This is a genomic window from Pseudomonas sp. 2hn (genome assembly GCF_019646095.1).
GTDB lineage: Bacteria > Pseudomonadota > Gammaproteobacteria > Pseudomonadales > Pseudomonadaceae > Aquipseudomonas > Aquipseudomonas peradeniyensis.
The window spans coordinates 1,583,348-1,698,690 of record NZ_CP081016.1 but is presented as its reverse complement, the minus strand read 5'-3'; the positions used below and the strand labels follow the sequence as shown (position 1 = coordinate 1,698,690).

General features: G+C 62.4%; 101 protein-coding genes and 6 tRNA genes (2 of these 107 running past the window's edge). 12 read left to right on the top strand and 95 right to left on the bottom strand.

The window, feature by feature from the left end:
• Nucleotides 1-1,503 carry the 3' portion of a dermonecrotic toxin domain-containing protein gene (locus K2O50_RS07885; RefSeq protein WP_050706649.1) on the top strand. It extends 1,215 nt beyond the left edge of the window, so 1,503 of the gene's 2,718 nt are visible here — the last part of the coding sequence; the start codon falls outside the window, past its left edge; it ends in the stop codon at nt 1,501-1,503.
• 32 nt (nt 1,504-1,535) lie between these two features.
• On the opposite strand, the gene K2O50_RS07880 is transcribed toward K2O50_RS07885, so the two are convergent.
• From K2O50_RS07880 to flgB, 73 genes are all read right to left on the bottom strand, one after another.
• Entirely contained in the window at nt 1,536-1,931 is a 396-nt protein-coding gene (locus K2O50_RS07880; protein WP_023630608.1) for a DUF2802 domain-containing protein, read from the bottom strand.
• 1 nt (nt 1,932) lies between these two features.
• A complete protein-coding gene (locus K2O50_RS07875) occupies nt 1,933-2,412 on the bottom strand; it encodes a chemotaxis protein CheW (RefSeq protein WP_003254393.1) in 480 nt (159 codons plus the stop codon).
• A gap of 67 nt (nt 2,413-2,479) precedes the next feature.
• Nucleotides 2,480-3,400 carry a CheW domain-containing protein gene (locus K2O50_RS07870; RefSeq protein ID WP_050706650.1) on the bottom strand — a complete coding sequence of 307 codons (921 nt, stop codon included), beginning with the start codon at nt 3,398-3,400 and terminating at the stop codon, nt 2,480-2,482.
• Nucleotides 3,400-4,188 (bottom strand): ParA family protein, encoded by a 789-nt coding sequence (locus K2O50_RS07865; RefSeq protein ID WP_028691011.1) that lies wholly within the window; start codon nt 4,186-4,188, stop codon nt 3,400-3,402. Before K2O50_RS07865 ends, K2O50_RS07870 begins: the two co-directional genes overlap by 1 nt.
• Before the next feature lie 78 nt (nt 4,189-4,266).
• The gene (gene motD / locus K2O50_RS07860; RefSeq protein WP_050706651.1) at nt 4,267-5,124 is read right to left on the bottom strand and encodes a flagellar motor protein MotD; all 858 of its coding nucleotides are present in this window, start codon (nt 5,122-5,124) and stop codon (nt 4,267-4,269) included.
• Nucleotides 5,125-5,127: 3 nt separating this feature from the next.
• The gene (locus K2O50_RS07855) at nt 5,128-5,868 is read right to left on the bottom strand and encodes a flagellar motor protein (RefSeq protein WP_050706652.1); all 741 of its coding nucleotides are present in this window, start codon (nt 5,866-5,868) and stop codon (nt 5,128-5,130) included.
• Nucleotides 5,868-6,992: a chemotaxis response regulator protein-glutamate methylesterase gene (locus K2O50_RS07850; protein ID WP_050706653.1), complete on the bottom strand. Its 1,125-nt coding sequence runs from the start codon at nt 6,990-6,992 to the stop codon at nt 5,868-5,870. Before K2O50_RS07850 ends, K2O50_RS07855 begins: the two co-directional genes overlap by 1 nt.
• 45 nt (nt 6,993-7,037) lie before the next feature.
• Nucleotides 7,038-9,260 carry a chemotaxis protein CheA gene (locus K2O50_RS07845; protein ID WP_050706654.1) on the bottom strand — a complete coding sequence of 741 codons (2,223 nt, stop codon included), beginning with the start codon at nt 9,258-9,260 and terminating at the stop codon, nt 7,038-7,040.
• A 12-nt stretch (nt 9,261-9,272) separates the two neighbouring features.
• Nucleotides 9,273-10,061: a protein phosphatase CheZ gene (locus K2O50_RS07840; RefSeq protein ID WP_050706655.1), complete on the bottom strand. Its 789-nt coding sequence runs from the start codon at nt 10,059-10,061 to the stop codon at nt 9,273-9,275.
• A gap of 19 nt (nt 10,062-10,080) precedes the next feature.
• Nucleotides 10,081-10,455 (bottom strand): chemotaxis response regulator CheY, encoded by a 375-nt coding sequence (locus tag K2O50_RS07835; RefSeq protein WP_172402424.1) that lies wholly within the window; start codon nt 10,453-10,455, stop codon nt 10,081-10,083.
• Nucleotides 10,456-10,558: 103 nt separating this feature from the next.
• Nucleotides 10,559-11,299, bottom strand: coding sequence for an RNA polymerase sigma factor FliA (gene fliA / locus K2O50_RS07830; protein WP_050706656.1), 741 nt, complete (start codon nt 11,297-11,299; stop codon nt 10,559-10,561).
• Nucleotides 11,296-12,129: a flagellar synthesis regulator FleN gene (gene fleN / locus K2O50_RS07825; protein ID WP_016393812.1), complete on the bottom strand. Its 834-nt coding sequence runs from the start codon at nt 12,127-12,129 to the stop codon at nt 11,296-11,298. The genes fliA and fleN overlap by 4 nt, the downstream gene beginning before the upstream one ends.
• A gap of 114 nt (nt 12,130-12,243) precedes the next feature.
• Entirely contained in the window at nt 12,244-13,557 is a 1,314-nt protein-coding gene (gene flhF, locus K2O50_RS07820) for a flagellar biosynthesis protein FlhF (protein WP_050706657.1), read from the bottom strand.
• 11 nt (nt 13,558-13,568) lie between these two features.
• Nucleotides 13,569-15,698, bottom strand: a complete 2,130-nt coding sequence (gene flhA, locus K2O50_RS07815) for a flagellar biosynthesis protein FlhA (protein WP_050706658.1) — start codon at nt 15,696-15,698, stop codon at nt 13,569-13,571.
• Nucleotides 15,699-15,887: 189 nt separating this feature from the next.
• The gene (locus K2O50_RS07810) at nt 15,888-17,189 is read right to left on the bottom strand and encodes an IS4 family transposase (RefSeq protein WP_050707627.1); all 1,302 of its coding nucleotides are present in this window, start codon (nt 17,187-17,189) and stop codon (nt 15,888-15,890) included.
• A 796-nt stretch (nt 17,190-17,985) separates the two neighbouring features.
• Nucleotides 17,986-19,287, bottom strand: coding sequence for an IS4 family transposase (locus tag K2O50_RS07805; RefSeq protein ID WP_050707627.1), 1,302 nt, complete (start codon nt 19,285-19,287; stop codon nt 17,986-17,988).
• Nucleotides 19,288-19,492: 205 nt separating this feature from the next.
• On the bottom strand, nt 19,493-20,635 hold the full coding sequence (flhB, locus tag K2O50_RS07800) for a flagellar biosynthesis protein FlhB (RefSeq protein ID WP_050706660.1): 1,143 nt from the start codon (nt 20,633-20,635) through the stop codon (nt 19,493-19,495).
• 2 nt (nt 20,636-20,637) lie between these two features.
• Nucleotides 20,638-21,414, bottom strand: coding sequence for a flagellar biosynthetic protein FliR (gene fliR, locus K2O50_RS07795; RefSeq protein WP_050706661.1), 777 nt, complete (start codon nt 21,412-21,414; stop codon nt 20,638-20,640).
• 7 nt (nt 21,415-21,421) lie between these two features.
• Nucleotides 21,422-21,691, bottom strand: coding sequence for a flagellar biosynthesis protein FliQ (gene fliQ, locus K2O50_RS07790; protein WP_050706662.1), 270 nt, complete (start codon nt 21,689-21,691; stop codon nt 21,422-21,424).
• 21 nt (nt 21,692-21,712) lie between these two features.
• Complete coding sequence (gene fliP, locus K2O50_RS07785) at nt 21,713-22,468, bottom strand: flagellar type III secretion system pore protein FliP (RefSeq protein ID WP_050706663.1); 756 nt, start codon at nt 22,466-22,468, stop codon at nt 21,713-21,715.
• Nucleotides 22,468-22,914 (bottom strand): flagellar biosynthetic protein FliO, encoded by a 447-nt coding sequence (gene fliO, locus K2O50_RS07780; RefSeq protein ID WP_050706664.1) that lies wholly within the window; start codon nt 22,912-22,914, stop codon nt 22,468-22,470. Before fliO ends, fliP begins: the two co-directional genes overlap by 1 nt.
• Nucleotides 22,915-23,379 (bottom strand): flagellar motor switch protein FliN, encoded by a 465-nt coding sequence (gene fliN, locus K2O50_RS07775; RefSeq protein ID WP_050706705.1) that lies wholly within the window; start codon nt 23,377-23,379, stop codon nt 22,915-22,917.
• Between the two features lie 46 nt (nt 23,380-23,425).
• Nucleotides 23,426-24,394: a flagellar motor switch protein FliM gene (fliM, locus tag K2O50_RS07770; protein WP_050706665.1), complete on the bottom strand. Its 969-nt coding sequence runs from the start codon at nt 24,392-24,394 to the stop codon at nt 23,426-23,428.
• Nucleotides 24,395-24,404: 10 nt separating this feature from the next.
• On the bottom strand, nt 24,405-24,902 hold the full coding sequence (fliL, locus tag K2O50_RS07765; RefSeq protein ID WP_050706666.1) for a flagellar basal body-associated protein FliL: 498 nt from the start codon (nt 24,900-24,902) through the stop codon (nt 24,405-24,407).
• A gap of 146 nt (nt 24,903-25,048) precedes the next feature.
• Nucleotides 25,049-26,395, bottom strand: coding sequence for a flagellar hook-length control protein FliK (locus K2O50_RS07760; protein WP_050706667.1), 1,347 nt, complete (start codon nt 26,393-26,395; stop codon nt 25,049-25,051).
• 67 nt (nt 26,396-26,462) lie between these two features.
• Complete coding sequence (locus K2O50_RS07755; protein ID WP_050706668.1) at nt 26,463-26,810, bottom strand: Hpt domain-containing protein; 348 nt, start codon at nt 26,808-26,810, stop codon at nt 26,463-26,465.
• Nucleotides 26,811-26,860: 50 nt separating this feature from the next.
• Nucleotides 26,861-28,552 carry a fused response regulator/phosphatase gene (locus K2O50_RS07750; protein WP_050706669.1) on the bottom strand — a complete coding sequence of 564 codons (1,692 nt, stop codon included), beginning with the start codon at nt 28,550-28,552 and terminating at the stop codon, nt 26,861-26,863.
• 8 nt (nt 28,553-28,560) lie between these two features.
• Nucleotides 28,561-28,866, bottom strand: coding sequence for an STAS domain-containing protein (locus tag K2O50_RS07745; RefSeq protein ID WP_050706670.1), 306 nt, complete (start codon nt 28,864-28,866; stop codon nt 28,561-28,563).
• A 79-nt stretch (nt 28,867-28,945) separates the two neighbouring features.
• Nucleotides 28,946-29,398, bottom strand: coding sequence for a flagellar export protein FliJ (gene fliJ, locus K2O50_RS07740; protein ID WP_050706671.1), 453 nt, complete (start codon nt 29,396-29,398; stop codon nt 28,946-28,948).
• 6 nt (nt 29,399-29,404) lie between these two features.
• The gene (gene fliI, locus K2O50_RS07735) at nt 29,405-30,760 is read right to left on the bottom strand and encodes a flagellar protein export ATPase FliI (RefSeq protein WP_038706560.1); all 1,356 of its coding nucleotides are present in this window, start codon (nt 30,758-30,760) and stop codon (nt 29,405-29,407) included.
• On the bottom strand, nt 30,750-31,523 hold the full coding sequence (gene fliH / locus K2O50_RS07730; protein ID WP_050706672.1) for a flagellar assembly protein FliH: 774 nt from the start codon (nt 31,521-31,523) through the stop codon (nt 30,750-30,752). The genes fliI and fliH overlap by 11 nt, the downstream gene beginning before the upstream one ends.
• 179 nt (nt 31,524-31,702) lie before the next feature.
• Complete coding sequence (gene fliG, locus K2O50_RS07725) at nt 31,703-32,722, bottom strand: flagellar motor switch protein FliG (protein ID WP_023631000.1); 1,020 nt, start codon at nt 32,720-32,722, stop codon at nt 31,703-31,705.
• Nucleotides 32,715-34,493, bottom strand: coding sequence for a flagellar basal-body MS-ring/collar protein FliF (gene fliF, locus K2O50_RS07720; RefSeq protein WP_050706673.1), 1,779 nt, complete (start codon nt 34,491-34,493; stop codon nt 32,715-32,717). The genes fliG and fliF overlap by 8 nt, the downstream gene beginning before the upstream one ends.
• A 15-nt stretch (nt 34,494-34,508) precedes the next feature.
• On the bottom strand, nt 34,509-34,841 hold the full coding sequence (gene fliE, locus K2O50_RS07715) for a flagellar hook-basal body complex protein FliE (protein ID WP_050706674.1): 333 nt from the start codon (nt 34,839-34,841) through the stop codon (nt 34,509-34,511).
• A gap of 107 nt (nt 34,842-34,948) precedes the next feature.
• Nucleotides 34,949-36,325 (bottom strand): sigma-54 dependent transcriptional regulator, encoded by a 1,377-nt coding sequence (locus tag K2O50_RS07710; protein ID WP_050706675.1) that lies wholly within the window; start codon nt 36,323-36,325, stop codon nt 34,949-34,951.
• A complete protein-coding gene (locus K2O50_RS07705) occupies nt 36,322-37,539 on the bottom strand; it encodes a PAS domain-containing sensor histidine kinase (RefSeq protein WP_050706676.1) in 1,218 nt (405 codons plus the stop codon). The genes K2O50_RS07710 and K2O50_RS07705 overlap by 4 nt, the downstream gene beginning before the upstream one ends.
• Nucleotides 37,540-37,700: 161 nt before the next feature.
• Nucleotides 37,701-39,176, bottom strand: a complete 1,476-nt coding sequence (gene fleQ / locus K2O50_RS07700; RefSeq protein ID WP_050706677.1) for a transcriptional regulator FleQ — start codon at nt 39,174-39,176, stop codon at nt 37,701-37,703.
• 166 nt (nt 39,177-39,342) lie between these two features.
• Nucleotides 39,343-39,639, bottom strand: a complete 297-nt coding sequence (locus tag K2O50_RS07695) for a flagellar protein FliT (protein WP_220689983.1) — start codon at nt 39,637-39,639, stop codon at nt 39,343-39,345.
• 14 nt (nt 39,640-39,653) lie between these two features.
• Nucleotides 39,654-40,049, bottom strand: a complete 396-nt coding sequence (gene fliS, locus K2O50_RS07690) for a flagellar export chaperone FliS (protein ID WP_050706679.1) — start codon at nt 40,047-40,049, stop codon at nt 39,654-39,656.
• A 131-nt stretch (nt 40,050-40,180) separates the two neighbouring features.
• Nucleotides 40,181-41,584: a flagellar filament capping protein FliD gene (gene fliD / locus K2O50_RS07685; RefSeq protein ID WP_050706680.1), complete on the bottom strand. Its 1,404-nt coding sequence runs from the start codon at nt 41,582-41,584 to the stop codon at nt 40,181-40,183.
• A gap of 78 nt (nt 41,585-41,662) precedes the next feature.
• A complete protein-coding gene (locus tag K2O50_RS07680) occupies nt 41,663-42,037 on the bottom strand; it encodes a flagellar protein FlaG (RefSeq protein ID WP_050706681.1) in 375 nt (124 codons plus the stop codon).
• A gap of 72 nt (nt 42,038-42,109) precedes the next feature.
• Nucleotides 42,110-42,958 (bottom strand): flagellin domain-containing protein, encoded by an 849-nt coding sequence (locus tag K2O50_RS07675; protein ID WP_050706682.1) that lies wholly within the window; start codon nt 42,956-42,958, stop codon nt 42,110-42,112.
• A gap of 238 nt (nt 42,959-43,196) precedes the next feature.
• Nucleotides 43,197-44,132 carry a ketoacyl-ACP synthase III gene (locus K2O50_RS07670; RefSeq protein ID WP_050706683.1) on the bottom strand — a complete coding sequence of 312 codons (936 nt, stop codon included), beginning with the start codon at nt 44,130-44,132 and terminating at the stop codon, nt 43,197-43,199.
• Between the two features lie 243 nt (nt 44,133-44,375).
• Nucleotides 44,376-47,858, bottom strand: a complete 3,483-nt coding sequence (locus K2O50_RS07665; protein WP_177330857.1) for a glycosyltransferase family 2 protein — start codon at nt 47,856-47,858, stop codon at nt 44,376-44,378.
• Nucleotides 47,859-47,910: 52 nt separating this feature from the next.
• Nucleotides 47,911-48,993, bottom strand: coding sequence for an NAD(P)-dependent oxidoreductase (locus K2O50_RS07660; RefSeq protein ID WP_256206019.1), 1,083 nt, complete (start codon nt 48,991-48,993; stop codon nt 47,911-47,913).
• Nucleotides 48,994-48,998: 5 nt separating this feature from the next.
• Nucleotides 48,999-49,916: a nucleoside-diphosphate sugar epimerase/dehydratase gene (locus K2O50_RS07655; protein ID WP_050706686.1), complete on the bottom strand. Its 918-nt coding sequence runs from the start codon at nt 49,914-49,916 to the stop codon at nt 48,999-49,001.
• Nucleotides 49,913-50,560, bottom strand: coding sequence for a class I SAM-dependent methyltransferase (locus tag K2O50_RS07650; protein ID WP_050706687.1), 648 nt, complete (start codon nt 50,558-50,560; stop codon nt 49,913-49,915). The genes K2O50_RS07655 and K2O50_RS07650 overlap by 4 nt, the downstream gene beginning before the upstream one ends.
• A gap of 60 nt (nt 50,561-50,620) precedes the next feature.
• The gene (locus K2O50_RS07645) at nt 50,621-51,931 is read right to left on the bottom strand and encodes an FkbM family methyltransferase (RefSeq protein WP_050706688.1); all 1,311 of its coding nucleotides are present in this window, start codon (nt 51,929-51,931) and stop codon (nt 50,621-50,623) included.
• Nucleotides 51,924-53,012, bottom strand: a complete 1,089-nt coding sequence (locus tag K2O50_RS07640) for an FkbM family methyltransferase (RefSeq protein ID WP_050706689.1) — start codon at nt 53,010-53,012, stop codon at nt 51,924-51,926. Before K2O50_RS07640 ends, K2O50_RS07645 begins: the two co-directional genes overlap by 8 nt.
• The gene (locus tag K2O50_RS07635; RefSeq protein ID WP_050706690.1) at nt 53,005-53,766 is read right to left on the bottom strand and encodes a TylF/MycF/NovP-related O-methyltransferase; all 762 of its coding nucleotides are present in this window, start codon (nt 53,764-53,766) and stop codon (nt 53,005-53,007) included. The genes K2O50_RS07640 and K2O50_RS07635 overlap by 8 nt, the downstream gene beginning before the upstream one ends.
• 1 nt (nt 53,767) lies before the next feature.
• A complete protein-coding gene (locus tag K2O50_RS07630; protein ID WP_082337810.1) occupies nt 53,768-55,555 on the bottom strand; it encodes a thiamine pyrophosphate-binding protein in 1,788 nt (595 codons plus the stop codon).
• Between the two features lie 43 nt (nt 55,556-55,598).
• On the bottom strand, nt 55,599-57,497 hold the full coding sequence (locus K2O50_RS07625; protein WP_050706691.1) for an N-acetylneuraminate synthase family protein: 1,899 nt from the start codon (nt 57,495-57,497) through the stop codon (nt 55,599-55,601).
• Nucleotides 57,494-58,858: a CBS domain-containing protein gene (locus K2O50_RS07620; RefSeq protein WP_050706692.1), complete on the bottom strand. Its 1,365-nt coding sequence runs from the start codon at nt 58,856-58,858 to the stop codon at nt 57,494-57,496. Before K2O50_RS07620 ends, K2O50_RS07625 begins: the two co-directional genes overlap by 4 nt.
• Nucleotides 58,855-59,550 (bottom strand): sugar phosphate nucleotidyltransferase, encoded by a 696-nt coding sequence (locus tag K2O50_RS07615; protein ID WP_050706693.1) that lies wholly within the window; start codon nt 59,548-59,550, stop codon nt 58,855-58,857. The genes K2O50_RS07620 and K2O50_RS07615 overlap by 4 nt, the downstream gene beginning before the upstream one ends.
• Entirely contained in the window at nt 59,550-60,872 is a 1,323-nt protein-coding gene (rfbH, locus tag K2O50_RS07610) for a lipopolysaccharide biosynthesis protein RfbH (RefSeq protein ID WP_050706694.1), read from the bottom strand. The genes K2O50_RS07615 and rfbH overlap by 1 nt, the downstream gene beginning before the upstream one ends.
• Nucleotides 60,869-61,942, bottom strand: coding sequence for a CDP-glucose 4,6-dehydratase (rfbG, locus tag K2O50_RS07605; RefSeq protein WP_050706695.1), 1,074 nt, complete (start codon nt 61,940-61,942; stop codon nt 60,869-60,871). Before rfbG ends, rfbH begins: the two co-directional genes overlap by 4 nt.
• Nucleotides 61,924-62,694: a glucose-1-phosphate cytidylyltransferase gene (rfbF, locus tag K2O50_RS07600; protein WP_050706696.1), complete on the bottom strand. Its 771-nt coding sequence runs from the start codon at nt 62,692-62,694 to the stop codon at nt 61,924-61,926. Before rfbF ends, rfbG begins: the two co-directional genes overlap by 19 nt.
• A gap of 575 nt (nt 62,695-63,269) precedes the next feature.
• Nucleotides 63,270-63,920: a hypothetical protein gene (locus K2O50_RS07595; protein ID WP_050706697.1), complete on the bottom strand. Its 651-nt coding sequence runs from the start codon at nt 63,918-63,920 to the stop codon at nt 63,270-63,272.
• 177 nt (nt 63,921-64,097) lie between these two features.
• Nucleotides 64,098-66,815 carry a glycosyltransferase gene (locus K2O50_RS07590; RefSeq protein ID WP_050706698.1) on the bottom strand — a complete coding sequence of 906 codons (2,718 nt, stop codon included), beginning with the start codon at nt 66,813-66,815 and terminating at the stop codon, nt 64,098-64,100.
• Nucleotides 66,816-66,893: 78 nt separating this feature from the next.
• Nucleotides 66,894-70,457 carry a glycosyltransferase gene (locus K2O50_RS07585; RefSeq protein WP_050706699.1) on the bottom strand — a complete coding sequence of 1,188 codons (3,564 nt, stop codon included), beginning with the start codon at nt 70,455-70,457 and terminating at the stop codon, nt 66,894-66,896.
• Nucleotides 70,458-70,532: 75 nt separating this feature from the next.
• On the bottom strand, nt 70,533-72,101 hold the full coding sequence (locus K2O50_RS07580; RefSeq protein WP_050706700.1) for a flagellar hook-associated protein 3: 1,569 nt from the start codon (nt 72,099-72,101) through the stop codon (nt 70,533-70,535).
• A gap of 13 nt (nt 72,102-72,114) precedes the next feature.
• A complete protein-coding gene (flgK, locus tag K2O50_RS07575) occupies nt 72,115-74,163 on the bottom strand; it encodes a flagellar hook-associated protein FlgK (protein WP_050706701.1) in 2,049 nt (682 codons plus the stop codon).
• A 12-nt stretch (nt 74,164-74,175) separates the two neighbouring features.
• Nucleotides 74,176-75,369, bottom strand: a complete 1,194-nt coding sequence (gene flgJ, locus K2O50_RS07570) for a flagellar assembly peptidoglycan hydrolase FlgJ (RefSeq protein WP_050706702.1) — start codon at nt 75,367-75,369, stop codon at nt 74,176-74,178.
• A gap of 11 nt (nt 75,370-75,380) precedes the next feature.
• On the bottom strand, nt 75,381-76,490 hold the full coding sequence (locus tag K2O50_RS07565; RefSeq protein ID WP_028691033.1) for a flagellar basal body P-ring protein FlgI: 1,110 nt from the start codon (nt 76,488-76,490) through the stop codon (nt 75,381-75,383).
• 12 nt (nt 76,491-76,502) lie between these two features.
• Complete coding sequence (flgH, locus tag K2O50_RS07560) at nt 76,503-77,198, bottom strand: flagellar basal body L-ring protein FlgH (RefSeq protein WP_050706703.1); 696 nt, start codon at nt 77,196-77,198, stop codon at nt 76,503-76,505.
• A gap of 79 nt (nt 77,199-77,277) precedes the next feature.
• Nucleotides 77,278-78,063, bottom strand: coding sequence for a flagellar basal-body rod protein FlgG (gene flgG / locus K2O50_RS07555; protein WP_050706704.1), 786 nt, complete (start codon nt 78,061-78,063; stop codon nt 77,278-77,280).
• Nucleotides 78,064-78,111: 48 nt separating this feature from the next.
• A complete protein-coding gene (locus K2O50_RS07550) occupies nt 78,112-78,852 on the bottom strand; it encodes a flagellar basal body rod protein FlgF (protein ID WP_186714861.1) in 741 nt (246 codons plus the stop codon).
• Between the two features lie 217 nt (nt 78,853-79,069).
• A complete protein-coding gene (locus tag K2O50_RS26605) occupies nt 79,070-79,267 on the bottom strand; it encodes a hypothetical protein (RefSeq protein ID WP_050706707.1) in 198 nt (65 codons plus the stop codon).
• 250 nt (nt 79,268-79,517) lie between these two features.
• Entirely contained in the window at nt 79,518-79,703 is a 186-nt protein-coding gene (locus K2O50_RS07540; protein WP_050706708.1) for a hypothetical protein, read from the bottom strand.
• A 72-nt stretch (nt 79,704-79,775) separates the two neighbouring features.
• Nucleotides 79,776-81,149 carry a flagellar hook protein FlgE gene (gene flgE / locus K2O50_RS07535; protein ID WP_050706709.1) on the bottom strand — a complete coding sequence of 458 codons (1,374 nt, stop codon included), beginning with the start codon at nt 81,147-81,149 and terminating at the stop codon, nt 79,776-79,778.
• Between the two features lie 30 nt (nt 81,150-81,179).
• Nucleotides 81,180-81,878, bottom strand: a complete 699-nt coding sequence (flgD, locus tag K2O50_RS07530; protein WP_050706710.1) for a flagellar hook assembly protein FlgD — start codon at nt 81,876-81,878, stop codon at nt 81,180-81,182.
• A 15-nt stretch (nt 81,879-81,893) separates the two neighbouring features.
• Nucleotides 81,894-82,337 carry a flagellar basal body rod protein FlgC gene (gene flgC, locus K2O50_RS07525; RefSeq protein WP_050706711.1) on the bottom strand — a complete coding sequence of 148 codons (444 nt, stop codon included), beginning with the start codon at nt 82,335-82,337 and terminating at the stop codon, nt 81,894-81,896.
• Between the two features lie 2 nt (nt 82,338-82,339).
• Entirely contained in the window at nt 82,340-82,747 is a 408-nt protein-coding gene (gene flgB / locus K2O50_RS07520; protein WP_050706712.1) for a flagellar basal body rod protein FlgB, read from the bottom strand.
• Nucleotides 82,748-83,081: 334 nt separating this feature from the next.
• Here flgB and K2O50_RS07515 point away from each other — a divergent pair, with 334 nt between their 5' ends.
• On the top strand, nt 83,082-85,682 hold the full coding sequence (locus tag K2O50_RS07515) for an autotransporter outer membrane beta-barrel domain-containing protein (protein ID WP_052896074.1): 2,601 nt from the start codon (nt 83,082-83,084) through the stop codon (nt 85,680-85,682).
• Between the two features lie 76 nt (nt 85,683-85,758).
• On the opposite strand, the gene cheR is transcribed toward K2O50_RS07515, so the two are convergent.
• Entirely contained in the window at nt 85,759-86,586 is an 828-nt protein-coding gene (gene cheR / locus K2O50_RS07510) for a protein-glutamate O-methyltransferase CheR (RefSeq protein WP_050706713.1), read from the bottom strand.
• Between the two features lie 51 nt (nt 86,587-86,637).
• Nucleotides 86,638-87,567, bottom strand: a complete 930-nt coding sequence (locus K2O50_RS07505) for a chemotaxis protein CheV (RefSeq protein WP_050706714.1) — start codon at nt 87,565-87,567, stop codon at nt 86,638-86,640.
• Nucleotides 87,568-87,630: 63 nt separating this feature from the next.
• Here K2O50_RS07505 and flgA point away from each other — a divergent pair, with 63 nt between their 5' ends.
• From flgA to K2O50_RS07485, 4 genes are all read left to right on the top strand, one after another.
• The gene (gene flgA, locus K2O50_RS07500) at nt 87,631-88,380 is read left to right on the top strand and encodes a flagellar basal body P-ring formation chaperone FlgA (protein WP_050706741.1); all 750 of its coding nucleotides are present in this window, start codon (nt 87,631-87,633) and stop codon (nt 88,378-88,380) included.
• A gap of 177 nt (nt 88,381-88,557) precedes the next feature.
• Nucleotides 88,558-88,872 carry a flagellar biosynthesis anti-sigma factor FlgM gene (gene flgM / locus K2O50_RS07495; protein WP_050706715.1) on the top strand — a complete coding sequence of 105 codons (315 nt, stop codon included), beginning with the start codon at nt 88,558-88,560 and terminating at the stop codon, nt 88,870-88,872.
• A gap of 47 nt (nt 88,873-88,919) precedes the next feature.
• Nucleotides 88,920-89,387 (top strand): flagella synthesis protein FlgN, encoded by a 468-nt coding sequence (locus K2O50_RS07490; protein ID WP_050706716.1) that lies wholly within the window; start codon nt 88,920-88,922, stop codon nt 89,385-89,387.
• A gap of 81 nt (nt 89,388-89,468) precedes the next feature.
• On the top strand, nt 89,469-90,212 hold the full coding sequence (locus K2O50_RS07485) for a flagellar brake protein (RefSeq protein WP_050706717.1): 744 nt from the start codon (nt 89,469-89,471) through the stop codon (nt 90,210-90,212).
• Nucleotides 90,213-90,280: 68 nt separating this feature from the next.
• On the opposite strand, the gene K2O50_RS07480 is transcribed toward K2O50_RS07485, so the two are convergent.
• The 3 genes from K2O50_RS07480 to bkdR form a co-directional block, all read right to left on the bottom strand.
• Nucleotides 90,281-91,603 carry an MFS transporter gene (locus K2O50_RS07480; RefSeq protein WP_186714870.1) on the bottom strand — a complete coding sequence of 441 codons (1,323 nt, stop codon included), beginning with the start codon at nt 91,601-91,603 and terminating at the stop codon, nt 90,281-90,283.
• Between the two features lie 130 nt (nt 91,604-91,733).
• Nucleotides 91,734-92,975: a glutamine synthetase family protein gene (locus K2O50_RS07475; RefSeq protein ID WP_177330858.1), complete on the bottom strand. Its 1,242-nt coding sequence runs from the start codon at nt 92,973-92,975 to the stop codon at nt 91,734-91,736.
• A 302-nt stretch (nt 92,976-93,277) separates the two neighbouring features.
• Nucleotides 93,278-93,766, bottom strand: a complete 489-nt coding sequence (bkdR, locus tag K2O50_RS07470; protein WP_028691050.1) for a Bkd operon transcriptional regulator BkdR — start codon at nt 93,764-93,766, stop codon at nt 93,278-93,280.
• 198 nt (nt 93,767-93,964) lie between these two features.
• Between bkdR and K2O50_RS07465 the strand changes: the two genes are divergently transcribed.
• The 4 genes from K2O50_RS07465 to lpdA are packed head-to-tail and all read left to right on the top strand — an operon-like array spanning nt 93,965 to nt 98,908.
• A complete protein-coding gene (locus tag K2O50_RS07465) occupies nt 93,965-95,197 on the top strand; it encodes a 3-methyl-2-oxobutanoate dehydrogenase (2-methylpropanoyl-transferring) subunit alpha (protein ID WP_050706720.1) in 1,233 nt (410 codons plus the stop codon).
• A 1-nt stretch (nt 95,198) separates the two neighbouring features.
• Nucleotides 95,199-96,257, top strand: coding sequence for an alpha-ketoacid dehydrogenase subunit beta (locus K2O50_RS07460; protein WP_050706721.1), 1,059 nt, complete (start codon nt 95,199-95,201; stop codon nt 96,255-96,257).
• Nucleotides 96,258-97,526, top strand: coding sequence for a dihydrolipoamide acetyltransferase family protein (locus K2O50_RS07455; protein WP_050706722.1), 1,269 nt, complete (start codon nt 96,258-96,260; stop codon nt 97,524-97,526).
• 2 nt (nt 97,527-97,528) lie between these two features.
• The gene (lpdA, locus tag K2O50_RS07450; protein WP_050706723.1) at nt 97,529-98,908 is read left to right on the top strand and encodes a dihydrolipoyl dehydrogenase; all 1,380 of its coding nucleotides are present in this window, start codon (nt 97,529-97,531) and stop codon (nt 98,906-98,908) included.
• A gap of 63 nt (nt 98,909-98,971) precedes the next feature.
• On the opposite strand, the gene K2O50_RS07445 is transcribed toward lpdA, so the two are convergent.
• Both K2O50_RS07445 and K2O50_RS07440 read right to left on the bottom strand, forming a co-directional pair.
• Nucleotides 98,972-99,970 carry a diguanylate cyclase domain-containing protein gene (locus K2O50_RS07445; protein ID WP_050706724.1) on the bottom strand — a complete coding sequence of 333 codons (999 nt, stop codon included), beginning with the start codon at nt 99,968-99,970 and terminating at the stop codon, nt 98,972-98,974.
• Nucleotides 99,971-100,338: 368 nt separating this feature from the next.
• Complete coding sequence (locus K2O50_RS07440; protein ID WP_050706725.1) at nt 100,339-101,730, bottom strand: PLP-dependent aminotransferase family protein; 1,392 nt, start codon at nt 101,728-101,730, stop codon at nt 100,339-100,341.
• 187 nt (nt 101,731-101,917) lie between these two features.
• Between K2O50_RS07440 and K2O50_RS07435 the strand changes: the two genes are divergently transcribed.
• Nucleotides 101,918-103,120, top strand: coding sequence for a benzoate/H(+) symporter BenE family transporter (locus K2O50_RS07435; protein ID WP_050706726.1), 1,203 nt, complete (start codon nt 101,918-101,920; stop codon nt 103,118-103,120).
• Nucleotides 103,121-103,147: 27 nt separating this feature from the next.
• Here the strand turns inward: K2O50_RS07435 and K2O50_RS07430 are convergent.
• Both K2O50_RS07430 and phnN read right to left on the bottom strand, forming a co-directional pair.
• Nucleotides 103,148-103,224 (bottom strand) — tRNA-Arg (locus tag K2O50_RS07430).
• A gap of 74 nt (nt 103,225-103,298) precedes the next feature.
• Nucleotides 103,299-103,922 (bottom strand): phosphonate metabolism protein/1,5-bisphosphokinase (PRPP-forming) PhnN, encoded by a 624-nt coding sequence (phnN, locus tag K2O50_RS07425; RefSeq protein WP_050706727.1) that lies wholly within the window; start codon nt 103,920-103,922, stop codon nt 103,299-103,301.
• Nucleotides 103,923-104,268: 346 nt separating this feature from the next.
• Between phnN and K2O50_RS07420 the strand changes: the two genes are divergently transcribed.
• Nucleotides 104,269-104,595 carry an Arc family DNA-binding protein gene (locus K2O50_RS07420; protein ID WP_003254499.1) on the top strand — a complete coding sequence of 109 codons (327 nt, stop codon included), beginning with the start codon at nt 104,269-104,271 and terminating at the stop codon, nt 104,593-104,595.
• Nucleotides 104,596-104,824: 229 nt separating this feature from the next.
• Here K2O50_RS07420 and mgtE read toward each other — a convergent pair whose 3' ends face one another.
• The 13 genes from mgtE to astD all read right to left on the bottom strand — a co-directional run.
• Nucleotides 104,825-106,267 carry a magnesium transporter gene (mgtE, locus tag K2O50_RS07415; protein ID WP_050706728.1) on the bottom strand — a complete coding sequence of 481 codons (1,443 nt, stop codon included), beginning with the start codon at nt 106,265-106,267 and terminating at the stop codon, nt 104,825-104,827.
• Between the two features lie 398 nt (nt 106,268-106,665).
• A tRNA-Arg gene (locus K2O50_RS07410) sits at nt 106,666-106,742 on the bottom strand.
• A gap of 72 nt (nt 106,743-106,814) precedes the next feature.
• Nucleotides 106,815-106,891 (bottom strand) — tRNA-Arg (locus K2O50_RS07405).
• 72 nt (nt 106,892-106,963) lie between these two features.
• Nucleotides 106,964-107,040 (bottom strand) — tRNA-Arg (locus K2O50_RS07400).
• Between the two features lie 70 nt (nt 107,041-107,110).
• A tRNA-Arg gene (locus K2O50_RS07395) sits at nt 107,111-107,187 on the bottom strand.
• Between the two features lie 48 nt (nt 107,188-107,235).
• Nucleotides 107,236-107,326 (bottom strand) — tRNA-Ser (locus tag K2O50_RS07390).
• 72 nt (nt 107,327-107,398) lie between these two features.
• Nucleotides 107,399-107,587, bottom strand: a complete 189-nt coding sequence (gene csrA, locus K2O50_RS07385) for a carbon storage regulator CsrA (protein ID WP_003254503.1) — start codon at nt 107,585-107,587, stop codon at nt 107,399-107,401.
• Between the two features lie 168 nt (nt 107,588-107,755).
• Entirely contained in the window at nt 107,756-108,991 is a 1,236-nt protein-coding gene (locus K2O50_RS07380; RefSeq protein WP_028691060.1) for an aspartate kinase, read from the bottom strand.
• Between the two features lie 83 nt (nt 108,992-109,074).
• Nucleotides 109,075-111,699 carry an alanine--tRNA ligase gene (gene alaS, locus K2O50_RS07375; RefSeq protein WP_050706729.1) on the bottom strand — a complete coding sequence of 875 codons (2,625 nt, stop codon included), beginning with the start codon at nt 111,697-111,699 and terminating at the stop codon, nt 109,075-109,077.
• A 424-nt stretch (nt 111,700-112,123) separates the two neighbouring features.
• A complete protein-coding gene (gene astE, locus K2O50_RS07370; protein WP_050706730.1) occupies nt 112,124-113,131 on the bottom strand; it encodes a succinylglutamate desuccinylase in 1,008 nt (335 codons plus the stop codon).
• 10 nt (nt 113,132-113,141) lie between these two features.
• Complete coding sequence (locus K2O50_RS07365) at nt 113,142-113,432, bottom strand: hypothetical protein (RefSeq protein ID WP_011534960.1); 291 nt, start codon at nt 113,430-113,432, stop codon at nt 113,142-113,144.
• Between the two features lie 15 nt (nt 113,433-113,447).
• Nucleotides 113,448-114,797, bottom strand: coding sequence for an N-succinylarginine dihydrolase (gene astB, locus K2O50_RS07360; RefSeq protein WP_050706731.1), 1,350 nt, complete (start codon nt 114,795-114,797; stop codon nt 113,448-113,450).
• Nucleotides 114,798-114,820: 23 nt separating this feature from the next.
• Nucleotides 114,821-115,343 carry the 3' portion of a succinylglutamate-semialdehyde dehydrogenase gene (gene astD, locus K2O50_RS07355; protein WP_050706732.1) on the bottom strand. It continues 941 nt past the right edge of the window, so only the last 523 of its 1,464 coding nucleotides appear in the window; the start codon falls outside the window, past its right edge; its stop codon occupies nt 114,821-114,823.

Genomic DNA, 115,343 nt, shown 5'->3' with positions numbered 1-115,343 from the left:
GCCGTCGGTGGCATCGCGCAGTTTGGCTTGGGAATCGACCAGGCGATCAACGGCAAGACACCCGAGGACAAAGCGGGCGGCGTGAGCAACATCGAGTTCGGCCTGCTCAATGCCGCACCGCTGCCCTTGCTACTGGCGACCCGCCCACAAATCCTGTTTCCAGGCAAAAACTGGCGATTCGTCACGCCAACGCGAGTGAACGATCAGTTGGGCTACTCCCTGAGCCCCATGGACCCTCCCCGGTTACCGGAAGAGGACCCGGCAAGATACTTCCCTCGCCCCTCGTTCCCGTTGCCAACCGTGTCTGCGGGAGATAGCCCGGTAGCCCAGTGGGTAAACAGAGTCATTGACGGAGAAACTGGCGCCACGCGCCTGGAAGCAGTCCTGGACGAACGCAAGGTCGTGGTGCGGTACGACAGCGAGCACGACGCATTCATTCTCGAATCGGATGCCGAAAACAGACAACCGACGTTCTATCAAGTCACGCCTCAAAGTAACGGTCTGGTTGCGATGGAGGACACCAACCGCCTGGTTACAAACCAGATGCGCATGAAGACATTGCGTGCTCTGGGTGTCGACTTGCAGCTGCCCATCGAAATTCCAGCGGTCAACGGAGCCGATCTGAAAGCGCTGCCCAAGACAATCATCAGTATCTGGGTGGGTGACAAGGTTATTCCTGAAGACCTGCTGAAAACCGTCGGCACCAACGTCGAACGCCTGCGGGGAACCAGCTATCGCTATCGGATGTATCTGTCAATGGAGAACCCGCAGGCATTCGCCATCAATGAGACAAACTTGGCGAAATACAGCGACAAGCTGGAGATATTGAAGCTGGAAGACGAACAGCCCTTCGAAGACTTCAAGGACACCGAGTATTACACCCAATACCAAAAGGCCATCGAGATGAAACACTTCGCCTCGGCCTGTGACGTACTCCGTTACCCGCTACTCAACGCGGAAGGCGGAATTTACATGGACGTCGACGACACCTTGCAGAGTGCCACGCACAATCTGGACACCAAAGCACTGATCGGCTCGACCACCTTGAGAACGACTCCGGAGGGGCTGGTCCTGAGCGCCCCGATGAGTAACGACCTCATGGGCATGCATCTCGAATACGGCACCAGCATCATCGGCAGCCATGCAGACAACTACACCTTGGAAAGAATCTCCGAAGTGATGCGCGAACGCTTCCTCGACAAGCCAGACTTCTATGAGAGCAGACCATTGAAGGGTGAAGTCGGCTACGAGGATTACGTAAAGGAGTTGAGCAGAATGACCGGACCTCGCGTGCTCAACGACGTGATTGACGATGTCGACAACGAGGAGCTGTCCCGGCTGCGCATCCTGCGACAAATCGCCAAGCTGAGATCGACTCCTCAACGCAACTTCCGATTCCTCATGGCAGAGCCGTTCGGCGCCATTGATGCCGCCGAGAAAAGCGACCAGGCGCTGAGTGCCCTCGTGGAGATCGGCAACGCGCATTCATGGGGCAAGGCCTGACAACAACCGGGCGACTTGCGTCGCCCGATCAATCATTCCCCACGGTGCAGCTTGCTCATCAACTGCGCCTCGGCCTGGGTCAACCCGCAGGTCTGGGTCAGCTCCTCGACGCTCGCGCCCATCCCCACCAGCTTGGCGGCCTGGGCGAAGGTGACGCTGTTAGGGTCGCGCTGCTCCAGTTGCTGCAGCTTCTCGGGCAACGGCGCAACCACCGCGCGCAGCTCATGGATCGCCTCGCCCATGCGCACGGTGCCGTTCTGATAGTCGTCCAGGCGCTTGGCCAGGTCCTTGATGCGCTGGTCACGCAGCGCATCGCCCTGGGCCTGCTGGGCGGCCAGCTCGCGCTGGCGCTTGCTGTAGTTGAGGAAGAACCACAGGCTCAGCGCCCAGAGCAGCGCCAGGAAGATGACAGCAACCTCGAAGATCAACTCAGATGTTCTCCAGCTCGGACCACTCTTCCTCGGTCATCATCTTGTCCAGCTCGACCAGGATCAGCAGCTCGCCGTTCTTGTTGCAAACGCCCTGGATGAACTTGGCCGACTCTTCGTTGCCGACGTTCGGCGCGGTCTCGATCTCCGACTGACGCAGGTAGACCACTTCGGCGACGCTGTCGACGAGGATGCCGACCACTTGCTTGTCTGCCTCGATGATGACGATGCGGGTGTTGTCGGTGACTTCGGTCGGCATCAGGCCGAAGCGCTGGCGGGTGTCGATCACCGTCACCACGTTGCCGCGCAGGTTGATGATGCCCAGTACATAGCTGGGGGCGCCCGGAACCGGGGCGATCTCGGTGTAGCGCAGGACTTCCTGCACCTGCATGACGTTGATACCGTAGGACTCATTGTCCAGACGGAAGGTTACCCACTGCAGGATCGGATCTTCGGAACCTTGTGCAGACGACTTTTTCATTCCCCTAGCCCTCAAAATCCGCCATCGGCGGTGTGCTCTGTGTTGCCGCGGCAGTAGCGGCGTTGATTCAGTTGTGTTTTGTGTTCATCTGCTTGACCGCGCCACTGGCGATCAGCTCGGCCAGTTCGGCGACGTCGAGCAACGCGCACATGTGTTCGATCACCGTGCCGGCCAGCCACGGGCGTTGACCGCGCTGGCTGCGCCACTTGATCTCGTTCGGGTCCAGGCGCAGTGAGCGGCTGACCTGGTGCACGGCCAACCCCCACTCATAACCCTGCACGGAAATCACGTATTGCAGGCCCTGGCGGAAATCGTCGCGGTAGCGATCGGGCATCACCCAGCGCGCCGTGTCGAGTACCTTGAGGTTGCCCGCCTGGCAGGTGAGGATGCCGAGGAACCAGTCCGGCTGGCCGAACAGTGGTGTCAGTTCCTGGCCGGCAAGCGTGTAGATCGAACCCAGGCATACCAGCGGCACCGCCAGGGTCAGCCCGGCGACATCGAACAACAGGCATTCGAACGGCTCGGCGGCCCAATCCGGACGGCCATCGACGCTGGCCGGCGGCGTCGGCGCGGCGGGTGCCGCCGGCACATGCAGCTCCACCAGCGGCGCCACGGGTTCGATGATCTGGGTTTCACTCAGGACCGGGATGCTGGCTTCGGCCACCACCTCGGTCTCGACCACGGCGACCACCGGCTCCACCACCGGCGCGGCAGGCGGCAGCACGGTCGGCAGGACCTTCGCCTGCGGCTCGGCAAAGGGCCGCGCCGCAGGCAGGGCCGGGGCCACCTGGCGCTGGGCGTCACGAGCCTGTTCTTCGCGGACCGCGGCTTCGAAGTCATCGCCTGGGGCCTGCTCGACAGGCTCCTCGACGGGTGCCTCCAGCTCCGCCGGCAGCTCGAACGACTCGGTGGCCTCCTGCAGCAGCCCATCGAGATAGGACTGCAAGGCCATCTGTGGCTTGGTGGTGATCTGCCGTGCCTGGTTCATCACGCCACCTGCAACGCGGATCGGTAGGTGAGCAGGTGCTTGAGCAGTGCCCGGTAGGCCACCACGCCACGGCTCTTGCCGTCGAACTGCGAAGGCGTGACACCGTTGCGGCTGGCGTCACGCAGGCGCGTGTCCACCGGAATGTAGCCCTGCCAGACCTGGTCGCCATAGGTGTCGCGCAGCACCTTCAAGGTGCCCAGCGATGCCTGGGTGCGGCGGTCGAACAGGGTCGGCACGATCTGGTAGGGCAGCGCCTGCTTGCGCGAGCGGTTGATCATGCCCAGGGTGCTGACCATGCGCTCCAGGCCCTTGACCGCGAGGAACTCGGTCTGCACCGGGATCACCAGCTGCTGGCTGGCGGCCAGGGCATTGACCATCAGCACGCCCAGCAAGGGCGGGCTGTCGATCAGGGCAAAGTCGAAATCCTGCCACAGCTGCGCCAGACTCTTGGCGATCACCAGGCCCAGGCCACTCTGGCCTGGCGACTGGCGCTCCAGCACCGCCAGCGCGGTGCTCGACGGCAGCAGCGAGATACGCTCATCACTGGTCGGCAGCAGCAACTGGCCCGGCAAGCCCTCGGGCACCGTGCCCTTGTGCAGGAACAGGTCGTAGCAGCTGTGCTCGAGCGCATCGGGGTTGTGCCCGAAGTAGCTGGTCATCGAGCCGTGCGGGTCGAGGTCGACCACGACCACGCGCTTGCCCGCCTCGGCCAGCAGGCCGGCCAAGGCGATGGTGGTGGTGGTCTTGCCGACGCCACCTTTTTGATTGGCTACTGCCCAGACTCTCATCGTGCGTTGCTTCCTCCCGGTATGGCCGCCTGCCCTGCCGGGAACGGTGTGAAATTCAGTGACGGGGATTTGACGAAATCAGCCCCCGGTCGACGGTGCTGGCGAGGCTGGTGCACTTTGTGTGCCAGCCCGGCGCATCGCCGCATCCGGGGTGGCATTGGCGCTGCCGCTGCCGGTCAGGCTGCGACGCACCTCGAGGTTACGCGAGATCACCAGCACCACCCGACGATTGCGCGCCCGGCCTTCGGCGGTGTCGTTGCCGGCCACCGGCTGGTACTCGCCATACCCCACCGAAGCCATGCGCCCGGGGCTGACCCCTTCCATGGCCAACAAGCGGACAATGCTCGCCGCCCGCGCCGACGACAGCTCCCAGTTGGTCGGGTACTGGGCGGTGCGGATCGGCAGGTTGTCGGTGAAGCCCTCGACGTGCACCGGGTTGGCGAACGGCTTGAGGATCTTCGCCACCTTCTCGATGATCTCGAAGGCGACGTCGCTGGGCATGGCGTCGGCGCTGGCAAACAGCAGCGAGGAGTTGAGCTCGATCTCCACCCACAGTTCGTTGCCGCGCACGGTCATCTGGTTGGACTTGATCAGGTCGCCGAAGGCGTCGCGGACATCGTCGGTGATGGTCTTCAGCGGGTCGGCACTGGTCTGCGCCAGGCCCGCGTCGGTCTGCTCGCTGTCCTTGATCAGCGGCTCGGCGGGCTTGACGCTCAGCGGCCGCTCATCACCAATGGGGATCGGCTTCATGCTGCGCTCGGGGTCATTGAAGACCCCGATCAGCGCCTGGGAAATCTGCTTGTACTTGCCCTCGTTGATCGACGAGATCGAGTACATGACCACGAAGAAGGCAAACAGCAGGGTGATGAAGTCGGCATACGAGACCAGCCAGCGCTCGTGGTTCTCGTGCTCTTCGATCTTGCGACGACGGGCCATGGCTTACTCCATGAAGCCTTGCAGCTTCAGCTCGATCGAGCGCGGGTTCTCGCCTTCGGCGATCGACAGCAGGCCCTCGAGCAGCATCTCGCGATAACGCGACTGGCGCAGGGTGATGGCCTTGAGCTTGTTGGCGACCGGCAGCAGGATCAGGTTGGCGCTGGCCACGCCGTAGATGGTGGCGACGAAGGCCACGGCAATGCCGTTGCCCAGCTGCGACGGGTCGGCCAGGTTGCCCATCACATGGATCAGGCCCATCACCGCACCGATGATACCGATGGTCGGCGCGTAGCCGCCCATGCTCTCGAACACCTTGGCGGCCTGGATGTCGCGGGCTTCCTGGGTCAGGAAGTCGACTTCAAGGATGCTGCGAATGGCTTCCGGCTCGGCGCCGTCGACCAGCAGCTGCAGGCCTTTGCGCGCATAGGGATCGGACTCGGCGTCGGCCACGCCCTCAAGGCCCAGCAGGCCTTCCTTGCGTGCGGTCAGGCTCCAGTTCACCACCCGGTCGATGCCACCGGGCAGGTCCACTCGCGGCGGGAAGAAGATCCAGCGCACGATCTGCAGCGCGCGCTTGAACGACGACAGCGGCGACTGCAGCAATGCCGCCGCCAGGGTACCGCCCAGCACGATCAATGCCGCCGGGCCGTTGATCAGCGCACCGACGTGGCCGCCCTCGAGGAAGTTGCCGCCGACAATGGCGACAAAGGCGAGGATCAGGCCGATAAGGCTCAACACATCCATCAGACGCAGGCCTCGACCAGGTGCTTGCCAATCTCGTCCAGGCTGTACACGGCATCGGCCAGGTTGGCCTTGACGATGGCCATGGGCATGCCATAGATCACGCAGCTGGCTTCATCCTGCGCCCATACGGTGCTGCCGCCCTGCTTGAGCAGGCGCGCGCCTTCGCGACCGTCGGCGCCCATGCCGGTGAGCACCACCGAGAGCACCTTGTCGCCATAGGACTTGGCGGCGGAGCCGAAGGTGATGTCGACGCAGGGCTTGTAGTTCAGGCGTTCGTCACCCGGCAGGATCTTCACCGTGCCGCGGCCGTCGACCATCATCTGCTTGCCACCCGGGGCCAGCAGGGCCAGGCCCGGACGCAGCACGTCACCGTCCTCGGCTTCCTTGACGCTGATCTTGCACAGTTTGTCCAGACGCTCGGCGAAGGCCTTGGTGAAGGCCGCCGGCATGTGCTGGATCAGCACGATCGGCGCCGGGAATCCGGCGGGCAGCTGGGTCAGCACCCGCTGCAGCGCCACCGGACCACCGGTGGAGGTGCCGATGGCGACCAGCTTGTACGGCTTGCGCTTGGGCGCCGGCGAATGCGCGGCAGCCGGTGCCGCGGCACGGACCGGGGCGGCCGTGCGCGCAGGGGCGGTGCTGGCGAAGCTGCTGGTCGGCGCATGGCTGCTGGCTGGAGCTGGCGCGGCAGCCGGAGCCGGGCTGGAATAGGCGCTGAAACGGCGGTTGCTGCGCGAGATGGTGTGGACCTTCTCGCACAGCATCTGCTTGACCTTTTCCGGGTTGCGCGAGATGTCCTCGAAGTTCTTCGGCAGGTAGTCGACCGCGCCGGCGTCCAGGGCGTCGAGGGTGACGCGGGCGCCTTCGTGGGTCAGCGAGGAGAACATCAATACCGGCGTCGGGCAGCGCTGCATGATGTGCCGCACTGCGGTGATGCCGTCCATCATGGGCATTTCATAGTCCATAGTGATGACATCGGGCTTGAGCGCCAGCGCCTGGTCGATCGCTTCCTTGCCGTTGGTCGCGGTACCCACGACCTGGATCGTCGGGTCCGCCGAGAGAATTTCCGAGACACGGCGGCGGAAGAAACCGGAATCATCCACCACCAGGACCTTGACTGCCATAAACACTCCATTAGGCGGCGCACCCGCCAGGGCGCGCCACCGAAATCAAATACGCCGGGCGGCGTAACGCTTGAGCATGCTCGGGACGTCGAGGATCAGCGCGATCCGGCCGTCACCGGTGATGGTCGCGCCGGACATGCCCGGGGTGCCCTGCAGCATCTTGCCCAGTGGCTTGATCACCACCTCTTCCTGGCCGACCAGCTGGTCGACGACGAAGCCGATGCGCTGGGTGCCGACCGACAGGATCACCACATGGCCTTCGTGCTGCTCCTCGTGCTCGTGGTCCTGGACCAGCCAGCGCTTGAGGTAGAACAGCGGCAGCGCCTTGTCGCGCACGATCACCACTTCCTGGCCGTCGACCACGTTGGTGCGCGACAGGTCGAGGTGGAAGATCTCGTTGACGTTGACCAGCGGGAAGGCGAACGCCTGGTTGCCCAGCATCACCATCAGGGTCGGCATGATCGCCAGGGTCAGCGGCACCTTGATGACGATCTTCGACCCCTGGCCCTTGGCCGAGAAGATGTTGATCGAGCCGTTGAGCTGGGAAATCTTGGTCTTCACCACGTCCATGCCGACGCCGCGGCCGGACACATCGGAGATCTCGGTCTTGGTCGAGAAGCCCGGGGCGAAGATCAGGTTGTAGCAGTCCGACTCGCTCAGGCGGTCGGCCGCGTCCTTGTCCATCAGGCCCTTTTCCACCGCCTTGGCGCGCAGGATGCTCGGGTCCATGCCCTTGCCGTCGTCGGAGATCGACAGCAGGATGTGGTCGCCCTCCTGCTCGGCGGACAGCACCACCCGGCCCATGCGCGACTTGCCGGAGGCTTCGCGCTCGTCGGGCATCTCGACGCCATGGTCGACGGCGTTGCGCACCAAGTGCACCAACGGGTCGGCCAGGGCCTCGACCAGGTTCTTGTCGAGGTCGGTCTCTTCACCGACCAGCTCGAGGTTGATCTCTTTCTTGAGCTGGCGGGCCAGGTCGCGAACCAGGCGCGGGAAGCGGCCGAAGACTTTCTTGATCGGCTGCATGCGGGTCTTCATGACCGCGGTCTGCAGGTCGGCGGTGACCACGTCGAGGTTGGACACGGCCTTGGACATGGCCTCGTCGCCGCTGTTGAGCCCCAGGCGCACCAGGCGGTTACGCACCAGCACCAGTTCGCCGACCATGTTCATGATCTCGTCCAGGCGCGCGGTATCGACCCGCACGGTGGTTTCTGCCTCGCTGGCGCCATGCTTCTCGGCGGCCGGCGCCGGGGCGCGGGCCGCCGCGGCAGGCTTGGCGGCAGCTGGAGCTGCAGCAGGCGCGGGAGCCGGTGCCGGCTTGGCAACGGGCTTGACCTCGGCCTTGGCCGCGACAGGTGCGGCAACGGCAGCGGCAGGCGCTTCGGCGGTGACTGCGTCACCGGAGAACTTGCCCTTGCCGTGCAACTGGTCGAGCAGTGCCTCGAATTCGTGTTCGCTGATGCTCTCGTCGCCCGCAGCGGGTGCGGCACTGGCCGCTGGCGCGGCGGCGCCTGGCAGGGCGTCGACGGCGAAGGTGCCTTTGCCGTGCAACTGGTCGAGCAGCGACTCGAACTCGTCGTCGGTGATCTCGTCGCTGGCCGGGGCGGCTGGCGCAGGTGCGCTGACGGCGGCATCGGCCGAGAACTGGCCCTTGCCGTGCAACTGATCGAGCAGCGACTCGAACTCGGCATCGGTGATCTCGTCACCGCCGCCGCTGACGTCTTCGCCTTGCAGCTGCTCATGAACCTGAGCTTCGGCCTTGACCGCATCGAGCGAGTCGAGCAGTTGCTCGAACTCGGTATCGGTGATGTCGGGCTCGGCAGCCGCGGCTTCGACCACGGGCGCCGCCTCGACCACCGGGGCCGGGGCTTCGGCGCCACCGGGCTCGGCCAGGCGCGACAGCGCCGCCAGCAGCTCCGGCGTGGCCGGCGTGACATCGGTACGTTCGCGCACCTGGCCGAACATGCTGTTGACCGTGTCGAGGGCCTCGAGCACCACGTCCATCAGTTCCGCGTCAACACGGCGCTCACCTTTGCGCAGGATGTCGAACACGTTCTCGGCAATGTGGCAGCACTCCACCAACTCATTGAGCTGAAGGAAGCCGGCGCCCCCTTTTACAGTGTGGAAACCGCGGAAAATCGCATTGAGCAGGTCCGCATCATCGGGCCGGCTTTCCAGCTCGACCAATTGCTCGGACAGTTGCTCGAGGATTTCGCCGGCTTCTACCAGGAAATCCTGAAGGATTTCTTCATCGGCGCCGAAGCTCATTAAACGTGCTCCTTAAAAACCCAGGCTGGACAACAGATCGTCGACATCGTCCTGGCTGGACACGACGTCTTCACGCTTATCGGCATGAATCTGCGGACCTTCACCCCGAGTCGGATGTTTTTCTTGATCTTTTTCAGCGCGCAGCTGCTGGTGGTCATGTTCGATCCCGGCAAAGCGGTCGACCTGGCTTGCCATCAGCACGAGCTTGAGCAGATTGCTTTCGACTTCGGTGACCAGCGCGGTCACCCGTTTGATCACCTGGCCGGTGAGATCCTGATAATCCTGGGCCAGGACGATATCGTTGAGATGGCCGGCGACCTTCTGGTTACCTTCGGCGCTGTGCGCCAGGAAACTGTCCACACGCTTGACCAGCTCACGGAATTCCGGCGCTGCCACCTCGCGGCGCATGAAGCGCTGCCAGTCGGTGGACAGGCTCTGGGCCTCGGCGGCGAGGTCGTTGAGCACCGGGGTGCACGCCTCCGCCAGGTCCATGGTGCGGTTGGCCGCACCTTCGGTGAGGCGAACCACGTAGGAGAGGCGTTCGGCGGCGTCGGTAATCTGCGACACTTCCTCGGCCTGCGGCATGGACGGGTCGATCTGGAAGTTGACGATTGCACTGTGCAGTTCACGGGTGAGCTTGCCAACCTCCTGGTACAGCCCGCGGTCGCGGGTCTGGTTCAGTTGGTGGATCAGCTGCACCGCATCACCGAACCGGCCGCGCTCGAGGCTCTCGACCAGCTCCTGGGCATGCTTCTTCAGGGTTGATTCAAACTCACCCAAAGAGTTGTTGGTTGACTCCATTGCGCCCCCCAGACGTGACTCAGCCGTTGACGCGTTCGAAGATCTTCTCGATCTTTTCTTTCAGCGCCACGGCGGTGAAAGGCTTGACCACATAGCCGTTTACACCGGCCTGGGCAGCTTCGATGATCTGCTCGCGCTTGGCTTCGGCGGTGACCATCAACACCGGCAGGTGCTTCAGGCGCTCGTCGGCACGAACCGCGCGCAGCAGGTCGATACCGGTCATGCCCGGCATGTTCCAGTCGGTCACCAGGAAGTCAAAGTGCTCGCTGGTGAGCATCGGCAGTGCCGTGTTGCCGTCATCGGCTTCCTTGACGTTGGTGAAACCCAGATCACGCAACAGGTTCTTGATGATCCGCCGCATCGTCGAAAAGTCGTCAACGATGAGGATTTTCATGTCTTTGTTCAATTAGACCTCCAAGCAGTCTTAAACGCGCTCGGCGCCGAGCGCGCACTCAATCAATTCGGCACCACAAAAAACGACTGCATCGAACCTTGGCTCAACGCGCCCGCCATTCACCCAGGCGACTGCGCAGACGTGCCGCGCACTGGCTGTGCAACTGGCTGACACGCGATTCGCTGACCCCCAGCACCTCACCGATTTCCTTGAGGTTCAGCTCTTCGTCGTAGTACAGCGCCAGGACCAGGCGCTCGCGTTCCGGCAGGTTGGCGATCGCTTCGGCCAATGCGGCCTGGAAGCGCTCGTCCTCCAGGTCCCGCGCCGGCTCCAGTTGGTTGCTGGCGCCATCCTCGTGCAGCCCCTCGTGTTCGCCGTCCTGCAGCAGGTCGTCGAAACTGAACAGGCGGCTGCCCAGGGTGTCGTTCAGAATCCCGTAGTAATCATCGAGACTCAATTGGAGTTCGGCAGCAACCTCGTGATCTTTAGCGTCGCGTCCCGTCTTTGCTTCAACGCAGCGAATCGCGTCACTGACCATGCGCGTGTTGCGGTGCACCGAGCGTGGCGCCCAGTCCCCCTTGCGCACCTCGTCGAGCATGGCGCCGCGGATGCGGATGCCGGCATAGGTCTCGAAACTGGCGCCCTTGCTGGCGTCGTACTTGTTGGCCACTTCCAGCAGGCCGATCATCCCGGCCTGGATCAGGTCCTCGACCTGGACGTTGGCCGGCAACCGCGCCAGCAGGTGGTAGGCGATACGCTTGACCAGTGGCGCGTAGCGTTCGATCAGCTCGTACTGAGCGTCCTTGGCGGCCTTGCTGTACATCTTGAAACCACTCGCGTTCATAACACCGGCCCTGCACTGGTGGGCTGCACCAGGCGCTCGACGAAGAATTCCAGGTGCCCGCGCGGGTTGGCAGGCAACGGCCAGCTGTCGACCTTCTGCGCGATGGCCTTGAACGCCAGCGCGCACTTGGAGCGCGGGAAGGCCTCGTAGACCGCCCGCTGCTTCTGCACGGCCTTGCGCACACACTCGTCGTACGGCACGGCGCCGACGTATTGTAGGGCGACGTCGAGGAAGCGGTCGGTGACCTTGGTCAACTTGGCGAACAGGTTGCGCCCTTCCTGCGGGCTCTGGGCCATGTTGGCCAGCACGCGGAACCGATTCATCCCGTAGTCGCGGTTGAGCAGCTTGATCAGGGCGTAGGCGTCGGTGATCGAAGTGGGCTCGTCGCACACCACCAGCAACACTTCCTGGGCGGCGCGGACGAAGCTGACCACCGAGTCACCGATACCCGCAGCGGTGTCGATCACCAGCACGTCGAGGTTGTCGCCGATCTCGCTGAAGGCCTGGATCAGGCCGGCGTGCTGGGCGGGCGCCAGGTGCACCATGCTCTGGGTTCCGGAAGCCGCCGGGACGATGCGCACACCGCCGGGGCCCTGCAGCAGCACATCGCGCAGCTCGCAGCGGCCCTCGATGACGTCGGCCAAGGTGCGCTTGGGCGTGAGCCCCAGCAGAACGTCGACATTGGCCAGGCCCAGGTCGGCGTCCAGCAACATGACCCGGCGGCCGAGCTCGGCCAGTGCCAGGGACAGGTTCACTGAAACGTTAGTCTTGCCGACGCCACCTTTGCCACCGGTCACGGCGATCACCTGTACGGGATGCATGCTACCCATGTCTGTTCTTTACCTTGTCTCGCTTGGACCCAGGCCACATGAGGGGCTGAACGTTCAAGGCCACGGTCCGGCCGGACAACCCCATGATGTAGGTACTTTGCACAGTATTCACCCTCAACCCGCACGCTTGCCAGGGTTGTGGTAGAGATCAGCGAACATGTCGGCCATGGCCTCGTCGCTGGGCTCGTCCTGCAACTGCACGCTGACCGCGCGACTCACCAGCTGGTGCTTGCGCGGCAGTTGCAGGTCGTCAGGAATGCGCGGCCCATCGGTCAGATAGGCCACCGGCAGTTCATGACTGATGGCAAGGCTCAGCACTTCGCCGAGGCATGCCGTTTCATCGAGCTTGGTCAGGATGCAACCGGCCAGGCCGCAGCGCTTGTAGCTGTGGTAGGCGGCGGTGAGCACCTGCTTCTGGCTGGTGGTTGCCAGCACCAGGTAATTCTTGGCGGCGATGCCGCGCCCGGCCAGGGTCTCGAGCTGCATGCGCAGCGCCGGGTCGCTGGCCTGCAGGCCGGCGGTGTCGATCAGCACCACGCGCTTGCGCAGCAGCGGCTCCAGCGCCTGGGCCAGCGACTCGCCCGGGTCGACGTAGGTGACCGGCACGTTGAGGATGCGTCCCAGGGTCTTGAGCTGCTCCTGGGCGCCGATGCGGAAGCTGTCCATGCTGACCAGCGCCAGGTTGTTCGCGCCGTACTTGAGCACATAGCGGGCAGCCAGCTTGGCCAGGGTGGTGGTCTTGCCCATGCCGGCCGGGCCGACCATGGCGATGACCCCGCCCTCCTCGATCGGTTCGATCTCGGGCACTTCGATCATCCGCGCCAGGTGCGCCAGGACCATGCGCCAGGCATGACGCGGATCTTCGATTTCGGCAGTGAGGTCGAGCAGCTCGCGGGCCAGGCCACCGGACAGGCCGAGGCGCTGCAGTCGGCGCCAGAGGTTGGCCTGCTGTGGCTTGCTGCCCTGCAGCTGGCTCCAGGCGAGCGAACCGAGCTGGACTTCCAGCAGCTCGCGCAGGCCGGTCAGCTCGGAGCGCATGGCATCGAACAGACGCGGATCGACAGGAGCCGCTGCCGGCACAGCTGCGACCACCGGCTCATCGACGTGCGGTTCGATCAACGGCTCGGACGCAGTCAGCGACTGGCCGGCAAACAATTGCCGGTTGCCGCCTTCGACGGCATCACCGCGCCCGGTCAGTTCGGCCTGGGCGGTGACGATGCGCGACTGCGTCTTGCGCAGCTCGTCCTCGAGCTCCGCATTGGGCACGCGTGGGGCCAGGGCGGACAGCTTGTAGTCCAGCGCGGCCGTCAGTTCGACACCGCCAGCGATGCGGCGGTTGCCGATGATGGCGGCGTCGGAGCCGAGCTCATCCCGGACCAGCTTCATGGCCTGACGCATATCGGCGGCGAAAAAACGCTTAACTTGCATAACCCACTACCTCAGCCGTTGGGGCCCACGGTGGCAACAATGGTGACTTGCTTGTTGTCAGGTATTTCCTGATACGCCAAAACATGCAAATTCGGTACAGCCAGGCGACCGAAGCGCGACAGCATGGCGCGGATCGGGCCGGCGACCAGGAGGATGGCCGGCTGGCCCTGCATTTCCTGACGCTGGGCCGCCTCGATCAGCGAGCGCTGAAGCTTCTCGGCCATGCTCGGCTCAAGAAGAACACCATCTTCCTGACCCTGCCCGGCCCTTTGCAAACTATTGAGCAAGATCTGTTCCAACCTTGGTTCCAAGGTAATCACAGGCAGCTCGGACTCAACGCCGACAATGCTTTGCACGATAGCGCGGGACAATCCGACCCGCACCAGCGCCACCAGCGCGGCGGTATCTTGACTCTTCGCCGGGTTGTTGGCGATGGCTTCGGCAATGCTGCGGATGTCACGCACCGGGACCTGCTCGGCGAGCAGCGCCTGCAGGACCTTGAGCAGGCCCGACAAGGAAATGACACCCGGCACCACCTCCTCGGCCAGCTTCGGCGAGACCTTGGCCAGCACCTGCAGCAGTTGCACCACCTCCTCGTGCCCGATCAGCTCGTGGCAGTGCTTCTGCAGGATCTGGTTGAGGTGGGTGGCGACCACGGTGCTGGCGTCAACCACCGTGTAGCCCAGCGATTGCGCCTGGGCGCGCTGGCCGACATCGATCCACACGGCTTCCAGGCCGAAGGCAGGATCGCGCGAGGCGATGCCATTGACCGAGCCGAACACCTGGCCCGGGTTGATCGCCAGCTCCCGATCCGGGTAGATCTCGGCCTCGGCCAGGATCACCCCCATCAGCGTCAGGCGGTAGGCACTGGGCTGCAGGTCGAGGTTGTCGCGGATGTGCACGGTCGGCATGAGGAAGCCCAGGTCCTGGGAGAGCTTCTTGCGCACGCCCTTGATCCGCGCCAGCAACTGGCCACCCTGGTTGCGATCCACCAGCGGAATCAGGCGATAGCCGACCTCAAGGCCGATCATGTCGATGGGCGTAACGTCGTCCCAGCCCAGCTCCTTGGTGTCCATGGCGCGCTGCGGCGACGGCAGCAGGTCCTGCTGGCGCTGGGCCTCCTGCTCAGCCACGAGCTTGGCCTTCTGCTGCTTCTTCCACACCAGGTAGGCGCCACCGCAAGCCAACCCGCCCAGGCCGAGGAAGGCGATGTGCGGCATGCCGGGCACCAGGCCCATGACGATCATCAACGCACCGGAGACCGCCAGGGCCTTGGGCGAGTCGAACATCTGCCGGTTGATCAGCTTGCCCATGTCCTCGGACCCCGAGGCACGGGTAACCATGATCGCGGCGGCGGTGGACAGCAGCAGCGATGGCAATTGCGCCACCAATCCGTCACCGATGGTCAGCAGGGCGTAGACCTTGCCGGCATCGCCGAAGGTCATGCCGTGCTGCAGCATGCCGATCAGCATGCCGCCGATGAGGTTGATGAACAGGATCAGCAGGCCGGCGATGGCGTCACCGCGGACGAACTTGCTGGCACCGTCCATGGAGCCGTAGAACTCGGCCTCCTGGGCGACCTCGGCGCGGCGCGACTTGGCCTGGGCCTGGTCGATCAGGCCGGCATTGAGGTCGGCGTCGATGGCCATCTGCTTGCCGGGCATGGCGTCGAGGGTGAAGCGCGCGCTCACCTCGGAGATACGCCCGGCGCCCTTGGTCACCACGACGAAGTTGATGATCATGAGGATGGCGAACACCACCGCACCGACAACGTAGTTGCCGCCGATCACCACTTCACCGAAGGCCTGGATCACCTTGCCCGCGGCGCCGTGGCCTTCCTGGCCGTGGAGCATGACCACGCGGGTGGAGGCGACGTTCAGCGCCAGGCGCAGCAGCGTTGCCACCAGCAGGATGGTGGGGAACGCGGCGAAGTCCAACGGGCGCAGGGCGTAGACGCAGACCAGCAGGACCACGATCGACAGGGCGATGTTGAAGGTGAAGAACACGTCGAGCAGGAACGGCGGGATCGGCAACATCATCATTGCCAGCATCACCAGCAGGAGCAGCGGCACGCCGAGGTTGCCCCGGCCGAGACCGGCCAGGTTGTTGCGGGCGTTGCTGATTAACTGAGTGCGATCCACCGCGATTCCTCTTCAAGCAAAACTTTGACGCCTGTGTGGCGGCTGGCGCTGCCTTTGCAAGAAGCTTTCCAACTTTTCTGGGGGTGGGGGTTTTCGGGGGCTTCGGGGGATTACTGTTTTGATATTTTTATGCGCATTCATTGGCGATGGTGACGCATAGGCACCTTTTCGCCTTTACGGCCATCCCTTTCAAGGTCTTTTGGTTTTAGCGGCCTTGATGACCCGATCCGTCGAAACGTGGGCATGCACAGCCGTACCTTGCACCCAGGCCTTCGCTTTGGGCACCTTGGGGCCTCGTGGACTTTTCACGACCTGTTTGGGCTGGATGTTTCTGGCTAGCTCCAGCAGGCGCTGGGCCAGTTTGTCTATCGGTACAACTGGCATGTACTCGGATGGCAGGGCAATCTGCATGCCTTCGTAACCCCCTCTGATCTGCACCGCCAAGTGATAGATCGAGGCTTCCCAATTATCGGGCAAGGCATCCCGATGGGCCTGCTCAACACTACGTTTGAGCAAGGCCAGAACGTTGTATGCCAGAACGGCAGTGGTGAAGCCAAGCAAGGCAGCTCGCGGGCTGCCAAGGGTTTCAATTTCACTTTCCAGAATCGCTTCCAGTCGCTGAAACATCCCTTCGATGCTCCAGCGACGGCGATAGAAGTCTGCGATTTGTTGTGCACTGATGCTCTCGGGCAGATTGCTCCAGAACATCAAGCTGTTATCACCTGAGTCGTTTGGCGAATGAAGTGTCAACTCGACACGTCGCCAGCAGTGCCCGCCTTTTACTTCGATGGATTGCTCGCGCACTGTGCCTGTTGCTACCGGCATCGGTGCTTGCCACTCACCTTCTTGGATCAAGCGGGGATGTTTGGCTTGCTGGCGAATGACAAATGATGTGCTCACCTGTTCGCACGCCTCCATGACAGGCAGCGTGCAGTAGAGGCGATCAGCGACCCAGACCTGATTGGCCTTTGCTTGAGCCAGTAACGGCAAGACACAGACGCGCTCACTTGCGTAGGCGTCTTCACACGGTTGGAGGTCGATCACCTGATCCAGATCGGGATCGTAGACCACTACCGAGAACCCGGGGCGAGCCGCCCCACGCTCTTGGCGCAACGCACCAAGACGCTTTTCGGTGGAGGCCAGGTGGCTTCCATCGACTATCCGAACTTGCCAATCAGGAAGCATGGCTGAATAGCCCAACTCATGGATTGTCGGCGCCAAGCGCTGCGCACAGCCTGTCACCAGAGCACGCAACAGGGCAGGTTCGGTTCGACTGATCTTGTCGTAAAGGGCCGCCAGACTGACGGGAAGGTCGTCTAGTTGTCTCGCGGCAGCATGTAAGGATGGCTTCAAGCCCAGAGAAACAAGCGACATCAGCTTGACGATGGTCGAGAACAGCAATTCGCGAGAATACTGCCGTTGCCGGTGCTCCTCGAAAACCTGATCGACCCACTCCGGCGCAATGGCCTGCTCCAAGGCAAGTTTGGCCATTACGCTGGCGGGTGCTTTTTTCTCGAATCGCGCTAGTACATCAGCCCACATCGTTCGGGTCTTCCTGACTGGATTTCAGTGGATTCTACCGAAGACCTTGAAAGGGATGGCCTTTACGGCGACCTACTTTTGCTCTTGGGCAAAAGTAGGCAAAAACCGCTGGCTCCATTCATCCGGCCCCTACGCTTCGCTCCGGGGTTCCCTCGCTCCGTTCTTGCTCCCGTGGGTACCGCGCTGTACGGCCCATCCTGGGCCGCAGCGCTCGACGGCCATCCATGGCCGTCGCCCCACTACGCAAGAACTCCGCTCGGCCTCCTGAAGTCGCAATTGGCGGCGCCTGGACTATTGCGCACTTAGAAGCAAGAGCAAAAGCAAAAGCAAAAGTTTGAAGTTAGTTTTTTACAGTTAATTATGTATTGGCTGTTCCGACCCTTTCGCGGGGCAAGCCCGCTCCTACAGGGATCTATATAACGGCGACTATTGCGTGGGAGCGGGCTTGCCCCACGATGCGATCGAGAGATTAATTAAGCTCCAACTAGCGACAGCTGCGCCAGTCCAGGCGCCGCTCGTAACTTCGCGACTTCAGGAGGCCGAACGGAGGTCTTGCGGAGGGAGGTGACGGGCATGGATGCCCGTCAAGCGCTGGGGCCCAGGATGGGCCCTGCAGCGCGGTCCTCCCGGGAGCAAGGCCGGAGTGAGGGAACCCGGAGCGAAGCGTAGGGCCGGATGAATGGAGCGCCACGGCTTTGGTTACTTTGGCCACGACCAAAGTAACCCGCCGTAAGGGCCATCCCTTTCAAGGTCTTTTGGTTTTAGCGGCCTTGATGACCCGATCCGTCGAAACGTGGGCATGCACAGCCGTACCTTGCACCCAGGCCTTCGCTTTGGGCACCTTGGGGCCTCGTGGACTTTTCACGACCTGTTTGGGCTGGATGTTTCTGGCTAGCTCCAGCAGGCGCTGGGCCAGTTTGTCTATCGGTACAACTGGCATGTACTCGGATGGCAGGGCAATCTGCATGCCTTCGTAACCCCCTCTGATCTGCACCGCCAAGTGATAGATCGAGGCTTCCCAATTATCGGGCAAGGCATCCCGATGGGCCTGCTCAACACTACGTTTGAGCAAGGCCAGAACGTTGTATGCCAGAACGGCAGTGGTGAAGCCAAGCAAGGCAGCTCGCGGGCTGCCAAGGGTTTCAATTTCACTTTCCAGAATCGCTTCCAGTCGCTGAAACATCCCTTCGATGCTCCAGCGACGGCGATAGAAGTCTGCGATTTGTTGTGCACTGATGCTCTCGGGCAGATTGCTCCAGAACATCAAGCTGTTATCACCTGAGTCGTTTGGCGAATGAAGTGTCAACTCGACACGTCGCCAGCAGTGCCCGCCTTTTACTTCGATGGATTGCTCGCGCACTGTGCCTGTTGCTACCGGCATCGGTGCTTGCCACTCACCTTCTTGGATCAAGCGGGGATGTTTGGCTTGCTGGCGAATGACAAATGATGTGCTCACCTGTTCGCACGCCTCCATGACAGGCAGCGTGCAGTAGAGGCGATCAGCGACCCAGACCTGATTGGCCTTTGCTTGAGCCAGTAACGGCAAGACACAGACGCGCTCACTTGCGTAGGCGTCTTCACACGGTTGGAGGTCGATCACCTGATCCAGATCGGGATCGTAGACCACTACCGAGAACCCGGGGCGAGCCGCCCCACGCTCTTGGCGCAACGCACCAAGACGCTTTTCGGTGGAGGCCAGGTGGCTTCCATCGACTATCCGAACTTGCCAATCAGGAAGCATGGCTGAATAGCCCAACTCATGGATTGTCGGCGCCAAGCGCTGCGCACAGCCTGTCACCAGAGCACGCAACAGGGCAGGTTCGGTTCGACTGATCTTGTCGTAAAGGGCCGCCAGACTGACGGGAAGGTCGTCTAGTTGTCTCGCGGCAGCATGTAAGGATGGCTTCAAGCCCAGAGAAACAAGCGACATCAGCTTGACGATGGTCGAGAACAGCAATTCGCGAGAATACTGCCGTTGCCGGTGCTCCTCGAAAACCTGATCGACCCACTCCGGCGCAATGGCCTGCTCCAAGGCAAGTTTGGCCATTACGCTGGCGGGTGCTTTTTTCTCGAATCGCGCTAGTACATCAGCCCACATCGTTCGGGTCTTCCTGACTGGATTTCAGTGGATTCTACCGAAGACCTTGAAAGGGATGGCCGTAAGGGCGGAAAGGTGAATAAGCGTCAACATCACAAATGAATGCGCATACAACTTTCAATACAGCCACAACCAAACAACCAAACAACCAAACTCAACTATCCCGCCGCAAATCATCAGGAATCGGCAAGTCCTCTTTCAAAGGCTCCGGCGCCTTCCCCTTGCCCGCCCGATACTGCCGAATCTGGAACACATAGGCCAACACCTGCGCCACCGCCAGGTACAACCCCGCCGGAATTTCCTGCTCCATCTCGGTAGAGTAATAGATAGCCCGCGCCAGGGCCGGCGACTCAAGTATCTGCACGTTATGCTCGACCCCGATCTCCCGCATCTTCAAGGCGACAAAATCGGTCCCCTTGGCCACCAGCAGCGGCGCCGAGCCCCCCTTCTCGGGGTCATACTGCAAGGCCACGGCATAGTGAGTCGGGTTGGTAATGATCACATCCGCATCCGGCACCGCCGCCATCATCCGCCGTTGCGACGCCTCGCGCTGCAGCTGGCGAATACGCTGCTTGACCTCAGGCTTGCCCTCACTGTCCTTGTACTCGTCCTTCACTTCCTGCTTGGTCATCTTCATTTTCTTGTGGGTCTGCCACAGCTGGAACGGCACATCGGCCGCAGCAATCAGCAGCAACCCAGCCGCCATCCACAACGCACTCCAGCCCACCACCTGCACCGAATGGATGATCGCCTGCTCGAGCGGTTCGTTGGCAATCGCCAGCAGCGCCTGGCGATCCCCGGCCAACACCACCAGCGCCACGATCAGGATCACGAAGAACTTGGCCAGCGCCTTGAGCAGTTCGGTCAGCGCGTTCATCGAAAACATGCGCTTGATCCCCGACAAAGGGTTCATGCGACTGAACTTGGGCTGCAGCAAGCTTCCGGAAAAAAGGAAACCACCCAACGCGATCGGGCCGACGAACGCGATCACGAACAGCAGGATCAACACCGGCTGCACCGCCCAGATGGCCATCTTGCCCGAGGCCAGCAGGAACGCCGCCATGCTCCCCTCGTCCACCACCACCTCGCGGGTAAGGCTGAAGTTCATGCGCATCAGCGCCATCAATTCTTCGGCCAGGTGCCCACCAAAGGCCAGCAGTCCCCCAGCGCCAGCCAGGGTCACCGCCACCGTGTTCAATTCCTTGGAGCGGGCGACCTCACCTTTTTCCCGCGCGTCGCGCTTGCGCTTGTCGGTGGGTTCCTCTGTCTTGTCCTGACCGCTTTCGCTTTCCGCCATGTTCAGCGCGCCCGTGCCAGCTCACGCAGCCACTGCAGCGCTTCGCTGGCCAGTGCCTGGTAGTGTGAAAGGATATCGGCCAGGCCGATCCAGAAGATCACCATGCCCAGCACCAGCGTAAGCGGGAAGCCAATGGAGAAGATGTTCAATTGCGGGGCCGCGCGGGTCATCACGCCAAACGCAATGTTGACCACCAGCAGCGAGGCGATTGCCGGCAGGATCAGCAGCAACCCGGCCCCCAGCACCCAGCTCATGCGCCCGGCCATTTCCCAGAAATGATCGACCACCAGCGCGTGCCCCACCGGCAACGTGGTGAAACTCTCGGTAAGGATCTCGAACGCGACCAGGTGGCCATTCATCAGCAGGAACAACATGCTCACCAGCATGGTCATGAACTGACCGATCACAGCGACGTTGACGCCGTTGGCCGGATCGACCATGGAGGCGAAGGCCATGCCCATCTGCACCGCGACGATCTGCCCCGCGACCACGAAAGCCTGGAACAGCAACTGCAAAGAGAATCCGAACAGCGCCCCGACAATCACCTGCTCGCCACACAACAGCACGCCGCGCAGGCTCAACGGATCGATTTCGGGCAACGGCGGCAGGGCCGGCACGATCACCACAGTAATGGCAACGGCGACGTACAGGCGTATCCGGGCCGACAGCATCTTGGTGCCGATGATCGGCATGGTCATCAGCAAGGCGGTCACCCGGAACAGCGGCAGGATGAAGGTGGCGACCCAGGTGCCGATCTGCGTGTCGGTCAATTCCAGCATCGTGGCGTCAACCGACCAGCTGCGGAATGCTGGTGTAGAGGCCGATGAAATACTCCATGAACTTCTGCGTCAGCCACGGACCGACGACGATCAACGTGACCAGCATCACCAGCAGGCGCGGAAGAAAGCTCAGGGTCTGTTCGTTGATCTGCGTCGCCGCCTGGAACATGGCCACCACCAGGCCGACCAACAGGCTCGGTACCACCAGGATGGCGACCATCATGGTGGTCATCCACAACGCTTCGCGGAACAGGTCGATGGCGACTTCGGGTGTCATGCGAGGCTCTCCTTGACGGCGTCAGACACCGCCGAAACTTCCGGCCAGGGTGCCCATGATCAGCGCCCAGCCATCGACCAGGACGAACAGCATGATCTTGAACGGCAGCGAGATGATCAATGGCGACAGCATCATCATACCCATGGCCATCAGCACGCTGGCGACCACCATGTCGATGATCAGGAACGGGATGAAGATCATGAAGCCGATCTGGAATGCGGTCTTGAGCTCGGAGGTGACGAACGCCGGCACCAGGATCGTCAGCGGCACCTGGTCGGGCCCGGCGATGTCGGTGCGCTTGGACAGGCGCATGAACAGGTCGAGATCGCTCTGCCGGGTCTGTGCCAGCATGAAGTCCTTCAAGGGTACCTGGGCCGTGTCGATCGCCTGCTGGGCGGTCATCTGCTCGGCCAGGTAGGGCTGCAAGGCGTCCTTGTTCACCCGATCGAACACCGGCGCCATGATGAACATGGTCAGGAACAGCGCCATGCCGGTAAGCAACTGGTTCGACGGGGTCTGTTGCAGGCCCAGGGCCTGACGCAGGATCGAGAAGACGATGATGATGCGGGTGAAGCTGGTCATCAGGATGACGAACGCCGGAATGAAGCTCAGCGCCGTCATGATCAGCAGGATCTGCAGGCTGACCGAATACTCCTGCTGCCCGTCCGCCCCACTGGACAGGGTGATGGCCGGAATCGACAACGGATCGGCGGCCAGGGCCAGCGGCGCGGCCAGCAGCAGCGCCAGGGTCAACAGAAAGCGCACTGCGCCGCTCATCACTTCTTGTCCTTCTGGTCCTTGCCCATCAGCTCGAGCAGCCGCTGGGCGAATTCCGGCGTAGCCTGGCGCGCCGAGGCCGGCACATCCACGGGTTCGGCCAGCACGTGCAGGGCCTCGATGCTGCCGGGGGTATGGCCGATCAGGATCTGCTCCTTGCCGACCTGCACCAGCAGCAGCCGATCACGCGGACCGATGGCCCGGGTGCCGATGACCTCGATCACCTGGGCGCCCTGCTGCGCGCTGCCCTGCATGCGCCGCAGCAGCCAGGCCAGGAAGAAGATCAGCCCTACCACCAACAGCAGGCCGATCACCGTTTGCGCCAGCTGCGCACCCAATCCACCAGGCGCCGCCGTCGATGCGGCAGCAGGCTCGGCGGCGGCGATCACCGCCTCGCTGACCAGCAACGCCCCGACAGCCGTGATGCCCCGAACCATGCCCTTCACTCAGCGCAGCTTCTTGATACGTTCGCTGGGGCTGATCACGTCGGTCAGGCGGATGCCGAACTTCTCGTTGACCACCACCACCTCGCCATGGGCGATCAGCGTGCCGTTGACCAGCACGTCCAGCGGCTCGCCGGCCAGGCGGTCGAGTTCGATCACCGAACCCTGGTTGAGCTGCAGCAGGTTGCGGATGCTGATCTCGGTGCTGCCCACTTCCATGGAAATGCTCACCGGGATATCCAGGATCACGTCCAGGTTGGGGCCTTCGAGGCTGACATGCTCGTTGGGCTTGGGCGAGCTGGCGAACTCTTCCATTGGCAGGCGGCCGGCGCCGGCCGAAGCGGCGTCGGCGGCCAGCAGCGCGTCGATGTCGGACTGACCGGCATCACCGGTCTCTTCCAGGGCGGCAGCCCACTCATCGGCCAGGGCCTGTTCCTCGGGAGAATTGATCTCGTTTTCGTTAGCCATGATTTCCTCGACAGGCATTCAATACGTTGGAGCGACCGGCACGCCGTCAGCGGCGTTCGATCGGGTCGATGATCTGCAGCGACAGGGTGCCCTTGTGCGAACCCAGCCGCGCCTTGAACGACGGCACGCCGTTGGCGCGCAGCACCAGGTGCTCCGGCAGTTCCACCGGAATCACGTCGCCCGGCTGCATGTGCAGGATGTCACGCAGCTTCAGCTGGCGACGGGCGACCGTGGCCGACACCGGCACGTTGACGTCCAGCACGTCTTCGCGCAGGGCCTTGACCCAGCGCTCGTCCTGGTCGTCCAGATCGGACTGGAAGCCGGCGTCGAGCATTTCGCGCACCGGCTCGATCATCGAATACGGCATGGTCACGTGCAGGTCGCCGCCACCGCCGTCGAGTTCGATGTGGAAGGTCGAGACCACCACCGCCTCGCTGGGGCCGACGATGTTGGCCATGGCGGGGTTGACCTCGGAGTTGATGTACTCGAAGTTGACCGGCATGATCGCCTGCCAGGCTTCCTTGAGGTCGACGAAGCACTGGTCCAGGACCATGCGCACCACGCGCAGCTCGGTCGGGGTGAACTCGCGACCCTCGATCTTGGCGTGACGGCCGTCGCCACCGAAGAAGTTGTCCACCAGCTTGAACACCAGCTTGGCGTCGAGGATGAACAGCGCGGTGCCGCGCAACGGCTTGATCTTGACCAGGTTGAGGCTGGTGGGTACGTACAGCGAGTGCACGTACTCGCCGAACTTCATCACCTGCACGCCGCCCACCGCCACGTCGGCGGAGCGACGCAGCAGGTTGAACATGCTGATGCGGGTATAACGGGCGAAACGCTCGTTGATCATTTCCAGGGTCGGCATGCGACCCCGCACGATACGGTCCTGACTGGTCAGGTCGTAGCTCTTGATGCTGCCGGGCTCGCCAGCGCTCTCGGTTTGTACCAGCCCATCGTCCACCCCATGCAGCAGGGCGTCGATCTCATCCTGGGACAGCAGGTCCTGCACGGCCATCTATGTGCTCCTACTGCAATACGAAATTGGTGAACAGCAGCTGGTCGACGACCGGCCTGCCGACTTCCTTCTGCGCCACTTCCTGCACCACCGCGGTGGCCTTCTGGCGCAGCATCTCCTGCCCGACGGGGCTGGCGGCAAGGGTGTCGAAGCCCTGGCCGGAGAACATCATCACCAGGTTGTTGCGGATCACCGGCATGTGCACCTTGAGCGCTTCGAGGTCGGCCTGGCTGCGCCCCTGCATGGTGATGCTCACCTGCATATAGCGCTGGCGGCCGTTCTGGTTGAAGTTGACCACGAAGGCCGGTGCCAGCGGTTCGTAGATCGCCGGCAGCTTGACATTGCTCTGCGCGGCGTCGGGCGCTGGCGCCGACTCGCTCTTGTGCATGAAGAACCAGGTAGCGCCTACCGACAGGCCGACCGCCAGGAGCAGGGCCAGCACCAGCAGCAGGATCAACTTGAGTTTGCCTTTAGTGGCGGGGTCTTTCACTGCGTCACTCTTCGCCATGCCAATAATCCGTCGTCCATCGGGGTTTCAAGGAAGGATGACGTGGCTTGAGCAAGTGTTATGCCAAATCCGCTCGTGTCGGAAAGCACCCACCCCGTCGCGGGAAAGTACCCGCCCGACGGGGCATGGCCAGGGCCGGGAGAAGATCAGGCGTAGTAGTCGACCATGCTGCTGCCGATCACCGTTTGCTGCTCGACGGGATGCGCGGCATCGGCCAGTTCGCCGCCCTCCCCGGCCGCCTCGGCGCGCCGCGCCGCGACGCCGGACAGGTTCGACCCACCCTGCTGAGCCTGCTGCTGTTGCTGCTGCTCACGGGACTGATCGGCCACGCTGACGTCCGGCTGCGCCAGGCCTTGCTGGGCGAACAACTCGCGCAAACGGAAGGCCTGGCTGTCGAGAGCATCGCGCACCCCGGCGTGACCGCTGACAAAGTGAATCTGGGTGGATTGATCCGCCGCGACATTGACACGAATGTCCAGGCGACCCAGCTCGGCAGGTTCAAGCTGGATATCCGCCGACTTAAGGTTCTGGCTGGACAGGTACATGACCCGATTCACCAGGCCTTCGGTCCAGGCCCCCTGATTCATCGCCAGCGGCTGCTGCAGCGGGTTCGGCGCTACCGGCACGGCGTTGGCGGTCTTGGGCGTCGCCGCTTGCGTCAGGTTTGCCAGGCGATTGGCGAAGTCATCCACACGCGTGTCGCTGCTGGCCTCCTTGATGTCCTTGAGGCCATCGTCGATCAGCCCGGCGAACGCCTTGTCGCCACGCTCGGAGTGCCCGGCCTCGGACTCGGCCTTCTCTGTCACATTCGCCAAGGTATTGACGGCAGTCGCGGCCGGGTCGGCCGGCGCCTGGCCATTTTCCGGGCGCGCGCTGGCGGCATGCGCCGAAGTCGTACCCTTGGCCTGGGCCTCGTGCTCCAACGCCAGACGCAAGGTCGGCATATCGGCCAGTGGGTCGGCGTCCGGATCGAAGTTTGCGTCCTTGAGGACCTCCTCACCGACCGGCGGAGCCGGCACGGCGGGTTGCGGCGTCTGCACCGCCGCCTGCAAAACCGGCGCGACCGCTTCGGCCTGGGCCTGGATCAGCTGCGCGCCGGCCTGGGCATCGGTGATCTGCCCTGCCACCAGATTGGCATCGAGGGAGGGAGTATTGCTGCTCTCAGCCGACTCGTCCGTTTCGCCGGCCGGCTTGGTGTCAGCCGTCGCAGGCAAGTTCTTGCCGTCATCGGCAACGACTGGCTTGCTGGCATCCTGCGGCTTGCCGCCATTGGCGGGAGCTGTCTGCTCCTTGGGTTTGGCCGGGGTGGCGTCCTTGGTCACCTTCACGTCACGGGAAGGAGCATTGTCGCGCCCCTGGCGAGCCATGACCTGGTCGAAGCCAACGCCCTGGCTGGCCGGGGCTTGCAGCGGCTTGTCGGCCACTCCGGCAGCCGGGCGCGACGCCGTATTGACGAGGCCGGCTTGCAACAATGGATTGGGTGCGACAGGCATTGAAAGGTCTCCGCGGCAGAACTGGTAAAGTGCGTCTGTGCGAAGAAAAGCAAAACTCGCGCCAGCTTTACTCGGCGGCGATTCGCTGACGCTCGCCACGGTAGAAGCGCTGGACCTCCAGGTACTCCTGGTCGATACGGTTGATCAGGTCCTCGATGCCATACAAGGATTGTTGACGCACTCGCTCCTCGAGCTGCTGACACAGCTCGGCCAGGCCCACGGCCCCCATATTGCTGCTGCTACCCTTGAAACTGTGTGCGGCAAGGCCCAGCTCGTCGGCATCCTTGGCCTCGTGCAGCTGGCTCAGGCGCCGCTCGGAGTCTTCCAGGAAGGTTTCCAGCAACTGCAGGTAGCCATCTTCCATGACCTCCCGCAAGTCACTCAGCACCTTCTGATCAATATGCATGTCCGCCACTTGCTCACTCCTTGATCAAGCCTGATTAGGCCCGAGCCGCGCAATCCGGCTCACCATTGAAACTCCACCCGCGCCAAGCGTCCACCTTCCAACCACTGGGCATTGCCGGCCAACCGCCGCACCAGGCTCACCCCTCGCCCACTGAAGCCCTGCGCCACCGGCGTGGTGACCGACAGGCGCTCCACGTCGAAGCCTGCGCCGCTGTCGCGGACCTCGATGATCAGACGCCCACCCGCACCTTGAGGTTCCACCCGCAGGGCAATGCCGACGCTGCCGTGCACCCGCCGCCCCAAGCGCTCGGCGCGCAGGCGATAGTACTCGGCGAAGCCTTTGGCGTCGCGCTTGAGCGCCGAGTCCAACCCCAGCACGCCATGTTCCAGCGCGTTGGAGTACAGCTCGCTGAGCACACTGTGCAACTTGCCACTGCTGGGCCTGAGCCCGTGAATTTCCTGCAACAGCTGTACCAGGTAAGGAACCGGGTTGAAGCGGCCCAGGCTCTCGCCCCGCAGCTCGAACTGCAACGACCAGTCCAGCGGGCTGGAACGACCACTGTCGGAGTACACCACCGCCTGCGGCACTACATGTTCAGGCGCCAGCATACGGATATCGCACAGGCTGATATCGTCACGAGACTGACCGCCGAAGCCCGCCAGTGCCTGCATGACCTCGTCGAACAACACCACCGGATCGCGGTTGGCCGCCAGCACTTCCAACAGGCGCTCCACGCCGAACAGACATTCCCGGGCATCCCCAGTGTCGACTACGCCATCGGACAACAGGAACAATCGCTCTCCCACCGCAAGTGGCCTCACCTCGGTGGTATCGTCGAACTGCTCAGGTGGCAGAATGCCCAACGGCAGGTGACGCGAAGGCAACACCTCGAGCACCTCGCCTTGCGCCGACAAGCGATAGCCATCCGGCATGCCGCCGTTCCAGAGCTCCACGGTTTCTCGCTGGAAACTCAAGTTGAGCAACAGCGCACAACAGAACATGTCCACAGGCAGGATGCGCTTGAGCTTGGCGTTCATCTCCCGCAGCGTTTCGACCAGGCCGTAGCCCTTGGCGGTCATGCCATAGAACACCTCCGCCAGCGGCATGGCGCCGACCGCGGCCGGCAGGCCATGGCCGGTAAAATCCCCCAGCAGCACATGCATGTCGCCCGAAGGGGTAAACGCCGCCAGCAACAGATCGCCATTGAACAGCGCGTAGGGCGATTGCAGGTAGCGGATGTTCGAGGCACCCAGGCAACCGGAGTGGGCGACCTTGTCGAACACCGCCTTGGCCACCCGCTGTTCGTTGAGCAGGTGATGGTGATGGCGGGCGATCTGGTCGCGCTGCTCCAGCACCGTCGTCTGCAGGCGACGCAAGCGATCCATGGCACGAATCTTCGCCGCCAGGATGACGGCGCTGTAGGGTTTGGCCATGAAATCGTCGCCACCGGCCTCCAGGCAACGCACCAGCCCCTCCTCTTCATTAAGAGAAGTCAGGAAGATGATCGGCACCAGCGCCTCGCCGGCCAGCGACTTGATCCGCCGGGCCGCCTCGAAACCATCCATCACCGGCATCAGCGCATCAAGCAGCACCAGCTGCGGCCGTCGCTCGGCGAACAGCGCCACCGCCTGCTCGCCGTTCTCGGCCGTGACCACCTCATGCCCCTGGCGGCGGACGATCTGCGCCAGCAATAGCCTGTCTGCGGCGCCGTCCTCGGCCACCAGCACGGTCAACGGCTGATCGGCGGACATGGCCACGCTCAACTGATGTCGAACAGCTTTTCGAAGTTGGAGATTGCCAGAATCTTGCGCACATCAGGGCTGGCATGGACCACACGGATATCCGAATCCTCGCCACCGACATGGTCGCGCAGCAGCAGCAACATGCCCAACGCCGAGCTGTCGAGATACGTGGCCTCCTTCAGGTCGACCACCACCGAATCCGGGCGCGGGCGCTGATGCTCGTAGGCGTCCCTGAATTCCTGGTGCTTGCCGAAATCGAAACGACCCTTGACCTTGATCGTCAGCTTTTTCCCGTCCTGTGAAAAATCAGTTTCGACTGCCATGCGAGCGATTCCTTCGATGATGGCGAATGCGACTTCTGAAGGTTTAGCAGGCACTGGCGACAGGCGCCAGTCAGGTCGATCAGGGGTGGCTCTGGCGCGGGAGGCGCTGGGACAGCTCGTCGAGCAGTTTCTGCTCGCGCTTGTCCTCGGCCCGGCGCGCTTCATCCAGGTAGCGCTGGACCAGCTTGCGCAGCCCTTCGACCCGGGCATAGGCCTGCTGCCAGGTGTTGCGGGCGTTGTTCAGGTTGTTCTGGTGCCAGGCCATGCTCTGGCGCTGCTGGGTCATCGCCGTCTCCAGCTGCCCGAGGAAGCGCTGGTAGTTGACCAGCCAGTTGCCATCGACGCCCTGGCTTCCGCGATTGATCCACTGCTGCTGATAGGCCTCGCGAAAACTCTCGAGCTCGGCCTGCTTGGCCTGGGCATCGCTGAGCAGCCTCTGGAAATGCCCCAGGCGCTGGGCGGCCTTGCGCTCGGCCTCCTCGGCCATGTCCACCACCGGCACCAGGCGTGCCGCTCGGCTGGGTTGGGCCATGGTCTATCAGCCCGCCGGCGGCGCGAACACCGCGGCCAGTTCTTCACGGCTCTGTGCCATGCCGACGTTCTCATCCAGGCGCTGGCGCAGGAAGTCCACCAGCTTGGGTTGCAAGGCGATGGCCAGGTCCGTCTCCGGATCGCCACCGGCCACATAGGCGCCGACGCTGATCAGGTCACGGCTCTGCGACAGGCGCGACCAGAGCTGCTTGAACTTCTGCGCCTGACGCAGGTGATCGGGATCGACCACCTGGGGCATGACCCGGCTGATCGAGGCCTCGATGTCGATGGCCGGGTAGTGCCCTTCCTCGGCCAGGCGCCGGGACAGCACGAAGTGACCATCGAGCACGCCCCGCGCCGAGTCGGCGATCGGATCCTGCTGGTCGTCGCCTTCGGACAGCACCGTGTAGAACGCGGTGATCGAGCCACCGCCTGGCTCGCCATTACCAGCCCGCTCCACCAGCTTGGGCAGCTTGGCGAACACCGACGGCGGATAACCACGGGTGGCGGGCGGCTCGCCGATGGCCAGGGCGATTTCGCGCTGGGCCTGGGCGAAGCGGGTCAGCGAGTCCATCAGCAACAGGACATTCTTGCCCTTGTCGCGGAAATACTCGGCAATGCGCGTGCAGTACATCGCCGCACGCAGACGCATCAACGGCGCGTCGTCCGCTGGCGAGGCGACCACCACCGAGCGCTTGAGCCCCTCCTCACCGAGGATGTGCTCGATGAACTCCTTCACTTCCCGACCCCGCTCGCCGATCAGGCCGACCACGATGATCTCGGCCTCGGTAAAGCGGGTCATCATGCCCAGCAGCACCGATTTACCGACACCGGTACCGGCGAACAGGCCCAGGCGTTGGCCGCGGCCGACGGTGAGCAAGCCATTGATGCTGCGGATACCGACATCCAGCGGCTGGCTGATCGGATCACGGTTGAGCGGGTTGATGATCGGGCCGTCCATCGGCACCCAGTCCTCGGCCTTCATCCCGCCCTTGCCGTCCAGCGCGCGACCGGCGCCGTCGAGCACCCGGCCAAGCATGCTCATGCCCATCGGCAGGCGACCGCTGTCGTCCAGCGGCACCACGCGCGCACCGGGAGCAAGGCCGACAATGCTGCCGACCGGCATCAGGAACACCTTGCTGCCGGCAAAGCCCATGACTTCGGCCTCCACCTGCACCGGGTGATAACTGTCGTCATTGATCACCAGGCAGCGGCTGCCCACCGCAGCGCGCAGGCCTTCAGCCTCGAGGGTGAGGCCGACCATGCGCAGCAGGCGCCCTTCGACGATCGGCTGGTCGGGCAGCTTCACCGCGTCGGCGTAGCCCTCCAGGCGCTTGCCGAAGCTGGTGCGGTCAAGGCGCATCGGTTTCACCCGCCGGCACGTCCAGCGCGACGGATATATCCGCCGCAGCAGGATGCAGGGCCTGGTCGTGGGACTGGTCGAACAATTGCGTCACGGCCTTTTCGATGCGGGTCTCCATGGTCGCGTCGATACGGCTGTGAGCGGTCTCGATCCGGCAGCCGCCCGGCAGCAACGACTCATCCTCGAGCAGTTTCCAGCTCTCCTCATGACGCTCGCGCAAGGCCTTGGCCAGCTCGAAATCCTGCGGATTGAGGTGGATACGGATGTTGTCGGCGCCCATCGGCAGCAGTTTCAGCGCCTCACGCAGGACGTGGGTGATCTGGCTCGAATCGCTGCGCAACTCGCGACCGATGACCTGGCGGGTCATGCTGGCGACCAGTTGCACCAGGGCTTTCTCGATCTGGGTGTCCTGCTCGGCAATGGGCTCGAGCAGATGACTCATGACCTGTTCGAGGCTGGCCAATTTGGCCGCCAGGGCCACTTCGGCCTCCTGGCGAACCTTCAGCTGGGTGCTATGGAAGCCTTCGCGCTCGCCAGTGGCGAAGCCCTCGTTGTAGGCCTCCTGACGGATGGCCTCGAGCTCTTCGAGGGTCAGCGGCTGGACTTCCTCCAGCGGCACCTCCTCGACTTCTTCCTCGATGACCTCAGGCTCCGGCTCGGGTTGCGGCTCGGGCTCGGGGTCGAAGCTGGGCAGCGCCCACACATCCACGCCCTCGAGGTCGCGGGCACGGATCAGGTCGCTGGGATGTTCGGTGGTGGACATGTTTTCAGGTACTCAAAAGCCATCTGCAACCAACGCGCCCCTGTAGGAGCGGCCTTGTGCCGCGAAAGGGCTGCAAAGCAGCCCCTCGATATCGATGTCACCGCAAAATTGTCGGGGCAGCCTTGCTGCCCTTTCGCGGCACAAGGCCGCTCCTACAGGGGACCGCGTCGCCCCGAAGATCAGATCATTTCCTCGGCGCCCTTGCCACCCAGCACGATCTCGCCGGCCTCGGCCATGCGGCGGGCGATGGTGAGGATTTCCTTCTGCGCCGTTTCCACGTCGCTGACCCGCACCGGCCCCTTGGCCTCCAGGTCGTCGCGCAGCAGCTCCGACGCTCGCTTGGACATGTTCTTGAAGATCTTGTCCTTGACCCGCTCGTCGGCGCCCTTGAGCGACACCACCAGCACGTCCGAGGACACCTCGCGCAGCAGCGCCTGGATGCCACGGTCGTCGACGTCGGCCAGGTTGTTGAAGACGAACATCAAGTCTTCGATCTGCTCCGACAGGTCGCTGTCGATCTCGCGGATCGAGTCCATGAGCGCGCCTTCCACGGAACTGTCGAGGAAGTTCATGATGTCGGCGGCGCGCTTGATGCCACCCAGGGTAGTGCGCGCGGCATTGGAGTTGCCGGAGAACTGCTTCTCGAGGATCTGGTTGAGTTCCTTGAGCGCCGCCGGCTGCACGGTGTTGAGCGACGACACGCGCAGGACGATGTCAAGGCGCACCTTGTGGTCGAAATTGCTCAGCACCTCGCCGGCCTGGTCGGGGTCGAGGTAGGCGACCACGATGGCCTGGATCTGCGGGTGCTCGTAGCGGATGACGTCGGCCACGGCACGCGGCTCCATCCACTTGAGGCTGTCCAGGCCGCTGGTGTTGCCACCGAGCAGGATGCGGTCGATCAGGCCATTGGCCTTGTCCTCGCCGAGCGCCTGGTTGAGCATCTTGCGGATATAGCCGTCGGAACCGACGCCCAGGCTGGTCTGGTCGCCGACGATCTCGACGAACTCGCTCATCACCTGCTCGACCTGCTCGCGATGGACGTTGCCCATCTGCGCCATGGCCACACCGACCCGCTGCACTTCCTTGGGCCCCATGTGGCGCAGGACCTGCGCGGCATCGGTCTCGCCGAGCGAGAGCAGGAGGATGGCCGCCTTGTCGACGCGGCTCAGCTTGGCGGTAATGGCTCGATTGTCACTCATCGGCGTTGATCCACTCTTTCACGACCTGGGCCACGCGGCCCGGGTCTTCGGCCACCAGGCCCTTGATTGCGTTGAGCTGTGCCTCGTAACCCTCGCTCGGGCTCGGCAACAGAATGCTTGTCGGGCCACCCAGGCTGACGCGGTCGTTGGCCAGTTCGCCATCCAGACCGATCATGCCGCCCAGCTCCATGTCGCTGTCCGTGGCAGCCTGCTTGCCGCCACCTGTGATGTTGTTGAGCACCGGACGCAGCACGCCGAACACCAGCACCAGGATGAACAGCACGCCCAGCACCTGCTTGACGATGTCCCAGAACCATGGCTGCGAGTAGAACGGAATGTCGACCAGCTCGTCGCCACGGTCGGCGGCGAACGGCACGTTGATCACGGTGACGCTGTCGCCACGGCTGGCATCGAAGCCCACTGCGTCCTGCACCAGGCGAGTGAAGCGCGCCAGGTCTTCGGCACCCCACGGAGTGCGGGTGGTTTCGCCGGTGGCGGCGTCGAGCTTGACCTGGTCGTCCACCACCACGGCTACCGACAGGCGGGTCAGGCGACCTTGCTGCTGACGGGTGTGGCTGATGGAGCGGTCCAGCTCGAAGTTCTTGGTGCTTTGCTGACGCTTGTCGCTCGGGTACGGCGCGAGCATCGGCTGGCCGGTGGCCGGGTCCATGATCTGCTGGCCGTTGGCGTCCACCAGCGGCTGCCCAGGCTGGATGGCACCGGCCGGCGTGGCGGCGGCCTTGGCGTTTTCGGGCGCGGAGGCGCCGGCCGGCGGCTGGTTGCTCAGGGCGCCCGGCACACCTTGCGGGCCCTGGCTGCTGGCACGCTGTTCGTTGACCGACTGTTCGCTGCGCAGCGCCGGCTGGTCTGGATTGAACTGCTCGGAGGTGGACTCGACGGCGCTGAAGTCAACGTCGGTCGACACCTCGGCCTTGTAGCGGTCGTTGCCCAGCACCGGCTGGAGGATATTGTGCACGCGCTGGGTGAGCATGCCTTCCATGCGGCGGCTGTAGTCGAACTGCTTGCCCGCCATGGTCAGGGCGGTGTCCTGCAACTGGTCGGAAAGCAGGTTGCCCTTCTGGTCGACCACGGTCACCTGGGACTTGTCCAGTTCCGGAACACTGGTGGCCACGAGGTTGACGATGGCCATCACCTGGCCCGCCTCCAGGGCACGACCCGGGTACAGCTCGACCAGCACCGAGGCGCTGGGCTTGCGTTCGTCGCGCACGAACACCGAGCTTTTCGGGATCGCCAGGTGCACGCGGGCGGCCTTGACATTGTTCAGGCTCGACACGGTACGCGCCAGCTCGCCTTCCAGGCTGCGACGGTAGCGGGTGGCTTCCATGAACTGGCTGGTGCCCAGGCCCTGCTCCTTGTCGAGCAACTCGAAGCCGACGTTGCCATCGCTTGGCGCGACACCGGCGGAGGCCAGTTTCAGGCGCGCACGGGAGAGGTCGTCGGCCTTGACCAGCAGGGCGCCGGAGTTCGGCTCCACGCGATAGGGGATATCGGCGGCGGTCAGGGCATCGATCACCTGCTTGGTGTCGGTGCCCGCCAGGCTGCCGTACAGCGGCCGGTAATCCGGCTGCTGCGACCACAGCACCACGGCGAAACCGATGGCCACGCTGGCGGCCAGGCCGACCAGCAGGCCGACCTGACGCAGCATGGGCATCTGCGAGATGTTTTCCAGGAACGCCATGCCGAACAGCGGCGGCTTGGCCGCTGGCGGACCACTCTTGGCGGGGGCGTTATCGACGACTGCTTCGGCCATGACTCACTCTCGCCCTTATACCGGCATCTGCATGATGTCCTGGTACGCCTGTACCAGCTTGTTGCGCACCTGGGTCAGGGCCTGGAACGACACCGAGGCCTTCTGCGAGGCGATCATCACATCGGTCAGGTCGACCCCGCTCTTGCCGATCTCGAAAGCGTTGGACAGCTGGGAGGAGGCCTGCTGCGTTTCATGCACCTTGCCAATGGCCTGGCCAAGCATGTCGGCAAAGCTGCTCTGGCCTGGCGCCAGTTCAGGCGCGGCGACAGCCTTGGGCTGGGACATGGCTTCGGCCTGCATGGCACGCATGTCCAACATCAGACGATTGAATTCAACACCTTGGGTCATGGACTTCTCTCTCCGGCTGCCGCACTTTTTTTGACACTCGTGCAGCGAATGGGTTGGAACTAGCAAGAGGAGTGCCAGCCAACCCGAAAATCATTCAAAACGACGCATCAACCGAACAGGCTGGCCTCGACATCCAGGCCCGCGTCACGCATCTGCGCCAGCTTGTAGCGCAAGGTGCGGGGGCTGATCCCCAGGCGCTCGGCAGCCTCCTTGCGACGGCCACGCTCAGCACGCAAGGTGTCGATGATCATCTGGAACTCATGACGCCGCATGTCGTCGCCCAGCCCGCCAACCTCGGCAACCGGCTCAACGGACAATGGCTCAATAGTGGCCACTTTCGGCACCGACAATGGAATGGCGCCAGCCAGACAGAAATCCGCCGCCTCGATCACACCACCCTGCTGCAGGATCAGCGCCCGCTGCACGGCGTTGTCCAGCTCCCGCACATTCCCTGGCCAGGCATACGCCTGCAGGCACGCCCGCGCCTCGCTGGACAGGCACACCTGGGCATGGCGCATCTTGCGGGCATGGCGCGCCAGCAGGCGCTCAGCCAGCGGCAGGATATCGGCAGGACGCTCGCGCAGGGAGCGCCAGGCCATGGGGAATACCGAAAGGCGGTAGTACAGGTCTTCACGGAAACGGCCGGCCGCCACCTCCCCCACCAGGTCGCGGTTGGTCGTGGCAAGGATGCGGATGTCCAGGGCGATGGGCTTGCGCCCACCGACGCGCTCGACTTCGCGCTCCTGCAGCACCCGCAGCAGCTTGGCTTGCAAGCCGAGCGGCATCTCGGAGATCTCGTCCAGCAACAAGGTGCCACCGTCGGCCTGCTCGAACTTGCCCGCCTGGGCGGCGATCGCCCCGGTGAAGGCGCCCTTTTCATGGCCGAACAGGGTCGCCTCGAGCATGTTGTCCGGGATGGCCGCGCAGTTGATCGCCACGAAAGGCTGGTCCGCCCGCCGCGACTGCTGATGGATGTAGCGCGCCAGCACTTCCTTGCCGGTTCCCGACTCACCGGAGATCAGCACGGTGGAGTCGCTTTGTGCAACCCGTGCCGCCAATTCCAGTAATTGCCGGCTGGCCGGTTCGCACGCCACCGGCCCCTCGTCATCGCTGCCGGCAGCACTGCCGACGGCATGACGCGCCACCAGGCCGTTCAGCGCTGCGGGCTCGAAAGGCTTGACCAGGTAATCGACAGCCCCCTGGCGCATGGCCTCCACCGCCCGCTCCACCGCCGCATGGGCGGTCATCAGCAACACCGGTAGCTGTGGGTGCTGCCGACGCAGCTGGGCGAGCAGTTGATGACCGTCCATGCCCGGCATGTTCACGTCGCTGACCACCAGGCTGAACGACTCTTCAGCCACCGCCAGCAAGGCCTCCTCGGCACTGCCGACGGCACGGTGGCAGAAACCGCCGATCTCCAGGGTATCGGCCAACGCCTGGCGCAGAACCCGATCATCCTCGACCAGCAGCACCTTGACGCTCATTGATTGACCTCCCCACGACCATCGATCAACGGCAGCAGCACGGTGACACAGGTGCCACGGCCAAGCCTGGAACGTAGCTGCAGGGTACCGCGGTGCGCGCGCACCACCGCCTGGACCACCGCCAACCCCAGGCCGGTGCCGGTCGCCTTGGTGGTCACGAACGGCTCACCCAGGCGCGCCAGCAGCTGCTCGTCGATACCGCTGCCGGCATCGCTGACGCACACGCGCAGATTGTCGTCGCGACGCGACAGGTGCACCTTGAGTTTCGCCGGCCCGCTGCTGGCCTGCAGGGCATTCTCGATGAGGTTGAGCAAGGCGCCGACCAGGGTGTCACGGTTGCACAGCAACTCCCCCAGGCGACTGTCGCACTGCCAGCGCACCGCATGCCCCTCGACATGGGCATGAGCTGCCTGTTGCAGCGCCTGGAACAACGCCTTCGGGCTGATGCGGTCATTGAGCGGCAACTCCCCGCGGGCGAACACCAGCATGTCGCGCACCTGGTGCTCGAGTTCGTGGAGACGCTCCTTGAGGTTGCCGGCAAAGCGCAGCCGGGTTTCGTCCGTCAATACCTGCTGCGGTTCGGCCAGGTGACTGGCATAGAGCATCGCCGCCGAGAGCGGCGTGCGGATCTGGTGCGCCAGGGACGCGATCATGCGGCCCAGGGACGACAGGCGTTCGTGCCGCGCCAGCTGATCCTGCATGCGGCGGGTTTCGGTCAGGTCGTTGAGCAGCACCAACTGCCCCGGCTCGGCATCCAGCGAGCGCGTCGCGATGGATAACCGACGCCCGTCACGCAGAGAGACCTCATGACCGTCATCGTCACGCGGCGCGAAACTGCGGGCGATCACCTCGCGCCAGCGCATGCCGATCAATGGCTCGCCGAGCAACTCGCAGGCCGCCGGATTGGCTTCACGCACACACCCTTCTGCGTCGATCACGATCACCCCGCCCGGCAGCAGGTCGAGCAGGTTCTGCAGGCGATTGGCCAGGCGCTCCTTCTCATCGAGCTCGGCCATGCGCTGCGCACTGACCACCGCCAGCTCGCCCTTGAGCTCGCTGACCCGCGTCTCGAGCATGGTGTAGGACTGGCTCAGCTGGCTGGAAACCTGATCGAACAGGGCGAACGCCTGCTCAAGGCCCTGCCGGCTTTCCTGCTCGAGCGGGGTGTGCCCGCGCGGATCGGCGGCATGGGAACGGTGGGCGGCCTGGGGCATCGTGCTCTCTCGCATGGCTGACCGTCATAAAAACGGTATGTTGCCTGCGGTGTAGCAATAGCCGTGCCGGAGATGGGGATAATCGAATGCGGGATCGTTGATCGAAGGCAATGGCCGGGGCTGTCACAGCCCCCCGACCATTGTGTCCAGGCAAGACGGGATCAGTCGTCCGCCTGCTCCTCGCCACCCTGGCGGCTCATGCCGTACTTGCGCATCTTCTCCACCAGCGTGGTGCGACGGATGCGCAGGCGCTCGGCGGCACGGGCAACGATACCATTGGCATCGTCCAGCGCCTGCTGGATCAGCCCCTGCTCCAGGCTGCCGAGGTAGTCCTTGAGGTCCAGCCCCTCGGGCGGCAGCATGGCGTGGCCGGCGAAGTTCGGCGCATGGCCGTTGATCGCCACGCGCTCCTCGAGATCGGAGCGCAGGCTGTCGACCAGCTGCTCATCCTCGTCATCCACATAACGGAACTTCTTCGGCAGCTCCGCCACGCCGATCACCCCATACGGGTGCATGATCGCCATGCGCTCCACCAGGTTGGCCAGCTCGCGGACGTTGCCCGGCCAACCGTGGCGGCACAGCGACATGATCGACGCGGAATTGAAGCGAATCGAGCCGCGCTTCTCGTGCTCCATGCGCGAGATCAGCTCGTTCATCAGCAACGGGATGTCTTCCACCCGCTCACGCAATGGCGCCATCTCGATCGGGAACACGTTCAGCCGGTAATACAAATCCTCGCGGAAGGTCCCATCCTCGATCATGGTCTCGAGGTTCTTGTGCGTCGCGGCGATGATGCGCACGTCGATGCTCTGGGTCTTGTTGCTGCCGACCCGCTCGAAGGTGCGCTCCTGCAGCACGCGCAGCAGCTTGACCTGCATCGGCAGCGGCATGTCGCCGATTTCGTCGAGGAACAGCGTACCACCGTTGGCCAGCTCGAAGCGCCCGGCACGGCTGGTGATCGCCCCGGTGAAGGCGCCCTTCTCGTGGCCGAACAGTTCGCTTTCGAGCAGCTCCGCCGGGATCGCCCCGCAGTTGACTGGCACGAACGGCGCCTCGCGACGCTTGGAGTGGTAGTGCAGGTTGCGCGCCACCACTTCCTTGCCGGTGCCCGACTCGCCGAGGATCAGCACGCTGGCATCGGTGTCGGCCACTTGCTGCATCATCTGCCGCACATGCTGGATGGCACGGCTGGTACCCACCAGGCTGCGGAACAGGTTGGGCTCGCGCTGGCGACCACGCTCGCGGGCCTGGTCGTACATCTCGCGATAGACCTGGGCACGGTGCAGGGAGTCGAGCAACTGGCTGTAGCTCGGCGGCATCTCGAGGTTGGACAGCACACGGCGGCGCAGGTCCTCGGGGAAGTCCGCGGAAGAAATTTCACCCAGAAGCAGAACCGGAAGGAACTCATCCCATCCAGCCACTGTCTTAAGGAGCCCCAGCACGCTGGCCGGGGCATTTACGGTACCGATCAGGACGCACAGCACTTCACGGCTGGAAGACAAACCCTCGACCACCTGCTGCCAGTTGTCGCTGGAGCAGGACAGGTTTTCTTCGCCGAGAAAATTCAGGACCACCGCCAGATCGCGGCGGCGTTCGCTGTCGTCATCGATCAGGAGAATCTTGGTTTCACGCCACATGCAATAGCAACTTCCCTAGTCATATCGGCGCCCGAAGGCGTGCACGACATCATTCCGACTGAATGGTCAGTGTTCGGACGTCTGAATTTCGAAAACAGCCACTAGTAAAGTCAAAAAACGGCACACAGTCAAATTTATGGCGCGCTGATTTTTGTGTCACCTGTGGTCAGGTGAACAAATGGTATACCTTTGTCGCGTTTTCCGCCTGACGTATCTTCGCCATCTCGTCGACTACCGATTGACGCTCACCACTTGCAACTTCGATTAGCTGCCGATAGACAGCCTGCAACTGCTCCAGGCTGGCACGCACCTCATCCTCGTTCGACAACGCCTCGGCCAGCACATCGTCGACGCACAGGCGGCACTCCAGATCCAGCTCGCCAACCGCCCCCCAGTCACGACTGGCCAGGGCGGCGAGCAGCAGCTCGCGGGTCTGGTCGATACGCTCGATCACCTCACTCATGACAACCTCCTGGTTCAGGGCGTCGGCTGCTGTTCGCCGATCGCATCCCAGCCTTCCTTGACCGTGATCAGCAGGCGCGCGACTTCGTCGATGATCTCGGGATCACCCTTCACATTGGCCTCAAGCAGACGCCGGCTCATGTACGTGTACAGGTTGTCCAGATCAGCCAGGCTCTCGGCATGATTTTCCAGGTCGAGACCTTCACGCAGGCCACCGATGATGTCGATTGCCTTGCCGATCAGAACACCCCTCTGGGCAACATCCTTGCGGGCGATGGCGCCCTTGGCCTGAGCCAGGCGGTCGAGACCACCCTGCATGAGCATCTGTACCAGGCGGTGCGGACTGGCTTCGGAAGTCTGTGCCACGCCATTGACTTTCTGGTATTGCCGAAGGGCCAACATCGGGTTCATGGATCTACCTCGTTGCAGCGAAAAGGTGCATATACCTCTTGTATCGCCGCCGCGTCAAAAAACTTTAGCCGGAAAAGACAAAGCCCGGCACGCCTGTAGGGCGCCGCCGGGCTTTTGTCATGCTCGATCGATCAGGACTTCTTGGCCTGGGCGTTGATCGCCTCGAAGATCGAGGTGATCTGCTCGCCCTGCTTCTTCATCTTGGCCAGAGCGGTATCGAGCGCAGAGAATTTCTTGGTCAGCGATGTAGTCAGCAACTCAGTGCGACGATCCAATGCCGTCTTCTGGTTCTCCAGGTTTCGGGCCACCTTGTCGAGGTTGCTCTTGCGAGTATCCAGCGACCCACCGGTGGCGTTGTACGGATCGATCGCCTTGTTCATCCGTTCGAACACACCGTTGGTGCCCGTGAACAATTCCTGGATTTCAGAGCCCAACTTCTTGTCATTCAGCGCTGCGTTAAACTTGGTGCTGTTGAATTCAAGGGTGCCGTCCTTCTGGGTATTGATCCCCAGCTGGCTGAGCGTGGTCAGCTTGTCACCCGAACCGGTTTCGGTCAGCACCTTGCGAACATCGGCAAGCAACGATCGAGTAGTCGGGTCGTTGGTCAGCGGACCCAGACTGGTGACGTTGCCGTTGGCGTCCTTGGTCGGCGTGACCAGCGCAGTGACAGCCTTCTGCAGGGTGTTGTACGCGTCGACGAACGACTGCACCGATTTTTTCAGCCCTTCGTTGTCCTGCGCCACGGTAACCTTCGTGGTTGTATCCTTCGCAGATACGCCCGTGAGCTCCAGCGTCAGGCCACTGACAGCCTGGTCGACGGTGTTTTTCGAACTGGTCAGCGCCAAACCGTCGATGGAGAACTGCGCATCCTGGGCGAGCCCGGTGATATAACCCGCGCCACTCCCGGAAATTTTCTGGGTGCCATCGATGGCCAGCTCCGGAATGCCGCCAACGGAAATGTCACTGCCCTTGCCGGTGGTGGTGGAACTGAACACCAGTCGCGAACCGCCCGCCTCGTTGATGATGTTGGCGGTGATACCCTTGGCACCCATCTCCTTGTTGATCTGGTCACGCACGCTCTGCAGCGTGGCACCACTGGCAACATTGATCTTGTAGTCCTTGCCGTTCTGGCTGACGGTCAGCTCACCGGCACTGATCGCCGTGGAGGCCCCACCGACGAACTGCTGGCTGGCGACTTTGGAGCCAGTGGCCAACTGATCGACCTTGATGTCGTAGTTGCCAGCAACCGCCGAGTTACTGGACTTGATCTTGACAACGTTTTCGTTGGCAGAAGTACCAGCAAACGCATTGAACGCAGGCGCATTCTTGTCGTTGAGCTTCTTCATGGCGTCCTGGAACGCCGTGAGGGCGCTGCGCAGGGAGCCGATACCGGAAATCATCGCGGAGTTGTTGCTCGACTGCCGAGCAATCTGGTTGGCTTTGGCCGCAGTATCGGCATTCACCAACACACTGACGATGTTCTTGATATCGAGCCCGTAGCCCGCACCCGTGTTGGTAGTAATCGGGCTTGCCATGCTGTCGCTCCTCTCTTCGATGGGCCCGCCCCGCTCCTGCAAGGCCGACTTGAATCACTTATTTGCGCTCGCCGCCAATCAGACCTTGGCGTCGAACAGAATACTTTTGACATCGCTCAGGCTATGGGCGATCCGCAAGGCCTCTTCAGAGGGCAACTGTCGAATCAACTCACCTGTTTCACTGGCGATGACCTTTACCACGATCTTACCGGACTCTTCATCGGTGAAGAACTCCAGGTTACGTCGTGTTTCCTTGAGAAACTTCTCGATTTCCGAGACAGCTTCCTTGACCTTGTCGGCAGCCTGGACCTTGTCGGCGCCTTGCACCCTGGTCGAATCCTGCCTTTTTTCGCTGTCACCGGGAACATCCGGCCGGGCGACCGGCTTTTCGGCAACTTGCTCGGCCGTGCGCGCAGCCGGGTAAGACAGGTTCAGCTTGACGCTCATGTCCATGTCCACCACCTCACAATGAAAAAGCGGGGAAGCGCCTGGAGAGCACTCCCCCGCCATCAGCTATCAGGCAGATTAGCCCAGCAGCTTCAGGACTGCCGATGGCAGCTGGTTGGCCTGGGCCAGAACCGAGGTCGAAGCCTGTTGCAGAGTCTGCTGCTTGGTCAGCTGGGCAGTTTCAGCAGCGAAGTCGGTGTCCTGTACACGGCCACGAGCGGCTTCGGCGTTCTCGTTGATGTTCTGCAGGTTGTTGATGGTGCTGGTCAGACGGTTCTGGGCGGCACCCAGGTCAGCACGGTTGGTGTTGATGGTCTGCAGAGCCTTGTCGATCGCGGTAACGGCGGCGCTGTAGTTGGTTTCAGCCAGGGCGCTGGTCGAACCTTGGATGTTGACGGTCGAAGCGATGCCCAGGGAAGTGGCGTCGAACTTCTGGCTCAGGTTGATGCTGATCTGGTTGATGCCACCGGTGTTCGAGCCAACCTGGAAGGTCATGGTCGAAGCCGAACCGTCCAGCAGGTTCTTGCCGTTCAGCTGGGTGCTGTTGGCGATACGGGTCAGTTCCGAAGCCAGCGACTGGAACTCTTTGTCCAGAGCGGCACGGTCTTCGGTGCTGTTGGAGTCGTTTCGCGACTGCAGTGCCAGTTCGCGCATACGCTGCAGCATGTTGGTCTGCTCTTGCATCGCGCCTTCAGCGGTCTGGGCGATGGAGATACCGTCGTTGGCGTTCTTGATAGCCATGGTCTGACCACGGATCTGCGAGGTCATGCGGGTAGCGATCTGCAGGCCGGCGGCGTCGTCTTTGGCGCTGTTGATTTTCAGGCCGGAAGACAGACGGGTCATCGAGGTGCTCAGTGCGTCGGAAGCACGGTTCAGGTTCTTCTGAACGCCCAGAGAGGTGGTGTTAGTGTTTACAGTCAAAGCCATGACGAATTCCTCGTTGGATTGGGTACTACGGCTTCCGGCCTTGGCAATTCGCCGGGTAGGTGGCCTAGAGAACCTTCGTAATGTTTATCGTCGTCAGGGCAGTTTGCTTTAGGCCGAATTCTCAATTTTTTTACTGGCACCCTGCCACCCCAATGAAATCAAGGGATTGACGCCAGGAAAACAGCACCTAAAACAAAAGCGCCGACCGGAAATGGTCAGCGCTTGAAGGGTGCCACGCTTAATTACAGCGCTCGATGATCGCCGAGCCCCACGACAGCCCTACGCCGAACCCGCTCAGCGCCACCCGCTTGTGCTGCGAGCCGAGCACATGCTTCTCGAGCAACAACGGAATGCTCGAGGACACCGTATTGCCGGTCTCGACCATGTCCTTGATGAACTTCTCGCGATGGCGCCCTTCGTCGAAGCGCTGGGCCACCGCGTCGACGATCGCCGCGCTCCCCTGGTGCAGGCAATAGAGATCTACATCGTCAGCCCGCAACTGGCTGGCCTCGAGCAATTGCTGCAGGTGGGCCGGTACCTTGACCAAAGCGAAGTTGTACACCTGACGACCGTTCATGAAGAATTTGCCATCGGTTGTGCGCAGGTGCTCGGCCCCCGCGCCGTCACTGCCAAACAGCGACCGGCCCAGCTGCCAGATGGCATCCCCCCCCATCCAGGTGGCGGTGGCGGCATCGCCGAATAGCATGGTGGTATTACGGTCTTCGGGGTCAACGATCTTGGAGTAAGGGTCGGCTGTCAGCAGCAAGCCGTTCTTCAGGCCTGCAGCCTCCATGAAGCCTTTCATTGCATACAGACCGTAGACATAACCCGAGCAGCCCAGGGAGACGTCGAAAGCGGCAACCGCAGTGGGCAGGCCCAGCTTGTGCTGCACGATGGCCGCCGTATGCGGCAGCCCTTCGGCATCGCCGTTCTGGGTAACTACGATGACGATATCGATGGCTGCCGGATCAAGCGTTGGATTGGCGGCAAACAACGTGCGGGCAGCCTCGACACAAAGATCGGAGGTCTCTTGGTCGACACCCTTGCGTGGCAGGAAGGTCGAGCCGATCTTGCCAAAGATGAAATCCTGGTCTTTGCCAAATTTCGCGCCTTGGGCGTAGTTGTCGACGCCTTCGGCAGGTACGTAACTGGCGATGCTTTTGATGCCAATCATTGTGGCTTCCCGATGGAAATAGCGAAAAAATGCGGGCTCAAAGGACAGGCTCACAAGCTTTGCTTGTCATGCCGACACAGCTACCCACAGACTCAATAGATTAGAGATGCACGTTTCGACTGCCAAGTCACTGCTTGAACAAGCATCACTCACAGTTGGCACGTGCCCCCCCTGAAACGCCTATTGATGTCTACCGCCACTCGCCCTCTGACGGGAAGCCGGTGCTTGACTCACGCCTTCAACTTACGCAAGCCAAGCCCGGCGCCACTCTTCCAGCCTCGCTCCTTCAAGCAGCCAATCCGCTCGCACCGCAGCCTGCAGGGCATCACCCAAGGCAGCCGAAGCATCTCGATCCGCCAGGTGCATGCGGATCATCCGCAGCCAATCACTTGCGTTATTGTCCGCCCTGGACAGCGGTAATGCATCGGCACCAGTAAAGCCATTTACCCGACTGCATATGACCGGGTGGCCGCAGGCTGCATGCTGCAACACACGCTGGCTACCCGCACAGGCATTAGCCATGCTCTCAAGCATGGGCGCCAATGCCAGGTCGAGGTTCAAAGCGGCCAGGGCAGCAGGAAGCCTATCCGCAGCGACACTCGCGTATTGCTCCTTTACATACGGCTGCAAATGCAACGGACATTCACCCAAGACCACCCAGTCGACATCGGTCACCAGCGCTGGTACCACCTGGGCAAGCAATTCACCCGCCTCCGCCGTTCCCACCCAACCGACTCGCGGCTTATCACCCACCCGACGCTGACTTTTCAGGTTTCGCCAACTGGTTGGCAGTGCACTCTGAAGCACGCGCACATCATCACAATGCCCTTGCACCAGGTCTGCCAGGGCTGGTGTCGCCACCAGTACCCGGTCCGCCTGCATCAGACCCAAGCGTAAGCGCTGAAGAAGATCATCCGCATCGTAGGATTTCCCGATTGCCATGTGCGGCAGGTAACCGTCCAGGTCGTAAATCTGCAGAGCAGTGGAAAATGTGCGCAGACGCCGCGCGGAGCTCAACGCGCCGTCATCAACCGGGCGTTGCCAAATGACAGTATCAGGCTTGAGTCGCTCCAACTCGACCGGCATCAATGGTTTCTGCAATACAAGGGCATCGACCATTCCTGCCTCCCGCAAGTGTGCACCAGGCTGGATCAGCCGGTCCTGCGCTGAGGCTTGAGTATCCGACGTATAGGCCAGCACGGTCGGCAAGATGCCCTTTGTCGGACGCCAGACAATGACATTATTGTCAGGAACAAAGGCTTGATCGCGTCGTAAAGAAAGATTCGAGTTGTAGATTGGGTCGTTTGCCAGCTGAGGAAGCCAGCGCTCGAACAATGCATTCTCTTGCTCGGAAGTTGCTGACGGCCTCGGCACAGGACTGATGAGCAACTGGGCGTGAGGCGTCCAGACATTCAGATACCCCGCCTGCCGGAGTCGCAAGCAAAGGTCAACATCAACCCAAGGCGCAAGCAACGGATCCTCGCTAAACCCCTCAAGCTCGACAAACACAGCGCGCGAGATCATGAAACACTCGCTACTTACTGCGGAATAATTCTGGTCGACCTGCAACCGCCCCATGTAGCCGGCATCCTGACCCGGCCAGTCAGTGAATGCACGCCCCACCTCACCACCAAGGCCCAGCACTAGACCGGCATGGTAAACCTTGAACTCATCGGTCACCAGCTTGGCCCCGACCGCCCCGACCTCGGGACGCTGGCCATGATTGAGCATTTGGGACATCCAATTACCTTCGAAAACCCCAATACCCGCACTCAACCAGAGCAAGAAGTCACCACAGGCATACTCGGCTGCGGCGTTGCAATGGCTCGCCCGATTCGAGACTGATGGCGAGCGCACAACCTTCATACGAGAGGCGCCTAATTGCTCTATGAGGGCTAACCACGCCAACGTCGCTTCGTCATCGATACCGGGATCGATCAGTAAAAGCTCAAAATGAGGATATTGGGTAGTTTCCAGAAGACTTTCGACACAACGCTGACAAAGTGCCAGGCTTCCTTCGAGATAAACCAGGATGCTTACGAACGGTTGTTGACCGTGGGCATAATCGATCCTGTAGCCACCACCGGGCTTTTCGGCGGCACAAGCCTGGGGATAACCGCGCGCTCGAAGATGCCGCTCAATCACGGCACGCTCATCAGATTGAGATGCCCCCTGCCACTCTTCGGTAATGAGCAGCGGTTCATTGATATGCCCGATGCAGGCAAGCCCAAACTGCTCGATCAGACTCAACTGGTAGGCCAGTTCGAACGCCGCGCCCGCCTCAACGGCGAATCGAGCCTGCTCCAACCTCTCGCGTCGATATAACCAGTGCCGCGATTGCCCCGCCGGATCACTCAACAGCAAATCCAGACTCAGGTCAGGTCGGAAATGCACGTCGATGACGCCACTCTTCGCACGCAAAACCTCGTCGGCGTACACCGCCAGGCAATCATCAGGAGCATCCAGCAAGTCGAGAGCAGCAACAAGCAAGCCACTATCAGTAAATTCAACTCCCGCTTCGACCAGGAGCACCCAACTCGCTGTACTTTGTCGTATCGCGGCATTGATGACCTCGACCTTCGGCGAGGTGTCGACAGCAAGCCACTGGACATCCGCAGTCTCGAGACACTCCCCCCCCAGCACAAAGACCCGAGAAGGGATGTAGGTATTGTCAGCTAGACTGGCCAGACTCCGTTGCAACGCATCGCAATTATCCTCCACATTCAGGATGATCACATCCAGAAGCGGCACTTGTGCGCTATCAAGTCGCTGAGCAATCAGAGCGAGTTGCTGGGCATCAGGAACACGCTCGCGCAACCAACTCAACCTACCGAAGCGGTCAGCTATTGCCATGGACTCGGCTACCGCCTGAGTCGTCTCGATGAAGTAATCAAGCGAAGACCAGAAGCTCGATTGATGCTCGACCTGACGCGCATGCAACAACGGGAGGGTTTCGCGAGCCCGCTTGACAGCCTCGGGAGAATTTCCCCACGCGGTCCCATAGCTATTATTCTCAGACAGGGATAATGGCTCAGGCGCCCATTTGCCAGGGATGACAATACATACACAACCACACAAGACGGCTTCGGCAGCCAAACCCGAGCGTTCTCCCAAATAGAGGTACTCACACTGCTGGAATAGGCTTGCCAGAGCCTCCCAGGACCCCGGGAACGTGGGTGTTATTTCCACCGCATCCGGCGGTAGGAGGGTGGGATCAACGAGCGCCTGACCGCTTCGCCCCTGGTAATAGCATACTTTGCCTGGCACACGGGTATTACCATCAAGCGGCGGACGGAAAATGCTCAGGTCAATGGCGGGACAGTACAATACGTTTTGCTCTGACACACCGGCAGGCAACAAACCCCGGGTGTAGGCGAAAATCAGGTCATCCTTGGCATATTCGCCACGTCCTCCCAGATGCCCAGGCTTGTTCAGCAGATAGCGAACAACGGCTTTTCCGCCTAGCGGGTTACCGTCGACGATCTCCGGATAAACCACGATAGGTTCAAGCCGCTGAGATTTGTGAAGCGCGATGATATCGTCCGTCAGGTAAGGGGTTACCAACTGCGGCTCCAGCACGCGGGTCGTGACATAAGCTTCCTGCCCCGAACGGTTGAGTGCATCACACAACATATGCAGAACGCGAATACCTGCAGAACTGCGGCGATAATCCGGCGCATAGATGTAGTATGGCTGTGAGCGTTTGGAGAATAGTTTGCGTGTCACCGTTGACCTCGAGTTCACAAGCAGCAGAAACAATAAATGCCCAGCACTGGGCTCATTCAGAAATGGAGCGGGATTGGCCAATGACGCTATCAGTCCCGTCCCGACTGGCCCAGGTAGCCATACTGTCGATCGACGCATCCAGGGAGGTCCATACCTCCAGCCCCAATTCGCGAGCCCGCGAGATGTCTGGCACGTAATTCGAGCGCGACAATCCTTCTGGCCGCCCGAGCACTCGCACAGTCTTGTGCGGAGCCAGTCGCGCAACCACACGCCGGGCTAGCTCGGCAATGCTGACGGCACTATCGGATCCAACATTGTATGCAACACCCGACTTGCCCTTTATCAAGAGGGTCAACAACCAGATCGCCAGATCTGCACCATGCAGATAGCTGCGTACGGCCTCACCGCTGGAGTTGAGTACTACCTCGTCAGCCAGCAATGCATCGCGGACAAAGTTACCGATAGCAAAATGACCGTCCAACGGCAGGCCTGGGCCGGCAAAGGCAAAGCAGCGCGTCATCACTACCTCCAGTCCGTGAGAGTGGCCATAGAGGGCACCCAGAGTTTCCTGGACCCGCTTACCTTCCCCATAGGCACTTGACGGTGTATTGCTACTACAGGCCCCGGCGTAAGTCTCACAAACTCCGCCACTCACCGGCAGGCTCCCGTATTGCGCTCCGGACCCCGTAATCAGAACCCTTGCCATCCCACTTCGCAAGGCGAGCTCATACACTCGCTGCGCACCTTGCACGATGGTCTGAAACAACTCGAGTGGCCTGTCACCCGCTGCAGCACTCGTATCTGCCGCCGCATGCAAGATAAAATCCGCATTCCGACCAGGCAGGGCAGATAACTCCCTGATGTCTCCGGGAATCCAATCAAGCCAAGTGAAATAACGACAAACAGGCCAACTAGATAGAAATCGCTGCGGATCGCGAGAAGCGACCGTTACCGTAACTTCGGCCCCTTGGCGATTGAGTTCAGCTAGCACGGAAAGCAACCACTTACCAAAAAAGCCGGTACCTCCGGTAATAAGCAAGTGTTTTCCAGCAAAAGCATCACGCAACCCCAGACTGGCCAGAAGAGGAAGCAACGCTTCAGGTATCGGCAACAATGTTCGCGAAATGCTATCCACAACGATCAAACCAATGTCCGGGAAGTTTCAAGATATTCGGACTCTTGCATGGGGTATTCTGCCAACGTCACATCCTGCCTAGGAGTTTTCCAATCCCCGTAAACATAGGACAAATAACCTAGTGCATCATCAGGCGTGCAAAACTGCTTGCCGAGGAAGGTGATGCTTCCAACGTTGTGAAAATGCACCTCAGGCGCGATAAACGAAGGCCCCGCCCCTTTGGTTACGGACTGGCCATTTTCAATCACACGACGCATGAAACCTATCTCGAACGGCACGATGGCGTTACACCCGACAGCATTCCTATAGGTAACTGCAACCCCGGTGATGAGGTCTTCTGCCTCGAGCACTGTCATGTCCAAATCACAACCCGCAGGCTTGGGTAACGCGACTTTCAAATCAGCCAAGTGATTAACGAAGAGTGGATACGCATGGTCGTTTAAAGAAAAATCGATATCATCGTCCCATGGAATCAGATCACCATCACGGACCGCACCCAACAAAGTGCCGAAATCCAGCATGATGGGAATGGCATGACGCGCACTGAAATCGGCCACACACCCTAGAACCTCCAAAGCCAGCGCCTTGGTCGGCGCATGGGAAAATGGTTTCTCACCATTATTGATCGCCAGCATGTTCTTTGGCGGAAGCACAATCCTCGAAGGGGCCACCCCAAGAGCCTGCAACTGGGCAGTGATACTTTCCCACCAGCCCGTGCTGATCACTACCAGGTCGTATTCCAGATGGCGCAATGCTTCAGGTTGCACCACAGGCACCTTGCCGACAAAAGTGCCATGTTTTGCGCTGTCATTATCTGCAAAGGCAACCACATTCAGTTCCGGAAACCGGGAGAACATAAGCCGAGCCACACGCCCCGCGCCGAACAGGACCAGACGCTTGCCCTTAAAATCAATTGGAATCATGGCTGCTCCTTCACTGCAACGCAACGTCCGACCAATGCATCCTCGTCACGATACTTGGCAAAACCGCGGCCCTGAACTTGGTAATCTAGCGAGAAGCCAAGCGCTCGCAACTTGCAGATCAACGCCTCATGATCGATGTAACGGCGGTAGTGCTGGCCAAATTTCTTTTGAACCTGCTCGTCCTCCTTGGTCCGATACTCAAAATACAGCAGACTTCCAGTAGGTAGCCCAGTGGCCAGCAGGTCCATGAACACCGCCTCCATCGCCTCGTCGATTGCGTGCAAGAAGAAACGCGCATAAACCACAACACGACGCTTATCAGCCACAAATGCGCGAAGCACTTCAGCACTATTCTGGACACTGCAGTGCTCGTACCTGACGTTGGCACTTCGAGTTCGCTGCCGGCAAAGCTCCACCGCTTCAGACGATGCGTCGAGCGCCAACACCTGAAGACCAGTCATGGCAAGAAACTCACTATCTCGCCCATTGCCGCAACCAAACTCGACAACGCTGTCCACGCCGGGGAAATCACTAGCGGCAAAGACCGCAAACTGCGAAGGCAATAGGGGTAGCGCGACGTCCTGGCGGCTGTAAAAATCGTCCCAGTAAGCTTGGCGATCAGCGGGAGTGGATATGGAACTCATCGAGCGAGCAACCCTTTCAGCGTTATTAATCAATCGTGAAATCACTCACGAGCCGGAGCATCAATAAAAGTACAGCGTGGTGTCGTCGACGATATCGGAGTAGTGTCTTACACCCACCTTGTAATCGCCCCGTATCGACAGGACCGTATCGACCAGTTTCCACAAGTCGTCACTGCGATGGTAGGCACAGACACACAGCTTCGGACGATCTCGCAAAATGACTTGGCGAGCACCTTTGAGCGCCCCCTCTTCTCCGCCTTCAATATCGAACTTGATCATTGTGATAGCAGAGTCAGCCACTTCGTCCAACGGCAATCCGACCACATTCGTGGGGGCGCAATGCTGCGACTCAGCGGACAATTCGCCCAATACGTCACAACTGTTGCTTGCAGGGGAAGGAAGTTCACAATGCTGCTCGGTCATTGCAGCCTGCAGCGCTCTGACCCCTGCTCGGTCTCTAAACCTTTCGCGACACGCCTGAAAGGCAAGGGTCTCCGGCTCGAACAACAGGGCGCTCTCAACCTGCCCGAATCTAGCCTCCAGTCTGGCCAACGTATCGCCGTTATATGCACCCGCATCGACATAATGCCGAGTGTCAAGCTGAGAGACGAAGTCTGCTTCCAGGTACTCATCTGCGAAGGGTGAGCGAATCTCTTGTGCGGCATGTCCAAAATGCAGCCGTTGCGCTATCAGGCCATCGAAAACCTGACGGGAACGCTCATCATCCAGACAGAGGAATGCTGATAAGAAAGCATCTCGCTGCCGAATCACTGTGGACCGGTAGTTTCGGAAGCTACTCTCGGTAATGTAAGGCGCATCAATAGCAGCCAGGAACTGCTGCTTCGTCATGATGTTGCTCCAGCCCAGCGCTCGCAGCTCCTGCTCGATCACCGCACTGTAACGCCCGCTGCCCAGTACGATCAGAGCATCCTCTGGCATGTTATTACGATCAAACGCCAACACCGGTATTCCATCGATTTGAGAACCGTGCTTGGCAACATCGTTGTCTAGGAACGCGTCAATCTGCCCACCACGCTCCGCATAAAGCCTCGCCAGCAACACCCCAACTTGATGAGCACCGAAGATAAATATCTTGGCCTGCAGCCGCCTTTCCAGCGCCTCATAGGGAAAGTCGGACGGCGCCCTTGACAGCAATTCGGACATAGCGGGGAATTCCCCCACTCGCTTCAGAACATCCAGCTTGTCAGGAGAACGCAGGCTGACGCCTTCGCTAGCCGCAATCGGCGTATTCAAACCAAGACGAACCGTGAGGGGCAGCACTTCACCGTTCACATCAAGCTGTAGCTTTATACTTTTTCCTTCCGCCCAGTCTTCACCAAACAAGGACGCGATATCCTGAAACTTATCCATGGGGCGAATCCTCGGCCTGCATATTTGCTTTGTAGGATGTTACGGCGTAAAGAACGGTGTCGAATGTGCTCTGCGCATGACAACGTAAATAGAAGCGGTAGCCCAAGGCATACCCCTGCAACTGCTCGAAGATTGTCCAGAGATGCTCGGCACGGTGATAAACACTGATGGCGAGATTGGGCCGATGCCGCACCAACGTTTGCCGTGCTCCTTCGAGCGCCTGCGGCTCCTCCCCCTCAATGTCCATTTTGATCAGATTGGGCGCGAAACCCGGCACTGCGTCGTCAATACACACGCAGGTGACCGTATCTGCACCCGACTCCGCCAAGTGCCCGCCAGCACCAAGAGCACCGTCGAACCCGACACGGCGATTGTGGTTCGAAACCCCACAAGGAAAATTAACGACATTCAGGCCAGCCACACTGCGGGACAGCGTCGAGTAATACTCAAGATTAGGTTCAAAACAAGCGACCGCCGCAAAGTCCATACCGGCCTCACGCATTTCCATGACCGTATCCCCGATATAGGCCCCACAGTCGATGAAACGTAATGGCTGAGGCCAATCAGGCAAGTCCGCTGGGAAGTACTGGCGCCCAGAGGGCGGGGGAAGGCATTGGTAGTTGCCGGAAGTCCTGAACTCGACGATACGATCGAGCAACTGCCGACTGGTCTCGTCAGCCAAGTGTGCTCGCAGGTAGGCAATCCGGTCAGCATGCGCTCTGTAGAAGTTGCCCTCGACGAGCCAGTAGCGAAACGGCTGGTCCTGAGGAAAATAATTGACAAACTCCACAAGACTCATGACGCGCCCAAAGCCCAGCAATTGCAAGTCACGCACGACTTGAGCGACATCTACATAGTTATTGAACAAACCTATGATCACACAGGCTTCCGATGGGTCATGCCGGTCGGCCCACTTACCGGCGGTCATGACAGGAATTCCATCCACCTCGAACAGTGACTCGTCTCTGTCAAGGTAACCATCAACCCCAATGTCACGATCCGCCAGGTAAGCCTGTACCCGCTGACCCGCAAGGCGCGCGCCGTAAATCAGTAACTGCCGGTGGCTCTGCCTATCAAACATGACTGACCCCTTGGGCCACCCGCACGAGCACGGCGTGCCCGTTTAGATTGTGCACAAAGCGGAAATCAGGATTCTCGGCAATGAACTCATTCACCAAGCGGGTGACACCTTCGCAGCCAAAGAAACCATAATCATCGAAGACAACCACGGAACCGGTCGACAAACGCGGCAACGCCCAAATCAAAACGTCACGCGCCGAGTCATAAACATCGACATCGATATGCAGTAGTGCTAGTTGACCTGCCACGCATTCCGCGTTTTGCTCAGGGAACATCCCTTTGAGCAGTTTCACACTGTCCGAAACACCGCATTTCGCGGCCAGGCTTTCGACCAACTGCACATCGGTGTCAGCATGCTCCCCCCCCTGATAACGGGTGTCCTGGCTACCCGCCTTGACCACGCCGGAGAAGGTATCCGCCAAGAACACCTGGCGCCCTGCACGTTGGTTGGCCAGCGCCAGCAGGCAGCCCGAACCGCCTCGCCAGACGCCAACCTCGAGAAAGTCCCCCTCCAAACCATCCAGTTGCCGTACCAGTGACCAGAGTTCATAAAGACGATACTTATCGACCAACGTATTGGCCTGGACCAACCCAAGGGCTCTGACAAAAGCCTGATCGCCATGCCAAGGGGCATAGCTGGCATAAGGCAGCAATCGTTCATGACGGATTTCCGGCGAACGATCATGGGACCATGGAGTAGTGCCGCGTAGGTAGCGATAGCTGAGACCTGTCAGTTTTTTCTTGAGCCATGCCATCTCAATCACGCTCCGACACGGCCATCTGTGCAGCAAACTCGTCGCGAGGGAGGAACGGGTACAAATCTTCCAACGCCCCAGTTTCCGGCTTGCCCTGTTCGTTGATGCGGGTCATGACGCGAGGCACCCGGGCTTCTTCGACCTGCACCACCACCTCACAAACGACCGGACCATCGCGATCAAGCACCTCCATCAGCTTTTCGTCGAGTGCCATATGACTATCGATGCGTGAATACCCTACTCCGTAGGCCGCCGTGAGCTGCTGCAAGTCTGGCAGTTGCAGGCCGCTGCTGGCATCGGCCCCCACCAGCAACTTGAAATGCGCACTTTGCGATGTACGTATCGAGGCATAACCCTGGTTATTGATGACAAATACCTTGATCGGCAGCTTCTGCGCGGCCAAGGTTGCCAACTCCTGGATGTTCATCTGCACACCACCGTCACCATCGACGCAGATCGTCTGTTTGCGCCCCGCCGCCAGGCAGGCGCCAATGGCAGCAGGCACTCCGAAGCCCATTGATCCGGTACCTCGGTTATGGAAGCATCGCTGATGCTTTTTCAGACGCAGATTCAGCAGAAACAACTCGGAGGCAAATCCGGAGCTGCCCGGAGCGATCACATCCCCTTCCTTCAACAGATCGGAGAGTCGATCACTGAAGTGATACATGCTCACGCCCTGGCTATCGTCAGCATGCTCTGGTTGCAGCAATGGATAACGCGCACGCCAGCTTGCAATCTGCTCACGCCAAGCGGCGAAGTCCGGCAGACATTCCACGTCAATCGCCGCCTGCAATTGCTCGATGAATGGCTTGACGTCCGATACGACTGGCAACTCTATTTCCATCTGCAGCTTGGCGATTTCGGCTGGATCGATGTCGACCACAACTTTCTTCGCCTTGGGTGCGAAGTGAGCGTGATTGTAGGCAGTCAACGCCATGTCAAGTCGTGAGCCGAGGACAATCAGCAAATCACAGTTCTGCAGTGTGAAGTTGGCCCAGCGCGGCGCGATGGAGCCCGGACGGCCGCCATAGAGAGGGTGCTCATCTTCGATCAGGTCCATCGCCAGCCAGGTCGGCATTACCGGCACGCCAGCACTCTGCGCCAACTGGCGGAAGGCCTCGACCGCTCCAGCCATGCGAATGCCACTTCCCGCAATAATCCCCGGACGCTTGGCCCCCTTGAGCAATTCAAGAGTACGGGCTACGGGGCCAGCCAACTCGACAGACTTGGCCGGTGTCGGCAATTGCGCCCTGCGCAGGGTGGAGGGATCGATCTGGACCGCTTGAACGTCAAGCGGCACATCCAGCCAGACCGGACCGCGGCGCCCAGTGAGCGCGGCGTGTTCGAGTTCATCGAACACTTCGGCTACCGCCTCGGGATCGGTTAACGTCACTGCACGCTTGGTAATCGATGACACGATAGAGACGATATCGACCTCTTGCACGCCCAACATGCGCAGCCCACTGTCGGCCTTGAGGTCAGCAGTTTTTACCTGACCGGAAATGAAAAATACCGGGGTAGAATCCAACCATGCCCCCAGCGTGGCGGTTACAGCATTGGTCGCACCCGGACCGCAGGTGGTCATGCAAGCGCTGGGGCCGCCAGACAGTTTGCCGGCTGCTTCGGCGGCAACACCGCACGCTTGCTCATGCAGGCACAGCACTGGCTCAAGATCGGGGTGGCGCCCCAGCGCATCGTTCAGGTGCATGGCACCACCACCTGGCAGGAAGAAAACTTGCTTGATACCAAGCTCTGCCAATCGATTCATGATGTAGTCAGCTACACGCATTTTGTTTCCCATCCCTCAAACCCTTATCCGCCGAGCGTTCGGCTCAATTCAATTGATTCAAAAACGCCAGCGCCGACCAAAACCCTGCGCCGTGATCTTTATGCCCCTGCCACACTTCCGGAATGAAGCTCACCTGAGGGTGCGCCTTGACCCGCGCCCACGCCGAAGGCCAGTCAATATCACCCGTCCCCATCAGCACGCCTTCGCCATTGGTACCCTTGGCATCAGCCACGTGCAGATGCGCCGAATACGGCAGCAGCAAGGTCAGCGCCTCTTGGAAATCAAGGCCGAAATGGAAGCAGGTCATTTGCAGGTGGGACAGGTCCAGACACAGGCGCATTCCATTGTCACGGGCCTGGGCCGCCAACTCGTCAGGCATCATGAAGATGTTCTGGTGACGCTGGCCGCCGAAGTGCCAAGGGAACGGTGCCATGTTCTGCGGAATGAGTTCTGTCGAGCCAAAGTCAATGCGCGCGCACGACTCATGGAAGCGTTCGTACAGTTGCTCACGCTCAGCCAGCGGACGCGGAGCGTCAGCGGAAAACCCGCCAATGTTGGCAACGATCAGGCGGGCATCGGCATGGGTGAAGAACTCGCCAATCTGCTGGGTCGCATCCACCACGCGCTGAAGGTTGTCGATGGAACGCTGGCGATAGGCTGGATCATCGGCCACCAGATCCAGCAACTCGCTGTTCTCGAACAACTCGGGGGCATGTACCACCAGACGCGAACAGTCGACCGGCGCAAGGAACGACTGCGGCGCCAGGCTGAGATCGCGGTACGACAGGTGGAACTCGAACAAGTCCGGCTGAATTCGACGACGGTAGTCAAGGAAGTCGTGATAACGCACCGGCACCCCCCAGCGAATCGGCATCTGGAACTCCAGCCGCTGCTCAGCTTGCTGTTCTTCCAGGTCGCTTTCGAACAGGAAGTCACCCAAGGCGATATCGCGCTGGGCAGCCTTGCCAAGCAGCTCCGGCAGTCGATAGGGCGGTAATCCCTGGCCCGGGCTCGCGACGCGCAACATGTGCGACTCAAGCACGCAACCGCGTGCGATATCCTGGGCGGCAATCACGCTCTTGCCGAGGTTTTCACGGTTGAGCAGTTCCCCCTGGCTGGCATGCCGGCCAGGACCTTGCCATGGCAGCGCCAGTTCCAACTGGCGAATGCCGTCGACCAGTTGGCGGAACTCGGTCGGCTCCAGACTGGCCAGGTGATCAGGCCCCTCCATGTCGCGGTCCAGAGTAATGTGCCGTTCCACCAGCCTGGCGCCCAGCGCAACGGCGCCAAGGGTGATGGCGGTGCCGCGTTCGTGCCCCGAGTAACCGATCAGGTCGTGCAGCTCCTGCAGGCGTCGCAGATACCCCAGCTGGATGTCGGACTCCGGCGCCGGATAGGCGCTGTTGCAATGCAGCAACGCAAAGGGGGTGCCCAACGCCTTGAGCTGCTCGATCGCACGGATGATTTCATGCTCGAACGACATCCCCGTGGACAGGATCAACGGTTTGCCCAGGCTGGCCGCCTTGGCGATCAGGTAGGGGTTGCACAGGTCCGCCGAGGCAATCTTCAGCGCCGCCACATCGAACTCGGCCAAGGCATCGACACTCGGTTCATCCCAAGGTGTGCACAGGTAGGTGATACCCTTCTGTGCGCAATACGCACGCACCTGACGGTGTTCATCGAGGCTTAGCTCGACCTTGTCCAGCAGGTCCTGGATGTATTCCACGCCAAGATCTTCGGCCCGCGAGCCATCGGCCTTGCGTCGGTACAGCGCCTCGCGGTTGCGCAACTGGAATTTGACGCAGTCCGCACCAGCCGCAATGGCCGCGTCCACCAACTGTCGTGCCAGCTCCAGGGAGCCGTTGTGGTTGTTGCCCACCTCGGCAATGACATAGACGCGCTCGCCGCCCAGCGGGATGCCGTCAAGAAGAATGGAAGTCATTGGATTTTCGCTCGCCATGAGGTTACGCCGCTGGATTCAAAGCGGAAATTCTGGGTTTGACAGCCCAATCCGTTCAACACGCGAATCACGCGCTGACGCGACTGGGGCTGCACATAGAACAGGAAGAAACCACCACCACCGGCTCCCAGCAGCTTGCCGCCAACTGCGCCGGCCGCGATTGCGGACTCATAGATCTCATCGAGACGCCCATGACTGATCCCTGAAGAAAAGCGCTTTTTCAGGCGCCATGCTTCGTCCAGGCAGAGGCCCACGCCATGCAGTTCGCCTCGAATGAGATGACGGTGCATACGACGACACAGTGTCACACTGGCGTGCAGCAGATCGGTCTGGTTGTCCTGTGCTTCGATCTCTTCGCGCTGCTGTTCATGCAGCCGCCCGGAGTCGTGGGAAATACCGGTGTTGCACAGCAGCAGGCAGGATTCGAACTCGTTGCGGATCGCATCTTCCAGTCGGATCGGATGCACCAGGTTGCGCTGGTTCTCGAACTCGATCAGGTTGAAGCCACCGAAGGCCGAGGCGTATTGGTCCTGCCAGCCGCCGGCAATGCCGAAGCACAACCGCTCGGCCTGGAACGCCAGCTCGGCGATTTCGTAGGTGCTCCAGCGATCCTGGCGCAGCTCGTTGAACACCGCGATGGTCGCCGTGGTCGCTGCCGAAGAACCGCCAAGCCCCGACCCCACCGGAAAGTCCGAGCGCAGGAACAGGTCGAAGCCGTAGCTGGGCTTGATCACCGAGATGATGGTCGCCAGCAGGCTCTTGCCGTCGGCCGCCAACAGATCGGCCAGGGAGTCGAAATGTTCTTCCTGGCCCAGGTCCTCGGCATGGATGCTGATCTGCCGGTCATTGCGCGGTACCAGGGTGGCATGGGCGTACAGGCCCACGGTGCAGCTCAGCACGGCAGCCGGGTGGTCGATGAAGAAATAGGTCAGGTCGGTGCCACCGCCGCAGAAGCTCATGCGCACTGGCGCCCGGGCCCGGGCCAGCACTGGCACTTCGGGGCTGGCGGCCAACTGGCGGGTATAGACCTCTACCAGGCGATGCTCGGCATCCACACCCGGCAGGGCGATGTACCCCAGGTCAAACAGCTTGAGCAGCTCCTCGCGCGAGGTACCGACCGGCACGGCGCGGAACTGGCGGTTCATGCAGGCGGTCACCGGCAGGTCGGTCTGCCCCCCCTGCAGCAGGTGGCGGCGAACGTCGCCGTTGGTTACCACGCCCACAAGGCATCCGGCTTCATCAACGACGAAGACGATCTGCAGGGTGCCGGCCTCGATGCGCTCGACCGCATCGAGGATGCTGTGCCGATCGCTGATGCTCAAGGTCTGGACAAGTGAGGTCATTGCGCGGCGCCCCTGTGGAAATCTGCGGAGTAGCGGGCAAACGACTCAGGCGTGCCGATATCGATGAAGCGACCCTGATACTGGCATACGGCAATCGACTCACGCCCCAGCAGCGTTGGCAGCAGCTCGCGCTCCAGGGAACAGGCGCGCACGGTCTGGTCGACGAACGCCGTGGCGGTGAACGCGTAGACACCTGCATTGATCACGCCCGGGCCGTTTGCACCCTTCTCCTCGATAGCGTACAGGTGACCTGCGGCATCAGTCGCCAGGCTGCCATAGCGGCTGCGCTCTTCGACCTTGACGCCGACGATGGCATGCCCTTCTGCCTCCACCGCCAAGCGGTAGGCGGGTGCATCCAGGTAAGTGTCGGCATTGAGCACAAGAAAACGTCCATCAGCTGGCTGCTCGCCCAAGGCATTCAACAACGCGCCGCCGGTGCCAAGCGGCTCGGCTTCGACCACCAGTCGCAGCTCCAGACCGCTGGCCTGGGCCAAGGCATCAAGCTGATCGGCCATCTGGTCCGCACGGTAATGAGCGCACAGCACCACCTGGGAGATGCCTGCCTGTGCCAGCTGGCCCAGCACGCCCTGCAGAAACGGCGCGCCATGCACCGGCACCAGGGCTTTCTGGCCACCCTGGGTCACACTCTGCAGACGCGTGCCAAAGCCGCCACAAAGGACGTAGGCGCGCATCAACGCAGCCTCCGCACGTAGGTTTCGATACTGCGGGCCGCATGCTCCAGATGATTCTCCGAGAGCCCCGGCCACAGGCCGATCCAGAAGGTGTCGTTCATTACTTTCTCGGTCACGCTCAGGTCGCTGGCCACACGGTACTGCTGATCCTTCATGTAGGGCTGGCGAGTCAGGTTGCCGGCGAACAGCAGGCGCGTGCCGACATTCTGCGCATCGAGATGACGCAGCAGGTCCAGGCGCTCGGTGCCACTCTCGTCACGCAGGGTCAACGGGAAACCGAACCAGGACGGATCGCTGTTCGGTGTCGCATGAGGCAGGATCAGTTGCTCGGTGCAGCCGGCGAGGCGATCGCTGAGCCAGGCAAAATTGCGTTTGCGCGCAGCGATGAAGTCATCCACTCGGTCCATCTGCGCCAAGGCGCAGGCGGCCTGCATATCGGTGATCTTCAGGTTGTAGCCCAGGTGTGAGTAGGTGTACTTGTGGTCGTAACCCTGCGGCAGATCGCCAAGCTGCCAGCAGAAGCGCTTGCTGCAGGTATTGTCCTCGCCTGGGCCGCAGTAGCAGTCCCGGCCCCAGTCGCGGAAGGACTCGACGATGCGCTTGAGCAACGGCGAGTCGGTGAACACCGCGCCGCCCTCGCCCATGGTGATATGGTGCGCCGGGTAGAAGCTCAGCGTCCCCAGGTCACCGAAACTGCCCACCTGACGGCCATCGTAGGTCGCACCCAGGGCGTCGCAGCAGTCCTCGATCAACCACAGGCCATAGCGGTCGCACAACTCGCGCACCACCTTGAGATTGAACGGGTTGCCGAGCGTGTGGGCGAGCATGATCGCCTTGGTACGCGGGCCGATGGCCGCTTCGATCAACGCCGGGTTGATGTTGTAGGTGCCCATCTCGATATCGACGAACACCGGCACCGCGCCGAACTGCAGGATCGGATTGACCGTGGTCGGGAAACCGGCGGCGACGCCAATGACTTCATCACCCTTGCGGATCGCACGATCACCCAGGCGCGGCGAGGTCAGCGCGGAAAACGCCAGCAGGTTGGCCGACGACCCGGAGTTGGCGGTCAGTACGCCACGGCGCCCCAGGTAACGGGCCAGGCGCTTTTCGAAAGCCTGGTTGAAACGGCCAGTGGTCAGCCAGCCATCAAGCACCGCCTCGGTCATGGCCTGCAACTCCGGCGCACCGATGACCTTGCCCGACGGCGGTACGGCATGCTGTCCAGGCACGAACTGCGGCGTTGCCAATTCCAGTTCGGCGTAACGCCCGACGAGTTCGGCAATTTGCTGGCGCAACTGCTGCGCCGTTTGATCAGTCATTGGTTTTCGCCTTCATATGCCGCGATCTGCACACGGCTGTATTGCTGCATGTCCTGGCCGTCGCGCCAGGCACGATGCCAATCAAGGGTTCGTTGCAGGGCCTGCGGCAAGCCCCAGCGCGGGCGCCAGCCCAACAGCTGACGGGCCCGGGATGAATCAAGTGTGAGCAGCCCGGCCTCGTGGGGCTGGCCGAGCGACTCGACCGTCCAGCGCGCTTCGCCTGGCCACAGCCCGGCCATGGCCTGGACCACCTCGCCGACGGTGGCCGTGCCCTGGCTGTCGGGGCCGAAATTCCAGGCCTGGGCCACCGCCTGGCCGCGCTCGACCAGCGCCTGGGCCAAGAGCAGATAGCCGTGCAGGGGGTCGAGCACGTGCTGCCACGGCCGCACCGCGCCCGGATAGCGCAGGGTCAGCGTCTCGTCCGCGTCCCAGGCACGCAGGATGTCCGGCAACAGGCGGTCTGCCGACCAGTCGCCACCACCGATTACATTGCCGGCACGGGCGGTCGCCAACGCGACACCACGCTCGCGCAGAAAGGAATCGCGCCACGACGCGCACAACAGCTCGACGCAGGCCTTGCTGCTGCTATAGGGGTCATGGCCGCCCAGGGCATCCTGCTCGCGATAAGGCCAGAACCATTCGCGGTTTTCGTAGCACTTGTCGCTGGTCACCACCAGTACCGCACGCACCGTATCGCACTGGCGCACAGCCTCGAGCAGGTTGAGGGTGCCGGTGACATTGGTTGCGTAGGTGTCCGCCGGGGTCCGGTACGACTCTCGCACCAAAGGTTGCGCGGCCAGGTGCAGGACCACTTCGGGGCGAAACGCCTGCAGGCTGCGCACCAGGTGCCCGGCATCGCGGATATCGGCAAACTCGCCCGCCATGCACTCGTTCAGGCGCGCGTTTTGGTGGAGCGCAGGCTGGGTGTCCGGTGCGAGCGAATAGCCATACACCTCGGCACCCAATTGGCTGAGCCACAGCCCCAGCCAGCCGCCCTTGAAGCCGCTGTGGCCGGTCAGGAATACCCGACGCCCGACCCAGAAATCGCGGCTTACGGCCATACCCGCCATTGCGCCTCTCCCGACTTCCAGCGCTCTTCGAGGTAATTGCGGTCACGCAGGGTGTCCATGGCCTGCCAGAAACCGCGATGGGTATGGCTCATCAGTTGGCCGTCCTGGGCGAGCGCACGCATAGGCTCGTATTCCCAGGTGGTGTCGTCACCGTCGATATAGTCGAAGATGCCCGGCTCCAGCACGAAGAAACCGCCGTTGATCCAGCCGCCGTCACCCAGGGGCTTCTCCTGGAAGCCCTGCACCTGCTCGCCCCGCACATCGAGCGCGCCATAGCGCCCGGGCGGCTGCACTGCGGTAACGGTCGACAGCTTGCCGTGGTTCTTGTGGAAATCGATCAGCGCGGGAATATCGACATTGGCAACCCCATCGCCGTAGGTCAGGCAGAAGGTCTCGTCACCAACATAGTCGCGCACACGTTTGATCCGCCCGCCGGTAGCGGTATTCTCGCCGGTGTCCACCAGCGTCACCCGCCACGGCTCGGCGTTGCGGTTGTGAATGTGCATGCGGTTTTCCGACATGTCGAAGGTCACGTCGGACATGTGCAGGAAATAGTTGGCGAAGTACTCCTTGATCACATAGCCCTTGTAGCCCAGGCAGATCACGAAATCGTTGATCCCATGGTGGGAGTAAATCTTCATGATGTGCCAGATGATCGGCTTGCCGCCGATCTCGATCATCGGCTTGGGACGAAGATGCGACTCTTCGCTGATGCGTGTACCCAGGCCGCCGGCCAGGATGACTGTTTTCATTGTCGACTTACCTTGGAAGGCCGCTACCCTGGACGGGCTGACAAAATACTGACCAATTCAGCTACTTGAGCAGACTTAGCAAAAAGACTGCCAACTCGCGCCCGGGTAAAGCACCGCCTAGCGATTCGCCCGCACGAGATTGGCCGACAAGCCCGGATGCACAGCCCGGCAGGATGCCGGGCTGTGCTTAGCTCAATCAGTTCAATGGGGGGATCAGTAAATCCAGGCTTGTGTAATCACACAGAGAGTCGCCAGCACGTAACGGCGTCACCGCAGCATCAAGCGGCAAAGAACGAGGGGAAAGGCGCAGAGTTAACGACTAGGGTCACCAGCGTTTGCTCTACAGGAAGGGGCATGATGTAAAGCCAGCTGGAGCGCTTCCGATCATCATGAATCTGTCAATAAATCGCCGCACCAAGCCGCCTTTCAAAGCGCGAAACCATGCGCCCTACGCAGCCCCATCGCCAATCACCGATAGATTTTCGCGCCCTCGTGAGGAAGCGATTTATAGATCGAGAGCTCCCAGACATACAGTTTGAATCTCGGATCCATCGGAGGTTGTTTCACATTAGCGCTCACAGCTTGGGAGGTGGACACTCTGCCTGCTGGTAAGTCAGTGTGTAGGTGTAATGCCTGTCAAACCTATAGGGCGCATTGCCAGGGGCGGACCATTCCGCGTATTTCCCCGACATACTCACAGCCCCCGACAGCGCTCCCATACCAATGGTCGCTACGTTGCCGTAGTCGGCGAGAGGAACACTGCCATACCAGTGAATTTCATCGCCGTTTGCAAACCATGCACCATTCCAGTTGGCTTCGGTAGTGGAGTACCAGGTCTTGTTGGCCTTGAAACAAACCATCTGCACCGTGGCAGCGGCACCATTAGAGACGTGAAAGGTAGACAACCTCCAGTAGCCTGACGGCACTTCGCCTGCCTGCACAGTCAAGGCCGCACCAAAGGCGATGCCCAAGATCGATACCCGACTCAACATCCTTTTCATAATTTTTTCCTTGAGTTTGTCACCAGCAGGCCCCGTGCCCATCACGGGGGATTGATCACGCTTAAACGCCCCGCTAGTGACGACCATCAAAGAATATGCATAATCGCATAGAAAATCAATGCAAAATTGCATTTCCAGGAAAAACGCTTCGCCATCAACCAGGCCCGCTGGCGCGAGTTTGATGTCCGGGAACTTTTGAAGCTGCTCACCCGAGTAGGCTGTCACCTCTCCTCAAGGCACAGGGCCTGGATCTATTCCTGTACTGCGCCCTACCCACCTAGTGCCCTGTCTCGGAAAAAAGCTGTTCACTTTTCGCTGCGCCTTGGGCGACCGACCAGCGTTGCCACTCGCCAAAAGAGAACGTACTTCCGAGACAGGACACTAGAAGGTTCAAGCTGCCCTTCAGCCCAACGCGTTCAACCAACGGGGTCCACTTGCATCTGCCGGCTGCGCGAGACCCATTGCCCCATCCACCGCAACGGCCCGGGCGAACGCCGCGGGCGCATGTGCGACCAGCGCCTGGAGCGCAGCATCGGACAGCACCGGCACGCCCTGGTTGACCAGTTGCGCCTGAGGCACCATCAGCACCAGCAGGCCCGCCTGGGAAACCTGCAGGCACAGCTCGATATCCGGCGCCTGGCCCCGACCAAGCCCACCTAGCGCATCAAGCACTTCCTTGCGCACCATCAGGCCATCGCTCGAAACCGCCTGGCAGGCACGCACGACATCCAGCCCCAAGGCCTCACCACGTTCTTCCAAGCCAAGCCCCAGCCAGCTGGCATGAACCTGCCCGCCTTCAAGCAGTTCATAGCCGGCATGACTCACACGCCCGGCCTCGTCATGCATCTGGCAACCGACCAGGCCCACCTCGGGGCGCTGGGCCTGGTTGAGCAGGCTCTCGATCCATCCGGGACTGGACACCTGGCTGCGGTCACTCATCAGCACCAGATACTCACCGCGCGCCTCGCCAATGGCCTGGTTGAGCCGCTCCGCCGAGCTCGCGGCCGGACACGACAGCATCCTCACTCGCCCGCCCAGGCTCGTCTCCTGCCGTTGCTCGCCACGGGTGACCACCAACACTTCGTAGCGTGGATAACGCGTACGCTGCTGGATGCTGGCCAGGCTGGTGCCCAGTTGCTGCATGTCATCCCCGGCATCCAGCAGAATGCTGACCAGCGGCGTGGTCGGATGACGGAAGTCGATGAACAGGCGCCCTTCGTGCCCCTGCTCGACCTGCCCGCGATAACCCAACTGCCCCAGATGTCGACCCAAGGTAACCTGAGCATCCGCGAGCATCGACTCGCACTGGCTGCTACCGATCACCAGGTATTCGTCTATATGCGCCAGGCCGGCCAACCCATTGGCCTCCACCACCCTGAGCAGCAGGTCCAGATCAAGCGCCTGACGGCAGGTGTCGCTGTAGCCGCCTACCTCCAGCACCACCTCTCGACGCAACAACCAGTGCGGGGCCATCAGGTCGGGACGGCTGCGCAGCAGGTCGAAATCCGCCCCTGGCCGCAGGACGCTGACCAGGCGACCCTCACTGTCACGCTGCACCTCGTTGCCACACACAGCCTTGAGACCTTCGGCCTGAGCCAGCTCCAACTGCAGACGCAACAGGCCACTGCCCGCCAGCTCGTCACCGGCCCGCATCAGGATCAGCCACTCACTGGGCAACTGCCTGATCACTTGGTTGAGATGCGAAACGACATTGTCCGCGGTAACCTTCACGAAATGCAGGGTGTCCCGTGCGGTCGTGATCGCCGGCAGGCTTCCAGCCTTGAGCACCACGAGACGGAAGTCGCGCAGGCCGCTGGCCACCACGGTATCGAAGGTCCGCTGCAGGGCAGCGTCATCATCCTCAAGGTCCAGCACCAGCAAGGCGATCTGTGGACGCTGGCCAGCGTCCAGATGCTTCTGCACCCGCTGCCTGGCGGCTTCATCCAGGGTCGCAGCCGCCAGCACTTGCAGCACCTGGCCCGAGGCTGTCCGCGCCAGGCAGCCCGTCAGTTCCGGAGCCCCGACCTGCACCAGGCGATCGAGCCAATGCACCAGTTCCTCGCGCGCCTCTTGCTCATCATCTTCCAGCACCTCCAGCAGCAACTGGCAGACCTGCGGCGAGAACAGATTGACCGCCAAAGCCTCCCAGTACCGCCCGCGCAATGTCATCAGGTTGTCGTTGGCATGGCGCTGCAGCAAGTCGCGCTGGCGCACCCATGCCCCTTCCACCGCGCGCACATGCTCACGTCCCACCGGCCAGGCGTGCACCAAGAACTCCAACTCCGACAACTGGCGGAATACCCTGGCATTGTAATAAGGCAGCTCGACATGCTGGCGAGCCTCGAAGCTGCGCTCAGGCGCATGGACGACGCTGGTCCAGGGCGATGCGAACAGCAGCGCAGCGGCACCGACAGTCGCCGTGGCCAATACGAATTGGCGGAGGATGGCGAAGCCTTCATCTCCTTCGAACTCACCTGCCTGTTGCTCATCCCACTGGCGCAAGGCTCGAATGACCGGCGCCAGCGTATCCGGATCGACTACCTGTTCCCGGCATTCGCTCACTACGAGAGTCTGCTCGAACACCGGGATTTCACCTTGGCGCAACAGGGCGAATGACAATCCTACCAGCCAGTCCTCGCCATCTACCCGCGCCGAAGCATCGGCAAGGGCCGTACGCAGCGCATTCACCCGCAGCACGGCACGCCAGGGCTGCAGGCCACTGATGGCGTGTGCGAGCACACGGTCACGCATGCCAGGACCGTGCTGAGGCTGCGCTGTTTCACCCAGGCGGTAATAACTGACCGTACTGTTGCCGGGACGCATGCCAAGCGCGTACCCCTGCACACCCTGCGCCTGCGGATTGGCAGCCAGCCAGACCTGGGCCTCCTGCATCGCCTCGGGCAGCAGGAAGTCGCTGTCCCTGGTCAGTACTACGTAGGGGGCATCGACCTCATCGAGCACCCGCTTCAGCGCCTCGCGCACCTGCTCGCCACTTGCCCCCTCAATTACGGTGGCGGCATGACCGCTACCGTCAAGGTAGGCAAACGCACGCTCGCGATAACCCAGATCCTCGCTGCCGAGCAATACGACGTGGGTATCGAGTGGCGACGAAGTGTTCACGGAAGTTTGTCCAGTCATGGGGTACCCGATACTCAAATTCCAGGATGACCATACGCCTGCTGGAGGCACATGGCGTTATCAGTCGGCCAACCAGGCGTTGGCCCAATGCTGCAGGTGACGTTCGTTCAGAACATAGTCGCGCAACACCACTTCACGCAGAGCCTCACCCTGGCGGTAACTGGCGTCGGGATCGGCCAGGTGCATGCGGATCGCGTCAAGCCACTCGGCGGTGCTGTTGCTGACGACCCGGGTGCAAGGAAGATAGCCATCATAGGCCTTGGTGTCGGAGCAGATCACCGGGAAACCACAAGCGCCATACTCCAGCAGACGCAGGTTGCTCTTGCAGTCGTTGAACAGGTTCTGCTCCAGCGGCGCCAATGCCAGGTCGAGGTTGAGGCTCGCCAGCTTGCGCGGGTACTCCGACATCGGTATGCCGCTGTGGAACTCCTTGACATAAGGCCGCAGCGGATCCGGGCACATGCCGAAGAATACCCAGTCGACCTGGCCCGCCAGGGTCTTGATCACCTCCTGCAGCAGCTCCAGATCTCCCCGATGACTGGTACCGCCCGCCCAGCCTACCCGTGGACGCGCAGTGGTCTGGCGCTCACTGGCAAGGCCGACCCACAGCTTCGCGGCCAGCATGTTGGGCACCACCCGGATATCCTGATGCATGCTCGACAGGGCATCCGCCAGCGGCTGGGTGGAAACCACCACGCGATCGCACATCGAGACACCCAGGCTGACCGCCTCGCGAATATCGGCAGGCATGTTGCGCGAATGATCGTTTCGTTCCGGCACGCCGATGATGTAGTCATCGATCTCGTAGATATGGCGGGCGCTGGACGCACGCACCACTCGCCCGATCTCCTCGACCGAACTCATCCGGCTGCGGTACTGGAACACGATGACGTCGGGCTTTTCACGCTCCAATTCGATCAAGCCGGGTACCCGGTAGTTCTGCCGCCCCTGGATCCAGCCGGCACTCTCCAGCTCGCGGAAGGGTTGTGAGACCCGGTAATGGCCAACGGCGGACGAGTTGACCGGCAGCGCCAACACCGACGGCAAGACCCGCTCCAGGAACGGATCCCAGCCTTGGCGCAGACCGGGCTCCAGACTGAAGCTGGTCATTGTCAGACTGAGGTTGCGGTTGTAGGCAGGATCGCGGGCAAGCCTGGCAAGCCAGCGATCGTGGAAGACCTCGCTGTCGGCATTACCCTGCGGGCCACCCTGAACCTCACCTTGCTGACTGGTCAGGCGCGCCACCATCGACATGGGCGTCATGACGACCAGATAGCCCTGCTCTGCGACCCTCAGGCAGAAATCGGCATCCTGCAGCCCACCCTGCAACCCTTCGACATCAAAGCCGCCCAAGGCGTGAAAGACCTCCCGACGCACCAGCAGGCAGTCCAGGGACAGAGCGCTCCAGTTCTGCGTGCAACCAAGCCTGTGCATGTAGCCATTGGCATCCACCGGCAAACCAACAAAGGGACTACCTGCCTCACCGTGCAGCCCCAGCACCAGGCCCGCGCCGAAGACAGTGCCTGATGGCGTGCACAGCTTGGGCCCGACCACACCGACTTCCGGGCGCTGGGCTTGGGCCATGAGTTCAACCAACCAGCGCGGTTCAAAGGCCATGCAGGCGGTGTCGAGCATCAACAGGTATTCGCCGCGCGCGGTGAGACTCGCCTCGTTAAGCCGCGCCACCCGGTTGCCAGCGGACACCTCGACCACCCGCAACTGGTCGCTGCCCAGGCTCTGCATGGCCTGCAGCCATTGGCGCAGGTCAGCCGGGGTATCCGTGACGGCAATCAGCAGCACCTCGAAATTGGCATAGGTGCAATGCTCGAACAAGGACTCGACACAACGCCTCGCCGCTACAAGATCGTCCCCCACACTCACCAGGATCGAAACCCCTGCCTGGGTTTCATGCCGGTAGGCCACGCGGCACAATGCCTGGTCGGATGCCCCGACCACGTCGGCGTCTACCCCGAGTCGTCGTAAATGTGCCTGCACCACACGCGGTGCCTGCGCCACGCAACGCGGATCACTCAACCATTGGGCGAAGTCCCACTGGCAATGCACCAGCAGCTCGTCGACGTGCTCGATGACTTGCAGTCCACGCGTCTCTGCCAAGCGCCAGAACAGATCGTGAGGGGCCAGGATGTCGAAATCCAGATCGAAGCCACCCACCTGGAGAAGTGCCTTGCATTCGAATGCCAGCAAGCGCCCTACATACGGCAGGCTACGCATCAGATCCAGATTGAAATCCGGCTTGAAGATCGGTGTCGACGCACGCAGGTTGTCATGACTGCCTTCGTCGACATACATGCAGACACGATCTCGCAAGGCCATGCGTTCGCCCATGATGGCCAAGGCGTGGGGCACCAGGCGATCACCTGCCTGCAACAGGAACACCCAGTCAGCATCTCCCTGCGCCAGGCGCGCCTGCAACTGCGCAAGACCATTGCCTTGTGCCGGCAAGCGCTCGATACCGGGGGTCTCGGGCAAGTGCATCTCGACTGGCGCGCACACCCAACAGGCGGCTGGCGCGTAGGATTGCTCGGCGAGACTGGCCAAGGTCGTGCGCAAGGCCTGCTCGTCACCTTCCCCGGCCCAGATCACCGGTACGATGCGAGGCCGGGACGGCCAACGTTCGAAACGCTTCGGCAGCAGCTTGAGCTGGGCCTCCGACAAGCGGCGACAATCCAGCCATTGGCTGTAGATTTCCTCGAAGGACAGGCAATCGCTTCCCAGCTGTTGATGCACCCGGGCTTCCTGCAGTGCACGCAGTCCATTGAGGTCGTACTCCTCCCAATGGGCGTCCTGCGCGCCGTCGTAGCACGCCAGTGGTATATAGCGCACCCAGCCTTTGGCCGGCGCCGCCTCACTGCTACGCGCTTCCAGCATCGCCTTGATCCACAGGGTTTCGGTGGGATAGACCAAGGTCATACCGGCTTGATGACTCAGCCTTCCCGGGTGCAGCCGCTCCAGACTGAGGAAGCGCTCCAGATGCCCCAGATTACCGCGCCGCATCATGCAGAGATAAAGCGCCATGTCCAGACGCGCAACAAATCCGCCTTCGACCAACGCGGGCAGAAACTCCTGCACCAGCTCACGGCGCATCAGCGCATGGCTCAATCCGCCAAACAGGTTGGAACCCATCGACTCCAGCGCTTCAAGCAGGTCAGCCCCCTTGACTACGGCATCCTGCGGACACATCAGCATATTCAGCATGCGCGACGGCAGCAGTGAGTCGTCCGCCGCACACAGCATCCGCTGACAGACACTCATGCTGACATCGGCATGCTGGTTCAGCACCGCCGCCTGCTCACTGACACAAGTGCTGAACAGCAGATCGTCGTCACACAGGAACTTGATCAACTGGCCGCGCGCCTGCTCGACGCACATCAATAAATTGCGACCGAATCCAAGGGTCTGCGGATTGCGCAGGTAGCGCACCGGTTTGTCGGTTTGCTTGATCACATCGTCGACGATGCGGCAGATCTCGTCGCCACGACTGTCGTCACACACCAGGACCTCGAGATTCGGATAGTCCTGGCTGAGTGCACTCATCAGAGCAGCATGCAGAAAATCTGGATTGAATGCCGGAATGGCGATGCTGACGAGAGCCAAGTGATTCACGATGAGGAACCTGCTGGAAGAGGCCTGCGCACTACCCCGGAAGGGACAGTGCGCAGCCGATGACACGAGGAAGGATCAGATGTAGTTGACCAGCGACAGACCCGCGATCTTGGCAAAGGACTGCATCGAAGCCTGCAGCATGTTCTTCTGCATTTCCAGGCGCAACATGACTTCAGCCGGATCACTGTCGCGGATAGAGCTCTGGGTCTTGGTGTTTTCACCGGCAAGGGCTTCGTTGGTTTCCGCCTGCACGTCCAGCGCCTGGCCACGACCACCGATGGCCGAGATCGACGACGACACCTGGTTCAGGCCGCTGGCGATATTGCCCAGCGCCGCATCCTGCGCGGCGAGGAAGTTCTGCCGTGCCACCGGGTCGTTGTCCTGCGGAGTGTTCAACGCGGTACGGAATTGGCTGATGGTATTGAGAATGTTCTGGTTCTGGTGGGTGTCAGCCTTGATCGCAAACGAGTCGCCGGCATTCGGCGCGCCTGCCAGATCGAACGTCACACCCGCAGCGGTGGCTGTGGTGCCACTGAGTGTGCCGCTGGAGATCGGGCGACTGTCGGCGGTCATCGGCGAAGCGTACAGTTCAAAGTCGGTGGCACTGGTAAACTTGAGCACCGCACCACCACCCGGAAACGCGGCCTTGTAGGCAGCCGGATCGCTGATGGTCGCATCGGTGACTTGCGCCGAAGAGGTATTGCCTGGGCTGCGGGTCCCGGCGATCGAGTCGGCCTTGGAACTCAGGTTGAAGCTGTGACCAGCGATGGCGGCATCCGGATTGGCCTCGTCACCGGCCTTGAAACTGATCTTCAGGCGCAGGTCGACACCGCGGAAGCTGATTGTAGTGTTGTCGCCCTTGGGGTCGAACTTGCCACCTTGACTGGCTTCCAAGGTCACATCGTTGCCGCTGGCATCGAGGATCTTGTACTCGGTGCTGCTGGTAAACTGAATGCTATAAGGCTCGCCACTGCGGAAACGATCATTGTAGGTGGTGTTGCCGGATACCTGGCCATTGGACAGGCTGACCCGGCCGTCATCGGTGGCCGGCGCGGTCAGGCGGGTCTCGCTGCGGCTGGTGTTGAGCGCCTGCTCAAAGGCGCTGTAGCCGGTCTCGTTGGCGGCCAGGCTGAGCATGTCGCCGACCTGCAGCATCAGGTTGCTCTGGTCGCCCTGGTAGCTGTAGGTGCCGTCGGAGTTGCGCACGTAAGGCTGGGTATCGCCCTTGGAGCCGGAGAACAGGTACTTGCCGTTTTCATCCTTGCTGTTCATCAGCGAGAACAGCTGGTCTTCCAGGGAAGCCAGTTCAGAGGCGTTGGCCTTGCGGTCGGCGTCGGTGAATCCGCCGTTGCCGGAGCTGACAGCCAGTTCGTTGACACGCTGCAGGATCGAACCAATGGCATTGAGCGTGCTTTCACTGCTGCCCAGCGCGTTGCGCACGTTGGTGATGTTGCCCTTGTACTGATCGAGCATGTTCTGCTGCTGCTCGAGCTGCAGCAGGCGCGCAGCGCCGACCGGATCGTCGGCGGCGGTGCGCACGCGAATGAAGTCGCTGGCTTCCTGCGTCGTCTTGTTGACGTTGCCGAAGGTGCGCTCGTAGTTGGCGCTGCTGCTGTTGTAGAACTGCGGGGTGGAGATGCGCACGGTCTACGGCTCCTTAAAGGCTATTGATCAAAGTGGCGAAGGTTTCCTGGGCCGCCTTGATGATTTGCGACGACGCGGTGTAGTACTGCTGGAACTTGACCAGGTTGCCGACCTCTTCGTCCACGGACACGCCGGAGCTCGAGTTGCGGCTGGTCAGGGCGGAGGATTGCAGCGCCTGGGTGGCATTGCTGTCCATCTCGGCCTGGTTGGTCTTGCCACCGACGTTGGACACCAGCTTGGCGTAGGCATCGGTGAAGCTGATGCCCTTGCCGTCGGCACCGGTATCGACGGTGGGTTTGGTCTGCAGGTTGATCACCGACTGGGCGTTGCGGTTGTCGGCCGAGCCGGCACCGGTCAGCGAGACGGTGTAGTTGTCGCCGCCCTTCGGGGCGCCAGAGATGCTCATCTCGAAGGTGAACTTCTTCTGCGTACCGCTGGCGTCGTTGATCGGGTTGCCGCTGCCATCGACCATCGGCACGGACAGCTGCAGCTTGTTCTCCTGGCCGGGGATGATCGTGCCGCTGCCGATGGGGCTGCCCTTGGCATCGAACATGGTGTAGGTCTGGGGCGAGGTCTTCTCGTCGCCGAACACCAGCTTGACCGGTGTCGAGTACTTGAGCCCCGTCTGCAGGTCGGCGCGCTGGGCGGCATCGTAGATGTCCAGCTCGGAAGTCAGCGTGGGCTGGCCGATCTGCCCGGTGCCCTTGTTGCCCGAGCCGCTGGTAGCGGTGAGCGGGCTGGCCATCGCCAGGCGCTTGGGATCGGTGAGCACCGTCTCGATGCTGGCCGCGGCATTGCGGGTGGGGGTGATCTTGAAGCTGTCGCCGGCGATCGGCGCGCCACCGCGCAGATTGAGGGTAAAGCCGTCGATCACCGGCGGCGGATCGGCGGTGATGTCGAACTTGCCCATCTCGGTGTTGTCGGGCAGGCGGCGCACGGTGTACTCGTTGGCGCTGGTGAACGTCACCTGATAGTCGTTGGTGGTCAGCTTGCCGGTGTCCTTGATGTTCACATCGAGGTTGCCGGAGCCAGGGCTGTTGCCCAGCTTGGGCACGCTGCGCCCGGCCATGGCGGCGGCGCTGTTGATGTCGCCGAACAGGATCGCGCCGAACTCGCCGTTCTTGTCGATGCCCTGGGCCAGCTGGCTGTTGATCGCATCGGCCACCGCCAGGGCCACGCGACCCAGCTCGTTGAGCGCAGGGTCCAGAGTGTCCTTGCGGTAGCGCAGCAGACCGCCCAGCTCGCCGCCGGTGGTGCTGTCGGTGATGTCCATCTTGGTCGAGCCGCGATTGAGCACCAGGTTCATGCGCGACGGGTCGGTCGGCCCGGGCTCCACGCCCAGGGTCTGGGTGGTGTTGCCCAGCACCAGCGACTGGCCGTTCTTCAGGTAGATGTCGTAGTTGCCGTCACGCTCGACCACGTCCACGCCGATCAGCTTGTTCAACTCGCGCACCGCGCCGTCGCGCTGGTCGAGCAGGTCGTTGGGCTTGCCGGTGATGGCGGTCATCTTGACGATCTGCTGGTTGTACTCGGAGATCGTCGCGGTCAGCTTGTTGATCTGGTCGGCCGTCGCCGCCATGTTGCTGTTGATGTTGCTGTTCTGCTGGTTGAACTGCGCCGACAGGCTGTTGAAGCGCTTGGCGAGCGATTGGGCGCTGGTCAGCAGCAATTGCCGCGAGGCATCCTCGGTGGGCTTGGCCGAGGCATCCTGCATCGCGCTGAAGAAGCTCTTGAGCGCCGCGGTGATACCGGTATCGGCGCTGGACAGGGCATTGTTCAGCGGGCCAATCTGGTTGAGGTAGGCGTTCGCGTCGCTGGACAGCGACGTGGTGGAACGCAGCTGGTTCTCGAGGAAGGCGTTGTACACCCGGCGCACATCGGACAGCGTGGTGCCGGTGCCGATGAACACCTGGCCGACCTGCTGGCCACCCTTGGTCTTCTGGACGATCTGCTGGCGAGAGTAACTTTCCACATCGGCGTTGGCGATGTTGTTACCCAGGGTGTACATCCCGGACTGGGCGGCGCCCAGACCAGACATACCGATATTGATCAAACTCGCCATGGTTTCCTGCCCTTAAAGTTTCGTGGTGGTACCGAGCATTGCGTAGCTCTGCTGCGACTTCATCTGTTTTGCGATCTGCGAGATCTTGCTGGCGTAGTTGGGGTCGGTGGCGTAACCGGCCTTCTGCAACTCCCGCACAAACTGTTCTGGTTTATCGGCCGCCCGCACTGCATCTTGATAGCGCGAATTGTTCTGCAACAGGCTCACCAGGTCGTGGAAGCTGTCCTGGTAGCTGTCGTAGGAACGGAACGCCGCGGTCTCCTTGACGAACTGGCCGTTGCGGAACTCGCTGGTGATCGCCCGCGCCTCGCCGCCCTGCCAGCTGCCGGTGGCCTTGATGCCGAACAGGTTGTGACTGCTGCTGCCATCCGGGTTGCGCATGACCGACTTGCCCCAGCCGGTTTCCAGCGCGGCCTGGGCCACCAGGTAGCGCGGATCGATACCGATGCGCTTGGCGGCCTGCTCGGCCATCGGCAGCATGGTGGCGACGAAGGCGTCGCTGTCGGCGAAGGCCTTTTTCGGTGCCAGTGGCGGCTGGGCCACGGCCCGACCGAGAATCTGCAGGTTGCCTCCTGGCGCCGCGAAGCTGCGCGCCGGCTCCCAGTCGCCGACGACCACGCCACCGGGCGGGATATCGCCACGCCCAGGCAGCGCCGTGGCGTTGGCGACGGCATTGCCAGCGGACGGCACGATGCCGGACAGCAAGCGATCGGTGAGCTTGCCAGGCAGCGCCAGGCGCCGCGCGTTGAGCGCAGCCACATCGTTACGCGCAGCGCCACTCTCGACCATGTGCGCGGGCTCGGCCACTTTCGAGGCCCACAACGCCGGCGCCTGCCCTTCGATCCTCGGGAACGGACTGGTGTTCGGACGCGCGGCCTTGTTCTTCGACAGCTGGCGCACCAGCACGTCCTGCAGGCCGATACCGCCCCCTTCGCGCGACATGCTCACCGCCAGCTGCTGGTCGTACATGTCGCGGTACTGCTTCACCGTGTCGCTGTTCATCGGGCTGTCTTCGTCAGCCATCACATCGCTGGCCTTGCGCGACGCCTTGAGCATCTCGCTGATGAACAACGACTCGAACTCCTGGGCCACCTTGCGGATGTTGCCCTCGCTGTCGCGATCCCCGCGCTTGAGCGAGCCCAGGCGATTGAGGTCGGTGTAGGCGCCGCTGTCGGCCTGACTGGAAACAAGACTCTTCGAATTCATCCCTGGCGTCCTCAGATCACGATCAGGTCGGCTTGCAACGCACCGGCCTGCTTCAGCGCTTCGAGGATGGCCATCAGGTCACTCGGCGCCGCGCCGACCTGGTTCACCGCACGGACGATCTCATCCAGCGTGGTGCCCGGGCCGAACTTGAACATCGGCTTGGCTTCCTGCTCGGCATTGACCCGCGAACGCGGCACCACCGCGGTCTGGCCATTGGAGAACGGCCCCGGCTGGCTGACGATCGGATCTTCGGTGATGGTCACGGTCAGGCTGCCGTGGGTGACCGCCGCCGGCGACACCTTGACGTTCTGGCCGATGACGATGGTGCCGGTGCGCGAGTTGATGATGACCTTGGCCACCGCCTGGCCCGGATCGATCTCGAGATTCTCGAGGATGGACAGGTAGTCCACGCGCTGGCTCGGGTCCATCGGCGCGGTGACCCGCACCGAACCGCCATCGACGGCCTGGGCCACGCCCGGGCCGAGCAGCTCGTTGACCTTGTCGACGATGCGCTTGGCGGTGGTGAAGTCCGGACGATTGAGATTGAGCGTCAGGCTATTGCCCTGGTTGAATCCGCTCGGCACCGCGCGCTCGACCGAGGCACCGCCGGGAATGCGACCAGCCGACGGAACGTTGACGGTGATCTTCGAGCCGTCGCGACCTTCGGCATCGAAGCCGCCCACCACCAGATTGCCCTGGGCAATGGCGTAGACGTTGCCGTCGATACCCTTGAGCGGCGTCATCAACAGGCTGCCGCCACGCAGGCTCTTGGAGTTGCCGATGGAAGACACGGTAATGTCGATCACCTGGCCGGGCTTGGCGAATGCCGGCAAGTCGGCATGCACCGACACGGCGGCAACGTTCTTCAACTGCACGTTGCCCGACCCCGGCGGCACCTTGATACCAAACTGCGACAACATGTTGTTGAAGGTCTGCAGGGTGAACGGTGTCTGGGTGGTCTGGTCACCCGTGCCGTTGAGGCCCACCACCAGGCCATAGCCGATCAGCTGGTTGGCGCGCACGCCGGAGATGCTGGCGATATCCTTCAGGCGCTCGGCGTGAGCACCGAACGCACAGGACAGAAGCAGGGTCGCGGCAATCAACCGCCTAGCGTTGAACATGGTCATCCGTACTCAGAAGGGCCAGAGCGGGCTGATGAAGAAACGGTCCAGCCAACCGGGCTGGCTGGCATCGGCGAACGAGCCGGTGCCCGAATAGGTGATGCGCGCGTCGGCCACGCGGGTGGACGGCACGGTGTTGTCGGTGGCGATGTCGTCGGCACGGATCAGGCCGGCAATGCGCACCAGTTCCTCGCCGGTGTTCAGCGTCATCCACTTCTCGCCGCGCACGGCGATGATGCCGTTGGGCAGCACCTCGGCCACGGTCACCGTGATGGAACCGGTGAGGGTGTTGCCCTGGGTGGCCTTGCTGTCGCCCTTGGTGGAGCGGTCGCCGCTGTAACCGGCCTCAAGCGTGAGGTCGCCGCTACCCAGCGGGTTGTTGGTATTGGGCACGGTGCCGAACAGCGAGGTCAGGCCGATGTCGGCCTTGCTGTTCTTCTGGATCTGGGAACCGGCGTTCTTGCTCGCCGAGGTACGCTCGTTGAGGGTGATGGTGATGATGTCACCGACCCGGAACGCCTTGCGGTCGGTGTACAGGCCCTGTTCGAAACCGGCCTGGTAGATCGAGCCGTTGTTGGCCGCTGCCGGCAACGGGGTGCGCGGCAGGACCGGCGCATAATACGGGTCGTTTGGCTTGGGCGTCGGCGCAACGCAACCAGCCAGCAACACCACCCCCCCCAGGGCGAATACGGACAACAGACGACTCATGACACTTACCTCATGGTGAAACAGGCGCTGCAACAGCGAGCGGATGATCAGCGGCCCGCCTTGATCGGGCCGCCAGGGCTTACAGCTGCTGGGTGACGAACGACAGCATCTTGTCGGCGGCGGAGATGACCTTGGAGTTCATCTCGTAGGCACGCTGGGTGGTGATCATGTTGACCATCTCTTCCACGGTGCTGACGTTGGACGCCTCCAGGGTTTTCTGCAGGGTGGGGCCGAAGCCGTTCAGGCCTGGCGTGCCAATCTGCGGCGCACCGCTGGCGGCGGTCTCGAGGAACAGGTTGCCGCCGATGGCCTGCAGGCCCGCCGGGTTGATGAAGTCGGCGGTCTGGATGTTGCCGATGACCTGCGCGGCCGGGTTGCCGGGGGTAGTGATCGACACCGTGCCGTCCTGGCCGACGGTGAAGGTCTGGGCATCCGGCGGCACGACGACCGCAGGTTCCAGGGCGAAGCCGTTGGCGGTGACGACCTGGCCGTCGGAGTTCAGGTGGAAGGTGCCGTCGCGGGTATAGGAGACGGTGCCGTCAGGCTGCAGCACCTGGAAGAAGCCGCGCCCGTTGACCGCCATGTCCAGCGGATTCTCGGTCGTCTGCAGGCTGCCGGTCTGGAAGTTCTTCTGGGTGCCGACGATACGTACACCGGTACCGACCTGCAGGCCCGAAGGCAGCTCGCTGTCCTGGGTGGACTGCGCACCGGGCTGGCGCTTGATCTGGTACAAGAGGTCCTGAAACTCGGCGCGATCACGCTTGAAACCAGTGGTCGAGACGTTGGCCAGGTTGTTCGAGATGACCGCCAGGTTGGTATCCTGGGCGGACAGGCCGGTTTTAGCGACCCAAAGAGCCGGAAGCATTTAGTGTTCTCCTCGTGCGCCTGTTTTACGGCACCCGTTCAAATGTGATTAACCGATCTGCAAAACCCGAGCCATGGCTTGATCGCCTTCCTCGGCCGCTTTCATCATCTTGACGTGCAACTCGAACTGTCGGGACAGCGCCAGCACCGATGTCATTTCCTCCACGGCATTGACGTTACTGCCCTCGAGGAAACCCGACACCACGCGCACGTTCACGTCCATGTCGGCCGGCTGACCACTGGCGGTGCGGATCAGCCCGTCCTGGCCCTTGGTCATGCCCTTGATGTCAGGGTTTACCAACTTGATCCGATCGACCTCGGCCATCACCCGCGGGTCCTCGCCCATGGCGCGGATGCTGATGGTGCCGTCATCGCCGATCTCGACCTTCTGCTCCGGTGGTATGGCGATCGGACCGCCATTACCGATTACCGCCATGCCGTTGCCGGCGCGCAACACACCAAGAGCGTCAATGTTCAGGCCGCCAGTGCGCACGTAGGCCTCGCTGCCATCGGGGGCCTGCACGGCGATGAAGCCGTTGCCGCTGACCGCCACATCCAGCTCGCGACCGGTTTCCACCAGCGGGCCGGCACTGAAATCGGTGGCCGGCCGTTCGCTCATGGCGAACGCACGCGCCGGAAAGCTGTCGCCGAACACCGGCATCGAACGGGCCTGTTCCAGATCACGCTGGAAGCCGTTGGTGGAAACGTTCGCCAGGTTGTTGGCATGGGCCTTCTGCGCCAGCGCGTTCTGGCTGGCGCCGGTCATGGCCACGTAAAGCATCTTGTCCACAGTCATCCTCCGCTGCACGGGCGATCGATTGCCGGTCGCCGTGGCTGTGCGATGCTTCGAGCAAGTTTCGCGCCAATTGCCACAGAAACGACAAAGACCCCGGTTTACGGGGCCTTTGCCGAAAAGCACGCCGTCAGAGAGACAAAATCTCGGCGGCGGGTGCCTGACAGCGGCAAGGCTTGGCCGCCTGCGGCCGCCGTCAGGCGACGCTTGCCTGTCAGGTGATGGTGAAGGTGTCACCGTTGTTGGTCTGGAACGACTCGATGGTGTTCGAACCGGCGTACCAGTTGCTGAGCATCACTCCCGAATCGACAGCGATCCGCGACATGACCCGCGAGCGAATGATGTCGAGCACGGCGAACACCAGGGTGGGCAGGCTGCGACTGGGGATGCCCCGGTCATAGACCTCGAGCATGAACAGGGGGGCCGATCAACGCCAGTAGGTTGATCACGCCGGAGAACAGTGCCGCGCCGACCAGGCATTTTTCAAGGCCACGCGAAGCGCTGCCGGCAGCACGCTCGCGCCAGTATTCTTACTGCTTTCAAAGAGTTCCGACCTTTGGAAAATGACGCCTTCCAGTCACACGAACGGGTGAGATGGCGCGGATCATATCTGAAGCAAATCCGCCAATCGATGACCTCAAGCCATCATTTTTTGCCTTTGGTCAAAGCGACCTGCAACCAGCATTGTCGAACGGCCCGGCAAAGCGTTTCCAGCCCTCGCCCGGCGACCATTGCGAACACACCAGGCGCCCGTCGGCCTGGCTTTCCCAGCGCCACCAGGGCGCCATCGCGGCCTGCGCCTGGAGCAGACAGAGCGCCGCAACAGCGGCAGCGACCAGCTTTTTCATGGAGCCTTTCCTCGAAAACAACGAACCCCTTCGTGCAAAGGGGTTCGTCGACAAACGATCAGCCAGCGACCATCAGGTCATCTGGATGGTGGTCTGCATGATGGTGCTTTCAGTGGAGATGGTCTTGGCGTTGGCCTGGTAGAAGCTCTGCGCCTTGATCAGCTCGACCAGCTCCTTGGTCAGATTGACGTTGGAAGCCTCCAGCGAGTTGGACTCCACCGAGCCCAGGGTGCCAGTCTTTGGCGCGTCGATACCTGGAATACCCGAGGCGAAGGTTTCCTTCCAGCGGGTACCACCCACCTGCTGCAGGCCCTGCTCGTTGGCGAAGCTGGCGATGGCTACCTGGCCGATGGCGCGGGACTGCTGGTTGCTGAAACTGGCGAACATCACGCCGGTGGAGTCGATCGACAGGTTCGACAGTACACCGGTGGCATAACCGTCCTGGGACTGCGAGCTGCGCGCGGTCTCGAGGTTGTAGGAGGTGGTGCTGTTCATCGACAGGCGCATACCGTCGGCATTGCCCACCGAGCCGTTGGAGCCCCAGTTGCCCGCGGCGTCCTTGGCGGCCGGGATCCAGCCCTTCATGGTGAAGGTGTTGTTGACCACGCTCCAGTCGAACGTCCCCACCGGCGTGGTCGGCACGTTGTCAGGGCTGGCGGTCATGGCCTTGACGCTGCCGTCGGGGTTGAAGTCGATGTTGCCAATGAGCGGCGTGGTCTTGCTCGGGTCGTAGGGGTTGCGGCCATCCACCAGGGTGTACATGGTCCACTGGTTCTCGCCGGTCTTGCGGTAGAACTGCTCCATGACGTGCTCGTTGCCCTGGCTGTCGTACACCTTGGTCGGGAACGACTTGGTGTAGGTGGCCTGATCCTTCGGATCGAACGGCTTGTTCGGCACCATCACGGGCGGCGTGGAATTGTCCAGGACCTCCAGCGGGATGTCGGGGGCCGAGGAGTTCAGGTTGATGCCCTGGTCGATCAGGGTGGTCGCCTTCGGCGCCATTGCCGAGGTATCGATCCGCAGGTCGGTCAGCACGCCCTTCATGATCTTGCCATTGGCATCGACCCCATAGCCTTGCAGACCCAGGCCATCGGAGGTGACGACATAGCCGTCCTTGTTGGTCTGGAAGGCACCGGCGCGGGTGTAGCTCAGCGAGCCGTTGTCGGACAGGACGAAGAAGCCCTGGCCCTGGATGCCCATGTCCAGTACGTTGCCGGTGTTGTTGACGTCGCCCTGGCCGAACTGCTGGGAAACCGTGGCCAGACGCACGCCGTTGCCGACCTGGTTCTTGCCCACGCCCAGGCGGTTGGCGCCGGCATAGACGTCGGCGAACTCGGCGCGCGACGACTTGAAGCCGACGGTCTCGGAGTTGGCGATGTTGTTGCCGGTGACGTCCAGCTTCTTGTTGGCGGCGTAGAGACCGCTAAGGCCGATATTGAAAGACATGCATTCACTCCTTATGCCGTGCTAGCGGCCTTAGATTCCGATGGTTTGTACTTTGGAGATGCCCAGCTTGCCGATCCCGGCAAGGTTGAGCATCATCTCGCCGCCGTTCTGGAAGCTGACACTGGTGACCTTGGCCGGCAGCATCGTGTACATCTCCTGCGACTTGCCGTCGACAGTGGTGGTGGCGGTAAACGTATAGGTACCCGCTTCGACTTTTTCGCCCTTGTCGTTGGTGCCATCCCAGATGAAATCGGCGTTGCCTTTCTTCTGTTCGCCCAACTGGATGGTCTTGACCACGTTGCCATCCTTGTCCTTGATGGTCACCTTGCCGTCGGTGATGTTCTGCGGCACGACCACCTGGCCATTGAGGCTTTCCTTAGGATCGAAGAGGGCCTTGTCGTTCTGCACGATCACCGAACGCCCGACCAGAGAAGAAGCCTGCAGCGCCTGGGACGAGCCCATGCCGCTGATGATCGAGTTGACCGAGCTGTTCAGGGTCTGGATACCTTCCAGGCTGCTGAACTGCGCCAGCTGGGCGATGAACTGACCGTTGTCCTGGGGATCCAGCGGGTTCTGGTGCTGCATCTGGGTGACCAGCAGCTTGAGAAACGCATCCTTGCCCAGCGCGTTCTTGTCGACAGGCTCGGTGGTGGTTTTCTTGGTGCCGGTGCTGACCCCGGACTTCGTCAGCACATCATTGAGGTTCACGCTGGGGTTTTCGACTGCCATGATCGGGATTCCTTATCACTGACCCAGGGTCAGCACTTTCTGCATCATGTTCTTGGCGGTGTTCATCAGCTCGGCGTTGGTCTGGAATGCACGGCTGGCGGAGATCATGTCGGCCATCTCCTCGACCACGTTGACATTCGGGTAGTAGACGTAGCCGTCCTTGTTCGCCGACGGATGATTGGGCTCGTAGCGCGCCTCGAGGTTGCTCTGGTCCTCGATGATGCCCTTGACCTGGACGCCCTGGCCGGCCTCGCCCTGCTCCTCGAACAGCGACTGGCCCATGCCGTTCTGCGCGTTCTGGAAGGTGGTGGCGAACACCGGATGGCGAGCGCGGTAGGTCTGGTCGATGCTCGAGGACACCGTCTCGGCGTTGGCGATGTTCGAGGCAACGGTGTTCAGGCGCGTGTTCTGCGCGCTCATGCCGCTACCGGCGATGTTGAAGACACTGGCAAGGGACATGGTCACTCTCCACGCAGGGCCGATACCAGCCCTTTGAATTTACTGTTGAGCAGGGTGAAGCTGGCCTGGAAGCCAACGGCGTTTTCCGCGTAGTTCGACTGTTCGATCTGCGCATCCACGGTGTTCTGATCGATCGACGGCTGCATCGGCGTGCGGTACTGCAGGGTGTCGTCCATCATCGCCAGGCCTTCGGCCTCGATGTGGCGGCTGTTTGTGCGGTCCAGGGCGATGCGCCCCTTCTGCTGCTTGTCGGCCTCGGCGGCGAGCACCGACGAGAAGTCCATGTCGCGCGCCTTGTAGTTGGGCGTGTCGGCGTTGGCGATGTTGTTGGCCAGCACCTCGGCACGCTGGGCACGGAAGCCCAGTGCCTTTTCGTGGATGCCAAGCGCCTTGTCGAAGCTGATGCTCATATCGGGGAAACCTTCAAAGGTTGACCAGAGTTTCGTTGGCTTAGGCTTTAGCAAGGGCTGTGCCAACCTGTGCAACCCCAGTAAAGCGGGGGCTAGCCAGATATCAGGACACTGGCGATGCCAGAAAAGCGGCAATGTGCTTCCGCATCGAACTCGGCAAGCGGCAATTGCCAGGCGGCAAAAGCGGCAAAACAAAAAATTGACGTCAATTCGACATGTCATTTAGCCACCAATCGCGATAGCATCCGCGTCCTCGCGCACCAGCCCACGCGACCACGGTTGTTGCCCGCATGGATGCGCGCCGCTTTCATTACGATTTCAAAGGAACGAAACCGTGCCACCGCTTAACCTGCGCAAGACCCTCCTGGCCCTCCTGATCGGCGCCATTCCCGCCCCCGCCCTGGCTTTGCCCCAGACCATTGCACTGACCGATGCCGGCTACAGGGGTGACCACCAGTCCTTTGCCGACGACCTCGAGTTCACCGGCAGCTTCACCGGCCGCCAGCAGGACGCGATCGCTCTCGCGAACAGCCTGGTGGCGGGCAACATGACGCTTGGCAGTGCAATCAACGACAACGACACGAACGCTGTCGACCTGATCCATCGCAGCGACGGTATCCGCATCAGCGGCACCAACATCGGTGGCTTCCTGACCAACAACGGCCATGTGATCACCACCAGCCTCGATGGTGCCGCCCTGCGCCTGAGCGCCAGCACAGTCGACGACGACCTGACCAACCAAGGGCTGCTCAAGGCCGGCAGCAGCTTCTCTTACAACAATGGCGGCCCCACCTATGGCATCGACCTGTCCAGCTCCGGTAGCAACATCAGCCGCATCCATGGCGGCCTGATCAATGCCGCAGGCGCCCGCATCATCGCCATAGGCCGCAACTCGCGGGCCATCAACCTGGCAGGAGCGAACCTGGAAGAGCGGGTGGTCAACCGCGGCGAGATCAGCGCGACGGGCCCAGGCGCCATCGCCATCCACGCCACCACGGATGCCGCCAACCGGCCGACCGTACTGGCCGGCATCGACAACCAGGGCCAGATTTTCGCTGGTGACCAAGGCTCCCAAGCCATCGTGCTCGACGGCGCGACCCTGTTCGACAGCCTGGGACGCCATGTCGAAAACAGCGGCAGGATCGTGGCCGGCGACACCGCCATCCGCATCGGCAACACCGCCTTCGACGGTCCCGGCCTGCAACCCGGATACAAGGCCAACGGTGACTTGAACATCTTCAACAGCGGTGAGATCTGGGCCAAAGTCGCCATCGACGCCACCGCCAGCAACCGCCCGGTCGAGCTGATCATGCGCCAGGGCAGCAAGATCTACGGCGACCTTGTCGGCCTGGCCAACATCGAGGTCGAAGGCGACAGCACCTATGGCGTCGCCTACGGATCCCCCGGCAGCAACAGCATCCGCCTGGCAAACGGTGGCTGGATCGATGTGGGGAACAGCAGCGAGCCACCCACTACCTTCACCCTGCACAGCCTTCACACCACCCTCGACGGCAACCTGAGGATTGCCGACAACTCGGCGCTGGGCCTGTGGCTGGCAAGCAGCACCGACCCGGACACGGCAGTGCTCAAGGTCAGCGGCATCGCCGAGTTCGCCCAGAACGCGCGGATCCTGCTGGAGCCGGAGGACACCGACTTCGAGGCCAGCGGCAGCCGCTACCTGCTGCTCGAGGCCGGCCAGGTGCAGGTCCTCGACGCCAGCGGCCTGCAGGTCAGCGCCAAGCCCCAGATCGCCAGCACTTCGGCCATGCTCAACGTGCTGAGCAGCACGCTCGATGACAACAAGGTCTACGTCACCGTCAGCACCAAGCCGACCGAGGACCTGGCGCAGATCGTCGCCCAACAGGGTGGCGACAGCAATGCACAGCGTGCCCTGGGCAACCTGGCCGAAGCCGGCCTGCTGGCACGCCTGGGCAACCATGACCCACTGTTCCTCGCCGCCGCCAGCGCCGACGAGGCGCAACTGGCCAGGCTCGCCGAGCAACTGGCGCCGGACGTCAGCGACGGCGCCCGCCAGGCCGCCATGGCCAGCCAGCGACTGATCGGCAACGCCATCGACAACCGCTCCAGCAGCCTGCGCGCCCCTCGCGCCGACGAGGCACGCCGCGCCTCCGGCGTGTGGATGCAGTCGCTGTACAGCGACGCCAGCCAGCAGCAGCGCGATGGCATTGCCGGCTACAACGCCTACAGCCGCGGCGTGGCGGTCGGCGCCGATGGCCAGCTGGACGACCAGCTCATCCTCGGTGCGGCCTACAGCTTCATCGACACCGACGTCAACGGCAAACGCGGCAACAAGACCCAGGTGCAGAGCCACGCCTTCTCGCTGTATGGCAGCTACACCCTGGACAACTACTTCGTCGACGCCAGCCTGACCTACGGCTTCAACGACAACCAAGGCAAGCGCGAGGTCGCCGGCACCCGGGCCAAGTCCGACTATGACAGCAACCTGCTGGGCCTGAACCTGGTGGGCGGCTACAGCTGGCAGCTGAATCCGCGACTGCTGGTCGAGCCGCGCCTGGCAGCGCGCTACAGCCGCGTCGACATCGACCGCTTCAACGAGAAAGGCTCGGCCGCCGCACTCAAGGTCGAGGCGCAGCGCTACGAGGCCATCGAGCTGGGCGCCGGCGTGCGCGTGGCCAGCCAACTGCCGCTCGGCGCCGGCATCCTGGAGCCACAGCTGAAAGTCATGGCCTACCGCGACTTCGCCGCGGATCCTGTGCAGAACACCGCGACCTTCGTGCTGGGCACCACACCTTTCGTCAGCCATGGCGCCAGCGTGGCGCGCAACAGCTACGAGGCCGGGCTGGGGGCGGACTACAAGCTGGGTGCGGTGAGCGTCGGCGTCAGCTATGACTACGTGGGCAAGTCGGGCTTCGATGCCGACGTGTTCTCGGCCAGGCTGCGCTACGCATTCTGACACGCCATCACAGGCAAGCCCGCAGCGAAAACCAAAAGGCCGGTATCGCAGGATACCGGCCTTTTTTCGCCCAGCCTTACTTGGCCTGGTAGATGATCCCCGGGCTGCACTGGACCATCTGGTAATGGTCAGGCAGCCCGTTGAGCGCCTCGGACGCCCCCAGGAACAGATAGCCACCGGGCTTGAGGGTGCCGTGAATGCGCATGAGGATGTCCTTCTTGACCTGGGCCGAGAAGTAGATCAGCACGTTGCGGCAGAACACGATGTCGAACTTGCCCAGCGGCGCATAGCTGTCAAGCAGGTTGTACGAACGGAACTCGACGCGGCTGCGGATCGGCGACTTGATCGCCCAGCGCCCCGGACCCTTTGGGTCGAAGTAGCGCTGCAGGCGCTCCTGCGACAAGCCGCGGGCGATGGCCAGGCTATCGTACTCGCCGGTCTTGCAGTTGTTGAGCATGGCACCCGACAGGTCGGTAGCGACGATCTGCGCACCCATCTTCAGCTGGCCGAGGTTGGTGCGCTCGAACTCGTCGATCGACATCGAGATCGAGTACGGCTCCTGACCGGACGAACAGGCCGCCGACCAGATGCGCAGGCGCTGGCCCGGGTTGTTCTTGATGAACTCCGGGATCACCTTGCTCTTGAGCACCTCGAACGGGTAGGTGTCGCGAAACCACAGCGTCTCGTTGGTGGTCATGGCATCGACCACCTGCTCGCGCAGGCCACTGCGTGGCTGGGTCTGGATGCGCTGCACCAGTTCGCCCAGCGACTTGATGCCCTGTTGCTCCATCAGCTTGTTGAGACGGCTGGAGACCAGGTACTGCTTATTCTCGCCCAGCAGGATGCCACAGGCTTTCTCCAGGAAGACCCGGAACTGTTCGAAATCCAAATTACCCGTAGACAATGCTGCCGCCTCTTCTTAAATCGCTAGCGCCGGGGACGGGCCCCGGCCGTTTCAATGACTTGCCTTGATCCGATCGACCACGCGCTGGGCGAGGTCATCCGGCCTGAACTTGGCCAGGAAGTCATCGGCACCGACTTTCTTGACCATCGCCTGGTTGAATACCCCGGACAGCGAAGTATGCAGGCAGATGTGCAGTTTTTGCATGCGCGGATCGCTGCGGATCTCCGCCGTGAGGGTATAGCCGTCCATTTCCGGCATTTCAATATCCGAGATCATCATGAGGAACTCTTCCTCCGGACGCTTGCCCTCGTCCACCAGCTTGCGCAGGTAATCCAGGGCCTGGCGACCGTCGTTGAGCGCCACTACCTCGACCCCCACGGTCTGCAGGCAACGGCTCACCTGCTTGCGCGCCACCGACGAGTCATCGACCGTCAGCACCCGCAGCATCACCGCCTTGTCCTGTACTTCGGCATCGATCACGCCATCGGACACCGACTCGGACGACGGCGCCACCTCGGCCAGCACCTTCTCCACATCGATGATCTCGACCATGCGGTTGTCGACCCGGGTCACGGCGGTCAGGTAGTGATCGCGTCCGGTACCTTTGGGTGGCGGATGGATCTCTTCCCAGTTCATGTTGACGATGCGCTCGACCGAATGCACCAGGAAACCCTGGGTCTTGGTGTTGTACTCAGTGATGATCACGAAACTGTTGCGCGTTTCTTCCTTCAACTGCGGAAGGCCGGTGGCCATCGACAGGTCCAGGATCGGGATGGTCGCCCCCCGAATGTTGGCCACGCCGCGCACCACCGGGTGGGACCTGGGCAGCAGTGTCAAGTCCGGGCACTGCAGCACCTCCCGCACCTTGAACACATTGATGCCGTAGAGCTGATCGCCATTGAGGCGAAACAACAGCAGCTCCAGGCGATTCTGCCCCACCAGTTGCGTGCGCTGGTTGACCGAATCCATCACTCCAGCCATGCCAGACTCCTTCAACGATTGCCTATGCACCGAATCGGCACGGGCTTTGCTTTTTTGAACGCCATGTACACGAAAACGACAAATTTCCGACGACTGACGCGCCTGTTGACCGGCTCACTGGCCGCCCTGTGCCTGCTGGCACCCGGCATTCGTACGCTGGCGGACTCTTTTACCTTGCCTGAACAGCTTATCGGTGTCACTCAAGGGTTTCTTGAATTCACCGTGGAGGACTACCTGGCGACCACCCAGACCCCGGGCCGCTACGAGATCCAGGTCAACAGCCTCGACCCACGCCTGCGCATGCCGCTGTGCAGCCAGCAGCTGGACGCCTCGCTGGAAGGTTCGACGCCCCTGGGACGAGTCACGGTACGGGTCCGCTGCGACGGCACGGCGCCCTGGACGGTATTCGTCCCCGCCCAGGTGCGCCTGATGCGCGACGTGGTGGTCATGACTCGCCCCCTGAAACGTGAAAGCGTGGTGGGTGAAGGCGATGTGGCCCTGCGCGAACGCGATGTGGGCACCCTCGGCGTCGGCTACCTGACCCAGCTTGACCAGGCCGTGGGCTTGAAGCTGTTGCGACCCACGGTGCTCGACCAGGTGCTGACGCAACAGCACCTGGAGCAGGCCGATGTGGTGCGCAAGGGTGATCACGTGGTGATCATCGCCCGTAGCGGCAGCCTGAGCGTACGCATGCCCGGCGAGGCCCTGGACAAAGGTGGCCTGCAGACGCAGATCCGAGTACGCAACCTGAATTCGAAACGCGTGGTCAAGGCCCGCGTCACGGGCCCGGGGCAGGTCGAGGTGGCCATGTAGGGCTGCACTGCGTCGGGATAGTGACGCAACGCTGGCGATGTGGAACCGCGCCCCCTAAACTGTGTCACAGATCGGGTTGCGCACGTGTGCCGAGAGGCGGTGATGCATTCACGCCTAAAGTTTTGCTCGGGTAGGCCGAAAGCAAGGCATGCGTCCTAATTCCCAGGGGTTCTGAACATGGTCATCGACTTCAGTCGTCTCAACAATTCTCCGTCCGTCACGGGCGGCGTTCGCGGCAATGCCGCGCCGGGCAACGCCGACAAATCCGGCGAGGCCAGCGCAGCGCCCAAGCACGCCAGTGCCAGCGGAGAAGCGGTACACCTGAGCCCAGAGGCCCAGCAATTGCAGAAGATCAGCGACAAGCTGCGCGATCAGCCGACCGTCAACAGCGCCCGCGTGGCCGAGTTGAAACAGGCCATCGCAGATGGCAGCTACAAGGTCGATGCCGACCGGGTCGCCAGCAAACTGCTTGATTTCGAAGCCCAGCGCTGACCTCCAGGGGCGCTGACTTCAAGGACGCAAAACGCCAAGAGTTAGCCATGCACGACATCACCCTGCTGCAACTGATCGAAGACGACATCGCGCCGACCCAGGAACTGCTCGACCTTCTGCAAAAGGAGGCAGTTTCCCTGCATGGCCGGGAAATCATGGCGCTGGAGCATATCCTTGCGCGCAAGCAGTCGCTGGTCGTGCTGCTCGAGCAGCAGGGACAGCGGCGCAACCAGTTGCTCATCGATCTGGGCCTCAGCGCCGACCGCGCGGGCGTGCAGGCGGTGGCCGACCAGTCGGCCAACGGCGAACTCATCATGCAGCAGCTCAATGAGCTCACCCAGCTGATGGATGCCTGCCAGAAGGTCAACGAGAACAATGGCCGGATCATCCAGATGCAGCAGTACGCCACGGCCAACCAGATCAGAATCCTCATGGGCGGCGACTCTCCGTCGCTCTATGACAGCCGCGGCGCGACCTCGCCAATGGACAAGCCCAGGGCCATCGGCCAAGTCTGATTGACCCTGATCAAGGCACGGAACATACTGGCATAATGCCGTTACTTGCGTGTGCCGTATTTGCCTGGAGATTGATTACCCGTGTTCAATGAATCCGATGCTCCCCAGCCACCAAAGGTGCTGAGCACCCCTTTGGAGATCACGGCGAACTTGCGCCAACTGCTGGAGAGCCACGACCCGCTGATCATCAGCTTCCATGAGCGCAGCCAGCGGTTTCAGAGCTACGTGGTGCATGTCGACCGGGACAGCGGCGTCCTGGCGCTGGATGAAATGATCCCCCGCGACGGCGAGAAGTACATCGAGAACGGTGAACCGTTCCGTGTCGAAGGCTTCCATGACGGTGTGCGCATCGCCTGGGAATCCAACACCGCGCTGACCATCAGTGAGATCGACGGCAACCGCTGCTACCGTGGCCCGCTGCCCGAGGAAGTGACTTACCACCAGCGCCGCAACGCCTTTCGCGCCGCGCTGAAGCTGTCGCAACTGGTCGACATCGTCCTTGACGGAACCCACCTCAAGGGCAACGGTGCCCTGCGCGGCAAGCTGCTGGACATTTCCGCCACCGGCTGCAAGCTGCGTTTCGACGGCAACGTCGAGGACCGCCTGCAACTGGGCCAGGTCTATGAACGCTTCAAGGCCAGCACCCCACTGGGGCTGACCGACACCCTGGTCGAACTGCGCCACCTGCACTTCGAGGAACGCATCAACACCACCTTCGCCGGGGTGCGCTTCCACAACCTCAACGGCCAGGCGCAGCGCAAGATCGAGAGTTTCGTCTACCAGCTGCAGCGCGAGGCGCGGCGGTTCGACAAAGACGACTATTGAGCGTCGCCAGGACATGAAAAACGCCACCCAATGGGTGGCGTTTTTCATTCAGGCCCAACACCAACAGGCTAGGATTTGCTCACCTCGCCTTCGCGCTCCGCGCCGGCCTCCTCTTCGGTATCCTCCGCAGCCACCGGCGCCTGCATCACCTCCTGCACGGTCTGCTCGTCCACCCGTGGATCAAGGGCCGCCGACAAGGGCGAACCGGCCGCCGGCATGGCCACGTGCCCCAGCGGCGCATCCTGGACCTGGTGCAGCCCGGTGACCGCCTTGGGCCGAATGCGCCAGACCAGCACCAGGGCGAAGAACACGAAGAAGGCGTACAGCATCTGCGCGCCCAGCAGCTTCATCAGCACCCCCGCCGCCAGCGGCCCGATGCAGGCCCCCACGCCATAGGTGACCAGCAGCATGGCCGTCAACGAGACCCGCCGCTCGCTTTCCACATGGTCATTGGAAAACGCCACCGCCAGGGGATACAGGCAGAACTGCAACAGCGATATGACGAAACCGATACCGAACAACAGCGCCAACGGCACGCCTGGCAGGATCGCCAGCGGCGCCGAGGCCAGCGCCAGGCCGATCGCCACGCTGCGGATCAGCACGGCGCGATCATAGCGGTCGGACAACCAGCCCAGCGGCCACTGCACCAGCAGGCCGGCAAAAATACAACTGCCCATGAACAGGCCGATCTGCTCGGTGGACAGCCCCTGGCTGGACGCATACAGCGGCGCCAGGCCATAGAACGAACCGACGATCAGACCCGAGCCAAGCACCGTGGACAGCGACTGCGGCACGCGCTTGATGAAGAACTTCGGCTCCATCGGCGCCGGTCGCAACGGCGCGGGGTGGATGCGCCGGGTCATGGCCACTGGCACCAGGCACAGGGCAAAGCACATCGCCACCAGCATCAGCAACTCAGGCCCCAGCTGCGGATGCACCACCAGGATCAACTGGCCAAGCACCAGCCCAAGATACGAGGCGATCATGTAGCCGCTGAACACCGCGCCGCGATGCTTGGCATCGGCCTGCTCGTTGAGCCAGCTCTCGATGACCATGTACTGGCACATCATCCCCAGGCCGACGATCATCCGCAGTCCGATCCACACCGGCAGCCAGCTGGTCAGCCCGTGCCCGAGCACTGCCGCGCCGACGATGCCGGCACAGGTGGCGTAGGCGCGGATATGCCCGACCCGGCCAATCAGCCGGTGCCCGACCTTGCCGCCCACCGCCAGGCCGAAGTAGTTGGCCGCCATCAGCGCACCGATCCACAGGCTGTCGACATGGTCGGCGGCCAGGCGCAGGGCCAGGTAGGTACTGAGCAGGCCCGAACCGATCAGCATCATCAGGGCGGCGAAGTACAACGACTGAAACGGCTTCCAGATATTTCGCATACGTCCCGTCAAGCTCCTTGATCTGGTGGCGCGGGGTTGCTGCCAAGCATAAAAGCAAATCCACCGCGGCGCAGGCCCCCGACCGCGAAATCGGCCGCCGGGGGCGCATCCAGTAGCGGTCGTGTCGCGCTCAGGCTTGCGCGGCGAGCACGCGGCGCTCCCAGGGCGTGATCTCATCGAAGAAATCGCTCAACTCCAGGGTCTTGGTGGCGATGTAGCCTTCGATGAACTCCCTGCCGAACAGTTCCCGCGCCAGGTTGCTGCGCTTGAGGCGCTCCAGCGCGGCGTGCAGGGTGCAAGGCAGGCTCAGGTGCTCGGGGACTTCGAACTCGCCCTGGATCGCCGGCGTCGGCGCAAGCTGCCGCTCGATTCCATGCAGACCGGCGGCAAGGCTCGCGGCGAGGGCCAGGTAAGGGTTGGCGTCGGCGCCCGGCAGGCGGTTCTCCACTCGCCGCGCCGCAGGCGAGCTGGCCGGGATGCGCAGGCCCGCTGCGCGATTGTCCTCGGACCAGCAGGCATTGTTCGGCGACGCATAGGGGTGGCACAGGCGCTGGTAGGAGTTGACGTTCGGCGCGAACAGCACGGTGAAGTCGGCCAGGCAGGCCTGCAGGCCACCGATGAAATGATGGAAGATGTCGGTCGCCCTGCCCTGCTCGTCGCTGAACACGTTGCGCCCGCTGGCGATGTCGACCAGGCTCTGGTGAATATGCATCGAGCTGCCGGGCGTGTGCGCCAGCGGCTTGGCCATGCACACCACGGTCAGGCCATGCTTGAGCGCGACCTCCTTGAGCAGGTGCTTGAACAGGAAGGTCTGGTCGGCCAGCAGCAAGGGATCGCCGTGCAGCAGGTTGATCTCGAACTGGCTGACGCCCATCTCGTGCATGAAGGTGTCGCGCGGCAGGCCCAACGCCGCCATGCAGCGGTACACCTCGTTGAAGAACGGGCGCAGGCCGTTGTTGGAGCTGACACTGAATGCCGAGTGGCCCAATTCCCGGCGTCCGTCCTTGCCCAGCGGCGGTTGGAACGGCTGGGTCGGGTCGCTGTTGGCGGCGAAGACGAAGAACTCCAGCTCCGTCGCCACCACCGGCGCCAGCCCGCGCTCGGCATAACGGGCGATCACCGCCTTGAGCTGGCCACGGCTGGACAGCCCCGAGGGCGTGCCATCGAGCTCCACCGCGTCGCAGATGGCCAGTGCCCGAGGCTCGTCGCTCCAGGGCAGTCGGTGGATCTGCGAGGGCTCGGCCACCAGCGCCAGGTCGCCGTCGTCGCTGCCGTAGTACTTGGCCGCCGGGTAGCCGCCGATGATGCACTGCAGCAGGACGCCGCGGGCCATCTGCAGACGGCGACCCTCGAGGAAGCCCTCGGCGGTCATCACCTTGCCGCGGGGCACGCCGTTGAGGTCGGGGGTGACGCATTCGATTTCATCGATGCCCTTCAGGAACGCTGCCTGGTTGCGCGGGCCTTCGGTCGTCATGACGCTGTCCTTCTTGTTGTGTTCGCATGCCGGGAATGGCGACGCACACAACATAGGCCGGGGGTGTTTAAAATATCAAGCACCCCAGGGACCGTGGAGCCTTCTTCGCGGGTAAACCCGCTCCCACAGGGTCATCTTGGCCCTGGAGGGTGGCGTGATTCCCGTGGGAGCGGGTTTACCCGCGAAAGGGCCAGCCCAGGTTACTGCTCACGCAACGTCATGCCATTGGCCGGCAACGGCAGCGCGGTCTTGTAGCGCACCTGCTTCAAGGCAAAGCTGGAGCGAATGTTCGCCACCCCGGGCAAGCGCGTCAGGTAGTCGAGGAAACGCTCCAGCGCCTGGATGCTCGGCAGCAGCACCCGCAGCAGGTAATCCGGATCCCCGGTCATCAGGTAGCACTCCATCACCTCCGGCCGTTCGGCGATCTCCTCCTCGAAGCGGTGCAGCGACTGCTCGACCTGCTTTTCAAGGCTGACGTGGATGAACACATTCACATCCAGCCCCAGCGCCTCGGGCGACAGCAGCGTGACCTGCTGGCGGATCACCCCCAGCTCCTCCATGGCCTTGACCCGGTTGAAGCACGGCGTGGGCGACAGGTTGACCGAGCGCGCCAGCTCCGCGTTGGTGATCCGGGCGTTTTCCTGCAGGCTGTTGAGGATTCCGATATCCGTTCGATCCAGTTTACGCATGAGAGAAATTGACCTGGTTTTTGTGTTTGTACGGAATGTTTATCTGCGCCGCCGGACAAAGGCAATGAACTTGAGAGAAAAATTCTCCTGCCGTCCCCCTATGATGTAAAAAGACGCTGACCTGCCAGTCACGAGCCGGCAGTCAGCGGCGGCCGCTTCAAAGCTCACAAAAACAACATTCGAGCGAGCGTAAAAAGCATGAACGAGTACGCCCCCCTGCGTCTGCATGTGCCCGAGCCTACAGGCCGGCCAGGCTGCCAGACCGATTTCTCCTACCTGCGCCTGAACGACGCCGGTCAAGTCCGTAAACCCCCTATCGATGTGGAGCCTGCCGACACGGCGGACCTCTCCTACAGCCTCGTGCGCGTGCTCAACGAGCATGGCGACGCCGTCGGCCCCTGGGCCGAGGGCATCGAGCCGCAGGTGCTGCGCCAAGGCATGCGCGCCATGCTCAAGACGCGCATCTTCGACAGCCGCATGGTGGTCGCCCAGCGCCAGAAGAAGATGTCCTTCTACATGCAGAGCCTGGGCGAGGAAGCCATCGGCAGCGGCCAGGCCCTGGCCCTGAACCGCAGCGACATGTGCTTCCCCACCTACCGCCAGCAGAGCATCCTGATGGCCCGCGAGGTGTCGCTGGTGGACATGATCTGCCAGCTGCTGTCCAACACCCGTGACCCGCTCAAGGGCCGCCAGCTGCCGATCATGTACTCGGTACGCGAAGCCGGCTTCTTCACCATCAGCGGCAACCTGGCGACCCAGTTCGTCCAGGCAGTCGGCTGGGCCATGGCCTCGGCGATCAAGGGCGATACCAAGATCGCCTCGGCGTGGATCGGTGACGGCGCCACCGCCGAGTCCGACTTCCACACTGCCCTGACCTTCGCCCACGTCTACCGCGCCCCGGTGATCCTCAACGTGGTCAACAACCAGTGGGCGATCTCGACCTTCCAGGCCATCGCCGGTGGCGAGTCGACCACCTTCGCCGGTCGTGGCGTGGGTTGCGGCATCGCCTCGCTGCGGGTCGACGGCAACGACTTCATCGCCGTCTACGCCGCCTCGCGCTGGGCCGCCGAACGCGCCCGCCGTGGCCTGGGCCCGACGCTGATCGAATGGGTCACCTACCGCGCCGGCCCGCACTCGACCTCGGACGACCCGTCCAAGTACCGCCCGGCCGACGACTGGAGCCACTTCCCGCTGGGCGACCCGATCGCCCGCCTGAAACAGCACCTGATCAAGCTCGGCCACTGGTCCGAGGAAGAGCACCAGGCGGTCACCGCCGAGCTCGAGGCCGAGGTGATCAAGGCGCAGAAGGACGCCGAGCAGTTCGGCACCCTGAGCAATGGCCATATCCCCAGCGCCGCCTCGATGTTCGAGGACGTGTACAAGGAAATGCCCGACCACCTGCGCCGTCAGCGCCAGGAACTGGGGGTCTGAGATGAACGATCACAACAACAGCATCCATCTGGAAAACGCCATGTCCACCACCACCATGACCATGATCCAGGCCCTGCGCTCGGCCATGGATGTCATGCTCGAGCGCGATGACAACGTGGTGGTCTATGGCCAGGACGTTGGCTACTTCGGCGGCGTGTTCCGCTGCACCGAAGGTCTGCAGACCAAGTACGGCAAGTCCCGCGTGTTCGACGCGCCGATCTCCGAGAGCGGCATCGTCGGCACCGCCGTGGGCATGGGCGCCTATGGCCTGCGCCCGGTGGTCGAGATCCAGTTCGCCGACTACTTCTACCCCGCCTCCGACCAGATCGTCTCGGAGATGGCCCGCCTGCGCTATCGCTCGGCCGGCGAATTCATCTCGCCGCTGACCCTGCGCATGCCCTGCGGCGGCGGCATCTACGGCGGCCAGACCCACAGCCAGAGCCCCGAGGCGATGTTCACCCAGGTGTGCGGCCTGCGCACCGTGATGCCGTCCAACCCATACGACGCCAAGGGGCTGCTGATCGCCTCGATCGAATGCGACGACCCGGTGATCTTCCTCGAGCCCAAGCGCCTGTACAACGGCCCGTTCGACGGCCACCACGACCGCCCGGTAACCCCGTGGTCCAAGCACCCGCACAGCGCAGTGCCTGATGGCTACTACAACGTGCCGCTGGACAAGGCGGTAATCACCCGCCCGGGCAACGACGTCACCGTGCTGACCTACGGCACCACCGTGTATGTCTCGCAGGTGGCCGCCGAGGAGAGCGGCGTCGACGCCGAAGTCATCGACCTGCGCAGCCTGTGGCCGCTGGACCTGGAGACCATCGTCGCGTCGGTGAAAAAGACCGGTCGCTGCGTGGTCGTGCACGAGGCCACCCGTACCTGCGGCTTCGGCGCCGAACTGGTGTCGCTGGTCCAGGAGCACTGCTTCCATCACCTCGAGGCGCCCATCGAGCGCGTCACCGGCTGGGACACCCCCTACCCTCACGCACAGGAATGGGCCTACTTCCCCGGCCCTTCGCGGGTAGGCGCGGCACTGAAACGGGTCATGGAGGTCTGAATGGGAACGCACGTCATCAAGATGCCGGATATCGGTGAAGGCATCGCGCAAGTCGAGTTGGTGGAATGGTTCGTCAAGGTCGGCGATGTGATCGCCGAGGACCAGGTGGTGGCCGATGTCATGACTGACAAAGCCACCGTGGAAATCCCTTCGCCGGTCAGCGGCAAGGTACTGGCCCTGGGTGGCCAGCCCGGTGAGGTGATGGCGGTCGGCAGCGAGCTGATCCGCATCGAGGTCGAAGGCAGCGGCAACCATGTCGACGTGCCCCAGGCCAAGCCGGTGGAGCCGGAACCTGCACCGGTCAAGGCCATGGCCCAACCCGAGCCACGCATCGAAGCACGACCCCAGGTTGTCGCGACCCACGCCGCCGCGCCTATCGTGCCACGCGAAGCCCACGACAAGCCACTGGCCTCCCCGGCCGTGCGCAAGCGCGCCCTGGACGCCGGGATCGAGCTGCGCTACGTGCATGGCAGCGGCCCGGCCGGGCGCATCCTGCATGAAGACCTCGATGCCTTCATCAGCAAACCGCAGACCGGCGCCGGTCAGGCACCAGGGGGCTACGGCAAGCGCACAGACAGCGAGCAGATACCGGTGATCGGCCTGCGCCGCAAGATCGCCCAGCGCATGCAGGACGCCAAGCGCCGCGTCGCCCACTTCAGCTACGTCGAGGAAATCGACGTCACCAACCTGGAAGCCTTGCGCCAGCAACTCAACGCCAAGTACGGCGACAGCCGCGGCAAGCTGACCCTGCTGCCGTTCCTGGTGCGCGCCATGGTCGTCGCCCTGCGCGACTTCCCGCAGATCAACGCCACCTACGACGACGAAGCCCAGGTCATCACCCGTCACGGCGCGGTACACGTCGGCATCGCCACCCAGGGCGACAACGGCCTGATGGTGCCGGTACTGCGCCACGCCGAGGCCGGCAACCTGTGGAGCAACGCCAGCGAGATCGCCCGCGTCGCCCACGCCGCGCGCAACAACAAGGCCACTCGCGAGGAGCTTTCCGGCTCGACCATCACCCTGACCAGCCTCGGCGCGCTGGGCGGCATCGTCAGCACCCCGGTGGTCAACACCCCGGAAGTGGCGATCGTCGGCGTCAACCGCATGGTCGAACGGCCAGTGGTGATCGACGGCCAGATCGTCGTGCGCAAGATGATGAACCTGTCCAGCTCGTTCGACCATCGCGTGGTCGACGGCATGGATGCCGCCCTGTTCATCCAGGCCGTGCGCGGCCTGCTGGAACAGCCTGCCTGCCTGTTCGTGGAGTGATCATGCAAGAGCTCATCAACACCACCCTGCTGATCATCGGCGGCGGCCCCGGCGGCTACGTGGCCGCCATCCGCGCCGGGCAGCTGGGTATCCCCACCGTGCTCGTCGAAGGCCAGGCCCTGGGCGGCACCTGCCTGAACATCGGCTGCATTCCCTCGAAGGCGCTGATCCATGTGGCCGAGCAGTTCCACCAGGCCAGCCGCTACACCGAGCCTTCGCCGCTGGGCATCAGCGTGGCCTCGCCGCGCCTGGACATCACGCACAGCGTCGAGTGGAAGGACGGCATCGTCGACCGCCTCACCAGCGGCGTCGCCGCCTTGCTGAAAAAGCACGGCGTGAAGGTGATCCATGGCTGGGCGAAGATCCTCGACGGCAAGAGCGTCGAGGTCGACGGCCAGCGCATCCAGTGCGAGCACCTGCTGCTGGCCACCGGCTCGAACAGCGTCGAACTGCCGATGCTGCCTATCGGCGGGCCGATCATCTCGTCCACCGAGGCCCTGGCACCCAAGTCGCTGCCCCAGCATCTGGTGGTGGTCGGCGGCGGCTACATCGGCCTGGAACTGGGTATCGCCTACCGCAAGCTCGGCGCCAAGGTCAGCGTGGTGGAAGCCCGCGAACGCATCCTGCCAACCTACGACGCGGAACTCACCGCGCCGGTGGCCGACTCGATCAAGAAACTCGGCATCGCCCTGTACCTGGGCCACAGTGTCGAAGGCTATGCCGACGGCTGCCTGTTGGCCAGCGACGGCCAGGGCGGGCAACTGCGCCTGGAGGCTGACCAGGTGCTGGTGGCCGTGGGTCGCCGCCCACGCACCAAGGGCTTCGGCCTGGAAAGCCTGGACCTGAAGATGAACGGCGCGGCCATCGCCATCGACGAGCGCTGCCAGACCAGCATGCGCAACGTCTGGGCCATCGGCGACGTGGCCGGCGAGCCGATGCTGGCGCACCGGGCCATGGCCCAGGGCGAGATGGTCGCCGAGATCATCGCCGGCAAGAGCCGACGCTTCGAGCCCAGCGCAATCGCCGCGGTGTGCTTCACCGATCCGGAAGTGGTGGTGGTCGGCCAGACGCCGGAACACGCCAACCAGCAGGGCGTGGACTGCATCGTCGCGCAATTCCCCTTCGCCGCCAACGGCCGGGCCATGAGCCTGGAATCGAAGACCGGCTTCGTGCGTGTGGTGGCCCGTCGCGACAATCACCTGATCCTCGGCTGGCAGGCCGTGGGCGTGGCGGTATCGGAACTGTCCACCGCCTTTGCCCAGTCGCTGGAGATGGGGGCTCGCCTGGAAGACATCGCCGGCACCATCCACGCCCACCCGACCCTCGGCGAGGCGGTACAGGAAGCGGCGCTGCGCGCCCTGGGCCACGCCCTGCATATCTGACCTGATACTGAAGCGGCAATCGCCGATTTGGCCCGCTGCGCCCCTGGCGCCGCGGGTCTTTTTTCATTCGGCGACAGCGTTCTTGCCGGCTGCCTTGGCCCGGTACAGCGCCTTGTCGGCACGGGCCAGCAGGTCGTGCCGCTCCTCTCCTTCCCGCCACTGCACCACGCCATAGCTCATGGTCAGCTGGCACTGGCCAATCGGCGCCACTTCGGCCAAGGCCTCCTGAATCCGCTGCGCCGCTTCGCGTGCCTGTTCCTGCGAGGTCCGTGGCAAGACCACCACGAATTCATCGCCGCCCCAGCGCGCCAGAAGGTCCTGCTCTCCCAGGCACTGGCGGATCCGCTCGGTGACCTCGACCAACGCCGCATCGCCACGGGCATGGCCGTGCAGGTCGTTGATCGGTTTGAAGTCGTCCAGGTCCATGGCGATCAACGCCAGCGGTTCACGGAAACGCCGGGCACGCTCGCACGCCTGCTCCAGGGTCTTTTCCAGGCGATAGCGATTGGCGGTACGGGTCAGGGCGTCGCGCTCGGCCAACTCGCGATTCTCGTCGAGCTGGCGCTGCAACTGTTGGTTGACCCACGACAGTTCGCGGGTGCGCTCGGCCACCAGGCCTTCCAGGGACAGGTTGCGCTGCTCGAGCTCCGCTACCAGGCGCTTGCCCGCGTCGATATTGCGGTGGGCGCCGAGCATGCGCGCTACCGAACCGTCGGCGTTGCGGGCGATGACATGGCCGCTGTCCTCGATCCACAGGTAGCTGCCATCCTGGCAGCGGCAACGGTACTCGATGAGATAACGCTCGTTGCGCTGGTTGATGTAGGCCTCGAAATGCGCCATCACCCGTGGGTAATCCTCGGGGTGGATCACGCTTTCCCAGGTCAGCACGGAATTGTCCAGCGAGTGGCTGGCATAGCCCAGCATCGCGTACCAGCCCGGATTGCGGTAGACATAGCCGTTGTTGGCATCCCAGTCCCAGATACCGTCGCTGATCAGATCGAACAAGGTGTGCAATTGCTGCTCGGTGAAGCCAGCCGGTAGCGGCTTTGTTGCCTGACTCATGGACGCGCTCCCTGTTGTCCAGCAACTGCGCCCCGTACCCGGTGCTGCCGACACATGCTTGTATTTGCCGCAAGCGGCAATCCTGTTCCTCTGCCGGCCAAGCATATTCCGAGCAACAGGCTGTCGGAATAGTCCTAACGGCCTATTTCGCCCCGGTACCACTGCTGGCACAGCTTTTGCCCCTTTCGTCGTGTGTCCTGTCTCGGAAATAAGCTGTTCACTTTTGGCGGCGTCTTGGGCGCCCGGCCGGCGTTGCCACTCCTCGCCATAGCCCTGCTATGACTCGTCGCGGCGCCTTGCCCGAACACCCGAGCCACTCGCCAAAAGAGAACGTATTTCCGAGACAGGACACCAGCGCCGGGCATTCGTCAGTAGAAGCGCTTCGGATCCCCTGACTCGAGCAGGCTGGCCAGCTGGGTCAGGGCGAAGCGCAACTCCTCCCGACTGGTCGGCGACATCAGCACGACCCGCACGCCACGTGGATCGCCCGTGCGTTCCACCTGGAACTGGCTGGCGCTCATGACCACCACGCCATTGGCCCGCGCCAGCAGGGCGAACTCGTCGCTGCGCCACGGCTCGGGCAGGTTGAGCCAGAGGTGATAGCTGTGCGGCTGGCTCTGCAGCGACGCACTGGCGAAAACTTCACGGGCGATGGCCTGGCGTGCCGCCGCCTCGGCGCGGTGCATGCGGATCAACTGGCTGTCCAACCCTTCGCCGATCACATGGCTGGCCAGTTGCGCGGTCAACGGCGAAGGCATCCACACCGTGCTGCGTACCATGGCGGTCAGGCGTGACAGCAGCTTCGGCGGGCTGTACAGGTAGCCGATGCGCAGCGCCGGCATGACCGACTTGGACAGGCTGGTGAGGTAGATCGAACGCTCCGGGGCGAAGGTCGTCAACGGCCGAGTCTGCGGGTCGGTGGCGAGGAAACCGTAGATGTCATCGTCCAGCAGCAGGAAATCGAACTCCTCCGCCAGCGCCGCGATCTGGGCGCGGCGCTCGTTGGACATGATCGCCGTGGTCGGGTTCTGGCAGGTCGCCACGCACACCAGCATGGCGGGCCGCTCGCGCTGGCAGATCTCGCGCAAGGCCTCGGGGAGGATGCCCTGCTCGTCCATCGGTACGCCACGCAGACGGCGGCCCAGGCCATGGGCCACGGAAATGATGCCCGGATAGCACAGCGACTCGCACAGCACCAGGTCGCCCGCCCCGGTCAGGGCGCTGATCGCCACCATCAACCCATGCTGGGCACCGCTGGTGATGACCATCTGCTGCCACTGCGCACCCGGCAGCCACTGGCGCAACCATTGCGCGCCCGCCTCGCGATGCGCTGGATGGCCGCCATCGGGGGCGTAGTCCAGCACCTGCTCCAGCCGTGAGGTATTGGCCAGCTCGGTCAACGCGTTACGCAACCAGTACTGCAGGGTTTCGCCGTAGGGCTTGATGATCGACAGGTCGAGCGCTTCGCCGCGAGCTGCAGGTGCAGATCGGGCGATCACGGGGGCCTCGCCCATCTCGGCGATCCGGTCGAGGACGTAGGTGCCACGCCCCACCTCGCCCTGGGTCAGGCCACGGCGCGACGCCTCGGTGTAGGCGCGGCTGATGGTGCCTGGCGTGACGTCCAGTGCCTGCGCCAGTTCGCGCAACGTCGGCAAGCGTTCGCCACGCCGCAGCGCGCCGCTGGCAATATCGTGCGCCAGCGCATCGGCAATGGACAGGTAGACAGGCTGATTGCTTTCGCTGATCCGTGGAACCCACATGAGACGGCTACCGGGCTGAAAATGATTGAAATTTGAACACACAGGCCAACTTGAGTCGATCCTCCGAGCGATTCAAGTTGTAAGCATCACCCGCGTGGGAGCTGCCCCACTTGAATTCAGGTCTCGTTACCGTATAGATTCAATTTGAATCGACTCAATCGAATCAATCAACTCACCTGGACTCGCCATGGACAACCTCAGAAAGGATTTTTCCCTCTCCGCCCTGGTCGCCGGCCTGATCGCCGTGATCATCTCCTACGCAGGCCCCTTGATCATCGTGTTCCAGGCCGCCGACCAGGCAGGCCTGGGTAACGCCACGACCGCCTCTTGGATCTGGGCCATCTCCATCGGCAGCGGCCTGACCGGCTTGCTGCTGAGCTGGAAACTGCGGGTGCCGGTGATCACCGCCTGGTCCACGCCCGGCGCGGCGCTGCTGGTGTCGATGCTACCGAGTGTGTCATTGGCGCAGGCGGTGGGCGCGTACATCGTCGCCTCGCTGCTGATTGCCGTGATCGCCCTGAGCGGCGCCTTCGACAAGCTGATGAATCGCCTGCCCAAGGCCATTGCCGCGGCGATGCTGGCCGGCATCCTGTTCCGCTTCGGCGCCGAACTGTTCAGCTCGATCCGCCTGCAGCCCGTGCTGGTACTGTCGATGTTGGCGAGCTACCTGCTGTTCAAGCGCTTGTCGCCGCGCTACGCGATTCTTTCGGTGCTGATCGTCGGTTGCGGCCTCGCCACCGGCCTGGGCCAGCTGGACACCCAGGCCCTGGTGCTGGAAATGACCGTCCCGACCTGGACCAGCCCGCAGTGGAGCTGGCAGGCCATCGTCAATATCGGCCTGCCCCTGGCCCTGGTATCGCTCACCGGCCAGTCGGTGCCCGGTATCGCCGTACTGCGCACCTCCGGCTACCAGGTGCCGGCACGCCCGATCGTCTCGGTCACCGCCCTGGGTTCGCTGCTACTGGCACCTTTCGGCTGCCACGGCGTCAACCTGGCGGCGATCACCGCCGCCATCTGCACTGGCCGCGAGGCCCACGAGAACCCTGACAAGCGCTACATCGCCGGCATGGCCTGCGGCGCCTTCTACCTGCTGATGGGCAGCTTCGGCGCCACGCTGGCCTCGGTGTTCGCCGCCCTGCCGAGGGAACTGATCGCCGCCCTCGCCGGCCTGGCACTGTTCGGTGCCATTGCCAACGGCCTGACGGGCGCCATGAGTGACGAAAAACAGCGGGAGCCGGCGCTGATCACCTTCCTGGTCACCGCATCGGGGATGAGCCTGCTCGGCCTTGGCGCCGCGTTCTGGGGTCTGATCTTCGGGCTGGCGGCACACTTCGCCCTGAGCTACAGCCGCACGACGCGACAGCCGCAGGCAAGCGTTCAGGTTCGTTGAACGAGGACAAGGGAAATGGGGGGGAAATGGCGTCCCAGGGCAGGTTCGAACTGCCAACCTTCCCCTTAGGAGGGGGATGCTCTATCCAATTGAGCTACTGAGACACAGAAGCCGACAACAGACGCTGTGCGGCGGGGACGGCGAGCATGTTAACCAGCGTGTGGGCATTTGTCATGTATCAATCGGGCAATTTGCACGTCGGCTTTTTCCCCGCCGCGTCGGCGATCACGCCTTCGCTGCGCAACAGCGCGAGCAACGCCTCGACCGCGCTGGCCAGCGAACCGGAGTTGTCCACGACATGCACGCCGGGATCATAGGCCTGCAACCTCAAGTTGCGGGCCAGGCGCTGCTCGATCTCTTCATTGCTCTCCCGCCCCCTGGCCAGCAATCGCTGCCGTAGCGCTTGCTGGGAAACCGTCAGCCCCACGGCCACCAGGTCGGGATAGCGCTGCCGGGCGTTGGCCAGGTAGGCACGCGAACCATTGACCAGCACCGACTGGCCTGCGGCGAGCCACGCGCCCAACTGTGCGGGGATGCCATAGCTCAGACCATTCGCCTGCCAGTCCAGGGAAAACGCCCCCGCCTCGCGCATCGCCTCGAAGCGATCGACGCTCACTCCGAGCGCGGCTTCGCCCTTGGCCTCGGCCGAGCGCGTGATGACCCGCCGGGCGATTTCGACGCCCTGGGCGAACAATCGCTCACGCGCCGCATCGATCAGGGAATCTTTTCCCGATCCCGACGGTCCCATGAGGAATATCAGGCGCCCCCTTGAGGCCGCCCCACCGCTTGCGTCATATTGCATAGCCACTATGCTCAATGTATGGGAAACCAGCGCATTCCAGGATTTTCCCCAGGCCTTTACCGTCTTTTACCAGATTTTGACGGCATTTGTCTGACGCCGGTGCAATTCGATGAATGTGAAACTTTTCAAACCAGTGCTCATTTCTGATAATTGGTACTGGCAAAAAGCCTTTATCGAGATCACTATTTGTCACAGAATTGACGCCAAGGAAACGGCGACCCTGAGGCAAGATGAAGAACCAAAATCACATCACGGTTGAACATTTTGTCGTCGCCGCGGTCGTACTTCCACCGTGCGGCCAATTTGCGAACCGCTCCCCCTGAACCAGAACAACCGGTCAATTTATATGCGCCCAATGAAACAGGCTATCTATTCGAGCCGCACCGCTGACAAGTTCGTCGTCCGCCTGCCAGACGGGATGCGTGAGCGCATTGCCGAAGTAGCGCGAAACCATCACCGCAGCATGAACTCCGAAATCATCGCCCGCCTGGAGCAGAGCCTTATCCAGGAAGGTGCCTTGGGTGATGAACTGAGCATGCGCCTGGACAGCCCAGAGCTCAGCCTCCACGAACGTGAACTGCTGCAGCGCTTCCGCCAGCTGTCCCACCGCCAGCAGAATGCGCTGGTCGCCCTCATCGCTCACGATGTGGAAATGGCCGCCGACGCGTCCTGATCCAGGCTAGCGACAGCCGCACACAAAAAAGCCAGCGCAAGCTGGCTTTTTTTTGCATCCGGTTGCGGAGTCACGCACCCCCCTACTGTAGGAGCGGCCTTGTGCCGCGAAAGGGCCGCATAGCGGCCCCGGCGATCTTTGCATCAACGCTGAAATCATGGGGCCGCCATGCGGCCCTTTCGCGGCGCAAGGCCGCTCCTACAGGGGATTGCGCATGGCCTGAAAACGCTTACAGCAGGAACAGCGTAGCCAGGCCGAGGAAAATAAAGAAGCCGCCACTGTCGGTGACCGCCGTAATCATCACACTCGACCCCATCGCCGGATCACGCCCCAGGCGCGTCAGCGTCATCGGGATCAGCACGCCCATCAAGGCGGCCAGCAACAGGTTCAGGGTCATCGCCGCGGTCATTACCAGGCCCAGCGACCAGCTGCCATAGAGCCAGAACGCCACGACACCGATCACGCCTCCCCAGATCAGGCCATTGAGCAGCGACACCGCCAGTTCCTTGCGCATCAGGCGGCTGGTATTGCCCGGCGACACCTGGTCGAGGGCCATGGCGCGCACGATCATGGTGATGGTCTGGTTACCCGAGTTGCCGCCGATACCCGCCACGATCGGCATCAGCGCCGCCAGCGCCACCAGCTTCTCGATGGAGCCTTCGAACAGGCCGATCACCCGCGAGGCGACGAATGCGGTGATCAGGTTGATGGCCAGCCAAGCCCAACGGTTGCGCAGCGAGCGCCAGACCGAGGCGAAGATGTCTTCCTCCTCGCGCAGACCGGCCATGTTGAGCACTTCGCTCTCGCTCTCTTCACGAATCAGGTCGACCATTTCATCGATGGTCAGACGGCCGATCAGACGCTCGTTCTTGTCCACCACGGGGGCGGAGACCAGGTCGTAGCGCTCGAAGGCCAGGGCGGCGTCGTAGGCATCTTCCTCGGGGTGGAAGGTCACCGGGTCATTGGCCATGACCTCCGCGACTTTCTTGTCCGGGTCGTTGACCAGCAACCGCTTGATCGGCAGCACACCCTTGAGAATGCCATCGTAATCGACGACGAACAGCTTGTCGGTGTGCCCTGGCAGCTCCTTGAGCCGGCGCAGGTAGCGCAATACCACCTCGAGGCTGACGTCTTCGCGGATGGTGACCATCTCGAAGTCCATCAGCGCGCCGACTTGCTCTTCGTCATAGCTCAGGGCCGAGCGCACACGCTCGCGCTGCTGGGCATCAAGGCTTTCCATGAGCTCGTGGACGACGTCGCGGGGCAGCTCCGGTGCCAGGTCGGCGAGTTCGTCGGCGTCCATCTCCTTGGCGGCAGCCAGCAGTTCGTGATCGTCCATGTCGGCGATCAGGGTCTGGCGCACGGCGTCAGAGACTTCGAGCAGGATGTCGCCGTCGCGATCCGAGCGCACCAGCTGCCAGACCGTCAGGCGGTCGTCCAGCGGCAAGGCTTCGAGGATATAGGCGATGTCGGCGGGGTGCAGGTCGTCGAGCTTGCGCTGCAGTTCGACAAGGTTCTGGCGGTGGACGAGGTTTTCCACCAGGTCATGGTGGTGACCTTCCTGACGGTGCGTCAGGTCCTCGACCACCCGCTGGCGCTGCAGCAGTTCGATCACCTGGGCCAGGCGATCCTGCAGGCTGTCTTGGGCTTTCTTTACTTCGATTTCGGTCATAGGCGAACTCCACTCCCAGCAGCGGAGCACGCCGGGAGAATCAATCGGTCAGATCTGGCTGTATGAAGCGTGTTAGCGAGTAACTACTGGGTAAGTCCATGGTGGGATTCCACAAGCCCCGGCGGGGCTGACGGGCGCAATCATACACTGTGTAAGCTGTCGGATCGCTTAAATTTTTGGCCAGAACAATCGTTTGCGCGCTAAAGCTGTGACAACGCTCGAAGCCATCAGTGCGACGGTCGCTATGGCGTGAAAAGCACATTGCTCGTGTGCCGGTTCGATTCGCAGCGCCGATTCCTTTCGGGAGCCTCTACAGAACAGCGTAGATGGACATCCGTGACAATTCAGCGCGCCAGAAAAACAAAAAGCCCGCTCTAATGAGCGGGCTTCTTGATGTATGGCGGACTCAGCAGGATTCGAACCTGCGACCGCTCGGTTCGTAGCCGAGTACTCTATCCAGCTGAGCTATGAGTCCGTAGTGGTAGTTTTAGGCCAGATTACCACTGGCTTGTTGAAGCGTCTTTGCAAGCAGAGCCACTTCAAAAAGTGGCGGACTCAGCAGGATTCGAACCTGCGACCGCTCGGTTCGTAGCCGAGTACTCTATCCAGCTGAGCTATGAGTCCGTGGTTGGTAGTTTTAGGCCAGATTACCACTGGCTTGTTGAAGCGTCTTTGCAAGCAAAGCCACTTCAAAAGTGGCGGACTCAGCAGGATTCGAACCTGCGACCGCTCGGTTCGTAGCCGAGTACTCTATCCAGCTGAGCTATGAGTCCGTGGGGTAGTTTTAGACCAGATTACCACTGGTGGTTTGAAGCAGCCTTGCAGGCAAAGCCACTTCAAAAGTGGCGGACTCAGGAGGATTCGAACCTCCGACCGCTCGGTTCGTAGCCGAGTACTCTATCCAGCTGAGCTATGAGTCCGTGTCTTGCTGTGCCATTCGGATCGCTTGAAGCGCTCCAGGCAAATAATGGCGGTGAAGGGGGGATTCGAACCCCCGATACCCTTATGAGGTATACTCCCTTAGCAGGGGAGCGCCTTCGGCCACTCGGCCACCTCACCGCAACACGAGGCGAATATTAAACACACCCTTCCTCGTTTGCAACCCTTTTTTTGAAAAAAACTTCAAAAAAATTAAAGGCTTGGCTCCTCGTCCTTCTCTTTCTTGATCCGCAGGTAGATTTCCTCGCGGTGAACAGCCACTTCCTTGGGCGCGCTAACGCCAATACGCACCTGGTTGCCTTTGACACCCAGGACCGTCACGGTGATCTCACCGTCACCAATGATCAGGCTCTCGGCGCACCGACGAGTCAGAATCAGCATAGTTTTCTCCTCACATGAATCTTCAGGGACAACAGTCTTTAAAAGCAGGGCCTTGGTCGGGGACGACGGCACTGGCCCGGATCGACCGCCACGGCTGCCTGGACAGGGACAGCCGCAGCGACCAGAAACGCGAAGGGCGCGGCAAGCCGCGCCCCTCCAGGCAGCGTGTCACTCACCCTGTCGGGCAGGCGCGTCGAGCTCGAACGCGGTGTGCAGCGCGCGTACGGCCAGCTCAAGGTATTTCTCTTCGATCACCACCGAGACCTTGATCTCGGAGGTGGAGATCATCTGGATGTTGATGCTCTCCTTGGCCAGGGCCTCGAACATGCGGCTGGCAACGCCCGCATGGGAGCGCATGCCGACGCCGACGATCGACACCTTGGCGATCTTGGTGTCGCCGATCACTTCACGCGCGCCGATTTCGCGTGCAGTGTTTTCCAGCACGCTCAACGCCTTCTCGTACTCGTTGCGGTGCACGGTGAAGGTGAAGTCGGTGGTGTTATCGTGCGAGACGTTCTGCACGATCATGTCGACTTCGATGTTGGCCGCGCTGATCGGGCCGAGGATCTTGAAGGCGACGCCCGGGGTATCCGGGACGCCACGAATGGTCAGCTTGGCCTCATCACGGTTGAAGGCGATACCGGAAATGATCGGCTGTTCCATGGATTCCTCTTCATCGATGGTAATGAGGGTACCCGGACCCTCCTTGAAGCTGTGCAGCACGCGCAGCGGGACGTTGTACTTGCCGGCGAACTCCACCGAGCGAATCTGCAGCACCTTGGAGCCGAGGCTGGCCATTTCCAGCATCTCCTCGAAGGTGATCTTCTCCAGGCGCTGGGCCTGGGGCACGACACGCGGGTCGGTGGTGTAGACGCCATCGACATCGGTGTAGATCTGGCACTCGTCGGCCTTCAGCGCCGCCGCCAGGGCCACGCCGGTGGTGTCGGAGCCGCCACGGCCGAGGGTGGTGATGTTGCCGTGCTCGTCGACGCCCTGGAAACCTGCGACCACCACGACCCGGCCGGCCTTGAGGTCGGCGCGGATCTTCTGGTCGTCGATCTGCAGGATGCGCGCCTTGTTGTGCGCGCTGTCGGTGAGGATGCGCACCTGGTTGCCGGTGTAGGACACCGCCGGCACGCCGCGCTTCATCAGGGCCATGGACAGCAAGGCGATGGTGACCTGCTCGCCGGTCGAGACGATCACGTCCAGCTCGCGGGGTTCGGGCTTGTCGGTGATCTGCTTCGCCAGGTCGATCAGGCGATTGGTTTCACCGCTCATCGCCGACAGCACAACCACCAGGTCGGTGCCTTGCTCGCGGAATTTCTTGACCTTGTCGGCAACCTGCTCGATCCGCTCGATGGAACCGACAGAGGTACCGCCAAATTTCTGTACGATCAACGCCATTTCAAAGGTGCCTCAGCCCTCAAGGGCCCCAAAAAACAATCCAACATGGCGGGGACGCCGACTAGACCGGCGCCCCCACCATCTCAAAGTCCCTGCTCGGCGAACGGCACGGCCAGGGCCAGCGCCTGGTCCAGCGCGGCGACGTCGACGCCACCGCCCTGGGCCATGTCAGGGCGACCGCCGCCCTTGCCACCGACCGCCGCAGCAGCTTGTTTCATCAGGTCGCCAGCCTTGAGTTGGCTGGAGAGGTCCTTGGTCACGCCAGCCACCAGCACGACCTTGCCCTCATGCTCGCTGCCCAGCAGGATCACTGCGTGGCCGAGCTTGTTCTTCAGTTGATCGACGAGCGCCAGCAGCGCCTTGCCGTCCTGCCCATCCAGGCGGGCGGCGAGGACCTTGGCACCCTTGACCTCAACAGCCGCATTGGAGAGATCATCCCCGGCGGCGCTGGCGGCCTTGGCCTGCAGCTGCTCGAGCTGCTTTTCCAGCTGGCGGTTGCGCTCGAGCACAGCCGACAGCTTGTCGATCAGGTTGTCGCGATTGCCCTTGACCAGCTGCGCGGCTTCCTTGACCTGCTCTTCGGCAGTGTTCAGGTAGGCCAGCGCGGCGGCGCCGGTGATCGCTTCGATACGGCGCACGCCAGAGGCCACGCCGCCTTCGCTGATGATCTTGAACAGACTGATGTCGCCGGTGCGCTTGGCGTGGATGCCACCGCACAGCTCGACGGAGAAGTCACCGCCCATGCTCAGCACGCGCACGGTGTCGCCATACTTCTCACCGAACAGCGCCATTGCACCCTTGGCCTTGGCGGTCTCGATGTCGGTCAGCTCGGTCTGTACCTCGGTGTTGCGGCGCACTTCGCGGTTGACGATGTCTTCCAGGGCCTTGATCTGCTCAGGCTTGACCGCCTCGAAGTGGCTGAAGTCGAAACGCAGGCGCTGGCTGTCGACCAGCGAGCCCTTCTGCTGCACGTGCTCGCCCAGCACCTGACGCAGCGCTTCGTGCAGCAGGTGGGTGGCGGAGTGGTTCAGCGAGGTGGCGTGCTGCACCTCGGCATCGACGCGGGCGTCAACCGTGGCGCCGACGGTCAGCGCGCCGCTGGCGACCACGCCGTGATGCAGGAAGGCACCGCCGGTCTTGGTGGTGTCGCGCACGTCGAAGCGCACGGCGCCGGCCTGCAGGTAGCCGGAGTCACCGACCTGGCCACCGGACTCGGCGTAGAACGGGGTGCGATCGAGGACAACAACGCCCTCCTCGCCTTCTGCCAGTTGCTCAACCGACTGGCCGTCCTTGTACAGGGCGATGACCTTGCCCTGGCCTTCGGTGGCGTCATAGCCGAGGAAGTCGGTGGCGGTGTCGACCTTGACCAGGCTGTTGTAGTCCATGCCGAAGGCGCTGGCGGAGCGGGCGCGCTCGCGCTGGGCCTCCATCTCGCGCTCGAAGCCGGCTTCGTCGATGGTCAGCTCGCGCTCACGGGCGATGTCGGCGGTCAGGTCCATGGGGAAGCCGTAGGTGTCGTACAGCTTGAACACCACGTCGCCCGGCACGACCTGGCCCTGCAGTTGGGCGAGGTCCTGCTCGAGGATGCGCAGGCCCTGCTCGAGGGTCTTGGCGAACTGCTCTTCCTCGGTCTTGAGCACGCGCTCGATGTGCGCCTGCTGGCCCTTGAGCTCAGGGAAGGCTTCGCCCATCTCGGCCACCAGCGCGGCGACGATCTTGTGGAAGAAGCTGCCCTTGGCGCCCAGCTTGTTGCCGTGGCGGCAGGCGCGACGAATGATGCGGCGCAGCACGTAGCCACGGCCTTCGTTGGACGGCAGCACGCCGTCGGCGATCAGGAAGCCGCAGGAACGGATGTGGTCGGCAACCACTTTCAGAGACGGCTGGTCGTCATTGGCGCAACCGATGGCTTGGGCGGCAGCAGCCAGCAGGCTCTGGAACAGGTCGATCTCGTAGTTCGAGTGCACGTGCTGCATCACCGCACTGATGCGCTCCAGGCCCATGCCGGTGTCCACCGACGGCGCCGGCAGCGGGTGCAGGACGCCGTCAGCGGTGCGGTTGAACTGCATGAAGACGTTGTTCCAGATCTCGATGTAGCGGTCGCCGTCTTCTTCCGGCGAGCCGGGTGGGCCGCCCCAGATGTCGGCGCCGTGGTCGTAGAAGATCTCGGTGCACGGGCCGCACGGGCCGGTGTCACCCATGGTCCAGAAGTTGTCAGAGGCGTACGGGGCGCCCTTGTTGTCACCGATGCGCACCATGCGCTCGGCCGGCACGCCGACTTCCTTGGTCCAGATGTCGTAGGCTTCGTCGTCGCTGGCGTAGACGGTGACCCACAGCTTTTCCTTCGGCAGGTTCAGCCACTTGTCCGAAGTCAGGAAGGTCCAGGCGAAGGTGATGGCATCGCGCTTGAAATAGTCGCCGAAGCTGAAGTTGCCCAGCATCTCGAAGAAGGTGTGGTGACGGGCGGTGTAGCCGACGTTTTCCAGGTCGTTGTGCTTGCCACCGGCGCGTACGCACTTCTGGCTGCTCACGGCGCGGGTATAGGCGCGCTTTTCCTGGCCGAGGAAGCAGTCCTTGAACTGGTTCATGCCGGCGTTGGTGAACAGCAGGGTCGGGTCATTGCCCGGGATCAGGGAGCTGGAGGCAACGCGAGTATGTCCCTGCTCTTCGAAGAAGCGGAGGAAGGCTTCACGGATTTCTGCGCTTTTCATAGGTTCTTCCACGGAAACGGCGGCCACACGTCGAATCGACGAAACGACGGCAAAGGGCCGCATTATATCGGTCCTGCAGTCTCGGTGCAGTGTGTTTATGCGATAGAAACCGTCGAATGGACGGTTTGTCGGACTACAGCAATTGAAAACGGCATGACCGCGATGCTAAAGCCAGCGTTTCGCTACTGGCAAGCCAATTACGGTCCCGGGGTGGGGAAAATTAACAGGTTGGTGAATTAAAAGAATTTCATCACCGAAGGGATCCAAAACCGGCCTAGTGCACAACACGCCTGTAGGAGCGGCCTTGTGCCGCGAAAGGGTCGCAAAGCGACCCCAGCAATATCAGCTTCGCAGCTGAGATCCCCGTGGCTGCTGCGCAGCCCTTTCGCGACGCAAGGCCGCTCCTACAGGGATCGCGCAAGGCTTAAGCCAGCCGCTGGCCCGAGTCGGGCACGATCAGGATGCCGGCGCGCAGCCCGTTCTTCACCTTGGGGTTGGGGAAGATGATCCGCGCGCCCTCCTCCTCCACCACCCAGCGCGTCTCGGCCAGGTCTTCGGCCAGTAGGTCACCCTTCTTCAGCTCGGAGAAGTTCTCGATATCCGCCGGCAGGTGCAAGCGGAAGCTGTCGCTGTGCTTGATGATCTCGCGGGCGACGCTGAACAGCTTGAGGCCATCCAGGGACTGTTCGGTTTGCGGCTCGGTATCCTCGATGAGCTGGATCAGGCGCTCCTCTAGCCGGTCGAGGTTGACCTCTTCGTTCTGCCCGAACGGCCGGGCCTTGCCGAGCTCCAGGGTGAAGGCCTCGGCATCGAGCTGCTCATAGGTGAACGCGCTGAAGGTGATCGACGACTTGCTCTGCAGCAGGACCGCCTCCATGCCGGCCGCGGCCAGACGGGCCAGCTCACGGCGCGAGTGCCGGCGACCTTCCTTGTAGGGATACAGCGCGAACTGCTCGATCTTGGACCCACGAATGGCGGTATGCAGGTCGTAATGCAGGCGGGTGCGCTCGGGCTTGCTGAAGAACACCCGGGCGAACTGTTCGAGCTCGGCGGCGCGCAGCGCCTCGAAACCACTGGAGAGTTCGTGGCGGCCATTGAACAGGCGGTTGATGTCCTGCTCGATGAAACGCTCGCCCTTGCGGATCGCCGCCGGGTTGCCAAACAGGAACAGCACCCGCGCACGCGGCTTGATCTTGCCGTTAGCAACACCGTGCAGCAGCCTTTCAAGCAGCTCGATCGGCGCCGTCTCGTTGCCATGGATACCGGCCGACAACAGCAGGTCGAGCCCGCAATCCTCACCTTCGGGGGGACGCACTTCCAGTGCGCCCTCCCCCAACCAGCGCAAACGCACGCCCCGGGTGGTCACTTGGGTCTTCTCGGCCGGTTCGTGATCGGTCAGGGTCAGCTCAAGCAGTTTGCCGAGGGCGAGCATAGGCGCTTCCTTAGTGGTGGTGGCCGCAGTCCGGGCCGTGGACGTGGTCGTCGTCACCGGCGACGTCGGCCGGTTCCATTTCCAGTTGCAGGCTGACCAGGTTGGTGGCCATCGGGCGCAGCAGCAGGTTGGCGTACTCGGTGTCGTCTTCCTCGACATCGACGCCGATCAGCAGCTGGCCGCGGCCGTCCTGCTGGATCCACACTTCCTTGCCTTGCCAGACCACGGCAAAACGGGTGCAGGAGGTTTCCAGCTGGGTGCCGTCTTCATCTTCCAGGATCAGGCGCAGGGCGTCGGACATTGCAATTTCTCTCTATCAAGGTTGGCGTTGGAACGGATATACCGAGCCCAGCTTGAGGATCTGGGTCAGTTCATCCAGGGCCGTGCGGCATTCCACCAGCAACTGCGGGTCGGCCAGGTCCGCTTCGCCGAGGCGATCGCGGTAGTGCTTGTCGACCCACTGCACCAGGGTGTCGTACAGCGAGGCGGTCATGATAACGCCTGGATTGACCGCCGCCAGTTCGTTTTCCTTCAACGCCACGCGCAGACGCAGGCAAGCCGGGCCGCCACCGTTCTGCATGCTCTGCTTGAGGTCGAACACCTTGACCTCCTTGACCGGGCCGCCCTGGCCGGTCAGCTGGTTCAGGTAGGCCCAGACGCGCTCGTTGTGGCGGCACTCTTCCGGCACCACCAGCAGCATCGAACCGTCCTCGCGGCTGAGCAGCTGACTGTTGAACAGGTAGGAACGCACCGCGTCCTCCACCGTCACCGCCGCGCGCGGCACGCAGATGCCCTGGAAGTTGCCGCCCTTGCTGGCCAGTTTAGCCTGCAGCTGGCCAAGCACCGTGTCGGTCTCGAGGAACGCGTCCTCGTGGTAGAACAGCACCTCGCCGTTGCCCACCGAGATCACGTCGTTGTGGAACACGCCCTGGTCGATCACTGCCGGATTCTGTTGAGCGTAGACCACGCCATCGTCGCTCAGCCCGTGCAGGCGAGCGACGGCCTGGGAGGCTTCCAGGGTCTGGCGCGCCGGATACTTCTGCGGCGCGGGATAGCGGCTGTCGAAGGCGCTTCGGCCATAGACGAAGAACTCGACGCCGGCATCGCCATAGGCGCGGCAGAAGCGAGTGTGGTTGGCCGCGCCCTCGTCACCGAACTGGGCAACCGCCGGCAGCGCCTCGTGGTGGGCGAAGACCTTGTCATCGCTGAACATGGCGCCCAACACACGGCTGGTGGTCGGGTGCTCGATGCTGCGGTGGTACTTGCAGTTGAGGTTGGCGGCAGTGAAGTGCACGCGACCATCGGCAGTGTCGGCGCTGGGGCTGACGGTGGCGGCGTTGGCCACCCACATGCTCGAGGCCGAGCAGCTGGCGACCAGCAGCGGCATGGCTTCCTTCGCGGCGCGCTGGATCACTTCGCCGTCGCTGCCGGTGAAGCCCAGGCGGCGCAAGGCCGCCACGTCCGGACGCTCCTGCGGGGCCAGCACGCCCTGCTTGAAGCCCATCTCCGTCAGCGCCTTCATCTTCGCCAGGCCCTGACGCGCCGCCTCGCGCGGGTTGGAACCCTGCTGGCTGTTGCTCTGCGAGGCCACGTTGCCGTAGGACAGACCGCCGTAGTTGTGGGTCGGCCCCACCAGGCCATCAAAATTCACTTCAAAGGATTTCATCGGCAAGGCTCCGAGACCTGTTGTTATAGGGTAACGCCCGGCGTCAGGGTCGCCGGCAGTGCAAGGCTCGCGGTCTCCAGCGAAGCCACGGGGTACGCGCAGTAGTCCGCCGCGTAGTAGGCGCTGGCGCGGTGGTTGCCGCTGGCGCCGACGCCACCGAACGGCGCGCTGCTGGCGGCGCCGGTCAGCTGCTTGTTCCAGTTGACGATGCCGGCGCGGCTGCGCAGCCAGAAGTGCTGGTAGCGGGCGTTGGAGTCCGACAGCAGGCCGGCGGCCAGGCCGTACTGGGTGTTGTTGGCCTCCTCGATCGCCGCGTCGAAGTCGGCGTAGCGGATCACCTGCAGCAACGGGCCGAAGAACTCTTCGTCCGGGCGCCCGGCCACGGCACTGACATCGATGATGCCAGGCGTGAGCAAGGCCGCGTTGGCCTGCGGCTGGGTCATCTCCAGCAGCGCCACGGCGCCCTTGCCGAGCAGTTCGGCCTGAGCCGCCAACAGCGCGCGGGCCGCCTGCAGCGAAATCACCGAGCCCATGAACGGCGCGGGT

Bases quoted from the DNA above. Each gene is read 5' to 3' on its own strand.
- K2O50_RS07650 (WP_050706687.1), bottom strand. From the start codon at position 50,560: ATGAGTTCCATATCCACTCCCGCTGATCGCCAAGCTTACTGGGACGAT.
- fliL (WP_050706666.1), bottom strand. From the start codon at position 24,902: ATGGCGAAGAGTGACGCAGTGAAAGACCCCGCCACTAAAGGCAAACTC.
- astB (WP_050706731.1), bottom strand. From the start codon at position 114,797: ATGAAATCCTTTGAAGTGAATTTTGATGGCCTGGTGGGGCCGACCCAC.
- K2O50_RS07875 (WP_003254393.1), bottom strand. From the start codon at position 2,412: ATGAAAAAGTCGTCTGCACAAGGTTCCGAAGATCCGATCCTGCAGTGG.
- phnN (WP_050706727.1), bottom strand. From the start codon at position 103,922: ATGCAATATGACGCAAGCGGTGGGGCGGCCTCAAGGGGGCGCCTGATA.
- rfbG (WP_050706695.1), bottom strand. From the start codon at position 61,942: ATGGCGGGTATGGCCGTAAGCCGCGATTTCTGGGTCGGGCGTCGGGTA.
- K2O50_RS07845 (WP_050706654.1), bottom strand. From the start codon at position 9,260: ATGAGCTTCGGCGCCGATGAAGAAATCCTTCAGGATTTCCTGGTAGAA.
- flgA (WP_050706741.1), top strand. From the start codon at position 87,631: ATGTACACGAAAACGACAAATTTCCGACGACTGACGCGCCTGTTGACC.
- flgH (WP_050706703.1), bottom strand. From the start codon at position 77,198: ATGAGTCGTCTGTTGTCCGTATTCGCCCTGGGGGGGGTGGTGTTGCTG.
- fliG (WP_023631000.1), bottom strand. From the start codon at position 32,722: ATGAGTGACAATCGAGCCATTACCGCCAAGCTGAGCCGCGTCGACAAG.
- K2O50_RS07475 (WP_177330858.1), bottom strand. From the start codon at position 92,975: ATGACCGCCGAGGGCTTCCTCGAGGGTCGCCGTCTGCAGATGGCCCGC.
- rfbF (WP_050706696.1), bottom strand. From the start codon at position 62,694: ATGAAAACAGTCATCCTGGCCGGCGGCCTGGGTACACGCATCAGCGAA.
- bkdR (WP_028691050.1), bottom strand. From the start codon at position 93,766: ATGCGTAAACTGGATCGAACGGATATCGGAATCCTCAACAGCCTGCAG.
- K2O50_RS07865 (WP_028691011.1), bottom strand. From the start codon at position 4,188: ATGAGAGTCTGGGCAGTAGCCAATCAAAAAGGTGGCGTCGGCAAGACC.
- K2O50_RS07805 (WP_050707627.1), bottom strand. From the start codon at position 19,287: ATGGCCAAACTTGCCTTGGAGCAGGCCATTGCGCCGGAGTGGGTCGAT.
- K2O50_RS07455 (WP_050706722.1), top strand. From the start codon at position 96,258: ATGGGAACGCACGTCATCAAGATGCCGGATATCGGTGAAGGCATCGCG.
- K2O50_RS07465 (WP_050706720.1), top strand. From the start codon at position 93,965: ATGAACGAGTACGCCCCCCTGCGTCTGCATGTGCCCGAGCCTACAGGC.
- rfbH (WP_050706694.1), bottom strand. From the start codon at position 60,872: ATGACTGATCAAACGGCGCAGCAGTTGCGCCAGCAAATTGCCGAACTC.
- K2O50_RS07870 (WP_050706650.1), bottom strand. From the start codon at position 3,400: ATGAACCAGGCACGGCAGATCACCACCAAGCCACAGATGGCCTTGCAG.
- flgD (WP_050706710.1), bottom strand. From the start codon at position 81,878: ATGGCAGTCGAAAACCCCAGCGTGAACCTCAATGATGTGCTGACGAAG.
- K2O50_RS07745 (WP_050706670.1), bottom strand. From the start codon at position 28,866: ATGGCAGTCGAAACTGATTTTTCACAGGACGGGAAAAAGCTGACGATC.
- fliA (WP_050706656.1), bottom strand. From the start codon at position 11,299: ATGAACGCGAGTGGTTTCAAGATGTACAGCAAGGCCGCCAAGGACGCT.
- flgM (WP_050706715.1), top strand. From the start codon at position 88,558: ATGGTCATCGACTTCAGTCGTCTCAACAATTCTCCGTCCGTCACGGGC.
- K2O50_RS07620 (WP_050706692.1), bottom strand. From the start codon at position 58,858: ATGACCTCACTTGTCCAGACCTTGAGCATCAGCGATCGGCACAGCATC.
- K2O50_RS07565 (WP_028691033.1), bottom strand. From the start codon at position 76,490: ATGTTCAACGCTAGGCGGTTGATTGCCGCGACCCTGCTTCTGTCCTGT.
- K2O50_RS07420 (WP_003254499.1), top strand. From the start codon at position 104,269: ATGCGCCCAATGAAACAGGCTATCTATTCGAGCCGCACCGCTGACAAG.
- K2O50_RS07695 (WP_220689983.1), bottom strand. From the start codon at position 39,639: ATGAGTGAGGTGATCGAGCGTATCGACCAGACCCGCGAGCTGCTGCTC.
- K2O50_RS26605 (WP_050706707.1), bottom strand. From the start codon at position 79,267: ATGCTCGAGGTCTATGACCGGGGCATCCCCAGTCGCAGCCTGCCCACC.
- K2O50_RS07675 (WP_050706682.1), bottom strand. From the start codon at position 42,958: ATGGCTTTGACTGTAAACACTAACACCACCTCTCTGGGCGTTCAGAAG.
- motD (WP_050706651.1), bottom strand. From the start codon at position 5,124: ATGGCCCGTCGTCGCAAGATCGAAGAGCACGAGAACCACGAGCGCTGG.
- fliH (WP_050706672.1), bottom strand. From the start codon at position 31,523: ATGTCCACCACCGAACATCCCAGCGACCTGATCCGTGCCCGCGACCTC.
- K2O50_RS07640 (WP_050706689.1), bottom strand. From the start codon at position 53,012: ATGTTTGATAGGCAGAGCCACCGGCAGTTACTGATTTACGGCGCGCGC.
- K2O50_RS07680 (WP_050706681.1), bottom strand. From the start codon at position 42,037: ATGGACATGAGCGTCAAGCTGAACCTGTCTTACCCGGCTGCGCGCACG.
- fliM (WP_050706665.1), bottom strand. From the start codon at position 24,394: ATGGCCGTGCAGGACCTGCTGTCCCAGGATGAGATCGACGCCCTGCTG.
- K2O50_RS07655 (WP_050706686.1), bottom strand. From the start codon at position 49,916: ATGATTCCAATTGATTTTAAGGGCAAGCGTCTGGTCCTGTTCGGCGCG.
- fliE (WP_050706674.1), bottom strand. From the start codon at position 34,841: ATGACCCAAGGTGTTGAATTCAATCGTCTGATGTTGGACATGCGTGCC.
- K2O50_RS07615 (WP_050706693.1), bottom strand. From the start codon at position 59,550: ATGCGCGCCTACGTCCTTTGTGGCGGCTTTGGCACGCGTCTGCAGAGT.
- fliN (WP_050706705.1), bottom strand. From the start codon at position 23,379: ATGGCTAACGAAAACGAGATCAATTCTCCCGAGGAACAGGCCCTGGCC.
- flgB (WP_050706712.1), bottom strand. From the start codon at position 82,747: ATGAGCATCAGCTTCGACAAGGCGCTTGGCATCCACGAAAAGGCACTG.
- K2O50_RS07810 (WP_050707627.1), bottom strand. From the start codon at position 17,189: ATGGCCAAACTTGCCTTGGAGCAGGCCATTGCGCCGGAGTGGGTCGAT.
- K2O50_RS07540 (WP_050706708.1), bottom strand. From the start codon at position 79,703: ATGAAAAAGCTGGTCGCTGCCGCTGTTGCGGCGCTCTGTCTGCTCCAG.
- K2O50_RS07435 (WP_050706726.1), top strand. From the start codon at position 101,918: ATGGACAACCTCAGAAAGGATTTTTCCCTCTCCGCCCTGGTCGCCGGC.
- K2O50_RS07505 (WP_050706714.1), bottom strand. From the start codon at position 87,567: ATGGCTGGAGTGATGGATTCGGTCAACCAGCGCACGCAACTGGTGGGG.
- alaS (WP_050706729.1), bottom strand. From the start codon at position 111,699: ATGAAAAGCGCAGAAATCCGTGAAGCCTTCCTCCGCTTCTTCGAAGAG.
- lpdA (WP_050706723.1), top strand. From the start codon at position 97,529: ATGCAAGAGCTCATCAACACCACCCTGCTGATCATCGGCGGCGGCCCC.
- K2O50_RS07760 (WP_050706667.1), bottom strand. From the start codon at position 26,395: ATGCCTGTCGCACCCAATCCATTGTTGCAAGCCGGCCTCGTCAATACG.
- K2O50_RS07855 (WP_050706652.1), bottom strand. From the start codon at position 5,868: ATGGATGTGTTGAGCCTTATCGGCCTGATCCTCGCCTTTGTCGCCATT.
- flgJ (WP_050706702.1), bottom strand. From the start codon at position 75,369: ATGAATTCGAAGAGTCTTGTTTCCAGTCAGGCCGACAGCGGCGCCTAC.
- K2O50_RS07645 (WP_050706688.1), bottom strand. From the start codon at position 51,931: ATGGATAAGTTTCAGGATATCGCGTCCTTGTTTGGTGAAGACTGGGCG.
- K2O50_RS07440 (WP_050706725.1), bottom strand. From the start codon at position 101,730: ATGTGGGTTCCACGGATCAGCGAAAGCAATCAGCCTGTCTACCTGTCC.
- K2O50_RS07670 (WP_050706683.1), bottom strand. From the start codon at position 44,132: ATGATTGGCATCAAAAGCATCGCCAGTTACGTACCTGCCGAAGGCGTC.
- fliJ (WP_050706671.1), bottom strand. From the start codon at position 29,398: ATGGCCCAACCCAGCCGAGCGGCACGCCTGGTGCCGGTGGTGGACATG.
- flhF (WP_050706657.1), bottom strand. From the start codon at position 13,557: ATGCAAGTTAAGCGTTTTTTCGCCGCCGATATGCGTCAGGCCATGAAG.
- K2O50_RS07835 (WP_172402424.1), bottom strand. From the start codon at position 10,455: ATGAAAATCCTCATCGTTGACGACTTTTCGACGATGCGGCGGATCATC.
- fliF (WP_050706673.1), bottom strand. From the start codon at position 34,493: ATGGCCGAAGCAGTCGTCGATAACGCCCCCGCCAAGAGTGGTCCGCCA.
- fliQ (WP_050706662.1), bottom strand. From the start codon at position 21,691: ATGACACCCGAAGTCGCCATCGACCTGTTCCGCGAAGCGTTGTGGATG.
- fliR (WP_050706661.1), bottom strand. From the start codon at position 21,414: ATGCTGGAATTGACCGACACGCAGATCGGCACCTGGGTCGCCACCTTC.
- K2O50_RS07380 (WP_028691060.1), bottom strand. From the start codon at position 108,991: ATGGCGTTGATCGTACAGAAATTTGGCGGTACCTCTGTCGGTTCCATC.
- fleN (WP_016393812.1), bottom strand. From the start codon at position 12,129: ATGGGTAGCATGCATCCCGTACAGGTGATCGCCGTGACCGGTGGCAAA.
- csrA (WP_003254503.1), bottom strand. From the start codon at position 107,587: ATGCTGATTCTGACTCGTCGGTGCGCCGAGAGCCTGATCATTGGTGAC.
- K2O50_RS07630 (WP_082337810.1), bottom strand. From the start codon at position 55,555: ATGCGTGTAGCTGACTACATCATGAATCGATTGGCAGAGCTTGGTATC.
- fliP (WP_050706663.1), bottom strand. From the start codon at position 22,468: ATGAGCGGCGCAGTGCGCTTTCTGTTGACCCTGGCGCTGCTGCTGGCC.
- K2O50_RS07365 (WP_011534960.1), bottom strand. From the start codon at position 113,432: ATGTCCGACGCCCTGCGCCTGATCCTGGAAGATGAAGACGGCACCCAG.
- flgC (WP_050706711.1), bottom strand. From the start codon at position 82,337: ATGTCCCTTGCCAGTGTCTTCAACATCGCCGGTAGCGGCATGAGCGCG.
- mgtE (WP_050706728.1), bottom strand. From the start codon at position 106,267: ATGACCGAAATCGAAGTAAAGAAAGCCCAAGACAGCCTGCAGGATCGC.
- K2O50_RS07750 (WP_050706669.1), bottom strand. From the start codon at position 28,552: ATGTCCGCCGATCAGCCGTTGACCGTGCTGGTGGCCGAGGACGGCGCC.
- fliS (WP_050706679.1), bottom strand. From the start codon at position 40,049: ATGAACCCGATGTTGGCCCTTCGGCAATACCAGAAAGTCAATGGCGTG.
- K2O50_RS07850 (WP_050706653.1), bottom strand. From the start codon at position 6,992: ATGGCAGTCAAGGTCCTGGTGGTGGATGATTCCGGTTTCTTCCGCCGC.
- K2O50_RS07445 (WP_050706724.1), bottom strand. From the start codon at position 99,970: ATGAGTCAGGCAACAAAGCCGCTACCGGCTGGCTTCACCGAGCAGCAA.
- astE (WP_050706730.1), bottom strand. From the start codon at position 113,131: ATGCTCGCCCTCGGCAAACTGCTTGAGCTGACCCTGACCGATCACGAA.
- K2O50_RS07635 (WP_050706690.1), bottom strand. From the start codon at position 53,766: ATGGCATGGCTCAAGAAAAAACTGACAGGTCTCAGCTATCGCTACCTA.
- K2O50_RS07625 (WP_050706691.1), bottom strand. From the start codon at position 57,497: ATGACTTCCATTCTTCTTGACGGCATCCCGCTGGGCGGCGAGCGCGTC.
- fliD (WP_050706680.1), bottom strand. From the start codon at position 41,584: ATGGCAAGCCCGATTACTACCAACACGGGTGCGGGCTACGGGCTCGAT.
- flgK (WP_050706701.1), bottom strand. From the start codon at position 74,163: ATGGCGAGTTTGATCAATATCGGTATGTCTGGTCTGGGCGCCGCCCAG.
- K2O50_RS07705 (WP_050706676.1), bottom strand. From the start codon at position 37,539: ATGCCCCAGGCCGCCCACCGTTCCCATGCCGCCGATCCGCGCGGGCAC.
- flgG (WP_050706704.1), bottom strand. From the start codon at position 78,063: ATGCTTCCGGCTCTTTGGGTCGCTAAAACCGGCCTGTCCGCCCAGGAT.
- K2O50_RS07480 (WP_186714870.1), bottom strand. From the start codon at position 91,603: ATGCGAAATATCTGGAAGCCGTTTCAGTCGTTGTACTTCGCCGCCCTG.
- K2O50_RS07710 (WP_050706675.1), bottom strand. From the start codon at position 36,325: ATGAGCGTCAAGGTGCTGCTGGTCGAGGATGATCGGGTTCTGCGCCAG.
- K2O50_RS07490 (WP_050706716.1), top strand. From the start codon at position 88,920: ATGCACGACATCACCCTGCTGCAACTGATCGAAGACGACATCGCGCCG.
- fliI (WP_038706560.1), bottom strand. From the start codon at position 30,760: ATGCGCCTTGACCGCACCAGCTTCGGCAAGCGCCTGGAGGGCTACGCC.
- flgE (WP_050706709.1), bottom strand. From the start codon at position 81,149: ATGTCTTTCAATATCGGCCTTAGCGGTCTCTACGCCGCCAACAAGAAG.
- flhB (WP_050706660.1), bottom strand. From the start codon at position 20,635: ATGGCGGAAAGCGAAAGCGGTCAGGACAAGACAGAGGAACCCACCGAC.
- K2O50_RS07840 (WP_050706655.1), bottom strand. From the start codon at position 10,061: ATGGAGTCAACCAACAACTCTTTGGGTGAGTTTGAATCAACCCTGAAG.
- fleQ (WP_050706677.1), bottom strand. From the start codon at position 39,176: ATGTGGCGTGAAACCAAGATTCTCCTGATCGATGACGACAGCGAACGC.
- K2O50_RS07460 (WP_050706721.1), top strand. From the start codon at position 95,199: ATGAACGATCACAACAACAGCATCCATCTGGAAAACGCCATGTCCACC.